The organism is Falsiroseomonas sp. HC035, assembly GCF_050563525.1.
Classification (GTDB): Bacteria; Pseudomonadota; Alphaproteobacteria; order Acetobacterales; family Acetobacteraceae; genus Falsiroseomonas.
Map to the genome: position 1 here is coordinate 53,230 of NZ_JBNXUN010000013.1, position 81,890 is coordinate 135,119.

The 81,890-nt window shown below is 70.1% G+C and carries 80 protein-coding genes, 1 tRNA gene and 3 pseudogenes (1 of these 84 running past the window's edge); 30 read left to right on the forward strand and 54 right to left on the reverse strand.

Features of this window, described 5'->3' with window-relative positions; translation table 11 throughout:
* The 4 genes in view from phnD to phnE (ACLF3G_RS22270) are tightly spaced (at most 12 nt apart) and all read left to right on the forward strand, a layout consistent with a single transcriptional unit that may run on beyond the window.
* On the forward strand, nt 1–807 hold the 3' portion of the coding sequence (phnD, locus tag ACLF3G_RS22255; RefSeq protein WP_430671608.1) for a phosphate/phosphite/phosphonate ABC transporter substrate-binding protein. Its footprint begins 186 nt before the window's first position; the window shows 807 of its 993 coding nt (coding positions 187–993); the start codon falls outside the window, past its left edge; its stop codon occupies nt 805–807.
* A 12-nt stretch (nt 808–819) separates the two neighbouring features.
* Nucleotides 820–1,620 (forward strand): phosphonate ABC transporter ATP-binding protein, encoded by an 801-nt coding sequence (gene phnC / locus ACLF3G_RS22260; RefSeq protein ID WP_430671609.1) that lies wholly within the window; start codon nt 820–822, stop codon nt 1,618–1,620.
* Complete coding sequence (gene phnE, locus ACLF3G_RS22265) at nt 1,617–2,435, forward strand: phosphonate ABC transporter, permease protein PhnE (protein ID WP_430671610.1); 819 nt, start codon at nt 1,617–1,619, stop codon at nt 2,433–2,435. The genes phnC and phnE (ACLF3G_RS22265) overlap by 4 nt, the downstream gene beginning before the upstream one ends.
* On the forward strand, nt 2,436–3,266 hold the full coding sequence (phnE, locus tag ACLF3G_RS22270; protein ID WP_430671611.1) for a phosphonate ABC transporter, permease protein PhnE: 831 nt from the start codon (nt 2,436–2,438) through the stop codon (nt 3,264–3,266).
* On the opposite strand, the gene ACLF3G_RS22275 is transcribed toward phnE (ACLF3G_RS22270), so the two are convergent.
* Genes ACLF3G_RS22275 through secA form a run of 3 tightly spaced genes read right to left on the reverse strand, consistent with a single transcriptional unit; the run spans nt 3,259 to nt 7,936 of the window.
* Nucleotides 3,259–4,326, reverse strand: a complete 1,068-nt coding sequence (locus ACLF3G_RS22275) for a mandelate racemase/muconate lactonizing enzyme family protein (protein ID WP_430671612.1) — start codon at nt 4,324–4,326, stop codon at nt 3,259–3,261. The two genes, phnE (ACLF3G_RS22270) and ACLF3G_RS22275, sit on opposite strands and share 8 nt — an antisense overlap.
* A 40-nt stretch (nt 4,327–4,366) precedes the next feature.
* Complete coding sequence (locus tag ACLF3G_RS22280; RefSeq protein ID WP_430671613.1) at nt 4,367–5,146, reverse strand: tellurite resistance TerB family protein; 780 nt, start codon at nt 5,144–5,146, stop codon at nt 4,367–4,369.
* A gap of 57 nt (nt 5,147–5,203) precedes the next feature.
* Complete coding sequence (gene secA, locus ACLF3G_RS22285) at nt 5,204–7,936, reverse strand: preprotein translocase subunit SecA (protein WP_430671614.1); 2,733 nt, start codon at nt 7,934–7,936, stop codon at nt 5,204–5,206.
* Nucleotides 7,937–8,161: 225 nt separating this feature from the next.
* Here secA and ACLF3G_RS22290 point away from each other — a divergent pair, with 225 nt between their 5' ends.
* From ACLF3G_RS22290 to folE, 5 genes are all read left to right on the forward strand, one after another.
* Entirely contained in the window at nt 8,162–9,055 is an 894-nt protein-coding gene (locus ACLF3G_RS22290) for a peptidylprolyl isomerase (protein WP_430671615.1), read from the forward strand.
* 11 nt (nt 9,056–9,066) lie between these two features.
* The gene (gene argJ / locus ACLF3G_RS22295; RefSeq protein ID WP_430671616.1) at nt 9,067–10,305 is read left to right on the forward strand and encodes a bifunctional glutamate N-acetyltransferase/amino-acid acetyltransferase ArgJ; all 1,239 of its coding nucleotides are present in this window, start codon (nt 9,067–9,069) and stop codon (nt 10,303–10,305) included.
* A gap of 1 nt (nt 10,306) precedes the next feature.
* A complete protein-coding gene (locus tag ACLF3G_RS22300) occupies nt 10,307–11,326 on the forward strand; it encodes a bifunctional GNAT family N-acetyltransferase/(deoxy)nucleoside triphosphate pyrophosphohydrolase (protein WP_430671617.1) in 1,020 nt (339 codons plus the stop codon).
* Between the two features lie 63 nt (nt 11,327–11,389).
* Nucleotides 11,390–12,151, forward strand: a complete 762-nt coding sequence (locus ACLF3G_RS22305) for a competence/damage-inducible protein A (protein WP_430671618.1) — start codon at nt 11,390–11,392, stop codon at nt 12,149–12,151.
* 230 nt (nt 12,152–12,381) lie between these two features.
* Entirely contained in the window at nt 12,382–13,020 is a 639-nt protein-coding gene (folE, locus tag ACLF3G_RS22310; protein WP_430671619.1) for a GTP cyclohydrolase I FolE, read from the forward strand.
* Between the two features lie 9 nt (nt 13,021–13,029).
* Here folE and ACLF3G_RS22315 read toward each other — a convergent pair whose 3' ends face one another.
* The 9 genes from ACLF3G_RS22315 to ACLF3G_RS22355 all read right to left on the reverse strand — a co-directional run bounded on the left by ACLF3G_RS22315 (nt 13,030) and on the right by ACLF3G_RS22355 (nt 20,983).
* Complete coding sequence (locus ACLF3G_RS22315) at nt 13,030–13,416, reverse strand: RidA family protein (RefSeq protein WP_430671620.1); 387 nt, start codon at nt 13,414–13,416, stop codon at nt 13,030–13,032.
* Entirely contained in the window at nt 13,413–14,093 is a 681-nt protein-coding gene (locus ACLF3G_RS22320; protein ID WP_430671621.1) for a hypothetical protein, read from the reverse strand. The genes ACLF3G_RS22315 and ACLF3G_RS22320 overlap by 4 nt, the downstream gene beginning before the upstream one ends.
* Before the next feature lie 87 nt (nt 14,094–14,180).
* Nucleotides 14,181–15,158, reverse strand: coding sequence for an Hsp33 family molecular chaperone HslO (locus tag ACLF3G_RS22325; protein WP_430671622.1), 978 nt, complete (start codon nt 15,156–15,158; stop codon nt 14,181–14,183).
* Nucleotides 15,159–15,294: 136 nt separating this feature from the next.
* Nucleotides 15,295–15,828, reverse strand: a complete 534-nt coding sequence (locus ACLF3G_RS22330) for a DUF3035 domain-containing protein (RefSeq protein WP_430671623.1) — start codon at nt 15,826–15,828, stop codon at nt 15,295–15,297.
* Nucleotides 15,825–16,337: a signal peptidase II gene (lspA, locus tag ACLF3G_RS22335; protein ID WP_430671624.1), complete on the reverse strand. Its 513-nt coding sequence runs from the start codon at nt 16,335–16,337 to the stop codon at nt 15,825–15,827. Before lspA ends, ACLF3G_RS22330 begins: the two co-directional genes overlap by 4 nt.
* 5 nt (nt 16,338–16,342) lie before the next feature.
* Nucleotides 16,343–19,156 (reverse strand): isoleucine--tRNA ligase, encoded by a 2,814-nt coding sequence (gene ileS, locus ACLF3G_RS22340; protein WP_430671625.1) that lies wholly within the window; start codon nt 19,154–19,156, stop codon nt 16,343–16,345.
* Nucleotides 19,157–19,302: 146 nt separating this feature from the next.
* Nucleotides 19,303–19,599, reverse strand: coding sequence for an AzlD family protein (locus ACLF3G_RS22345; protein WP_430671626.1), 297 nt, complete (start codon nt 19,597–19,599; stop codon nt 19,303–19,305).
* An 8-nt stretch (nt 19,600–19,607) separates the two neighbouring features.
* Nucleotides 19,608–20,357 (reverse strand): AzlC family ABC transporter permease, encoded by a 750-nt coding sequence (locus ACLF3G_RS22350; protein WP_430671627.1) that lies wholly within the window; start codon nt 20,355–20,357, stop codon nt 19,608–19,610.
* Complete coding sequence (locus ACLF3G_RS22355) at nt 20,357–20,983, reverse strand: RecX family transcriptional regulator (RefSeq protein ID WP_430671628.1); 627 nt, start codon at nt 20,981–20,983, stop codon at nt 20,357–20,359. The genes ACLF3G_RS22350 and ACLF3G_RS22355 overlap by 1 nt, the downstream gene beginning before the upstream one ends.
* A gap of 170 nt (nt 20,984–21,153) precedes the next feature.
* Here ACLF3G_RS22355 and ACLF3G_RS22360 point away from each other — a divergent pair, with 170 nt between their 5' ends.
* The 9 genes from ACLF3G_RS22360 (at nt 21,154) to ACLF3G_RS22400 (ending at nt 30,116) form a co-directional block, all read left to right on the forward strand.
* Entirely contained in the window at nt 21,154–21,861 is a 708-nt protein-coding gene (locus tag ACLF3G_RS22360) for a PRC-barrel domain-containing protein (protein ID WP_430671629.1), read from the forward strand.
* Between the two features lie 129 nt (nt 21,862–21,990).
* Nucleotides 21,991–22,344 (forward strand): hypothetical protein, encoded by a 354-nt coding sequence (locus ACLF3G_RS22365; protein ID WP_430671630.1) that lies wholly within the window; start codon nt 21,991–21,993, stop codon nt 22,342–22,344.
* 166 nt (nt 22,345–22,510) lie between these two features.
* Entirely contained in the window at nt 22,511–23,713 is a 1,203-nt protein-coding gene (locus ACLF3G_RS22370; protein ID WP_430671631.1) for an aspartate aminotransferase family protein, read from the forward strand.
* Nucleotides 23,710–24,663: an ornithine carbamoyltransferase gene (gene argF / locus ACLF3G_RS22375; protein ID WP_430671632.1), complete on the forward strand. Its 954-nt coding sequence runs from the start codon at nt 23,710–23,712 to the stop codon at nt 24,661–24,663. The genes ACLF3G_RS22370 and argF overlap by 4 nt, the downstream gene beginning before the upstream one ends.
* Nucleotides 24,664–24,691: 28 nt before the next feature.
* The gene (locus tag ACLF3G_RS22380; RefSeq protein WP_430671633.1) at nt 24,692–25,306 is read left to right on the forward strand and encodes a hypothetical protein; all 615 of its coding nucleotides are present in this window, start codon (nt 24,692–24,694) and stop codon (nt 25,304–25,306) included.
* 3 nt (nt 25,307–25,309) lie between these two features.
* Complete coding sequence (locus ACLF3G_RS22385; protein ID WP_430671634.1) at nt 25,310–25,591, forward strand: hypothetical protein; 282 nt, start codon at nt 25,310–25,312, stop codon at nt 25,589–25,591.
* Nucleotides 25,592–25,695: 104 nt separating this feature from the next.
* On the forward strand, nt 25,696–27,378 hold the full coding sequence (locus ACLF3G_RS22390; protein WP_430671635.1) for a methyl-accepting chemotaxis protein: 1,683 nt from the start codon (nt 25,696–25,698) through the stop codon (nt 27,376–27,378).
* Between the two features lie 72 nt (nt 27,379–27,450).
* Nucleotides 27,451–28,863 (forward strand): M16 family metallopeptidase, encoded by a 1,413-nt coding sequence (locus tag ACLF3G_RS22395; protein ID WP_430671636.1) that lies wholly within the window; start codon nt 27,451–27,453, stop codon nt 28,861–28,863.
* On the forward strand, nt 28,860–30,116 hold the full coding sequence (locus ACLF3G_RS22400; RefSeq protein ID WP_430671637.1) for a M16 family metallopeptidase: 1,257 nt from the start codon (nt 28,860–28,862) through the stop codon (nt 30,114–30,116). The genes ACLF3G_RS22395 and ACLF3G_RS22400 overlap by 4 nt, the downstream gene beginning before the upstream one ends.
* Before the next feature lie 19 nt (nt 30,117–30,135).
* On the opposite strand, the gene ACLF3G_RS22405 is transcribed toward ACLF3G_RS22400, so the two are convergent.
* Nucleotides 30,136–31,254 (reverse strand): sensor histidine kinase, encoded by a 1,119-nt coding sequence (locus ACLF3G_RS22405; protein ID WP_430671638.1) that lies wholly within the window; start codon nt 31,252–31,254, stop codon nt 30,136–30,138.
* Nucleotides 31,255–31,337: 83 nt separating this feature from the next.
* Entirely contained in the window at nt 31,338–33,878 is a 2,541-nt protein-coding gene (locus ACLF3G_RS22410; RefSeq protein WP_430671639.1) for a DNA translocase FtsK, read from the reverse strand.
* A gap of 136 nt (nt 33,879–34,014) precedes the next feature.
* Between ACLF3G_RS22410 and ACLF3G_RS22415 the strand changes: the two genes are divergently transcribed.
* The gene (locus ACLF3G_RS22415; RefSeq protein WP_430671640.1) at nt 34,015–34,794 is read left to right on the forward strand and encodes an SDR family NAD(P)-dependent oxidoreductase; all 780 of its coding nucleotides are present in this window, start codon (nt 34,015–34,017) and stop codon (nt 34,792–34,794) included.
* Here ACLF3G_RS22415 and arfB read toward each other — a convergent pair.
* From arfB to ACLF3G_RS22430, 3 genes are all read right to left on the reverse strand, one after another.
* Nucleotides 34,791–35,216 (reverse strand): alternative ribosome rescue aminoacyl-tRNA hydrolase ArfB, encoded by a 426-nt coding sequence (arfB, locus tag ACLF3G_RS22420; protein ID WP_430671641.1) that lies wholly within the window; start codon nt 35,214–35,216, stop codon nt 34,791–34,793. The two genes, ACLF3G_RS22415 and arfB, sit on opposite strands and share 4 nt — an antisense overlap.
* A gap of 78 nt (nt 35,217–35,294) precedes the next feature.
* Entirely contained in the window at nt 35,295–36,623 is a 1,329-nt protein-coding gene (locus ACLF3G_RS22425; RefSeq protein ID WP_430671642.1) for an ammonium transporter, read from the reverse strand.
* 43 nt (nt 36,624–36,666) lie between these two features.
* Complete coding sequence (locus ACLF3G_RS22430) at nt 36,667–37,005, reverse strand: P-II family nitrogen regulator (protein ID WP_430671643.1); 339 nt, start codon at nt 37,003–37,005, stop codon at nt 36,667–36,669.
* Nucleotides 37,006–37,201: 196 nt separating this feature from the next.
* Here ACLF3G_RS22430 and ACLF3G_RS22435 point away from each other — a divergent pair, with 196 nt between their 5' ends.
* Nucleotides 37,202–38,467, forward strand: coding sequence for a UbiH/UbiF/VisC/COQ6 family ubiquinone biosynthesis hydroxylase (locus ACLF3G_RS22435; RefSeq protein ID WP_430671644.1), 1,266 nt, complete (start codon nt 37,202–37,204; stop codon nt 38,465–38,467).
* A gap of 9 nt (nt 38,468–38,476) precedes the next feature.
* Nucleotides 38,477–38,854: a hypothetical protein gene (locus ACLF3G_RS22440; RefSeq protein ID WP_430671645.1), complete on the forward strand. Its 378-nt coding sequence runs from the start codon at nt 38,477–38,479 to the stop codon at nt 38,852–38,854.
* 4 nt (nt 38,855–38,858) lie between these two features.
* On the opposite strand, the gene ACLF3G_RS22445 is transcribed toward ACLF3G_RS22440, so the two are convergent.
* The 8 genes from ACLF3G_RS22445 to metZ all read right to left on the reverse strand — a co-directional run bounded on the left by ACLF3G_RS22445 (nt 38,859) and on the right by metZ (nt 44,214).
* Complete coding sequence (locus ACLF3G_RS22445; RefSeq protein WP_430671646.1) at nt 38,859–39,221, reverse strand: gamma-butyrobetaine hydroxylase-like domain-containing protein; 363 nt, start codon at nt 39,219–39,221, stop codon at nt 38,859–38,861.
* A 32-nt stretch (nt 39,222–39,253) separates the two neighbouring features.
* Complete coding sequence (locus ACLF3G_RS22450) at nt 39,254–39,463, reverse strand: Trm112 family protein (protein ID WP_430671647.1); 210 nt, start codon at nt 39,461–39,463, stop codon at nt 39,254–39,256.
* A 30-nt stretch (nt 39,464–39,493) separates the two neighbouring features.
* A complete protein-coding gene (locus tag ACLF3G_RS22455) occupies nt 39,494–40,150 on the reverse strand; it encodes an LON peptidase substrate-binding domain-containing protein (protein ID WP_430671648.1) in 657 nt (218 codons plus the stop codon).
* An 84-nt stretch (nt 40,151–40,234) separates the two neighbouring features.
* Nucleotides 40,235–41,191, reverse strand: a complete 957-nt coding sequence (locus ACLF3G_RS22460; RefSeq protein WP_430671649.1) for a tetratricopeptide repeat protein — start codon at nt 41,189–41,191, stop codon at nt 40,235–40,237.
* 70 nt (nt 41,192–41,261) lie between these two features.
* The gene (locus ACLF3G_RS22465; RefSeq protein WP_430671650.1) at nt 41,262–41,768 is read right to left on the reverse strand and encodes a prolyl-tRNA synthetase associated domain-containing protein; all 507 of its coding nucleotides are present in this window, start codon (nt 41,766–41,768) and stop codon (nt 41,262–41,264) included.
* 4 nt (nt 41,769–41,772) lie between these two features.
* Nucleotides 41,773–42,180 carry a Co2+/Mg2+ efflux protein ApaG gene (apaG, locus tag ACLF3G_RS22470; RefSeq protein WP_430671651.1) on the reverse strand — a complete coding sequence of 136 codons (408 nt, stop codon included), beginning with the start codon at nt 42,178–42,180 and terminating at the stop codon, nt 41,773–41,775.
* Nucleotides 42,181–42,235: 55 nt separating this feature from the next.
* On the reverse strand, nt 42,236–42,844 hold the full coding sequence (locus tag ACLF3G_RS22475) for a LysE family translocator (protein ID WP_430671652.1): 609 nt from the start codon (nt 42,842–42,844) through the stop codon (nt 42,236–42,238).
* 5 nt (nt 42,845–42,849) lie between these two features.
* Nucleotides 42,850–44,214, reverse strand: a complete 1,365-nt coding sequence (gene metZ, locus ACLF3G_RS22480; RefSeq protein ID WP_430671653.1) for an O-succinylhomoserine sulfhydrylase — start codon at nt 44,212–44,214, stop codon at nt 42,850–42,852.
* A 302-nt stretch (nt 44,215–44,516) separates the two neighbouring features.
* Here metZ and ACLF3G_RS22485 point away from each other — a divergent pair.
* Together ACLF3G_RS22485 and ACLF3G_RS22490 are read left to right on the forward strand one after the other, a co-directional pair.
* Nucleotides 44,517–44,591, forward strand: a tRNA-Gly gene (locus tag ACLF3G_RS22485).
* A 215-nt stretch (nt 44,592–44,806) separates the two neighbouring features.
* Entirely contained in the window at nt 44,807–45,106 is a 300-nt protein-coding gene (locus ACLF3G_RS22490; RefSeq protein ID WP_430671654.1) for a hypothetical protein, read from the forward strand.
* A gap of 142 nt (nt 45,107–45,248) precedes the next feature.
* Here ACLF3G_RS22490 and ACLF3G_RS22495 read toward each other — a convergent pair whose 3' ends face one another.
* The 4 genes from ACLF3G_RS22495 to ACLF3G_RS22510 all read right to left on the reverse strand — a co-directional run bounded on the left by ACLF3G_RS22495 (nt 45,249) and on the right by ACLF3G_RS22510 (nt 49,894).
* Nucleotides 45,249–45,836, reverse strand: a complete 588-nt coding sequence (locus tag ACLF3G_RS22495; RefSeq protein WP_430671655.1) for a hypothetical protein — start codon at nt 45,834–45,836, stop codon at nt 45,249–45,251.
* Nucleotides 45,837–46,366: 530 nt separating this feature from the next.
* Nucleotides 46,367–47,830, reverse strand: a complete 1,464-nt coding sequence (locus ACLF3G_RS22500) for a hypothetical protein (protein ID WP_430671656.1) — start codon at nt 47,828–47,830, stop codon at nt 46,367–46,369.
* Nucleotides 47,831–48,488: 658 nt separating this feature from the next.
* The gene (locus tag ACLF3G_RS22505) at nt 48,489–49,241 is read right to left on the reverse strand and encodes a DUF2182 domain-containing protein (RefSeq protein WP_430671657.1); all 753 of its coding nucleotides are present in this window, start codon (nt 49,239–49,241) and stop codon (nt 48,489–48,491) included.
* Nucleotides 49,242–49,252: 11 nt separating this feature from the next.
* The gene (locus tag ACLF3G_RS22510; protein WP_430671658.1) at nt 49,253–49,894 is read right to left on the reverse strand and encodes a DUF1326 domain-containing protein; all 642 of its coding nucleotides are present in this window, start codon (nt 49,892–49,894) and stop codon (nt 49,253–49,255) included.
* A 237-nt stretch (nt 49,895–50,131) separates the two neighbouring features.
* Between ACLF3G_RS22510 and ACLF3G_RS22515 the strand changes: the two are divergent.
* Nucleotides 50,132–50,461, forward strand: a pseudogene (locus ACLF3G_RS22515) (transposase); the annotation flags it as partial.
* Between the two features lie 60 nt (nt 50,462–50,521).
* On the opposite strand, the gene ACLF3G_RS22520 reads toward ACLF3G_RS22515, so the two are convergent.
* The 4 genes from ACLF3G_RS22520 to fahA are packed head-to-tail and all read right to left on the reverse strand — an operon-like array spanning nt 50,522 to nt 54,736.
* Nucleotides 50,522–51,673: a glycosyltransferase family 4 protein gene (locus ACLF3G_RS22520; RefSeq protein WP_430671659.1), complete on the reverse strand. Its 1,152-nt coding sequence runs from the start codon at nt 51,671–51,673 to the stop codon at nt 50,522–50,524.
* Nucleotides 51,674–51,677: 4 nt separating this feature from the next.
* Entirely contained in the window at nt 51,678–52,625 is a 948-nt protein-coding gene (locus ACLF3G_RS22525) for a tripartite tricarboxylate transporter substrate binding protein (RefSeq protein WP_430671660.1), read from the reverse strand.
* A 5-nt stretch (nt 52,626–52,630) separates the two neighbouring features.
* On the reverse strand, nt 52,631–53,419 hold the full coding sequence (locus ACLF3G_RS22530; RefSeq protein ID WP_430671661.1) for a cyclase family protein: 789 nt from the start codon (nt 53,417–53,419) through the stop codon (nt 52,631–52,633).
* A gap of 30 nt (nt 53,420–53,449) precedes the next feature.
* Nucleotides 53,450–54,736 (reverse strand): fumarylacetoacetase, encoded by a 1,287-nt coding sequence (fahA, locus tag ACLF3G_RS22535; RefSeq protein WP_430671662.1) that lies wholly within the window; start codon nt 54,734–54,736, stop codon nt 53,450–53,452.
* An 83-nt stretch (nt 54,737–54,819) separates the two neighbouring features.
* Here fahA and ACLF3G_RS22540 point away from each other — a divergent pair, with 83 nt between their 5' ends.
* Nucleotides 54,820–55,476 (forward strand): GntR family transcriptional regulator, encoded by a 657-nt coding sequence (locus tag ACLF3G_RS22540; RefSeq protein ID WP_430671663.1) that lies wholly within the window; start codon nt 54,820–54,822, stop codon nt 55,474–55,476.
* A gap of 13 nt (nt 55,477–55,489) precedes the next feature.
* Here the strand turns inward: ACLF3G_RS22540 and ACLF3G_RS22545 are convergent, their stop codons facing one another.
* The 4 genes from ACLF3G_RS22545 to ACLF3G_RS22560 form a co-directional block, all read right to left on the reverse strand.
* Nucleotides 55,490–56,317, reverse strand: a complete 828-nt coding sequence (locus ACLF3G_RS22545) for a carbohydrate ABC transporter permease (RefSeq protein ID WP_430671664.1) — start codon at nt 56,315–56,317, stop codon at nt 55,490–55,492.
* Nucleotides 56,314–57,213 carry a carbohydrate ABC transporter permease gene (locus tag ACLF3G_RS22550; protein WP_430671665.1) on the reverse strand — a complete coding sequence of 300 codons (900 nt, stop codon included), beginning with the start codon at nt 57,211–57,213 and terminating at the stop codon, nt 56,314–56,316. The genes ACLF3G_RS22545 and ACLF3G_RS22550 overlap by 4 nt, the downstream gene beginning before the upstream one ends.
* A complete protein-coding gene (locus ACLF3G_RS22555) occupies nt 57,210–58,466 on the reverse strand; it encodes an ABC transporter substrate-binding protein (protein WP_430671666.1) in 1,257 nt (418 codons plus the stop codon). Before ACLF3G_RS22555 ends, ACLF3G_RS22550 begins: the two co-directional genes overlap by 4 nt.
* Nucleotides 58,467–58,569: 103 nt before the next feature.
* Nucleotides 58,570–60,132 carry a sulfatase-like hydrolase/transferase gene (locus ACLF3G_RS22560; RefSeq protein WP_430671667.1) on the reverse strand — a complete coding sequence of 521 codons (1,563 nt, stop codon included), beginning with the start codon at nt 60,130–60,132 and terminating at the stop codon, nt 58,570–58,572.
* Between the two features lie 65 nt (nt 60,133–60,197).
* Between ACLF3G_RS22560 and ACLF3G_RS22565 the strand changes: the two are divergent.
* Nucleotides 60,198–61,157 (forward strand): annotated as a pseudogene (locus ACLF3G_RS22565) (Bug family tripartite tricarboxylate transporter substrate binding protein).
* Nucleotides 61,158–61,161: 4 nt separating this feature from the next.
* Here the strand turns inward: ACLF3G_RS22565 and ACLF3G_RS22570 are convergent.
* From ACLF3G_RS22570 to ACLF3G_RS22580, 3 genes are read right to left on the reverse strand one after another with little or no spacing between them, the layout of a single operon-like run.
* On the reverse strand, nt 61,162–62,310 hold the full coding sequence (locus ACLF3G_RS22570; RefSeq protein WP_430671668.1) for a hypothetical protein: 1,149 nt from the start codon (nt 62,308–62,310) through the stop codon (nt 61,162–61,164).
* Nucleotides 62,307–63,176: a phosphatase PAP2 family protein gene (locus tag ACLF3G_RS22575; RefSeq protein WP_430671669.1), complete on the reverse strand. Its 870-nt coding sequence runs from the start codon at nt 63,174–63,176 to the stop codon at nt 62,307–62,309. Before ACLF3G_RS22575 ends, ACLF3G_RS22570 begins: the two co-directional genes overlap by 4 nt.
* Nucleotides 63,177–63,225: 49 nt before the next feature.
* Entirely contained in the window at nt 63,226–64,761 is a 1,536-nt protein-coding gene (locus tag ACLF3G_RS22580) for a winged helix-turn-helix domain-containing protein (RefSeq protein ID WP_430671670.1), read from the reverse strand.
* Between the two features lie 254 nt (nt 64,762–65,015).
* Between ACLF3G_RS22580 and ACLF3G_RS22585 the strand changes: the two genes are divergently transcribed.
* Genes ACLF3G_RS22585 through ACLF3G_RS22595 form a run of 3 tightly spaced genes read left to right on the forward strand, consistent with a single transcriptional unit; the run spans nt 65,016 to nt 67,239 of the window.
* The gene (locus ACLF3G_RS22585; protein WP_430671671.1) at nt 65,016–65,753 is read left to right on the forward strand and encodes a hypothetical protein; all 738 of its coding nucleotides are present in this window, start codon (nt 65,016–65,018) and stop codon (nt 65,751–65,753) included.
* Nucleotides 65,750–66,001 (forward strand): hypothetical protein, encoded by a 252-nt coding sequence (locus tag ACLF3G_RS22590; protein ID WP_430671672.1) that lies wholly within the window; start codon nt 65,750–65,752, stop codon nt 65,999–66,001. Before ACLF3G_RS22585 ends, ACLF3G_RS22590 begins: the two co-directional genes overlap by 4 nt.
* Nucleotides 65,998–67,239 (forward strand): MFS transporter, encoded by a 1,242-nt coding sequence (locus ACLF3G_RS22595; RefSeq protein ID WP_430671673.1) that lies wholly within the window; start codon nt 65,998–66,000, stop codon nt 67,237–67,239. The genes ACLF3G_RS22590 and ACLF3G_RS22595 overlap by 4 nt, the downstream gene beginning before the upstream one ends.
* Here the strand turns inward: ACLF3G_RS22595 and ACLF3G_RS22600 are convergent.
* Both ACLF3G_RS22600 and ACLF3G_RS22605 read right to left on the reverse strand, forming a co-directional pair.
* Nucleotides 67,224–68,342, reverse strand: coding sequence for a branched-chain amino acid ABC transporter substrate-binding protein (locus tag ACLF3G_RS22600; protein WP_430671674.1), 1,119 nt, complete (start codon nt 68,340–68,342; stop codon nt 67,224–67,226). The two genes, ACLF3G_RS22595 and ACLF3G_RS22600, sit on opposite strands and share 16 nt — an antisense overlap.
* Before the next feature lie 80 nt (nt 68,343–68,422).
* Nucleotides 68,423–68,725: a 4a-hydroxytetrahydrobiopterin dehydratase gene (locus ACLF3G_RS22605; RefSeq protein WP_430671675.1), complete on the reverse strand. Its 303-nt coding sequence runs from the start codon at nt 68,723–68,725 to the stop codon at nt 68,423–68,425.
* Between the two features lie 80 nt (nt 68,726–68,805).
* Here ACLF3G_RS22605 and ACLF3G_RS22610 point away from each other — a divergent pair, with 80 nt between their 5' ends.
* On the forward strand, nt 68,806–69,201 hold the full coding sequence (locus tag ACLF3G_RS22610) for a metallopeptidase family protein (RefSeq protein ID WP_430671676.1): 396 nt from the start codon (nt 68,806–68,808) through the stop codon (nt 69,199–69,201).
* A 55-nt stretch (nt 69,202–69,256) separates the two neighbouring features.
* Here the strand turns inward: ACLF3G_RS22610 and ACLF3G_RS22615 are convergent, their stop codons facing one another.
* The 12 genes and pseudogenes from ACLF3G_RS22615 to ACLF3G_RS22670 all read right to left on the reverse strand — a co-directional run.
* Entirely contained in the window at nt 69,257–70,342 is a 1,086-nt protein-coding gene (locus tag ACLF3G_RS22615) for a branched-chain amino acid aminotransferase (RefSeq protein ID WP_430671677.1), read from the reverse strand.
* Nucleotides 70,343–70,499: 157 nt separating this feature from the next.
* Complete coding sequence (locus tag ACLF3G_RS22620; RefSeq protein WP_430671678.1) at nt 70,500–72,083, reverse strand: ABC transporter substrate-binding protein; 1,584 nt, start codon at nt 72,081–72,083, stop codon at nt 70,500–70,502.
* Nucleotides 72,084–72,193: 110 nt separating this feature from the next.
* On the reverse strand, nt 72,194–72,712 hold the full coding sequence (locus ACLF3G_RS22625) for a F0F1 ATP synthase subunit B (RefSeq protein WP_430671679.1): 519 nt from the start codon (nt 72,710–72,712) through the stop codon (nt 72,194–72,196).
* 10 nt (nt 72,713–72,722) lie between these two features.
* The gene (locus ACLF3G_RS22630) at nt 72,723–73,223 is read right to left on the reverse strand and encodes a F0F1 ATP synthase subunit B' (RefSeq protein WP_430671680.1); all 501 of its coding nucleotides are present in this window, start codon (nt 73,221–73,223) and stop codon (nt 72,723–72,725) included.
* 93 nt (nt 73,224–73,316) lie between these two features.
* Nucleotides 73,317–73,553 carry an ATP synthase subunit C family protein gene (locus tag ACLF3G_RS22635; RefSeq protein WP_430671681.1) on the reverse strand — a complete coding sequence of 79 codons (237 nt, stop codon included), beginning with the start codon at nt 73,551–73,553 and terminating at the stop codon, nt 73,317–73,319.
* Nucleotides 73,554–73,601: 48 nt separating this feature from the next.
* Nucleotides 73,602–74,357, reverse strand: a complete 756-nt coding sequence (locus tag ACLF3G_RS22640) for a F0F1 ATP synthase subunit A (RefSeq protein ID WP_430671682.1) — start codon at nt 74,355–74,357, stop codon at nt 73,602–73,604.
* Between the two features lie 44 nt (nt 74,358–74,401).
* Nucleotides 74,402–74,695, reverse strand: a complete 294-nt coding sequence (locus ACLF3G_RS22645; RefSeq protein WP_430671683.1) for an AtpZ/AtpI family protein — start codon at nt 74,693–74,695, stop codon at nt 74,402–74,404.
* Nucleotides 74,696–74,834: 139 nt separating this feature from the next.
* Nucleotides 74,835–76,730 (reverse strand): ABC transporter ATP-binding protein, encoded by a 1,896-nt coding sequence (locus tag ACLF3G_RS22650; protein WP_430671684.1) that lies wholly within the window; start codon nt 76,728–76,730, stop codon nt 74,835–74,837.
* A gap of 50 nt (nt 76,731–76,780) precedes the next feature.
* The gene (locus ACLF3G_RS22655; RefSeq protein ID WP_430671685.1) at nt 76,781–77,755 is read right to left on the reverse strand and encodes a Bug family tripartite tricarboxylate transporter substrate binding protein; all 975 of its coding nucleotides are present in this window, start codon (nt 77,753–77,755) and stop codon (nt 76,781–76,783) included.
* A gap of 97 nt (nt 77,756–77,852) precedes the next feature.
* Nucleotides 77,853–80,288, reverse strand: coding sequence for a putative bifunctional diguanylate cyclase/phosphodiesterase (locus ACLF3G_RS22660; protein ID WP_430671686.1), 2,436 nt, complete (start codon nt 80,286–80,288; stop codon nt 77,853–77,855).
* 6 nt (nt 80,289–80,294) lie between these two features.
* Entirely contained in the window at nt 80,295–80,783 is a 489-nt protein-coding gene (locus ACLF3G_RS22665) for a molybdopterin-dependent oxidoreductase (protein ID WP_430671687.1), read from the reverse strand.
* Nucleotides 80,784–80,862: 79 nt separating this feature from the next.
* A pseudogene (locus tag ACLF3G_RS22670) lies at nt 80,863–81,890 on the reverse strand (chromosome segregation protein SMC); the annotation flags it as partial.

Below are 81,890 nucleotides of genomic sequence, written 5' to 3' on the forward strand. Positions count from 1 at the left end.
GCGACGCTCATCTTTGCCTACACCCCGGTCGAGGATCCGGCCGTGTACCGCCAGGTCTGGCAGCCCTTCATGGACCACCTGGCGCGGGAGACCGGCAAGCGCGTGCAGTTCTTCGCCGTGCAGTCCAACGCCGCACAGATCGAGGCGATGCGCGCCGGCCGCCTGCACATCGCCGGCTTCAACACCGGCTCCAACCCGCTCGCCGTGAACTGCGCCGGCTTCGTGCCCTTCGCGATGATGGCCAGCAACAACGGCGCCTTCGGCTACGAGATGGAGATCATCGTCCCCGCATCCTCGACCGCGCAGCGGATCGAGGATCTGCGCGGCCGCACCATCGCCTTCACCGCGGAAACCTCGAACTCCGGTTTCAAGGCGCCCTCCGCCCTGCTGGCCAGCCAGTTCAACATGCGCGCTGGGCGCGACTTCACCGCGGCCTTCTCGGGCCGGCATGACAACTCCATCCTCGGCGTCGCCAACCGGGATTACGACGCGGCGGCCATCGCCAATTCAGTGCTGACCCGCATGGTGGCGCGCAACGTCGTGCGCCCGGACCAGATCCGCAACATCTATCGCAGCCAGTCCTTTCCGACGACCGGCTATGGCCACGCCCACAACCTGAACCCGGCGCTGGCCGAGAAAATCCGCGGCGCCTTCTTCAACTTCGACTGGACCGGCACGGCATTGCAGGCGGAATTCGCGAAGAGCGAGCCGCCGGCCGAGAAGTTCATCCCGATCACCTACCAGGAACACTGGAACGTGGTCCGGCAGATCGATAGCGCGATGGACGTCTCCTACGCCTGCCGCTGAGGATACCTGCCGGTGCTTTTGACTCTTGAGAAGCTGACCAAGCGCTACGCGACCGGCGACCTGGCACTTGACCACGTCGATCTCCAGGTTCCGGCCGGGCAGGTGATGGCGCTTATCGGTCCCTCGGGCGCCGGTAAATCCACGCTGATCCGCTGCGTCAACCGGCTGGTCGAGCCGACCAGTGGGACGGTGCAACTGGACGGGGTGAACCTCACCAGCCTAGGCTCCGGCGCGCTGCGCCGGGCACGGCGGCGGATGGGGATGATCTTCCAGGAATACGCGCTGGTCGAACGCCTGACCGTGATGGAAAATGTCCTGTCCGGTCGGCTCGGCTATGTCGGCTTCTGGTCGTCCTGGTTCCGCCGCTTTCCCCGCAAGGATCTCGAGGAAGCCTTCCGGCTGCTGGATCGCGTCGGCCTCGCCCACATGGCGGACAAGCGCGCCGATGCGCTGTCCGGCGGCCAGCGCCAGCGCGTCGGCATCGTGCGCGCGCTGATGCAGGACCCGAAACTGCTGCTGGTGGATGAGCCCACCGCCAGCCTCGATCCGAAGACCAGCCGCCAGATCATGCGGCTGATCGTGGAACTCTGTGCCGAACGCGGGCTGGCCGCCATCATCAACATCCACGACGTGGCGCTGGCCCAGCAATTCGCCCGCCGCATCGTCGGCCTCCGCGCCGGCCGCATCGTCTTCGACGGCCCGGCGGAGGAGCTGGGCACCGATGCGCTGACCGCGATCTATGGCGAGGAGGATTGGTCGCAGACCATCCGGAAAGCCGAGGAGGAGGACGAGGCGGCCGAGGCGGTGGCATGAGCGCCACGACATTCGATCCCGCCGCCGCCGCGCGCGCCTGGCGGCCGCCACCGCTGATCGCGACACCCTGGTTGCGCTACGCCGTCTATCTCGGCGCGCTGGCCTACGCGCTGCTGGCCTTCACCACCATCGAGGTGAACTGGACCCGCGCGGCCGAAGGGGTGGAACGCGCCGGGCGCTTCCTCAGCGGCTTCTTCCCGCCCGATTTCGTCTCGAAGCGGGAGGACATCCTGATCGGGCTGGGAGAAAGCCTGACCATGACGGTGGTCTCCACCGCCGTCGGCATCATCCTGTCGATCCCCGTGGCGCTCGGCGCCTCCCGCAACCTGGCGCCGCTGCCGATCTACCTGTTCTGCCGCGGCATCATCGCCATCAGCCGCACCTTCCAGGAAATCATCATCGCCATCGTCTTCGTCGCCATGGTGGGCTTCGGCCCGCTGGCCGGCACGCTGACGCTGGCCTTCGCCACGATCGGCTTCATGGCGAAGCTGATCGCTGAGGACATCGAGGATATCCAGGCCTCCCAGGCCGAGGCGGTGCGCGCCACCGGCGCCTCCTGGTTCCAGTTGCTGGCCTGGGGTGTGCTGCCGCAGGTGCGGCCACGACTGATCGGGCTTTCGGCCTACCGGCTCGACATCAACTTCCGCGAAAGCGCGGTGCTCGGGCTGGTCGGTGCCGGTGGCATCGGGGACACGCTGAACACCAGCTTCGACCGCTACGAATTCGACACCGCGGCGGCGATCCTCATCATCATCATCCTTATCGTTCTGGCCTGCGAATACAGCAGCGGCTACATCCGTCGGAAGGTCCAGTAGATGGCCGTCACCACGGGTGTCGCCCAGGATGGAAAGTCCGTGCCGGTGTGGCGCCGTCGCACGCCACGCGCGGACCTGCTGGTCTGGGCCGGCTGGTTCGGCGCCGTGGCGCTGACCCTGCTGTGCTTCGAGTTCATCTCGGACCGCACCATCTGGCCCTTCGTGTGGGACGCGCCGGCGCAGGGCGCCGACCTGATCGGCCGCATGTTCCCGCCGCGCTGGTCCTATGCCAGCCAGCTCTGGAAGCCGCTGCTCGACACCATCAACATGGCGACCATCGGCACGGCGCTGGCGATCGTCATCGGTGTGCCGCTGGCTTTCCTCGCCGCGCACAACACCACGCCGAGCCGGCTGTTCGTCCGCCCCGCCGTGCTGTTCATCATCGTCGCCAGCCGGTCCATCAACTCGCTGATCTGGGCGCTGATCCTGGTGATCATCCTGGGCCCCGGAATGCTGGCGGGCATCCTGTCCATCGCGCTGCGCTCGGTCGGCTTCATCGCCAAGCTGCTGTACGAGGCGATCGAGGAGATCGACCCGACGCAGGTGGAGGCCGTGACCGCCACCGGCGCCTCCCGCCCGCAGGTGCTCGGCTGGGCGATCGTGCCGCAGGTGATGCCGGCCTTCGCGGGTATCAGCGTGTTCCGCTGGGACATCAACATCCGTGAGGCGACGGTGCTCGGCCTGGTCGGCGCGGGCGGCATCGGCATGCAGATGCAGGCCAGCATCAACGTGCTGGCCTGGCCGCAGGTGACGGTGATCTTCGTGCTGATCCTCGGCACGGTGCTGGTCAGCGAATGGCTGTCCGCGCGCGTGCGCCACGCCGTCATATGAGGGGGTCGAGACCCAGGCCCGGCGCCCGCGGCACCTCCGCGAAGCCATCGCGCACCACCAGGCCGTTGGGCGGCGTGTCGAGGTCGGCGAAGTAGATCTCGAGCGGTGCCTCGGCCTCCGCGGCCGCCAGCCAATGCAGGCTGGCGAGCAGGCCGGGTCCGAAATAGGGGCAGTGCGGCACCACCGCGACGCCCGCCTGCCGCGCCAGCCGCGCCACTTCCAGCAGGCCGGAGAGGCCGCCATGCTTGGTGACGCTGGGCTGCGCCACATCCACGGCCCCGGCCGCGAACAGCCGGACGAAATCCACAGGGCCACCAAGGTTCTCCCCCGCCGAGATCGGGCAGCCCGCAGCGGCGCGGACCCGCGCCAAGGCCGCAAAATCCTCCGGCGGCCAGGTCGGCTCCTCGACCCAGGCGATGTTCAGGTCGCGGACCGCGTGGCAGAAATCCAGGGCCGAGGCCGCATCGGCGAAGGCGCAGTTGATGTCGAGCATCAACGGCACTTCAGCCGGCGCCGCCTCCCGCGCCGCCTGGATGCAATCCAGATCGACCTCATGCAGCTTGATCCGGCGGTAGCCGCGGCGCACCGCCTCCGCCACGTTGCGCGCCACATCGTCCGGCTGGCCGTAGCGAAGTAGGCTGGCATAGGCCGGCACCCGCTCCCGCCCGGTGCCACCGAGCAGCGCATGCAGCGGCTTTCCCGCCGCCTTGGCACGGATGTCCCACAGCGCGATGTCGATGGCGGAGATGGCGAAGCTGGCCGGCCCGTTGCGGCCGAAATTGTGGAAGCGTCGTGCCAGCATGGTGCCAATGCCGGCGATGTCACGCGCATCCTGGCCGATGCAGGCAGGGCCGATGAGCCGGTCGACCACGTCCCGCGTCGTCGCCGCCAGGGAGAAGCCGAAGCCCTCCCCCCACCCGTGCAGGCCGCTCTCGACCTCGATGCGAACCAGCAGCGTGTCGATGCGGCTCAGCCGCAGATTGCCGCCCATGGCGCCGGGCTTGGCGCCAAAGGTGAAGGCACTGCCATGCAGCACGGTGTCGACGCGCGTGATCCTCATGCCGCGGAGGATGCCAGCGCTGCGCGCCCGGCAGAAGCCTTCAGGCGGCCGGACTCGCCGCCGCCTCGATCTGCCGGTCGAGATGCGCCACCAGCGCCGGCGGCAGCTTCAGCCGGTGCGCCAGAGCCTCCAGGTAGGCACGCTCGGCAGGATGATCCGGGTCCACCGCCAGGCGCGAGACCAGGTAGAGCTCGGAGGCCTGCTCCGGCGTCCGCGCCGCCGCCGCCACTTCGCTGACCCCGATCGGTGCGTCCAGCGCGTCGAAGACGAAGGCCTTGGCCTCCGGGTCCAGCCCGGCCTTGTCCACCTGCTCGAAGATGCGGGCGCGCTCGGTCGCATCGATGTGGCCATCGGCGCGGGCGGCGCCGATCATGGCGCGGATCAGCGCCAGTTCGAAAGCCTCCCCGCCCGCCGCCGGCGTGGCGCCCGGCAGGAAGCGTTCATCGACGCTGGCGGCATCCTGCAGGCTGGCTGGGGGTGCCGTGGTGGGTGCCTGTCCGGCCTGGTAGTTCTGCCAGGCCCGATGCGCCAGCGCGCCGAGCACCGCAGCGCCGCCATGGCTCAGCAGCCCGCCGCCGCGCTTCTTGCCGCCGAGGAACATCCCGAGCAGCCCGCCCGCCGCCGCGCCACCGGCGAAGCCGCCCATGTTCCCAAGCCCACGACCACCGCCGCCCTGCAGGGCCTGCCGCGCCATGTCCGCCAGGCCACCGCCCTGCGGCAGGCCGCCGACGGATGGCATGCGCCCCGGCTGGGCTTGGCCGGAGCCGGTGCCCGCATTCGGGCCGAGAAAGCGGTCGAGAAGAGATTTCGCGTCGATCATGCCGGGCATGTTGCGATGCCAGCGCCGCCGCGCAAGCGCGGCGGTTTCAACTCATGGTCAGCCCTTGCCGTGGCAGTGCTTGTACTTCTTGCCGGACCCGCAGGGGCACGGCGCGTTGCGTGGCGTGGCGGCCCAGGTCGCCGGGTCGTCCGGGTCCACGGACTGCGCCACCATCGGGCTGCGCGCCGCCTGGGTGGCCGCACCATAGGCCGGCGGCGGCCCGGCATCGGCGTATTCCAGGTCCCCGCCGCGCGGGTCGGGGTGGCGCATGTCGGTGACGCGGATCGGCTCCGGCTCCGGCGGCGGAGCGTCCGGCCGGATATCGATGCGCATCAGCACGCTGGTGGTGCGTTCCCGCAGATCCTCCAGCATGGCGTTGAACAGGTTGAAGGCCTCGGATTTGTACTCGTTCAGCGGGTCCCGCTGGCCGTAGGCGCGCAGGCCGATGCCTTGGCGCAGATGGTCCAGCGCCAGCAGGTGTTCCTTCCACACCGCGTCGAAAATCTGCAGCAGCAGGGACTTCTCGACCATGCGCATCAGGTCGGTACCAACATTGGCGACGCGCGCGGCGTAGCTTTCATCGGCCGCCTTGATCAGGCGCTCCCGCACCTGAGTCTCGTCGATGCCCTCCTCGCGCGCCCAATCCGCCACCGGCAGGTCCAGGCCGAGGATGTTGAACACCTTCTCCTGAAGGCCCGCCGTGTCCCACTGCTCGGGGTAGGCGTTCTCCGGGATCGCGGTGTCGACCAGCTTGCCGATCGTCTCCCGCCGCATCTCGGCCACCGTCTCCGCCACGTCCGGCGCCACCATGAAGGCCCGCCGCTGGGCGTAGACCTCCTTGCGCTGGTTGTTCATGACGTCGTCGTATTTCAGCAGGTTCTTCCGAGTGTCGAAGTTGCGGGCCTCGACCTTCTTCTGTGCCTTCTCCAGCGCCTTGTTGATCCACGGGTGAACAATGGCTTCACCCTCCTTCAGGCCGAGCTTCTGCAGCATCCCGCCCATGCGCTCGCTGCCGAAGATGCGCATCAGGTCGTCTTCGAGCGACAGGAAGAAGCGGCTGGCGCCCGGGTCGCCCTGGCGGCCGGACCGGCCACGAAGCTGGTTGTCGATACGCCGGCTTTCGTGGCGTTCCGTGCCGATCACCAGCAGCCCTCCGGCGGCCTTCACCGCCGGGCGGATCGCCTCGATCTCCGCCTTGTGGCGGGCCAGGGCGGCGTCGTATTCCGGGCTGTCCGCGTTGCCGATCTCGGCGCGGGCCAGCATGTCCGCATTGCCGCCGAGCTGGATGTCCGTGCCGCGGCCGGCCATGTTGGTCGCGATAGTGACGGAGCCCGGCCGGCCAGCCTGCGCCACGATGCCCGCTTCCTGTTCGTGGTAGCGGGCGTTCAGCACCTGATGCGGCACGCCCTTCTGCTTCAGCAGTTCCGAGATCAGCTCCGACTTCTCGATGCTGGTGGTGCCGACCAGGATCGGCTGCCCGCGGTCGCGCGCCTCGGCGATCAGCACCGCCACCGCCTCGTATTTCTCGCGGGCCGACTTGTAGACCTCGTCATCCGAGTCCTTGCGCGCCACCGGCACGTTGGTCGGAATTTCCACCACTTCCAGCTTGTAGATTTCGGCGAATTCATCCGCCTCGGTGGAGGCCGTGCCGGTCATGCCGGACAGCTTCGGATACAGCCGGAAGTAGTTCTGGAAGGTGATGGAGGCGAGCGTCTGGTTTTCCGGCTGGACGGTGACGCCTTCCTTGGCCTCCAGCGCCTGGTGCAGGCCATCCGAATACCGGCGGCCTTCCATCATGCGTCCGGTGAACTCGTCGATGATGACGACCTTGTCCTGCCGGACGATGTAGTCGACGTCCTTGGTGAACAGCACATGCGCGCGCAGCGACTGGTTGGCGTGGTGCACCAGGGTGACATTGGCGCTGTCGTACAGCGCGCCTTCCGTCAGCAGCCCGGCTTCGGTCAGCGCCACTTCCAGCGCCTCCGTACCCGCCTCGATCATGTGGACGGTCTTGAATTTCTCGTCCTTCTCGAACAGCGATGTGTCCTTGACGAGTTCGACCATCACCGCGTTGACCCGCTGGTACAGGTCGCTGCTGTCGTCGGACGGGCCGCTGATGATCAGCGGCGTGCGCGCCTCATCCACCAGGATGCTGTCGACCTCGTCGACGATGGCATAAGCGAAGTCGCGCTGGACCATCTCGTCCAGCCGGTACTTCATGTTGTCGCGCAGGTAGTCGAAGCCGAACTCGTTGTTGGTGCCGTAGGTGACATCGGCGGCATAGGCCTCCCGCCGCTGCTCATCGGTCAGGCCGTGCACGATCACGCCGACCGTCAGGCCGAGGAACTTGTAGATCCGGCCCATCCATTCCGCGTCGCGGCTGGCCAGGTAGTCGTTCACCGTCACCACGTGGACGCCCTTGGCGGGCAGCGCGTTCAGGTACACCGGCAGCGTCGCGACCAGGGTCTTACCCTCGCCGGTCTTCATCTCGGCGATGCGGCCATCATGCAGCACCATGCCGCCGATCATCTGCACGTCGAAGTGCCGCATGCCGAGCACGCGCTTCGCGGCCTCCCGCACCGTGGCGAACGCCTCCGGCAGCAAATCATCCAGGGTCTTCCCGGCGGCAAGCTGGGCGCGGAATTCGGCGGTCTTGCCGCGCAGGGCGTCGTCCGACAGCGCGGCGAAGGCCGGCTCCAGCGCGTTGATCGCGGGCACGCGGGCCTGGAAGCGCTTCAGCGCCCGATCGTTGGATGTGCCGATGAAGGCGCGGACAAGGCGTTGAAACATCTTTGAAAGTCGTCTCCGACCCGCATGTTCGACCAGCGGCATCGCGCCCGGGGACGAGGGCGCAAGGCCCAATTGGGGCTGCGGCGCAAGGTGGCAGAGATAGGCGCCCGACCCCGCCGCGTCAACGCAACGGACACCTCCCACCCTGCGGGACCGCAGGATGCGCGCCTTGTGGCAGCCCCCCGCATCGGCCATCTTCCGCGCAACATGCAGAGACCCCATTCCATGCGCCGCCCCGCCCTTCTGCTCGCCTCCTTCCTGCTGCCGGCGCACATCGCGCTCGCCCAGGGACCCGCCCCGGACCCGGTGATTGCCCGCGTCGAGGGCACGGAGATCCGCCTGTCGGAGTTGCAGGCGGAGGCGCAGCGCCTGCCCGATGAACTTCGCGGCATGCCCGCCCCGATGCTGATGCCGCTGCTGCTGGACCAGATGATCACCCAGAAGGCGATCACCGCCGCCGCCCGCGCCCAGAACCTGGCGCAGGACCCGGAAGTGGCCGCCCGCCTGCGCCGCGCCGAGGACGAAACCCTGCAGCAGGCCCTCATCACACGCGCCGTGGCCCCCGCCCTGACCGATGAGGCCCTGCGCGCGCGCTACCAGCGGGAAGTCGCCGGCCGCCCGGCGGAGGAGGAGGTGCGCGCCCGCCATATCCTGGTGCCCACCGAGGCCGAGGCCCGCACCGCGCTGGCCGAGGCGCGCCGCGCCGGCGCCGACTTCGCCGAGGTCGCCCGCCGCCGCTCCACCGGCCCCGGCTCGCGGGAGGGTGGCGACCTCGGTTTCTTCAAGCGCGCCGACATGATCCCGGAATTCGCCGAATCCGCCTTCGCCATGCAGCCGGGCCAGATCTCGGAGAACCCGGTGCGGACCCAGTTCGGCTGGCACGTCATCAAGGTGGAGGAACGCCGCGCCGTGCCGCCGCCGGCCTTCGACGAAGCCCGCGAGAGCCTGCGCCAGCGCGCCTTCGAGGAAGCCGTCACCGCCGAGGTCGACCGTGTCCGCGCCGGCGCCCGGATCGAGCGCTTCGCGATGGATGGCAGCCCGCTGCCCGCCACACCCGCGCCCTCCCTGCTTGATGGCGCCGCCCCGCCGGCCGCCGCCCCCGCACAACCCCGGCGCTGAGGGTCCCGACCATGGCTGGCAAGGATCTTCCGGTGTCGCCGCTCGCCCTGCCGCTGCCGGAGATGCCGCCCATCGCGGGCGTCAGCCTCGGCTCCGGCCGCGCCGAGATCCGCTACAAGGCGCGGGAGGATGTCACCATGATGACCTTCCCTGCCGGCACCACCGTGGCGGGCGTCTTCACCAAGAACAAGTGCCCCGGCGCGCCGGTGGACTGGTGCCGCGCGGCGCTGAAGGGCGGCAAGGCGCGCGCCCTGGTCGTCACCGCTGGCAATTCCAACGTCTTCACCGGCAAGGCGGGCCGCGAGACCTGCGCGCAGACGGCCAAGTCGATGGCGGAGCTGGCAGGCTGCAAGCCCAACGAGGTGTTCCTGGCCTCGACCGGCGTGATCGGCGAGAAGGTGCCGACCGAGAAGCTGGTCGCCGCCCTGCCGCCGCTGTTCGGGGCGCTCGGCACCGATGGCTGGCCCGCCGCGGCGCGGGCCATCATGACGACTGACACCTTCCCCAAGGGCGCCACACGCACGGCGCGGATCGGCGAGGCGACGGTGACGGTCTCCGGCATCGCCAAGGGCAGCGGCATGATCGCCCCCGACATGGCGACCATGCTGTGCTTCCTGGCCACCGACGCGAAGGTGCCGGCCGCGGCTCTGCAGAAGATCCTCGCCAAGGGCTCGGACCGGTCGTTCAACTGCGTCACCGTGGACAGCGATACCTCGACCAGCGACACCGTGCTGCTGTTCGCCACCGGCGCCACCAAGCATCCCCGCGTGCCGGCCGAGGGTGGCCCCCTGCTGAAGGACTTCGCCCGCGCGGTGCATGAGGTGCTGATGGATTTGGCGCTGATGGTCGCCCGTGACGGCGAGGGCGCGCAGAAGCTGATCCGCATCGACGTGACCGGTGCCGTCTCCGCCCGTTCCGCCCACCGCATCGCCATGTCGATCGCCAATTCGCCCCTGGTGAAGACCGCGATCGCCGGGGAGGACGCCAACTGGGGCCGCATCGTTATGGCCGTGGGCAAGGCCGGCGAACCCGCCGACCGCGACCTGCTCTCGGTGGCGATCGGCGGCACCTGGATGGCGCGCGACGGCGGCGTGGTGCCGGGCTACGACGAGACGCCCGTCATCGCCCACATGAAAGGGCGCGAGGTGGCCATCGAGGTGGACCTGGCGCTCGGGCGCGGCAAGGCAACGGCTTGGACCTGCGACCTGACGCATGGCTATATCGATATCAACGGCGCCTACCGGTCCTGAGGTGACGGCTGACCTTCCCGAGGACTTCCAGCCGCTGCGGACGGAGCGCCTGACCCTCCGGCCGCTGCGGCCTGAGGATGCGGCCGACCTGCACCGGCTGGTAAATGACTGGGAAGTGGCCAAGACCCTGGCCCGTGTCCCCTTCCCCTACCCGCGCGCCCTCGCCGATGAATGGATCGCCTCGACCCAGGCGCAGATGCAGGCGCGCATCGCCTGGCACCTGGCCATCACCGGGCTGGAGGCGGCCGGCGAGCCGGGGGAGCGGGAGGTGCTGGTCGGCTGCATCGGCCTGAGCATGCACGCCACGAAGCGGGAGGCCGAGCTCGGCTACTGGATCGGGCGCCGCTTCTGGGGCCACGGGGTCGGGCCGGAAGCCGCGGCACGGCTGGCGAGTTGGGCCCTGGCCAACCTGGAGCTGGACCGGCTGGTGGCCTCCGCCCTGGTCGAGAATGCCCGCAGCCAGGCCCTGCTGCGCCGCATCGGTTTCCGGGAGACCGGCGACGGTGTGCGGGAATTCCTCGCCCGCGGCGGCACCATGCCGGTGAAGCTGTTCGAGTTGACCCGCGATGACCTGCCGCGGACGAGCCCGGTGCTGGCCGACCAGCCGCAAGCGGCGGGCGGGGCGAATATCCTGCTGGTCGCCGCCTGCGCGCTGATCGACCCGGATGGCCGCGTGCTGCTGGCGCGGCGGCCGGAGGGCAAGCCGATGGCGGGCCTATGGGAATTCCCCGGCGGCAAGGTTCAGGCCGGGGAGACGCCCGAAGCCGCGCTGATCCGCGAGTTGAAGGAGGAACTGGCGATCGACGTGGCCGAAAGCTGCCTCGCCCCCTTCGCCTTCGCCAGCCATCCTTTGGGCGAGCGCCACCTGCTGATGCCCTTGTACCTGTGCCGCCGCTGGGAAGGCCGGGTGGCGCCGCTGGAGGGCCAGGCACTGGCCTGGGTGCGGCCCAGCAAGCTGGCCGACTATGCGATGCCGCCCGCCGACAAGCCGCTGGTCGCCCTGCTGCGAGACTTCTTGTAGCCGCCACCGCGATGCTAGCCTGCCATCCTCGACGCGTCGCGATTTCCGCCCGGAGCCTGCCCGATGACCGCCGCCAACCCCACCGCCTGTCTCCTGGTCATCGGCAACGAAGTGCTGTCCGGGCGCACCAGGGACCTCAACATCAACTTCCTGGCGATCCGCCTGGGCGAGATCGGCATTCCGCTGCGCGAGGTCCGCATCATCCCCGACGTGCGGGAGACCATCATCGCCACGCTGAACGAGGTCCGGCCGAAATTCGACCACGTCTTCACCACCGGCGGCATCGGCCCGACGCATGACGACATCACCAGCGAATGCGTCGCCGGCGCCTTCGGCCTGCCCTGGGAGCCGCATCCGGAGGCCTGGGCGCGGCTGGAGCGCCACTACAAGCCCGGCGACTTCAACCCGGCCCGCCAGCGCATGGCGACGATGCCACGCGGCGCGACCCTGATCGAGAACGCCATCTCCATCGCCCCCGGCTTCACGGTGGAGAACGTGCATGTGCTGGCCGGCGTGCCGCGCATCATGCAGGCGATGTTTGAAAGCCTCGCCCCCACCCTCCAGGGTGGCCCACCCATCGCCTCGCGCGCCGTGCACGCCGATGGCGTCATGGAGGGCCGTATCGCGGAGGGGCTGGCGGCGATCCAGGCGCGCTGGCCGGACCTCGACATCGGCAGCTACCCCTACTACCGCATGGGCGGCGGTGGCGTCGCGCTGGTCGCCAAGGGCAGCGATGCGGAGGCAGTTGAAGCCGCGGCGCACGACATCACGGTCCTGCTGCGCGCGCTCGGTAGCCATCCAGTGCAGGGCGAGCCGCCGGTCTGAGCCGCCGGTCTGAGCCGCCGGTCTGAGCCGCCGGTCTGAGCCGCCGGTCTGCGCTATTGGTCTGAACCATTGATGGCATCAACCGCGGCGGCTCACCGATCCGATCTACCGGCGTAAGCACCATTGCGCGATTTTCAGCCGCCCCCATCTGCCGTGTCGAACAAGGCGCGGTGATGCGCGGGGCAGGATTGGCCCCGCGCCGCACCGAGAGGCCGATAGGATCTCGCCCCGTGAACATCCACACCCCCGCCCGCTCCCTTGCCGACCAGCCTGCCACGCCGATCCGCCCGAGCCGGGAGGAGGCGGAGGCCGCCGTCCGCACGCTGCTGATGTGGGCCGGGGACGACCCCACGCGCGAAGGACTGGTGGACACCCCCGCCCGTGTCGCCCGGGCCTATGGCGAGTTCTTCTCGGGCTACGAGACCGATCCGGTGGAACTGCTCGCGCGATCCTTCGAGGAGACGGACGGCTACGACGAGATGGTGGTGCTGCGCGACATCCGCCTGGAAAGCCACTGCGAGCACCACCTGGTACCGATCATCGGCCGCGCGCACATCGCCTACATCCCGAACGGCCGCGTCGTCGGCATCTCCAAACTCGCCCGGGTGCTGGAGACCTACGCCAAGCGACTGCAGATTCAGGAAAAGCTGACGGCGCAGGTGGCCAACACCATCGAGCAGGTGCTGCAGCCCAAGGGCGTCGCCGTGGTGATCGAGGCGCAGCACCAGTGCATGACCACGCGCGGGATCCACAAGCCGGGCGTCTCCATGGTCACCAGCCGCATGCTCGGCGCTTTCCGCGACGATCCCGAGGTGCGGCGTGAATTCCTGACGATGCTCGGCGCGCCGCGGACGAGCGTCGAGGCCTAACCTCCGAGCCTAGCCCACCGCCTCGGCCTCGACCTCGAAGACGAAGCGCGGGTCGGCCAGCCCGGCCACGATCAGCAGGGTGCTGGCCGGGGCCAGGGTGCCGAGGAACTTCTCCCGCTCCATCCGCCAGGGCGTGATCAGGCCGCGATCGGTCAGGAACACGCTCATCTTCACAATGTTCGCCGGACCCATGTCGTGCGCGGCCAGGACCGTGCCGAGGTTGGCCAGCGCCTGGGCGATCTGCGCCTCCCCGCCCGGAACCACCGTGCCGTCCGGCGCCACGCCGATCTGGCCCGAGATGACCAACCGCCGGCTGCCGCCCACGACCAGCGCCGCGTGGGAATAACGTGATCCGGGGGTGTGGACGCCCTCGGGGTTGCTGAAGCTGATGCTCACGTGCCCGCCCCCCCGGTGAACGGCGTTCCGGCCGGCGCACCACCGGACAGCTCCTCGCGCTCGATCGGCACCGGGGCGGGGGCGTTGGGCGTCAGGCCCTCGGCCAGCCAGGCCCGCAGCGTCCGGCGCATCTGGAATTCGAACTCCACGTTCATCGCCTCCATCGCCTGCCGCACCACATCCTCCGCCGCCCGCAGCCGCGTGGCCGGGGTGGCGCCATCGGCGACCGTCTGGCTGCGCTGTGCCTGGGCTTCGACGAAGGCGACGCGCGCCGCATCCGGCCCGGCCAGGATTTCAACCCGGACCGCCAGTTCAACGGTCAGGCGCTCGCCCGGTTCGCCCGAGAACATCCCGCCGCCGGCCAGCCGCTGCCGGACGAAGCGGGCATTGGCGATGACGAAACGGGCGCGGCCCTCCGTGCCGATCGGCACGAGGCGGTGTTCCGCCATCCGGCGTAGTTCCACATCCGGGCGCATCGGCGCCGGTTCCGTCACCTGCACGGCACCGGGCAGCGGGGACGCGATCTCAATGTCGAGCACGTTGAGCCGCAGCGGGGTCAGGTGCCGGTAGCCCTCCACCAGCGGCCGCAGCGGCGGCGGTTCCGGCGCGGAGGCACAGGCGGCAGGCAGCAGCGGCAGGACCAGGGCGGCTTTCAGCAGGTGGCGACGCATCGGCATGGGGCAGGTTCCTCGCGGCCCCACCTCCGGTAATGCAGTGGGGCCGCCGGGTCCAGCCGTAACGTTTGCCTAAGCCGGACCCATTCCCTAGGCGCGACCGGCCTTGCCATCCACCTCGGAGCGTTCGAACCGGAAATCCAGCGCGCAGAACTCGCAGGTCATGGTGATGGCGCCGGATTCGGCCATGTGGTCGAGGTCCTCCGGCCCGAAATTCTCCAGCACCGCCGCCAGCCGTGCGCGGGAACAGCGGCAGCCATAGGACAATGCGCGGGGGCGATCCACCAGCAGGCCCTCGGCATGGAACAGCCGGTGCAGCAGGCGGTCGGCGGTCAGAGTGTCGTCCAGCATCTCGTCGGACTTCAGCGTGCCGACCAGGGCCTGGGCGGTGCGCCAGGCATCGTCCTGGTCCTCCTGGTTCGCCTCCGCCACAACGCCACCTTCCGTCGCCACGCGCTCGATCACCAGGGCGGTGGCGCGCCAGCCGGCCAGGCTGCGGCCGCAGGCCAGGTGGACCTGGCTCTGCAACTGTTCGGAAGTGCGGAAGTAGTTGTCGGTCATCTCGGCCAGGCTCTTGCCCTCGATCGCGACGATGCCCTGGTAGCGCTCCATGTCGTCGCCCTGGTCGCAGGTGAAGGCGAAGTAGCCGGCGCCCAGAAGGTCCGCGGCGGTCGGGTGCGGGTTTTCCGCCAGCAGCGCCTCCAGCCGCGCCGCATCCACCTTGGCGGTGCCACGCAGCGCGCCGGCATCGGTGCAATCGGCCAGCAGAAGGGACACCGGGCCATCGCCCTTGGCCTGCAGGCTGAAGGAGCCCTTGAACTTCAGGGCGGTAGCCAGCGCAGCCGTCAGCGCCAGCGCCTCCCCCATCAGGCGCAGCACGGCGGGGTGCTGAGAATGCCGGCCGAGGATCGCGTCCGCCAATGCGCCGAGGCGCACCAGCCGGCCGCGCACCGGGCGCTGGTCCAGGTGGAAGGGCAGCACGCCGCGCGGCACCACCAGGTCGGGCACGGGCGGGCGGTCATGGTTCAGGAAGGCGGGGGTGGCGGAAGGGGCGGTCGGATCGGTCACGGGCGAAACCACCAACTGGCGCGGGACTTGCGCGAAAACAGGAAGGCCGGCGAGGGCATGGCCCTGCCGGCAGCGGACGCTACGAAGACCTCAGATGGGGGCGGCCGGGCGTCCCGGCCACCTCCCCAGGCGCAGGTCAGAAGATCGAATCGAGCAGGCCACGGCGTGGCGGCTGCGCCACCGGGGTCACGCCATCCGTGCTTTCGCGGCCGAGCGCCGCATTCTCCCGCAGGCGCTGCGCCTCCCGCTGCGCATCCAGCGCCGTGCCGGGCTGCGTCTGGTCGGCACGCCAGAACATCAGGCGGTCCACCACGCTGCGGTCCGGCCGGTCCAGCCGCAGGCTTTCGGCATCGACCTGGCTGCGGATGTTGTCGGGTGCCGCCTGCCCGGCCTGGGCCAACAGCGCGCGTTCCGCGCCGGAGGGTGCGGCGGCGGCCTGGGGCACGGTGCCGAGGATGGCGCTGGCGGGCGGGCGCTGTTCCTGCGGCCGCGGCGCGCCGGGGGTCGGCAGCGGCAGGTCCGTCATGCGCGGCGGCACCGAGAGCGGCGCCCGGGTGGTGACCTGGAATTCATCCGGCGGGTCCCGGGTGAAGCCCAGAGACCGGGCGGTGTCGCCGCCACACCCTGCAAGCAGGGGCAGGCCGAGCAGAACGGTGCGGAAAAGCTTCATGGGACGCTTCCCTTAACGGCCGGCGATGGCCGGAACAAGGCATCGCCGATCAATGCCATCACGCCAAGTACAATTGCCGCATCGGCCGGGTTGAACACGTACCAGTGCCAGCCCCAGGCGTGGGCGTCGAAGAAATCCGCCACGCCGCCGAAGCGGAAGCGGTCTATCACATTGCCCACCGCCCCGCCCACCACGGCGCCAAGTGCCAGGGCGGTGAGGCGGTTCTCGGCGCGGGCCATCCAGCGCAGCAGGAAGCCGGCGATGCCGAGCGCCAGCAGTGCCAGCAGCGCCTGGGACCAGGCCGCGTCGCCGGCGAGCAGGCCGAAGGTCACGCCGCGGTTCCAGACCATGGTGAGGTCGAAGCCGAAGGGCCCCAGTGCCACCAGGGGGATATGCCCGACGCGCGGCAGGTCCAGCACGAACAGCATGTACCACTTCGTCGCCTGGTCGACGGCGAGCACCGCCAGGGCCAGCAGCAGGCCGATCCGCAGCATGCCGTTTTGCAGCATGGGCTTCAGCCGACCACCGCTTCGCAGCGGCGGCAGAGGGTGGGATGGGCGTGCGACTGCCCGACCTCCGGCAGCACGCGCCAGCAGCGGTCGCATTTTTCGCCGGCTGCGACGGTGGGCACGGCTGCGGTCTGCGCGCCCTGCGACACGGTCGCCTGCGACACGATCAGGATTTCCTCCCACTGCGCCGCGGTCAGCACATCGGCCGGATCGCCCTCGCCGAAGGTGAGGTCGACCTGGGCCTGGAGCGACGCGCCGATTGTCCCGGCCCGGCGCAGATCCTCGATGCCGCCCGTCACCGTGCGGCGGAAGGCGCGGATTGTGGTCCACTTCGCCGCCAGCGCCTCGTCTCGCCATTCCACTGGCACCGTGGGCCAGTCGCGCAGGTGGATGCTGTCCGTGTCGTCCGGGAAGCGCGTCAGCCAGCTTTCCTCCGCCGTCGCCACCAGCACCGGCGCCAGCCAGGCGGTCAGGCAGCGGTGCAGCTGGTCGATCACCGTCCGCGCGCTCCGGCGGCGCAGGCTGTCCTTCGCGTCGCAGTACAGGGAATCCTTGCGGACGTCGAAGTAGAAGGCCGAGAGGTCCGTCGCGCAGAAGGCGTGGATGTCCGGGTACACGCCGGTCCAGTCGTGGTCGCGCACCGCCTGGCGCAGCCGCGCATCCAGCTCCGCCAGCCGGTGCAGCACCCAGCGCTCCAGCTCCGGCAGCTCCGCATGCGGCACGATCTCCGCGTTCGTGAAGCCGTCCAGATTGCCGAGCAGCCAGCGCAGCGTGTTGCGGATGCGGCGGTACAGCTCCGACTGCTGCTTGAGGATTTCCTTGCCGATGCGCTGGTCCTCGGTGACGTCGGTGTTCATCACCCAGAGCCGCAGCAGATCGGCGCCATGGTCCTTCACCACATCCTGCGGCGCCACGACGTTGCCGAGCGACTTCGACATCTTCCGGCCCTGCTCATCGAGCACGAAGCCATGCGTCAGGATCGCCTTGAACGGCGCGACGCCGCGCGAGCCCACCGATTCCAGCAGCGAGGAATGGAACCAGCCGCGATGCTGGTCGGAGCCTTCCAGGTACAGGTCGGCGGGGAAGCGCAGGCCGCGCTCCTGCGTCAGGACGAAGGCGTGGGTGGAGCCGGATTCGAACCAGACATCGACGATGTCCATCACCTGCTCATAGGCGGCGGGGTCACGCCCTTCGCCCAGGAAGCGCGCGGCGGCACCGGGCTGGTACCAGGCGTCGGCCCCCTCGGTGCGGAAGGCCTCGGTGATGCGGTCCATCACCGCCGGGTCGCGCAACGGCTCGCCTGTCGCCTTCTCCACGAAGACCGGGATCGGCACGCCCCAGGCGCGCTGCCGGCTGATGCACCAGTCCGGCCGCACGGCGACCATGCCGCCGATGCGGTTGCGGCCGATGTCCGGCACGAAATGCGTGTCGGCAATCGCCTGCATCGACTTGGCGCGGATGGCGTTCGCATCGTCCATGGCGATGAACCACTGCGGCGTGGCGCGGAAGATCACCGGCTTCTTGGAGCGCCAGCTATGCGGGTAGCTGTGGGTCAGCCTGGACTTCGCCACAAGCGTGCCCTGCGCGATGCAGGCGGCGTAGACGGCGTCATGTGCCTTGAAGACATGCTGCCCGGTGAAGCCAGGCGCGTGGAGGGTGAAGGTGCCATCATCGCCCACCGTCTCCGGCACCGGCAGCCCATGTGCGCGGCCGAGGTTGAAGTCGTCCTCGCCATGGCCGGGTGCGATGTGGACGAAGCCGGTACCGGCCTCGGTCGTGACGAAATCGCCCGGCAGCAGTGGCACGCCGAAATCATAGCCACCAGCGGCACCGTCCCATCCGGCCAGCGGATGCGCGGCGATGGCGCCCGCCAATTCCTCGCCCTTCAGCAGCCGCTTCACCGAATGTGCGCCGAGCCCGGCATCCTTTTCGAACTGCGGCAGCAGCGGCAGGGCGACGAGCAGGAATTCGCCGGGCACCAGGGCGCTGCCCTCGGCTACGCCCTCCACATGCACCAGCGCGTAGTCGATCTCCGGGCCGTAGGCGACGGCGCGGTTGCCCGGGATGGTCCAGGGGGTCGTGGTCCAGATCACCACGCTCGCGCCGCGCAGATCCGCCGCGCCCGCCTGGTTCAGCCGGAACCGCGCCCACAGCGTTGGCGAGACGTGGTCGTGGTATTCGATCTCCGCCTCTGCCAGCGCGGTCTTCTCCACCGGGCTCCACATCACCGGGCGCAGGCCGCGATACAGCGACCCGTTCATCAGGAACTTGCCGATCTCGCCGGCGATCACCGCCTCGGAGGGGAAATCCATCGTGGCATAGCGGCCGTCCCAATCGCCCAGCACGCCGAGGCGCTTGAACTCGGTGCGCTGCACGTCCAGCCAATGCGTCGCGTAGGCGCGGCATTCCGCCCGGAAATCCAGGATCGGCACGCTGTCCTTGTCGAGGCCCTTGGAGCGGTACTGTTCCTCGATCTTCCACTCGATCGGCAGGCCATGGCAGTCCCAGCCCGGCACGTAGTCGGCATCATGGCCGGCCATCTGGGCGGCGCGGTTGATGACGTCCTTCAGGATCTTGTTCAGCGCCGTGCCGATATGCAGCGGGCCGTTGGCGTAGGGCGGGCCGTCATGCAGCACGAAGGGCGGGCGCCCCTTGGAAGCGGCACGCAGGCGCTGCCAAAGGCTGGTGTCCTCCCAGCGCTTGAGCCAGGCGGGCTCGCGCTTCGGCAGGTCGCCACGCATCGGGAAGTCGGTCTTCGGCAGGAAGACCGTGCCGCGATAGTCGCGGGCCGGGGCCGTCTCGGGGGGGGCGTCGTTCATGGGTGCGGTCTCATGTGGCCCAAGCAGGCCTGGATCGGGGTGCGGCGCGCGGCGAAGACCCGGCCCCTAAAGGGCCGGGCGGATAATTCGAAGGCCGGAATTCCCGCGGAACATGCCGCTTATATGCGGATGCAGGCCCAGCCCGGTCAAGGACCGCCCCCGACCCCCAACTGCGCAGCCCACACCGCCGCCACGCCCGCCAGGATGGCGTAGGCGATGTTGCGCGTCGCCATCTGCACCGCCACCACCACCGCCGCGCCGATCCAGGCCGGCCAGGACCCCGCCAGCAGCGGCGGCGTCACATAGGCGACGAACAGGCAACCCGGCAGGTGCCGCAGCAGCGCCTGCACGAAGGCCGGCGGTCGCACCACGCGCAGGACCGCATAGCCGCCGGCCCGGCTGGCGTAGGTGACAAGCGCCATCCCGAGGATCGCCAGCAGCACATCCAGCCTTACCTCGATGACACGCCCCTCCCCCGTGTCTCGATCCAGGCGCCGAGGCCGGCGCCGGCGAAGGTGCCCAGCAGCAGCGGCAGCGGCATCGGCAGCGCGGCCCGGTGGGCGGCCAGCGCCACCAACCCGGCCACGATCCAGGGCAGCAGGTCCACCCGCGGCCCGCGCCACAGCGGCACCAGGATGGACAGGAAGGCGGCGATGGCGGCGAAGAACAGCGGATGCCCCGGCGGCACCCGCAGCATCCCGCCGCCCAGATACCCCAGCGCCACCGTCGCCACCCAGGCCAGCCAGATGCCGATGCCGAGCCCCAGCAGGTAGCCGGCATCGCGCCCGCCGGCGCGCTGCTCGGCGATGGCCATGGCGAAGGAATGGTCCACCAGCGTCGCCAGCGTGCCCCACAGCCGCCAGCCGCGCAGCCTATCGAGCCACGGCGCCAGCGCGGCGCCCATCGGCGCCATGCGGATGTTCACCACCAGCGTCGCGATGGTGGCCGCCAGGATCGGCGCCGGGTCGGTCCACAGCTCCAGCGCCACCAGCTGCGCGGATCCCGCGAAGACCAGCATGGTCATCAGCATGGTCTCGAGGAAGGACAGCCCCTTCGCCGCCGACAGCACGCCGATGACGATGCCGAACGGCAGCATCCCGAACCCCAGCGCGATGCTGCGCCGGATGCCCAGCCGTATGCCCACGCGGGTGAAGACGACACGATGAACCCCAGGGGCGGCAGCGCGGACGGGCTCGGCCATCAGCTGCGCCGGAAGGCGAGCAGGCGGGTCTCGGCTTCCTCCGGGTCCATCTCCAGCGCCCGTTCTGCAATGCCACGGCCGAAGCCGGCGCGGGCCAACGCCGCCAGCGCCTTCAGCCGCAACTCGGGCGGCGACTCCCCGGCGGCGAAGGGACCGACGCGGCGGCGGCGGCACAGCGCCAGGGCCGCGTCCAGCTCAGCCTCCTCCCCCTCCGGCAGCGCCGCCGCCGCGACCTCAGCCCCCACGCCCTTCTGTGCCAGGTGGGCCAGCGCCGCACGGCGGGACCGGCCGCCGCGCAGCAGCCGGCGGGCACGGCTTTCGGCGAAGGCCGCGTCATCCACCGTGCCGGCGGCGGCCATGGCGCGGGCGACCTCCGCGGCCGCCTGTTTCGCCGCGGCAACCAGCGGCGCGAGGTCCGTCATCCCAAAGGCCTCCGCCGCGCGCGCCCAGCGATCCACGCGACGCCCCAGCACCCGTCGCAGCCCGGCCTCCGTGGTGGCGTAGCGCGCGAGGTGTGCAACCGCCGCCTCCTGCAGCCGGGCGGCGCTGGGGGGCGGGCCGGGCGGGCGCGGCTCGTCTGCCGACCTGGATGCGGGCCTGGTGCCGGGCCGGGAACGCGGTGTCATTCCGCCCATCCTCGCATGGCGCCCCCACCCTGGCGACCCGCCGCGCACAGCGCCGCGCACCTTGGCGGTTCGGAAACGACCGCGCCTGCGAAACTTTCGGGCGAGGTGGCGCGTTCTCCGACCACTGCCGGAACCGCGCAAGCGACCCCGGACGCAAAAGGAGATACGCCATGCTGAGCAGCAAGACCTTCCTGTCCATGACGACCGCGATCGCCCTGGTCGGCGCGCCGATGGTCGCCTTCGGCCAGACCGCCGCGACCCCGAACGACGCCCGCGGCGGCATGACGGCCCAGGCTCCTGGCACTGCCAACCCGGCGGACGGCACCCCGGGCAACCCGCCCTCCACCGCGACGCAGCGGGCGGTGGACAGCGTGACGGGCAACCGCACCTCCCCGGACGGCACCGGCAACAACCCGCCCGGCACCGCGGCCGGCCGCGCGGTCGACCGCGCCACGGATGGCGCCACGACCCAGGGCCGCACTGGTGCGACCACGGGCACGACCACGGGCACGTCGCCGACCGGAACCGCCACCGGCAGCACGGCCACCGGCGCCACCTCCTCGACCATGTCGGTGGACAGCGCCAGCATCCGTGGCGGCCGCCGTGCGAGCCGGATCATCGGCTCGAACATCTACAACGACGAGAACAACAGCATCGGCGAAGTCGATGACCTGATCTTCCAGTCCTCGGGTGGTCAGATGGTCGCGGTTGTCTCGGTTGGCGGCTTCCTCGGCATCGGCGCCAAGCTGGTGGCGATCCCCTACGACCGCTTGACGCACGATGCCGAGCGCAACCGCTGGATGCTGCCGGGTGCCACCAAGGACAGCCTGCAGAGCCTGCCGGCCTTCGAGTACGACACCGCCAACCGCCGCGGCTGACGTCGAACCCAGACCATGACCGACCCCGCACGTGCACGGTCATGGTCTCCCCACTTTGCCCACCGCGCGACACAAGCGGCCAAGCATTCCAGCCGGCAGCCGTCGCGCACCATCGGAGAACGAGCCGTGATGAAGACGTCCCTTTTCGTGCTGGCAGCCCTGGTGCCGCTGGTGGCCTGTGCCGAGGGCCGGCGGGATGGCGTGGCGGGCAACCCGCCCTCCACCGCCACGCAGCGGGCCTACGACCGGGCCACCGGCAGCCCGCCGACCAGCCCGGACGGCACGGGCAACAACCCGACCGGCACCGCGGCCGAGCGCGCCCTGGACCGAGCGGCCGGCACCAACACTTCCGGTGCCTTCCCGCGCCAGTCGGATGGCACCCGCGCCAATCCGCCCGGCACGGCGGCGGAGCGCGCCTATGACCGCGCGACCGGATCCAACACCTCCGGCGCCTACCCGTCGAACAGCGCCCCTCGGCGCTGAAGCGACACGGGACGCGATGAGGGCCGGCCGGCGCGCAAGCGCCGGCCGGCCTTTTCTTCGTCCAGTCATCTTTGACCGGCGGCAGAAACTCAGGCAATTTCCCCGGCTTCCGTGCCCGCTTCGGCGAAAGGCGCCAGGCCGTGCGGAGCGAAGGAGGATGGATCGCGTGATCCCCGCCCTGATGCCGACCTACAACCGTGCCGACCTCGCTTTCGAGCGGGGCGAAGGCGCTTGGCTGTGGACGACGGATGGGCGACGATTCCTCGATTTCGGCGCCGGCATCGCCACCTCCTCCATCGGCCACGGCCACCCGCATTTGACCAAGGCGATCGCGGAACAGGCGGCGCGCGTCATGCACGTCTCCAACCTGTACCGCGTGCCGCAGGCGGAGGAACTGGCCGCGCGCCATGTCGCCAACAGCTTCGCGGACAGCGTCTTCTTCTGCAATTCTGGCGCCGAGGCGAACGAGGGCATGGTCAAGGCCGTGCGCAAGTATCACGCGGAAAACGGCCATCCGGAACGCTTCCACATGATCTGCTTCGAGGGCGCCTTCCACGGCCGCACCCTCGGCATGCTGTCCGCCACCGGCAACGCGAAATACCTCGCCGGCTTCGGGCCGCCGGTGCAAGGCTTCGACCACGTGCCCTTCGGAAACATGAACGCGGTCCGCGACGCCATCGGCCCGCAGACCGCCGGCATCATGATCGAGCCGGTGCAGGGCGAGGGCGGCGTGCGTCCGGCGGACCTCCGCTTCCTGCGCGAACTCCGCGCCGTCTGCGACGAATACGGCCTGCTGCTGGCGCTCGATGAGGTGCAGACCGGCATGGGGCGCTCCGGCAAGCTCTGGGCGCATCAATGGGCGGGGATCGAGCCGGATGTGATGTCCGCCGCCAAGGGCATCGGTGGCGGCTTCCCGCTCGGCGCCGTGCTGGCGAAGGAGAAGGTGGCGAAGCACCTGAAGCCGGGCACGCATGGCACGACGTATGGCGGCGGCCCGCTGGCCTGCGCCGCCGGCAACGCCGTGCTGGACGTGATCCTCGCGCCGGGCTTCCTGGACCAGGTGGACCAGGTGGCGCGGCTTCTGTGGCATGGCCTGCTGGATTTGGCCGCGAAGCACCCGCAGGTTGTCGAGGGCGTGCAGGGCGCCGGGCTGCTGCTCGGAATCAAGCTGCGGCCGGAGGTCAACAACGGCGAGATGCAGGCCGCCGCCGTGGCGGAAGGCCTGCTGACCGTCGCTGCCGGCATGAACGTGCTGCGCCTGGCGCCGCCGCTCATCATTGGAGAGGCCGAGGTGGCGGAAGCGCTGCGCCTGCTCGATCGCACCTGCCTGCGCATGACCCCAAGCAAGGCGCAGGCTGCCGCGAAATGAGTGCGGCACTGAAGACGGTGGCGGGAGGGGGCACCCCCTCCCCGCGGCACTTCCTCGAACTCATGGACCTCGATGCGACCGTGCTGCGGCGCATGCTGGACCTCGGCGTCGCCGCCAAGCGCGGGCAGGTCACGGACAAGCCGCTGGCCGGCAAATCCGTGGCGCTGATCTTCGAGAAGCCCTCCACCCGCACCCGCGTCAGCTTCGAGGTGGGCATCCGTCAGCTCGGCGGCGATGCCATCGTGCTGTCCTCCAAGGACATGCAGCTCGGGCGCGGCGAATCGGCGGCGGATACGGCGCGGGTGCTGTCCCGCTATGTCGACGCCATCATGATGCGCACCGACAATGTGCGGAAGATCCGCGAACTGGCGCAGCACGCCACGGTTCCGGTGATCAACGGGCTGACGGACGTCTCGCATCCCTGCCAGTTGATGGCCGACATCATGACCTTCGAGGAACATCGCGGCCCTATCGCCGGCCAGGTGGTGGCCTGGACCGGCGACGGCAACAATGTGGCGCAGAGCTTCATCCAGGCCGCCGCCCGCTTCGGCTTCACGCTGCGCCTGGCGACACCGCCCGAACTCGCGCCCTCGGCCGAGTTGATTGCCTGGGCGCGGGCGGAAGGTGCGCAAATCGAACTCACCAATGACCCTCAGGCGGCGGTGGCCGGCGCGCGCTGCGTGGTGACCGACACCTGGGTGTCCATGTCGGACGAGACCGACCAGCAGAAGGTCAACCGCCACAACCTGCTGGCGCCCTACCAGGTGAACGAGGCGCTGCTGAAGGGCGCTGCCGCCGACGCCATCGTCATGCACTGCCTGCCGGCGCATCGCGGAGAGGAGATCACCGACGCGGTGATGGACGGCCCGCAGAGCGTGGTCTTCGATGAGGCCGAAAACCGGCTGCACGCGCAGAAGGGCGTGCTGCTGTGGGCACTCGGCGCCGGGTGATCCGCGGCGGCGTGATGGCATCCACCGGATGAAGCTGGACTACCTGACGGTCGGCTACTGGGGTGACGTCAGGCTGCTGCATCTGCAGGCGCGGTCGATGGCGAAGTATCTGGATCCGGATTCGGTCCGGAGCTTGGTCGTCGTGAACAACGACCCGATGCCAGAGCGCTTCGCGACGTATTTCCGATCGGACATCCTGCCGGAATACCGACACCTCGCCGGGCGGGTCAGGCTCGTGCCGGGCGAGGACCTGCTGCCGGCGACGCCGGACACCAAGGGCTACTGGCGGCAGCAGGCCCTGAAGCTGCTTGGCTACAAGATCACGGAGGGTGAGTTCTTCATCACCCTCGACGCCAAGAACATTCTGATCCGACGCATCGACTGGACCTACTTCTTCGACGAGACCGGGCGCAACATCGGCCGCCACCGGCCGCTGAGGGATCACCTCCAGGGTCCGCTGCGCTTTTTCGGGGTGGCCGTCGCGGACATGCCCGAGGCCGTGCTCGACATCTACACGCCCTTTGGCCTCCGACGGTCAGTCTGCCGCGGCCTTGACGAACATCTTGTCAGGTCAGCGGGGATGGATGTCGGCCAACTCCTCTGCAGCCGCCAGACCCTCGATGACCGGCCGCTGTACGAGTAACTGATGTATTCGGCCTACCTGCACGCGCATGGCGGCGGGATCGAGCGCTTCCACCAGCTCAGCCGCACGTCACTTTCGCTCACCTACCTGTGCAACGATCCCAAGGTGGGTCCGGAGGCAATGCTGGGCGGCATCAAAGCCGAGAGGTTCCGCATGGTCGGCGTGCACAGGCGCGTAGGCAAGGCAGATGCCGGGACGAAGGCGCAGATCGCCGATATGTTCGTGACCTTCGGGCTCGTCGCCGGCCAGGAGGAAGGCCTGTCCTTCCTGGAACCAACGGTCTGAGGCAGCGCGGCTGGATCGGGCGCCCCTCAAGCCGCGCTTTACCCGGTCTTAAGCCTGCGGGCTCATGCTCCTTCCGGGCCACGGGCGGGCAGACAGTGAAGCGCATGACAAGGCGGCTCAGCCGCATCGGCCTCCGAACTCGCATCGTCGGGCTGGCCATGATGACCCTGGTGTTCAGCCTGCTGGCACTGGGCGGCTGGAACCTGGTCCTGCTGCAGGACCGCGAACGCGACGTCGCCGCGCAGCAGCTGGACCGCAACCTGGTGCTGCTGCGCACATTTGTCGGCGACCTGGGCCAGGGCTGGCGGCTGGAGGGAGCGGACCGTCTGTTCATCGGCGCCACGCCGCTGTCCGGCCGCAACGAGGTGACGGACCGCGTCAAGGATATCGGCGGCGGCGTCGCGACCATTTTCGCGCAGGAAACCCGCATCGCCACCAGCGTCGCCCGCGCCGACGGCACGCGCGCCACCGGCACCATCCTCGGCCCCGGCGCGGCGCGGGAGGCGGTGCGGCGGGGCGAGACCTTCCGGGGCGAGGCCATCATCCTGGGCCTGCCCTACCTCACGGTCTATGAGCCGGTGCGTGACGCGGCCGGGCGCCAGGTCGGCATCCTGTTCGTCGGCGTCGACCTCGTCACCGCCCAGGCCCAGACCCGGGCCGCGACGCGACAGGCGGTGATGATCGGACTGGGCCTGCTGATTGCGGGGGCGTTGATCCTGGCCCTGCTGCTGCGGCCCATGCTGCGACCGCTGACGGGACTTGCCGCCGCCTTGCGGGCGATGGGCCAGGGCCGGCTGGACACCACCGTGCCCGGCACCGGCCGTGGCGATGAGCTGGGCGAGATCGCTCGCGCGGTCGCGGCCCTGCGGGATGCGACCCAGGCCGCCGGCACGCGGCAGGCGGCGGCTGAGGCGGCGCAGGCCGAGGCCCACGCCGGCCGCGTCGCCGGCCGGCGCGCCACCGCGGACCAGCTGGAATCCGCGATCGGCGGCATCGCCGCGACGCTGGGCGGCGCGGCGGAAGACCTCGTCCGCCATGCCGATGCGGTGGGCGCGGCCGGGCAGCGCAGCAGCCAGCGGGCCGAACAGGGTGCGGCGCGGCTCGGCGAGGCGACCGGCAACGTCCAGGCCGTCGCCGCCGCGGCCGAGCAACTGGCCGCCTCCGTGTCCGAGATCACCCGCCAGGTCGAGGAAAGCGCCCGCCGCGCCCGGGAGGCCGCCGGCGCCGCCCGCGCCTCGGACGCCACGGTGGCGGGCCTGGCGGAGGCGGCATCGCGCATCGGCGACGTGGTGAAGCTGATCGCCGACATCGCGGCGCAGACCAACCTGTTGGCGCTGAACGCGACGATCGAGGCGGCGCGGGCCGGGGATGCGGGCAAGGGATTTGCCGTGGTGGCCAGCGAGGTGAAGACCCTGGCGGCGCAGACCGCCAAGGCGACGGAGGAAATCTCGGCCCAGATCGGGGCCATGCGCGGCGCCACGGACCGGGCGGTGGACAGCGTGCGCGGCATCGCCGCCGCGGTGGCGCGGATGGAGGAGGTCAGCGGCGCCATCGCCTCCGCCGTGGAACAGCAGGGCGAGGCGACGCGGGACATCGCCCGCAACGCGCTGGAAGCCGCCGCGGGCACCGACGCCGCGACCGGCGAGATCCATGGCCTGGCCGAGGAGGTCGCCGCCGCCGCCTCCGGCATCGGGACATTGCGCGGAACCGGAGCGGAGGTCGGCCGCAAGGCCGCGGCGCTGCGCCAGGACGTGGCGCGTTTCGCCGCGACCATGCGGGGCGCCTGAGCCGGCACGGTTTCTTGAAAGCCCACGGCCGGTGCCTTTGCCATCCGGCCCCGCGGGCCCATGTTGGCCGGCATGACAGCCCTGACCCGACGCGCCGCCCTCCAGGCGGCAGCAGCCGCCGCCGCCCTTGCCCAGGCAAATGCCGCCAGCGCCACCACCGCGCCGAGTGCTGCGGCACTGGCCGAACGGCCGCTGTTCGGCGCCTCGCTCCGCACCCTGCCGAACGGCCTGCGCGTGGCGCATGTGGAACAGCGCCGGGCCCCGGTGGTCGCGCATTACGCCTATGTCTCGGCGGGCGGCGGGGAGGATCCGCCGGGGCTGTCCGGCATCGCCCACTACCTGGAGCACATGCTGTTCAAGGGCAGCCCGCGCGTCGCCTCCGGCGAATTCTCCCGCCGCGTGGCGCGGGAAGGCGGCAACGACAACGCCTATACCTCCCGCGACGTCACCGCCTATTTCCAGCATGTGGAGGCGAGCCGCCTCGACCTGGTGGCGATGATGGAGGCCGACCGCTTCGCCGCCGCCCTGATCCCGGCCTCGGAGATGGAATCGGAGCGCCAGGTGATCCTGGAGGAACGCGCCCAGCGCACCGGCTCCTCCCCCCGCGCGCTGTTCTTCGAGCAGTTCCAGGCCGGCATGTGGGGCCGCCAGCACTGGCACGGCCGCCCGATCATCGGCTGGGAGGAGGAGATCCGCGCGATCTCCCACGATGACCTGCTGGCCTTTTTCCGCGCCCGCTATGCCCCCGGCAACGCCGTGCTGGTGGTGGCCGGTGCCGTTGGCGGTGAGGATTTCTGGCGCATCATCGAGGATGACTGGAGCGCCCTGCCCGCCGGCCCCGCCGTCCCCCGCGACCGCGCCCCGCCGCCCGCCACGCCGCCCGAGACCCGCATCATCCGCAACGACCCGCGGCTGCGCGGCGAGGCGACCTACATCCGCGCCTGGCAGGCCCCGACGCTGACCGCCGGCGCGACGCAGCATGCCGATCCGCTGGAGGTGCTGCGCCACCTGCTCGGCGGCGGCCAGGGATCGCGCCTGCACCGGGCGCTGGTGGAAGGCGGCCTCGCGCTGGGTGTGGGGGCTGGCTACGACGGCGACAGCGCCGGCCATGGCGATTTCGACATCTCCGCGACGCCGCGGCGGGAGGTGGCGCCGGAGCGTGTGGAACAGGCGATGATGGCCGAGGTGAAGCGACTGCTGGACGAGGGCGGGCCAACCGAGGCCGAGGTCGCCCGCAGCATCCGCCAGATGTCCGCCGGCGCGCTGCTGGCGCTGGACGGGCTCGGCGCGGCACCGCGCATGATCGGCAATACGCTGGCCATCGGCCTGCCGATCGAGAGCGTGGAATACTGGCCGCGCCGGCTGCGCGCGGTGACACGGGACCAGGTGGCGGCGGCGGCGGTGGCGGTGCTCGGACAGGCACCGTCGACCAGCGGGTGGCTGCTGCCCGAAGGCGTCGCGGCCCCGGCGGAGGTGCGGCTGTGAGCGGCACCTTCAGCCTGGACATCCAGCAAGTCTCGGCACCCGGCGGCTTCACCGCCTGGCTGATCGAGGATCATTCGGTGCCGGTCGTCTCCGTCGCCTGGGGCTGGGGCGGCGGCGCGGCGCTGGATGCGGCGGAGCATGCCGGCGCGCTGGCCATGGGCGCGGCGCTGCTGACCGAAGGCGCCGGCGACCTCGGCATGACGGAATTCGCCGACGCGCTGCGCGACGAAGCCATCGGCCTGTCCTTCGGTGCGCAGCGGGACGGCTTCGAGGGCTCCTTCCGCGCCCTGCTGCCGGCACTGCCGGAAGCGGTGCGGCTGGCCAACCTGGCGATGCGCGCGCCGCGGCTGGAGGAACAATCCCTGGTCCGCGTGCGTGGCCGTGCCGTGGCCGGCGCCCGGGCGGCGCTGGAGACGCCACGTGGCCAGGTCGGCCGCGCCTTCTGGGCCGCAGCCTTCCCCGACCATCCCGCCGGCCGCCCGACCTCCGGCACCGTGGAGACGCTGTCCGCCCTGCCGGAGCAGGCGATCCGGGATGCGCTGGCACGCCAGCTTCGTACCGGCGGCGTGCAGGTGGCCGCCAGCGGGGCCATCACCGCGGCGCAGCTTGCCCAGCTTCTGCCCACCCTGTTCGCCGGGTTGCCGGACGGCCCGCCGCCCTCCGCCCCGCCACTGCCCGCCTTCCGCCAGTTCGCGCCGCTGGTGGTGCCGGTGGAAGCTCCGCAATCGGCCATCCAGTTCGGCCAGCCGGGGCTGCCGATCGACGACCCGGAATGGGAATCCTTCCAGGTCGTGCTCCGCATCCTGGCCGGCGGCGGCTTCTCCTCCCGCCTCATGGAGGCGGTGCGGGTGCAGCGCGGGCTGACCTACGGCATCGGCGGCGGGATCGACACGCTGTTCGGCCAGGGCATCGTCGTCGGCTCCTCCGCCACCGACAACGCCAAGGTCGCGGAAGCGCTGGAGGTGACGCGGGCGGAATGGGCGCGCATGGCCGCGGAAGGTCCGACCCAGGCGGAACTGGACGATGCAGTGGCCTTCCTGACCGGCAACCTGCCGCTGCAATTCACCGACAGCCGCCGCATCGCCGGCACGCTGCTGGCGCTGCAACGCAACAACCGCCCGGTGGAATGGCTGGCCGGACGCAACGAGCGGCTGCGCGGGCTGACGTTGGGCCGGGTGCGCCAGGTAGCGGCGAGGCTGCTGCGGCCGGAAGCGCTTTCGGTTGCCATTGCGGGCAAGCCGGTCGGGATCTGAACCCGGCTGCCGCCCCACCTCAGGGGCGGCGCGGCACGGAGCGATCCGCCGGCATCGGCAACCGGACGATGAAGCGGGTGTTCGGCCGGTCCGGGTCGAGGCTGAGCGTCCCGTGCCGGCCTCGCAACAGGCTGGTGATGACCCGCATGCCAAGGCCCTGGCTGCGAGACGGGTCGAATTCCCTGGGAAGGGCGCGCCCTTCATCGTCGACCGACAGCACCACCTCCTCGCCCTGCCGGCGCAGCGTGACGGTGATGCGGCCGGCGCCGTATTTCAGGGCGTTGGTGACCAGTTCGAACACGATGACGCCGAGCGACGGCGCGTCCGAGGACGGCCAGGTGATCCGGTCCGCCACCAGGACAATGTCCCGCCCCTGGAAAGTGGATGCCAGCGCCTCGTCCTGGCCATCGACCAGTCCGCCCAGGTAGTCCGCCAGGTCGATGCGGGCCGCCGCGCCGAAGCGGTACAGATGCTCATGCAGCGCGCCGAAGGTGTTGATGCGACCGGCGCTCTCGCGAAGCTGCTGCGCGGCCTCCGGGTCTGCCGCCGAGCGGGCCTGCATGGTGAGCAGCGACTGCACCATCTGCAGGCTGTTCTTCACCCTGTGGTGCGCCTCCTGGATCATCAGCGCCTTCTCCGCCACGGCGCGGCGCAACTCCAGCTGGGTCATCACCTGGCGGGCCAGCGCCCGCAGCGTGAAGGCCTGGCGCTCCGTCAGCCCCTGCGGACGCGCCTGATAGTCCAGCACGCACATGGTGCCGAGCGGCAGCCCCTGCGGCGTTTCGAGCAAGGCGCCGCCGTAGAAGCGGAGGCGCGGGTCGCCGATGACCAGCGGGTTGCAGTTGAATCGCGCATCCTGCGTCAGGTCCGGCACGACGAAGACGCCCGGCTGCAGGATCGCATGGGCGCAGATCGAGACGTCGAGCGGCGTCTCCCGTACCCCCAGACCGCGTTCGGCGGCAAACCACTGCCGTCCCTGGTCGATCAGGTTCACCACGGCGATCGGCGCCTCGCAGACCTGCGCCGCGATCTGCACGAAATCGTCGAACTCGGCGTCGGTCGGCTGGTCCAGGATGTCGTAGCCGTGCAGCGCGGCCAGACGTTCCGCTTCGGACCAGGGCCTTAATCCGCCAGACACATCGCGCCTCCTGCGCGGCGATGAGCCGGCAGTCCGCAGGTTAGGGCGGCGGCGGTGGACCCGCAATCAGCGCCGTGGCGGGATCAGTCCCGTCCTCCCGGGGCCAGGACCTCGCGCTTGCCAACATGGTTCGCGGCGCCAACCACACCGTTCTTTTCCATCTGCTCGATCAGTTTGGCGGCGCGGTTATAGCCGATATTCAGGTGGCGTTGGACAAAGCTGGTGGAGGCCTTGCGCTCCCGCGTCACCAGATCCACCGCCTGGTCGTACAGCGAGGCCTCGCCATCCGTGTTGCCGCCGAGCATCCCGAGTGCGCCGCCCTCCTCGCCCTCCTCGTCGACCTCGGTGACCTCCTCGACATAGGCGGGCTCGCCCTGTTCGCGCAGGAAGGCGACGATCTCCTCGACCTCCTGGTCGCTCACGAACGGCCCGTGCACGCGGCTGATGCGGCCGCCGCCGGCCATGTGCAGCATGTCGCCCTGGCCCAGCAACTGCTCCGCGCCCATCTCGCCGAGGATGGTGCGGCTGTCGATCTTGGAGGTGACCTGGAAGCTGATGCGGGTCGGGAAGTTCGCCTTGATGGTGCCGGTGATGACATCCACCGAAGGCCGCTGCGTCGCCATGATCACATGGATGCCGGCGGCGCGCGCCATCTGCGCCAGGCGCTGCACCGCGGCCTCGATCTCCTTGCCGGCGACGATCATCAGGTCGGCCATCTCGTCGATGACCACGACGATCATCGGCAGCGGCTCCAGCGCCAGGGGCTGGTCCTCGAACAGCGGCTTGTTGGTCTCCGGGTCGAAGCCGACCTGGACGCGGCGGGTCATCACCTCGCCACGGTCACGCGCGGCGACCGCCTTCTCGTTGTAGCCGGCGATGTTGCGGACGCCGAGCTGGGACATGGCGCGGTAGCGCTTCTCCATCTCCCGCACGGTCCATTTGAGCGCGCCGATCGCCTTCGCGGGCTCCGTCACCACCGGGGCCAGCAGATGCGGTATGCGGTCGTAGACCGACAGCTCCAGCATCTTCGGATCGATCATGATGAAGCGGCACTCATCCGGCGACAGCCGGTAGAGCAGGCTCAGGATCATGGTGTTGATGGCGACCGACTTGCCCGAGCCGGTGGTGCCGGCGATCAGCAGATGCGGCATGCGGGCGAGGTCGGCGATCACCGGCGTGCCGCCGATATCCTTTCCCAATGCCAGGTTCAGGCGGCCGGGGTGCTTGTGCCAATCCTCCCCGACGAGGAGTTCGGACAGCAGCACCGTCTCCCGCCGTGCATTCGGCATCTCGATGCCGATGACGTTGCGGCCGGGCACGGTCGCGATGCGCACGGCGGTGACGGACATGCTGCGCGCGATATCGTCGGCGAGGCCGATGACGCGGGCGGATTTGGTGCCGGGGGCAGGTTCCAGCTCGTACAGCGTCACCACCGGGCCGGGGCGGATCTCGGCGATGCGGCCGCGCACGCCGTAATCCTCCAGCACCGTCTCCAGCATCCGCGCATTGCCCTGCAACGCCTCCTCGGACGGGCCGGTGGCGCGGCGCACGGGGGGCGCGGTCAGCAAGGACAGCGGCGGAAAGCGCCAAGTGCCGTCGGGCAGCGGCAGGCTGCCCTGGCGAGCATTGGCAACGGGCTTCGGCGCCGCGGCCCGGTCCGCCACGCGGGGCGCGGCGGGCTTCGGGCGGGCGGCAGGCGCGGCCGGTTCCGCAGGCATTTCCCGCGCCACGGCGTCCCCGAGCGAGGGCTCGCGCCGGCGGGGGGCGTTCGGCGGTGGCGCTTCCTCGGCCAGGGCATCGGCATTGCGCAGCAACTCGGACAGCGGCGTCTCGCGCTCCCGCCGCCGCCTTACCGCGCCACCCACCGCGCGGCCGAGCGCCGCAAAGGGCCAGGTGACGGCGCGGGCGATGACACCGGGCGGCACGCGTTCGCCCACCTGCCGGGCGCCGGCCGCGGTGACACGCGCGGCGCCGGTGGCGGCGGTGCCCGCGACGGACCCCGCCGCGGCGCCGGCGCGCCGCCACTCCCCGAGGCTCAGGCCGAGGGCCACGAAGCCGCACAGCACGGTCAGCGCCGCGATCGCCAGGTGGCCGATGCCGCCGCCGACCGGCCCCAGCAGGTCCCGCAGCAGGCCCAGCGCGGCCTCCGCCACCACCGGCCCGGCCGCGCCACCCGGCCCGGCGGCGGCCGGCGCATCGGCCGGCAGCGGCAGCAGGATCATGGTGGCGGCGAGCAGCGGCAGCGTCGCCAGCAGGCAGGCCAGCCGCAGTACGAAGGGCGCCAGGCCCTTGTGGGAGGCCAGCCGCCAGGCCCAGGTCATCAGGCAGGCCACCGGCAGGAAGGCGGCGTAGCCGAAGCCCTGCAGCAGCACGTCCGCCGCATGCGCGCCCATCGGCCCCGCCAGGTTGCGGGTCAGCTGGGAGGTGGCGGTGGAGAAGGAGGGGTCGCTCGGGTCGTAGCTGGCCAGGGCCAGACCCAGGACCAGCGCGAACAGCACCATGACCAGGCCCAGAAGCTCCGCCAACCGGCGCCGCATGGTGGCGCGGACGGCGGGCGAGGCGAAGCGGCGGCTGGCGGCGGCAAGCCGGCCGCCTGTGGCCGGAGGGCTAGCAGTTCGGGCCATGGAAGGTCGGGTCCTGAAGCGTGCCGGGAACTCTACACCGGAAGCCTCTCGAATTGAACGGTCTTATCCGATGCGTGGCGGAACGAACGCCGAGGCTGTGCGGCGGTTATTGTGGCAGCATCGGAGCAGACCCCTCATGGCCAACCGCCCCCTCGCCCTCGTCACCGGCGCCTCCACCGGCATCGGCCTGGAACTGGCAAAGCTGTGCGCCCAGCACGGCCACGACCTGCTGCTGGCCGCCGACACGCCGCTGGAGGACGCCGCCATCGCCTGCCGTGCGCTGGGTGCGGAGGTCGAGACCGTCCAGGCCGACCTCGCGACGCGGGAGGGCGTGGCAAAGCTGGTGCAGGCGACGCGCGGCCGCCCTGTGCAGGCGCTGCTGGCCAATGCCGGGCATGGGCTTGGCCAGGCCTTCCTGGACCAGGACTTCGCCGACATCCGCCACGTCGTCGACACCAACGTGACCGGCACGCTGGACCTGCTGCACCAGGTCGGCCGCGGCATGCGGGACCGGCGGGAGGGGCGCATCCTCATCACCGGCTCCATCGCCGGCTTCCTGCCGGGCGCCTACCAGGCGGTCTACAACGGCTCCAAGGCCTTCATCGACAACTTCGCCTGGGCGTTGCGGACGGAGCTGGAGGAAACCGGCGTGACCGTCACCTGCCTGATGCCGGGCCCGACCGACACGGAATTCTTCGAGCGTGCCGGCAACGACAACACCAAGGTCGGTGCCGGCAGCAAGGACGACCCGGCCTTCGTCGCGAAGGTGGGGTTCGAGGCGATGCTGCGTGGCGACGGCGATGTGGTGGCGGGCTGGAAGAACCGCATGCAGGCGGCGGTGGCGCAGGTGACCCCGGCTTCCGTGCTGGCGCACCAGCATGCGAAGATGGCGGCGCCAGGCACCGCCAAATCCTAGTCGGCGACGGGCTTCCCGCCACGCAGCTTCTTCACGTCGCCGCGTCGGGACTTGCCCTCCAGCCGCCGCAGCTGCGCGCCGTAACTGGGCTTGGTGGCGCGGCGGGTCGGCGGCGGCGGCTCATGCGCCTTGGCCAGCAAGTCCTCCAGCCGCTCCCGCGCATCGGCGCGGTTGCGGTCCTGGGTGCGGAAGCGCTGCGCCTGGATCACCAGCACGCCCTCCTGCGTGATCCGCCGCCCGGCCAGCGTCGCCAGCCGGCGTGCGGCGTATTCCCCAAGGTCGAGCCGCCGCAGGTCGAGCCGCAGCTCCACCGCCGTCTCCACCTTGTTGACGTTCTGGCCGCCGGGGCCGGACGAGCGCACGAAGCGTTCCTCCAGCGCGTCTTCGGGAATTCTGGGCGGATGGGCCATGCGCGCGCTCATGCCCCTTCGGGCAGCATCGTGCAAACGAAAAGGGCGCCGGGGTTGCGCCCGACGCCCTGTCCCGTCCGTTCGGCCGGATCAGCCGAGGCGTTCGCCGTGCAGCGTCACGTCGAGGCCCTCGCGCTCCTCCTCCTCGGTCACCCGCAGGCCGACGATGGCATCGACCACCTTCAGCAGGATGAAGGTCGCCACCGCCGTGAAGATGAACACCGCGGCCACCGCATAGAACTGGATCATGAACTGCGCCATGGAGCCGCTGATGCCCTCCGGCGCCGCCGCCGTGCCGGACAACGGCCCGTAGGCGAAGATGCCGACCAGCAGCGCGCCGGCGATGCCGCAGACGCCGTGCACGCCGAAGGCATCCAGGCTGTCATCGTAGCCGCACCAATGCTTCAGCGCCGTGGCGCCCCAGAAGCCCGCGAGGCCCGCCACCACGCCGATAACCAGCGCGGAGCCGGGCAGCACGAAGCCCGCCGCCGGAGTGATGGCGACCAGCCCGGCAATCGCGCCGGAGATCGCGCCGAGCACCGAGGGCTTGCCCTTGATCGCCCATTCCGCCACCAGCCATGCCATCACCGCGCCCGCCGCGGCCACCTGCGTCACCAGCATCGCCATGCCCGCGCGCGCATTGGCGCCGACGGCCGAGCCGGCGTTGAAGCCGAACCAGCCCACCCACAGCATGCTGGCGCCGATGACGGCGAAGGCCAGGTTGTAGGGGGACATGTTGTCGTTGCCGTACCCGACCCGCTTGCCCAGCACCACCGCGCCCACCAGGCCAGCGACGCCGGCATTGATGTGCACCACCGTGCCGCCGGCGAAATCCAGCGCGCCGAGCGCGAAGATCCAGCCATTCGGGTGCCACACCCAATGCGCGACGGGCGAGTAGACCAGCAGGGTCCACAGCGCGACGAAGACCATCAGGGCGGAGAATTTCATGCGGTCCGCCACCGCGCCGGTGATCAGCGCCGCGGTGATGATGGCGAACGTCATCTGGAAGGTGATGAAGACGCTTTCCGGAATCGTCGTCGCCACCGCCGCATCGCCGGAGCCCAGCACGAAGGGCTTGTCCCAGGTCTCGCCCATACCGGACAGCAGCACGCGGGACAGGTCGCCGATGTAGGCGTTGCCCTCGCCGAAGGCCAGGCTGTAGCCCGCCACCATCCACAGCACGCCGACCAGGCCGGCGACCGCGAAGGACTGCATCATGGTGGCCAGCACGTTCTTCTTGCGGACCATGCCCGCATAGAACAACGCCAGGCCCGGCACGGTCATCAGCAGCACGATGGCCGTGCTGGTCAGCATCCAGGCGGTATCGCCGGTGTCGATGGTCGCATCCTGCGCGAATGCCGCGCCTGATACGACCAGCGCCGGCAGCGCCATGGCAGCGGCGCGCGCAATCCTCGTCATTCCCCCGATCCCCGTCCTCAAGATATGGTTGTCCTGCATGGCCCTACAGCGCCTGGTCATCGGTCTCGCCGGTGCGGATCCGCAGGGCGCGTTCCACATCCATGACGAAGATCTTGCCATCGCCGATCTTCCCGGTGCGCGCCGCGCCGGCGATCGCCTCTACCACCGCGTCCACCATCCCGGCGGCGACGGCGACTTCGATCTTGAGCTTCGGCAGGAAGCTCACGTGGTACTCGGCTCCGCGATAGATTTCGGTCTGGCCCTTCTGCCGCCCGAAACCCTTCACCTCGGTAACCGTCAGCCCCTGTACGCCGAGCGGAGTGAGCGCATCGCGCACCTCGTCCAGCTTGAAAGGCTTGATGATGGCCATGACCAGCTTCATCGCGCCGTAGATCCCCTTCCCAACTCGCAGCGCGATGTTCAATCCAAGGAACGTGCCACTCGGGAACAGCCTTGCATTCCCTCACAATCAACCTGCATGCAATCGACCGGCGCTGCTGCACCGCACCATGGCTGCCTGAAAAACAGGCAATTGCCTCGCCCTTGCCGAATCAGGGCGCCAGGGCGACTTTCCCGGCATGAGCCACATCGAAACCACCGCCTGCATCATCGGCGCCGGCCCCGTCGGTGCCACCCTGGCCGCCACGCTGGCCGCCGCCGGTATTCCGACCGTGGCGCTGGATCGCGCGCCGCTGCCGCCGATGGAGCTGCCCGATTTCGATGGCCGCGCCTATGCCATCGCGCTGACCAGCCAGCGCCTGCTGGCGGCCTCCGGCATCTGGGACCGGCTGCCGAGCCAGCCGCAGCCGATCCACCGAATCCGCGTGGCGGATGGCCGGCCCGGCCACGACCCCTCCGCGCTCAAGCTGGATTTCGACAGCGCGGAGGTCGGCCCGGACCCCTTCGGCTGGATGGTGGAGGCCCGCGCGCTGCGCGTGGCGCTCAACGCCCGCCTGCCGCACCTGCCCAACCTGCGCGTCTTCGCCCCCGCGGAGGCCAGCGTCAGCCGCACGCCGGAGGGCGCCACCATTCGCCTCACGGACGGCACCACCATCGCCGCCCGGCTGGTGGTCGCCGCCGAGGGCCGCGACAGCGCGCTGCGCCGCCAGGCCGGCATCGCCGTGACGAAGCACGACTACGGCCAGACCGGCATGGTCGGCGCCTTCGCGCATGAGCGGCCGCACAACGGCACGGCGCTGGAGATGTTCCTGCCCAATGGCCCCTTCGCGCAGTTGCCGCTGGCCGGCACGCCGGAGCACCCGCATGCCAGCGCCTTCGTCTGGTCCGACCGCCGCGACCTGGCCGCACGTTTCCTGGCGATGGACGAGGCCGGCTTCGCGCGGGAATTGACGCGCCGCATGGGCGACCATCTCGGCCGCATCACGCCGATCGGGCGGCGCTGGTCCTACCCGCTGTCGGCGCTGTGGGCGCAGCGGCAGACGGATACGCGGCTGGCGATCATCGGCGACGCCGCACACGGCATCCACCCCATCGCCGGCCAGGGCCTGAACCTCGGTTTTCGGGACGTCGCCGCGCTGGCGGAGGCAGTGATCGAAGCCGTGGCGGCCAGCGAAGATCCGGGCGGCATGGCGACCCTGCGACGCTACGAACGCCGGGCGCGGCCGGATGCCGCCATCATGCTCGGCGCGACGCATGTGCTGGAGAAGCTGTTCGGCAATGATTTCGGCCCAGTGCGGCTGGCACGGCGGCTCGGCATCGCCACGGTGGACCGGATGCCGCGGCTGAAGCGCGCCTTCGCGGAGCGCGCGATGGGGATGGGCTCAGGCGTGTCCGGCCTGCTCGGCGGGCAGGCGCTGATGGACCTGTCGGCGCCGCGGGGCTGAGGCGGCCACATGGGCTTCGCGCTGGCCCTCCTGGTGATCTCGATCGGCGCCGCCGCCGCCATCCAGGCGGCGAGCGACCCGCGCATCACCCGCGCCTTCGCCGGCGGCACGCTGCGCGCCATCGGGCTGTACCTGGCCTTCCTGGCGGTGCCGCTGCTGTTCCTGCTGTTCGCCGGCGCGCTGCTGCCGCCGGTGCCGCGGGAGGCGGCGGCGGCGGGTACCGTGATGGCGGTGCTCGGCTGGTTCGGGCTGGCGCTGCTGCTGCTGATCCGCACCGCGCCCCGCCTGCGGCGCGTGCCGGACTTCTGGCTGCGCTTCGGCGTGGTGGATGCGGCGCTGCTGGCGCTGGTCGGCGCGGGGGTGGCGCGCATCGCGGGGCTTTGGTGAGGCGCTATCGCCGCGGCGGGTCGCGGCTCAGACCCTTCGCGGCCAGCGCGGCCTCATAGGCGGCCCAGCGCTGCGCGTGTTCCTCGCCGAGTTGGCGCAGGAAATCCCAGCCATAGATGCCGGTGTCGTGCAGGTCGTCGAACACCAGGCGCACGCCGTAATGCCCCACCGGCTCGATCCGCATGATGCCGACGTGGCGGCGGCCCGGCACCGTCACGCGCTGGCCCGGGCCGTGGCCCTGCACCTCGGCGGAGGGGCTTTCGACGCGCAGGTATTCCGCGGGCAGGGCGAAGCGCACGCCATCATCCCAGGCCAGGTGCAGGGTCTGGTCGGCGCGGGTCAGGCGGATTTCCGTAAGCTTGGGCATGGTTGGCGCGTGGCCCCCTCACCCGGACCTCGTCAGGCGGGCAGCTTGCGGGCTTCGTCGGGCAGCATGATGGGGATGCCGTCGCGGACGGGATAGGCGAGGCCGGCCTTCTCGCTGACCAGCTCGCCCGCCTCGCGGTCGTAGCGCAGCGGGCCCTTCGTCACCGGGCACACCAGGATTTCCAGCAGGCGCGGGTCGACCGCCCCCGCCAATGTTTCGCCGGCCTTATCCGTCGCCGTCATGATTGCAGTCCCCGCAGGTCGGCGAAAATACTAGCTCGGCCGGCCTTCATGCGCCATGCCATGGCTGCCCATCTGCATCAGCGCGACCAGCATGGCCGCCCGATCCTCCTGCGTCGGCGCCTCCAGCAGCGCCTGCTTCTCGCGCACCTCGAATGGGCACAGCATGCATAGCGTGGTGACCAGCATGGCGTCGCCGGTGCCCTGCACCGCCTCCCAGTTCGCCTCGATGCCGTGCGCCTTGAAGTAGGGCCGCAGCGCGTCGAGCAGGGCGGCGCGGTCGATCTCCGGCTCGGGTGCCTCCATCAGGTCCGGGCCGAAATCGCCGTATTCCACCAGCGCCCGCCGGTAGCCGCGCCGCATCGGCGCTTCCGCCGTGATGCGATAGCGGATCACGCCGGTGAGCGTGATGAGGAAGCGGCCATCCTCGGTCTCGGCGAAGGAGGTCAGGCGGCCGAGGCAGCCGACCTTGTAGACCTGGCTGCCAACCTCGGTCCGCGGCAGGGCGGGGTCCGGCTGTACCATGCCGAGCAGCCGGCCGGCCGCCAGGCTGTCCTCCGTCATCGCCAGATAACGTGGTTCGAAGATGTTCAGCGGCAGGCGGCCGCCGGGCAGCAGCAGCGCGCCCGACAGCGGGAAGATCGGAATCTCCGACGGCAGCGCGTCGAAGGCAGTGTGGAAGGCGGGCATGGGCTCCGTTTCAGCCACCGGGCCGCGGATGTCGCGAAGGTGGCTTCTGTCTCCCGCGCGGCTCGCGCCTCCGGCCGGGTTCAATTACCTGAACAGAAGGGTGGATAGCTTCCGGCGTCCCGCAAGGGTGGCGGGGTCGTCGAATCCCCAGGCCTCGAAGAACTTGAGCAATTGCTTGCGCGCAGCTTCCTCGTTCCAGGCGCGATCGCGCTTGATGGCGACCATCAGCGCATCGACGGCACCGGTACGATCGTCCATTGCATTCCGGGCGATGGCGAGGTCGATGCGCGCCGCGTGGTCGTCCGGGTCGGCCTCCAGCCGGCGCTCGAACTCGCCCAGCTTCTCCCGCGCCGCGCGGCCCTCGATCGCGAGCTGGAGCTGCGCGCGGACGGAGGCGATTTCGGCGTGGTCGCGGATCTTGGCGGGCACCTGCTCCAGCGCCTCCAGCGCCTGGTCCTCCTCACCGAGTGCGACCAGGCAGCGGATCAGGCCAGCCATCGCCTCTGGGTTCTCGGGCTCGGCCTGCACCAGGCCGGCGAACAGCTCGATCGCGCCGGCGTGGTCACCGGCCTCCACCGCGGCCTTGGCTTCGGCGAGAAGGTCGGCGGTGGGCAACTGTCCGCCGGCGGCCTTGAGCAAGGTCTCGATGAACTTCTTCACCTCCCCTTCCGGCAACGCGCCCTGGAACAGATCGGCGATCTGGCCCTGCACGAAGCCGACAACGGTCGGCACGGATTGCAGCGGCAGGCCCATCTGCGACAGCTGCTGGACCAGCTGGCGGTTCTTGTCGATGTCGATCTTCACCAGCTTCACGCGGCCCCCGGCGGCGCGCACCACCTTCTCCAGCGTCGGGGTCAGCGTCTTGCAGGGGCCGCACCAGGTGGCCCAGAAATCGACCAGCACGGGCGTTTCGCGGCTGGCCTCCACCACATCGGCCATGAAGGTGCGCTGGTCGCCGTCCTTCACCGGGTCGGGGGTCCCGGCGGGCATCGCGGCGCCGCCGGGGGCGGCTTGGCGCGTCGGGTCGAAGATCAGGTCCATGGCAGGCATTCCTCTCGCTTGCGCGCATAGATGCGCGACCCGCAGCCTGAAGCAAGCGGTGGCGGCTTAATCACACAGGTTTGGACAGGTCGACCAGTTCCGGCACATGGCCGAGGTCGCGCAGCAGCCGCAGCAGGTCGGCCGGGCGGATGGCGGTGGTCATGGTATTGGTCAGCGGGTGGACGTTGATCCACTCGAACCCTTCCATGAGGTGACGGTCGAACACCGCGCGCACCGCGCCCGGCGCCGCATTGACCATTCCGAAGGGGGTGACGGAACCGGGCTCCACGCCGAGTTGCGTGCGCAGCGAATCCGCATCGGCGAAGACGCTGCGCGGCGCGCCCAGGCTGCGGACCAGCGCGTTGACCTTCACGGCGCGATCCTCCTCGATCACCGCGAGCAGGAAGGGGCCCGGCGCCCGTTCGGGCCTCAGGAACAGGTTCTTCACATGGCCACCCGGCAAATCTGGCCGCAGCGCCTGGCTTTCCGCCACGGTGAAGACCGGGGGGTGCTTCACCGTGCGCTGCTCGATGCCCAGCGCGGCGAGGCGCGCCAGCAGACCTTCCGGCGTCTCCACGCGGCTAGTTCAGCCGGGTCGCGGGCTGGTGCGGGCTGTCCAGGCTGAAGGCGGGTACCGCGACGTCGAAGGCTTCCCCGGTGCCGGGAACCACCATGTGGTAGGTGCCTTCCATGAAGCCGGAGGGTGTCGGCAGCGGGGTGCCCGATGTGTATTCGAACTGCTGGCCCGGCCCGAGCACCGGCTGTTCGCCTACCACGCCTTCTCCGTGCACGCGCTGGCTGCGGCCGCGCGCATCGGTGATGCACCAGGACCGCTTGAGAAGCTGCACTGTCTCCGTTCCCTCGTTGCGGATGGCGATGCGGTAGGCCCAGACGAAGCGGCCCTGCTCGGGCTCCGACTGGTCGTCCAGGTAGAAGCTGCGCACCGTCACGCGGATGCCGCGGGTGGTCTCGGAGTAGTCATCGGCCATGGCGGGATGTCCTCATCGCCAGAGTCTTGAAGCGGCGCCCCGGCGGTGTCCAGCCTCAGCCACGCCGCAACGCGACGGCGAGGCCGGCCCCCATCAGCACCGCGCCGCCGGTGCGGTTCAGCGCGCGGCGCAGGGAAGGCCGCCGCACCGCGCCGGACAGGCGGGAGGCCAGCGCGGCATACAGCGCCGCATTGGCCGCGCCGAGCGTCACGAAGGTCGCCACCAGCACCAGCGCCTGCACCAGGAAGGGGCGCGCCGGGTCGATGAACTGCGGCACGAAGGCCACGAAGAACACGATGCCCTTTGGGTTCAGCGCGGTGACCAGCCAGGCCTGCCGCAGCGCCCGCCCGGCGGCCAGCGGCGGCATGGCGCCGGCCTCGACCGGTGCGCGCCACATCTTCACGCCGAGCCAGACAAGATAGGCCGCGCCCACCCATTTCAGCGCGGTGAACAGCGTGGCGGAGGTGGCGAGGATCGCGCCCAGCCCGGCCAGCGACAGCGTCATCGCCGTCAGGTCGCCCAGCGCCACGCCGGCGACCAGCGGCAGCGCGTTGCGCGCGCCGCCGCCGAGGCTCTGGCCGATCACCAGCAGGATGGTCGGCCCCGGGATCAGCAGCATGACGGCGGCGGCGGCGCAGAAGGCCAGCCACACAGTGAGATCCATCCGGATCAGCCCTTGCGGCGCGGTGCTTCGGGCAGGTCGCCCGCCAGCTCGAACAGCGTCGCATCGGGCGCCGCAGCAGGCTTTGCCCTCGCCTTGCGGGCCGGAGGCGGCGCCTCGGCGGCGGGCGCCGGGTCCTCGATCACCACCTTGGCGCGCTTCGTCGGCGCCGGCGCCGGGGCGATGGCATCCAGCGCTTCCGACAGGTCGGCGATGAGGTCCGCGATGTCCTCCAGCCCCACGGACAGGCGAATGGTGCCATCGGTGATGCCGAGCTTCGCGCGTTCCTCCGCGCCCACGCGCATGTGGGTGGTGGTGGCGGGGTGGGTCACCAGCGACTTCGAATCGCCCAGGTTGTTGGAGACATCGATCAGCTTCAGCGCATCGAGGAAGCGGAACGCCGCCTCCTTGCCGCCCTTCACGTCGAAGGTCACCAGGCTGCCTCCGGCCGCCATCTGCGCCTTGGCCAGCGCCTGCTGCGGATGGTCGGCGCGGAACGGGTACAGCACGCGCGCCACCTCCACGCGCTCGGCCAGGAAATCGGCAATGGCGGCGGCGCCGTGGCACATGGCGGGCAGGCGCAGGTGCAGGGTCTCGAGACCCTTCAGGATGACCCAGGCGTTGAACGGGCTGATCGAGGGGCCGGTGTTGCGGATGAAGGGCTGCAGCACCTCGTCCACCCACTTCTTGCGGCCGAGCACGGCGCCGCCGAGCACCCGCCCCTGCCCGTCCATGTGCTTGGTCAGCGAATACACGACGACGTCGGCGCCGAATTCGAGCGGTTTCTGCAGCAGCGGCGTGGCGAAGACATTGTCCACCACCACCAGCGCACCGGCTTCATGCGCCAGGTCGCAGACCGCGGCCATGTCGACCAGGTCCAGCATGGGATTGGACGGCGTTTCCAGCAGCACCAGCGCGGTGGGCTCCGACAGCGCCGTCTTCCATTGCGCCAGGTCGCCGCCATCGACGAAGACGGAGGTGATGCCGTAGCGCGGCAGCAGGGTCGAGACGATCCAGTGGCAGGACCCGAACAGGGCGCGGGAGGCGACGACGCGGTCCCCGGCCTTCAGATGCGAAAGCATGGCGGCATGCACCGCGGCCATCCCCGTGGCGGTCAGGCGACAGGCCTCCGCCCCTTCCAGCGCGCGCAGGCGGTCCTCCAGCGCCGTCATGGTCGGGTTGCCGAAGCGCGAATACTGGTAGTGCTGCGTTGTGCCGAGGAAGGTGTCCTCCGCCTGGCCGGCGCTGTCGTAGACGAAGCCGGAGGTGAGGTAGAGCGCCTCCGACGTCTCGTCGTGGTTGGAGCGCATCTGCCCGCCGCGGACCAGCAGCGTGGCGGGGCGAAGCGGGCGGTCGGGCAGGGTCTTGGCCATCGGGACACCTCATGTTGCAGTGGGCTGCAACGAACAGGACGTCCGGCCCCCCGAGGGGGATACGGGCACGCATGGCGCACGCCGCGACCCTTTAGCGCGTTTGTTTTCAGCGGGCTTCCGCACCCACCACCCGGCACACCGGGACCTCGCCGCAATCAGGCCGGACAAATCGCGAGGGGCGCGGCTGCGCCTGGGCCAAGGCTTACGGGCGGGGCGGGCGCCGGTCAAGGATTGCATCGAGGATCGCGTGCATGCGGGCTCCCTTGCAGGGGTGGGGTGGGGGCGGATATAGAGACAGCCGCGCGGGCGTAGTTCAGAGGTAGAACGTCAGCTTCCCAAGCTGAATGTCGGGGGTTCGATTCCCCCCGCCCGCTCCATCATCTCAACGAGTTACGGCCCGCCAATCCATTCCTGACGGTCCATGGCGCCGTGATGGTCCACCGAGGGTCAAACAGCACGGTCCCGGACAGTTGGCGCGCACGCCCCTGAACCAGCACCGATCTCGGCCGAAGTGTCCCCGGACGGACCTCCACGCTCTTCGACCGTTCCGTGTGAATGGCGCGCGAACCATCCACGATCATCTGTGACCTTAATGTTGAACGGTGATGAGCGGTGCTGGTCGGATGATCGGTTTTGGACCGAGGCCCTCGATGGCTACTTGGCCGCCCGCGATGCGGGGATCGTCCTTGATCTTGGCCGGATCAAGGAAAGCATCTTCAACAGTGATGACCTTCTCCCCTGCCTGGGATCCATCGCTGATGAGGGACTTGGCCTTCCTGGAAGGGGCGGGTCAGCCCTGACCTTGGCGCACCAATTGTCGCACCGTCCACGCCTTACCGGTGGCGAGATCGAGGGCTTTCTCGCCGGGCCGCACGTCGAGGCGGTTCAGTAGGTGCTGGATGCTGTCGGCGATGGCCTCGCTGATGCGATCGTAGTCTGACCCGCCTGAACCCTAAACGGCGGCGGACTTCTGGTTGTGTGGTTGGATTTCCATCTCAAGCTTCCGTCCTGTCGGCGCGGCGTGCGTTAGCCTCCTACGGCATGGCGAGCATGACCGTCTCGCCGGACGCTATGAGCCGCGTCGTCACACCCGGACTGTGCTCCTTCATGTAGCGTACCGTGCTTTCATGCACGGCCATGGCGTGCTCTCGGCTGTCGCAGAACCAGATCGAGGCCGCCTTTGTGGGATCATCGATGGATCGTGCGATGTAGGCCCCTGCGAGCCCCGGCATGCCCCTGGCCGAGTTCAGCATGTTCTCCCCAAGGGGTTGCGAACTCGACGACGGGGCGTTGTCCGCCTTCCTGACCACGCAGTAGAGGTTCTGCGTCGCACCATCCAAGGCCATGTGCGCCCCCACGGTGCCAGTGAAGACCTCCGGGGCAGGCAACTTGCTCATGTTCTCCTTCACCCAGGCGACGGCCCGCTCCGCTAACTCCTGAGCAGACGCGAGATCTCGGTACATCGTGCAGGTGAGGATGTCCCCCTGTTCAGTGGGAAAGGCCACATAGCCTCGCCAACCCTTGTGCGACTGCAACATGGGGAGGAGCGTCGCCTTAACTTTTTCTATTCCCTCATCAGCCAGAGGGGCTGCCCCAGGAAAGCGACGCAAGATGATATGCATTGCTTGATCCTCCTGACCCGACTTGGCTGGGAAGATGCTGCTCCTGCTGTGAGTACATGGTCAATGCCAATATTCACGATGGCAGTAAAGGCGTCCTCGCGTATTCAAGGTTCAGCTTCCGTTATTCCACATAGCGCTGCGTCAACAGAAGATGAACGGGCGTGAGGTCCGACACCAATTTGTATCGCTGGGGTGGGCGACGCCAGAATCGTCGAAACTGGGTCGTGGCGCGTTGCGGATCCCATCGTCACCTGGGGCTCACTGTCGTGCCGCTGGTTGGGTATCTGGATCGGCAGAAACCTGATCCTCGTGCCAGCCACGCTACGGAGGCCCCGCCATCCTTGGTCCGCATTGCCCGCAATCGGCGGGTAGGCCGAGCACCAGGATCACGAGCGTCGGTAGACAAGCCTGTGCCGGTCTACCGCCTGCTCATGCTTCGCTGTCCAGTCCAACCTTCTGCTTCTCCGGGTCACCCGCAGGACCAGCGATCCGCTCGATCTGCCCGGCCACCCTCACTTGAGATTGAGCTTTTAAAGAAACCAGTCGTCGCTGGTCGAGGTCGCGATCGCGGTGTCGGTCTCCGACGTACGGATGAAGTTGTGGGGCCGCCCGTTGCCCATCCCGTTCCACCAACCACCGTGGTTGCCGCTGCTGTGGCTCTGCACCCACTCCCAATGGCTGCTGTTCGGTACGATCGGCTGGGGCTCGGCTATTGGTCCAGCCTCCTCAACCTCATTGGGAACGGGCACCGCAATCACCTCGTCAGGCCGCTCGACCGCAGTCCCGTCCTCAATGTCCACAACCTCAGGGATGGGATCGGCACTGACTCCATCGGTGTTCCTGACCGGTGTCTCGTCCGTAGTGTCAACCACGACAGGAACGGGCTCGGCGGTCACCTCATCAGAGTCCCTGACAGGCGCCTCATCCACGATGTCAACCACGACAGGGACGGGCTCGGCGGTCACTTCGCCAGGGTCCTCGACCGCAGTCTCGTCCTCGATGTCCACCACCTCGGGCGCGGGTTCGGCAATCACCTCATTAGGCTCTTCGCGCGGCGCGGGAGGCGTGACGGATTCGACGATCCACTGCCACGGGCTGCTGCCGTCCACGGTCGGGCGCGCGGTCAGGAAGTCGGTAGCGCTGGCCTGTGCCAGCCCATTGACCAACTGATCTTCGGTCATCCCCCAGACGGACGTGTCGCTGATGTCAGCCGCGATGCCGGTGGTGTTCCACAGCATGGCGCCCCACCGCACGTCGTTGACCACGGTGTTGTCCTGCATGGTGAGACTGGAAACCGCATGCAGGTTGCCCTCCACACCGAAGGAGACCATCGCGAAATTGTCGGAGTTAGGCCCGTTCTGGATAAAGTTGCCATTGATCGTGGCCTTGCCGCCATTTGGCAGATCAATGCTGTAGCTGGAACTGCTGTCATAGTCGGCAATCACCGAGTTGGTGACGATGGTCTCGGCGGCACGGCTCTTGATGTGATGGCCGATGGCGAGGTCGTGGAAGTAGCTGTTATCGATCTCAAGCCGCCCAATGCGGTTGGCGTAGAGGCTGTGCGTCTGGCCATTGCCAATGCCGTTGTTAGCGAACTCGCTGTTGCGGATCGTCACCGTCAAGTCGGCGCCGTTGTTGGTCAAGATCCCCATCTGATTGTCGTGGAAGTAGCTGTTGAGGACAGTCAGGTCGCCGCCCTGGTGGCGAATACCCGCGCCGTTCCGGTCCGGGACCGCCGCGCCCGAAAACTCGAAGTTCTCGATCGTCACATTGTCATTGACGGTGAAGATGGCTTTGCCATCGGACGGCGAAACCTCCGCCTTCATGTGCACCATCCCGCCAACACCCTTGAGGGTGATGGCGGTATTGATGGTTGCGAAATCGTTCAGGTAAGTCCCTGGCTGAACGAGGAGCACATCACCGTCGGTCGAAGCGGCAATAGCGGCTTTCAGTGTCGAGAACTGCTGTCCCGCACCAACTGTTAGATTTGTCATGCGCGTCACTTATCCAGTGGTTGGGGACGCGCGCAAGCCTCATAGTCACGATTTCGTTGATAGGGAGGTTCTTTTACTTCCTCACAGCATGATCATCATGATGTCAGCGCATACATGGCTGGGTTCTGGGCGCCCTATACTTCGGAGCTTGTACTCGGAGACCGCCGCCTTGGAGGCACGCCGGCTGGCTCAGGCTGTCCCGGCCGCCGCCCGCACCAGCATGGGGTTTCAGTTCCAGTCGCTTCCGTCGGTGGCTCCGCCCCTCATCGCTGACCAATGTCGGCCCGAAGCTCCCAGCCCCAGGCCGAACCAGCACATCCACCGCCCGCAGCGGAAGACAGGCCTCTACGCCGCGCTTACGTTGCGTCCGGTACCGGAGCCACACTGCTTTGCCAGTCCGATGAGGGGTCCACATAAGGTGTCGCTGCCTGTGGCCGCGCTTCATCAACTTTGGGAGGGAGACGGCGACAGGCTGGTAGACTGATTTGTCAGGGCCAGGGCCGGTTGCTTGCCCAATCGAGTGGACGCGGCACTTGGAGATTGTTTTGCGGCACTGCGATGGAGCAGCGCCGGTGGTCGCGGCGTTCGCCTTCAGTCCTTGGTAGCGCGGTACCGGCGGCAGTAGCTGCGCAGGCTTAGGTCAAGTTTGCTGCACCTTCTAAATTCCGTCCATCAGCATCCAGATACCGCCGATGGTGAGTCCGGCGCCGAGGGATTTGGCGATCCATCTGCCCTTCGGCATGAGCTTTTCTACCAGGACGACAAGCGACAGGCCGAAAACCCAAAGCAGGTTCATCACGCCGCCGACGAACAGCAGCGCCATCAGCGCCCAGCAGCATCCGACGCAGAAGGCCCCATGTTCCACCCCCATCCGGAAGGCGCCGACAGACCCGGCTCGCCAACGCTTCAGGACGAACTCGGCGGGGGATCGACAAACGCCCAGGCAGGCATCCTTCAGCGGCGTCCATTGGTACAACCCGGCAGTGATGAGGATCATGCCGCCGAGGATGGGGCTGGTGGTTGCCGTGTCTGGGCTGAGGAGCGCCGCTCGGTCCAGCGCCCACTGCAAGGTCGTGGCCACCAGGGCGAAGCCGGACCAGACTACGATGTAGCCGAGCAGGAAGGCGCTCACCGGCGCGACATTGTGCCCCTGCTCCCGGCTCCTCCGGGCGAACATGGCAAAGAACAGGATCATGGGCGCAGCGGCAGGCAGCATCATGCCGACCATCATCACCGCCCACATGCCGAGCATCATGACGAAGTGCATGGGGGTCCATGGTGAGGACTCCATGCCTGCCATAACGCCGTGCTGGCTGCCCGCCATCAGGACAAGATAGGTCCAGGCCAGGGCCGTCACGCCCGCGACCGCAGCGAGAACCAGGATCCGCTCGCGGGTGAGGACGAACTCCAACGCCCGCGCCATCACGGGTGCCGGGGAATGCCGCTCTGCGTCAGATGGATGTAGGCGAACTGGCCGTAGCTGTCCGTGAAGTCGAGCTTCACATCGCCGGTGGCCTTGGTCGAGCCACTGCCGTACTCGGCCTCCGTGTATTCGAAGCCACTGCGAAGCGACACGCGGACCCGGTGATCCTGTCCGCTGAACGGGCTCTTGATTGGGGTGCCGGTCGAATCGATCACGCCCGGTACGATGATGCGGCCCCGGCACTCATTCGGCTCCACCTCAACCTTCACCCGCGTGAACACCGGGTCGAGCACCTTGCTCATCGTGGTCGAGAACACCTGGAAGACGGTGGCGCCCGGTTCGGTCTCACGGCCATGCAGTATCTCGACCAGGGCCTTGCGCTGGTCGGCGTCCGCGCGCTCATCGATGAAGAACTGCTGCGTGCCGTCGCCGAGGTGGATCGGGCCGGGCCAGCTATAGGTGCCAACCCAACAAAGCCCGTCGAGGCGCGTGCTGCCGAAGTGCCCTCTGTCGATGCGCATCCCCGCGACGGCGCGGCAGGTGCCGTCGGTGGGCAGAGCGTTGAACTGGCAAGGGCAGCCCCATGCGCAGTTGCAATTGGCATATTCGGGACCTTGGATGCTCCAATCGGTGTATGCCATGGCGGCTGTCTCCCGATGATGGCCGAAGCTCGGGCTCCGACTATTCTTGCTCCCTCTGTAACAGTAGGACCTCACGCCTGCCTGAAGCACGCGGGAACATTGGCAGGAAGTACTCCCGCACTCGTTGAGAGAGGCTAGCGCTCCGACCAGCGAACTGTGCGCAGGCTGATCTCTAGAGATGAGTGCCCGTTTGGGAATGGCTTGTCCCGACGCGGGTGGGGGTGATCCAAGCTCGGGATATGGACCCGATACACCCGAGGCCGGATGGCCGAACTTGGCCGTAAGACGAAGCGCTACCCCTCCGACCTGACCGACGAGGAATGGGCGCGGACCGAGCCGCTGCTACCGAAACGCTCGCGGCGGGGGCGCGAACCCTCGGTCGATCTGTGCGAGGTGCGGAACGCGATCCGCTACATGGCGCGCAGCGCGGGAGGCTGGCGGATGCTGCCGGTGCACTTCGGTCCTTGGCAGACGGTCCACCGGTGGCTCCGGCGCTTCGTCCGGCGCCTGCTGTTCCGCACTATCCACGACGTGGCGCTGATGCTGGACCGCGAGGCGGCGGGCCGGGATCGCATGCGGGGCCTCCTCATGCTGGCGCCCAACACCGCCCTGCGGCGGCGGGTCCCCTCAGGGGCCGGCCCCGGCGTCCCGCAGTAGTTGGTCCACGCGGTCCGCCGCCGCCGCCCAACTGCCATGGCGCAGCACCTGCGCGCGTGCCGCGAGGCCCAGGCCACGGCGCATCGGTGCGTCCCGGAACAGGCCGATGACGGCGTCCGCCAGCGCGGCCGGGGCACTGGCGACCAGCGTCTGGTGGCCTGCCGGCAGGACCAGCCCATTCGTGGCCAGCGGCGTCATCACAACCGGCCGCGCGCAGGCCCAGGATTCCAGCACCTTGTTCTTGATCCCGGCCCCGCTGCGCATCGGCGCGAGCGTCACCCAGCACCGTCCCAGCACCGGCACCATCTCCGCCACATCCGCCGCCACCTCGATCCCGTCCCGGCCGTGCAGCGCCGCCACCTCGGCCACCGGGTTGCGGCCGGCGACGACGAAGCGGGCGTCCGGAATTGCACGTCGGATGCGCGGCCAGATCGCCCTCGCGGCATGCAGCACCGCGTCGATGTTCGGCGCGAAATCCAGCGAGCCGATGAAGCCGAGCGTCGGCTGCACGGCCTCCGCCGGTACCAGCGCCGCGTCCGGCACCTCCACCCCGTTCGGCACGACATGCACGCGACCGCGCCCGCCGATGCGCGACAGCCAGGCGGCATCGCGTTCGCCGACGCAGGTGGTGGCGGCGAAGCAGCGAACGGCGCGGCGGGCGGACAGGGTGGCGACCGGAAGCTGGCTCAGGTTGCGCCAGCGCTCCCGCGGGCCGCCGGCCAGTGCGCCATGCCAGAACTCCAGCGGGTTGCAGTCGATCATGTCCAGCACGGCGGGCGGCAGGCCGCGCCAGGCTTCCTCCGCCCCCGGCCAGGCCAGCGCGCGGACCGGCCGGCGGTCCTGCACGAGGCGCTCCACCGAGGCGCGCAGCACGCCCGGGTCGAAGCGCCAGGGGTAGGTCACGCCGGGTCCCTGCAAGGCCAGCGGCACGTGCTCCACGATTCCGGGCGGCGCTGCCGCCGTGCCGGTTGGCGCCAGCAGCAGGATCGACCAGCGCGTCGCCAGGTGCCGAAGCAGCCCATCCACGCGCAGCGCATAGCCGTTGCGCACCGGCCAGGGCGGCAGGGTGCAGACGGCCAGCAGCACCGGGCGGGGCGGCAGGCCGTCCGGCGCCGTGTTCATGCCGCTACTGCGGCTGCACCCCGAGTTCGCGCAGGATGCGGCCGTAATTTGCGTATTCCGCGTGAATCATCTGCGTCAACTCGGCCCGGGGCACAAAGCTCACCGGGCTGCGGCTGGTCGCCAGCACGCGGCGCACCGTCGGGTCCTCCAGGCCGGTACGGCAGGCTTCTTCCAGCCGGTCGAGGATCGCGGCGGGCGTGCCGCGCGGGGCATAGATGCCGACCTGGGAGAATTGCTGTGCGTCGATGCCCTGTTCGCGCGCCGTCGGCACCTCCGGAAAATCCGGATGGCGGTTGGCGGAGAAGACGGCGAGCATGCGCATCCGCCCCGCCTGCACCAGTTCAGCCACGGAGCTGACGATGGCGGCGGAGAAGTCCAGGCGCCCGGCCAGCGTATCGTTCACATGCGGCGCCTCGCCCCGGTAGGGAATGTGGTTCATGTCCACGCCGGTGGCACGCTGCACGCGCCAGACCGCGAGCTGCGGCAGGGAATTGGGTCCCGGGCTGCCGAAGCTCAGCGGCCGCCGGCGGGCCTCCTCGACCAGGCCGGTCAGGTCCTGGATCGGGCTTTCGGCGCGCACGGCGACGGTGATGACGTTCTCGTTCGTGCCGCACACGCCTTCGAAATTCTCCGGCCCGATGCCGGGGTTCCGCAGCAGATGCGGCTGCACCACGATGGCCGTCATCGGCGTGTGGCCCAGCGTGTAGCCATCCGCCGCCGCCGCGGCGACGACCCGCATGCCGACGACGCCGGAGGCACCGTCGCGCGTGGTCAGCACCAGCGGCTGGCGCAGCGTGCGCTGGAGATGCTCGCTCATCGCGCGCATCAGCACATCCGCGGCGCCGGGCGAGTAGGGCATGATCATGGTGATCGGACGCTCGGGAAAGCTTTGCGCCGCCGCCGGAGCAAGGGGAGTCAGCGCCAGCAGCGCCGCCAGGACAACACGCCGCATCTCGCTCACTCCTCGATGATGGCCACGGCACGCGTCCAGCCGGCGGAGGCGCGCTCGATCTTGATGGGGAAGCAGATCACGCTGAAGCCGTGCGGCGGCAGCGCATCCAGGTTGCCGAGCTTTTCCATGTGGCAGTAGCCGATCTCGCGGCCGGCACGATGGCCTTCCCAGATCAGCGAGGCGTCGCCGGTTTCCCGCACGCGACGTGCCGTGTGGCTGAAGGGCGCGTCCCAGGACCAGGCATCCGTGCCCACCACGCGCACGCCTTGTTCCAGCATCCACAGCGTCGCCGCCTTGCCGATGCCGCAGCCGGTGTCGATGAAATCCGCCTCGCCGTAGCGCGCCCCGGCGGCGGTGTTCACGACGACGATCTCGAGCGGCTTCAGCACGTGGCCGATGCGGTCCAGCTCCCGCCGAATGTCGTCCGGCGTCGCGACGTAGCCATCCTCGAAATGCCGGAAATCCAGCTTCACGCCGGGCTGGAAGCACCAGTCCAGCGGCACCTCGTCGATCCGCATGGAGGGCCTTCCGCCAGGCACCAGCGCCTCGTCCATGCGGGAGAAGTAGTGGTAGGGCGCGTCGAGATGCGTGCCGTTGTGGGTGGAGATCGCCACCTGTTCCACCGCCGCGTACTCGCCCTCCGGCAGCGCCTCGACAGGGACGCCCATCAGCGCGGCCATCGATGGCGCGGTCGCGTGGTGATCGCGGTAGTCGATCTTCGGCAGCATGTGCGGCGGGTCGGACGCGATGCCGGCCTTCAGCGTGGAGGAGATGTCGATGATGCGTCTAGGCATTGTCCTGCCGTTTCCCCGGTTGTCGTTGTTTCAGTCGGGCCAGGCCGGTGCCGGCAGGACCGCGGCGCGGCACTCGCCGAAGCCGATCGGCACGGCGCCCGGCGCATGCGCCCGCGCGCGGAAGATCACCTCGTCGCCATCCTCCAGGAAACGTCGCTCTTCCCCGTTCGGCAGCGTGATGGGGCCGGTCAGCGCGATCTCGGCGAGGCAGGCGCGGGCGCCGTCCTCGGGGCCGGAACAGGTGCCGCTGCCGAACAGGTCGCCGGGCAGCAGGCTGCACCCGTTCGAGGCGTGATGGGCGACGAGCTGCGCCGGCGTCCAGTACATCGCGGCGAAATCCGTGGCGGTGATGCGCGCCGGGGCCACGCCCGCCCCGCGCATCGCGGGCGTCAGCAGCAGCACCTGCATGGCGACGGACAACTGCCCGCCGGTGGCATGAAGATGCGCGGGCACCGGCAGGTCGCCCGTGGGCCGTCGCGCGGCCCCGGTGGCGAAGGGGATCATCGCCTCCGCCGTCACCACCCAGGGGGAGACGGTGGTGCCCAGGCTCTTGCCCAGGAAGGGGCCGAGCGGCGGCATTTCCAGCATCTGGATCTCCCGCGCCGACCAGTCGTTCAACAGGCCGTAGCCGAACAGCCGCGACGGCGCCTGGCGCATCGGCACCGGTGTGCCCAGCGCGTTCTCCCCGGCGATCCAGATCGCCAGTTCCAGCTCGAAGTCCAGCCGCCGTTCCGGGCCGAAGGTCACGCTGCCATCGGCTTCCCGCCGCTGCCCGTGCGGCCGCACCACCGGCGTGCCGCTGACGCGGAGCGAGGAGGCGCGGGAATGGTAGGCGATCGGCAGATGCTCGAAGGCCGGCGGCAGCGGCGCCTGCGGGTTCTTCAGCGCGCCCAGCCGGGCGGAATGGTCGCGGGAGACCATGAAGTCCGTGAAGTTGGCGACCACGGCCGGCAGGTGCATCGCAACCTCCGCCATCGGCACCAGGATCTCCCCGGCCCGCGCCTGGCCCGCGCCGCCTTGCCGCAGGAGCCGGGAGGCGCCCGCGCGCAGCCGGGCCGAGGTCTCGCGGCCGCGGGCCATCAGCGGGTTCAGCGTCGGCGCCGACAGGACCTCCGCATCCTCGAGCAGCCCGGCCTCGCCGGCGGCACGCAGGTCCAGCACCTGGTCGCCGATCGCCATGCCGATGCGCGGCGCGCCGCCGGAGCGGGAGAACACGCCGAGCGGCAGGTTCTGGATCGGGAAGTCGGTGTCCGGCGCATGGGCCGATCCCACCCAGGACCGCAGGGCGGCATCATGCGTTTCGTTGGGCGTTTCCATGCGCGCATGATGTCGCGCTGGACAGCGCTTGCCTAGAGGAAATATAAATTCCGCCAATGATCGAACAAACCCCTGATTCGACGTTGGCTGAATCTGCGGCCCGGCGGCTGCGGCACGACATCGTCGCCGGTAGCCTGGCGCCGAAGGCACGGCTGCGGTTGCGCGACCTGACGGCCAAGTACGGCCTTGGCGCCACCCCGCTGCGGGAGGCGCTGGCCCGGCTGGCGGCGGAGGGGCTGGTGGTGCTGGAGGGGCAGAAGGGCTTCTCCGTGCCACCCGTCACCCGCGCCCACCTGGACGACATCACCCGGTCCCGCCAGATCGTGGAGCCGGAGGCGCTGCGCCTGGCGATGCAGTCCGGCGATGCGGAATGGGAGGATGGGATCGTCACGGCGCTGTCGCTGCTGCGGCACGAGATTGGCCGCCGCGACCCGGGAAGCGAGGACTGGCTGGACCGCTACGAGGCGCGGCACCATCGCTTCCACGCCGCGCTGATCGCCGGCTGCCCCCTGCCCTCGCTCAAGCGGTTCTGCGAGGAGCTGTATGTGCAGAAGACCCGCTACCGCCGCGTCATGAAGATCGCCTTCCAAGATTGGGACCACATGCTGGGCGTTCATGTCCGCCTGGCGGACCTGGCGCTGGCGCGGGATGCGGAGGCGGCCGGGCAGCTGGCCGCGCATATCGGCAAGACGGCCGAGCATGTGCTCGCGCTGCTGGACGGCCAGGCGCGCACCGGCTGAGCCGGCACCGAGCTCAGCCCTTCACCGCCCCCGCCGTCAGGCCGGAGACGATGCGGCGCTGGAACACCAGCACCAGCAGGATCAGAGGCACGGTGACGATGACGCTGGCGGCCATGATGCGGCCCCAGGGCAGCTCGAACGAACTGGCCCCGCTGATCAACGCGATCGCGACGGGCACGGTGCGCATCTCATCCGTCAGGGTGAAGGTCAGCGCGAACAGGAACTCGTTCCAGGCGGCAATGAAGGCGAGCAGGCCGGTGGTTGCCATCGCAGGTCCCAGCAGCGGCAGGAAGATGCGGGTCAGCACCACCCAGGGCGAGGCACCGTCCATCATCGCGGCTTCCTCCAGTTCCACCGGCATCTCCCGCATGAAGGTGGTCAGCACCCAGACGGTGAAGGGCAGCGTGAAGATCAGGTAGCTCAGCACCAGCCCGGCCAGATTGTTGTATAGGCCGAGCGCGCGGATCAGCTCGAACAGCCCCGACAGCACCGCGACCTGCGGGAACATCGACACGCCGAGGATCACCAGCAGCAGCATCGTCCGACCACGGAACTGCACGCGCCCCAGGGCATAGGAGGCGGTGACGCCGAGGAACAGCGACAGCGCGACGACGGACCCCGCGACGATGACGGAATTCAGGATGTTGCGGCCGAAGGGCTGGCCCTGGAACACCGCGGCGTAGTTCGACCATTGCGGTGAGGACGGCCAGAACTCCGCCTCGAACAGCGCGCTGCCCGACTTCAGCGACGACACGATGGCCCAGTAGAACGGGAACACCGTGTAGGCGACGATCACCAGCACCAGCAGGAAGAAGGCGGCGCGGCCAAGGACCTTCTTCATCGACCGGGCTCCGCGCCGAGCCTTACGCGTCCGAAGGTGATGAACAGCGCCGTTACCACCGCGATCACCAGGAACAGCCCGGTGGCGGCGGCGGACCCGTAGCCGACATCCTGGAAATCCACCAATTGCTGCCGCGCATAGACGGACATGGAGGCGGTGGCGCGGCTGTTGCCGGTCAGGACATACATCAGGTCGAACACCCGTAGCGCGTCCAGCGTGCGGAAGATGACGGCGACCATCAGCGCCGGCCAGATCAGCGGCAGCGTGATGCGGAAGAAGCGGCCGACTGGGCCGAGGCCGTCGATCTCCGCCGCCTCGTACAGCTCATCCGGCAGCAGTTGCAGCGCCGCCAGCACCAGCAGCGCCATGAAGGGCGTCGTCTTCCAGACATCGACGGCGATGACGGAGGCCATGGCGGTCGCGGGGTTCGCGGTCCAGGCGCGCGGCTCCGCGATCAGGCCCAAATTCAGAAGGATCTCGTTGAGCACGCCGTACTGGTCATGCAGCATCCAGCCCCACATCTGCGCGGAGACCACGGTCGGGATCGCCCATGGGATGAGCATGGCGGCGCGCATAAGCCCGCGCCCGCGCATCCGCGTGTTCAGCACCAGCGCGATGATGATGCCGAGCAGCGTCTCCAGCGTCACGGACGCGCCGGCGAAGACCAGCGTGTTGCGCACCGCGATCCACCAGTCGGGATCAGTGAACAGGAAGCCGTAATTCTCCAGCCCAACGAAGGCGAAGTCATCCAGCGTGTCGAGCCGTGCATCGGTCAGCGAGAACCAGATGGTGCGTGCCAATGGCCAGCCGGCCACCGCGGTGATGGTGACCAGGACCGGCAGCAGGAACAGCCAGGCGGCGCGGGTTCTCTGCCGTGCGAGCGTCGATCCGCTCACCACCGCCCGTTACGCCCGACGCGACGCAGGTTGCGCTCCAGCCGCGCCAGCGCCGGCGCGGCCTCCGCCTGCTCCGAGAGCACGTTGTGCACGGCGTTCCAGAATTCCGCCGAGACCTGATTGTAGCGCCCGCCGGTGACGCCGGAGGGACGGGCCACGGCGTTGACGAAGCTGTCGTACAGGTCGGCGAAGAAGGGATTCGCCGTGATGATCTCCTGGTCCCGGTACAGCGGCTCCAGCGTCGGGTTGAAGCTGCCGGCGATGGCGCGGCGCTTCTGTTCCGCCTGGCTGGTCAGGTAGCGCACCAGCTCCACAGCCGCATCCGGATGACGCGAATAGCGCGAGACGGCGAGCTGTTCGCCGCCCAGCGTCGCGCTGTGCCGGCCCTGCGCGCCGCCTTTCGGCAGCAGTGCGACGCCGACCTTGCCACGCACCGCGCTGTCCTCCGCATTCAGCAGCGGCCAGGCATAGGGCCAGTTGCGCATGAACACCGCGTTGCCCGACTGGAATACGCCGCGCGCTTCCTCCTCGGCGTAGTTCAGCACGCCGCGCGGGGTGATATGGCCGACCCAGCCGGCGGCCTGTTCAATGGCGCGGATGGCGTTCGGGTTGTTGATGGTAACGGTGCCGTCGTCTGACACGATGGTGCCGCCGCCATGGCTCGCCACCCATTCCAGCGCATTTACCGTCAGCCCCTCATAGGCGCGGCCCTGGAAGACGTAGCCCCAGATACGATCATTCCCGGCGGCACGTTCGGCCTGCATGATGTGGCGCGCCGTCTCGGCCATGTCCTGCCAGGTCTCGGGAACAGCCCGGCCGTGCTGGTCCAGCAGGTCGCGCCGAAAGTACAGGACGCCGGCATTCGTGAACCACGGCATCGCCACCAGCCGTCCGTCCACCGTGTTGTTGCGGACGAGCGCGGGGAAAACGCCCTCCGTCTCCACCCGGCCCTTCAGGTCCAGCAGATGCCCCGCCAGCGTGCCGGGCCAGACCACGTCCACCTGCAGCACGTCGATATCGGCCGATCCGGCTGACAGAAGCTGCTGGTACAGGGCCAGACGTTCCGTGCTGCCGCTCGGCGTCGAGACCAGCTGCACGCGGTTGCCGGTCTCTCGCGCCCAGGCTTCAGCCCCCTCGCGGCAGAGCTGAAATTCGACACCGACGGCGCCGCAGGAAATCGCCAGCGTCACCTGCGCCTGCGCGGGTGCCCAGGCGACCAGCATGGCCAGCGTTGCGCCGAGGAGTTTCCTCATCCGTCTTCCTCCCGTTGCGTGCGCGGTCCTTGCGGAGCCGGGTCACACAACGCGAAGCCCTGCCCTGGCGCAACCGCCGGTCGCAGGGTCGTGAACAGCCGCCCTACCATTCCCCCAGGAAGACGCCGGCCGCCTTGTGCCGGTCCGTGCGCAGTTCGGCCTCCGCCCAGGTCAGCGTGGTGCGGCGCTTCAGGCCGGTGAACCAGGCCAGCAGCCGTTCGCGCATCGCCGCCCGCACGCCCTCCAGCGCCGGGTCGGCACCAAGGTCGAAGAACTCCTCCGGGTCGGCGTGCAGGTCGAACAGTTGTGGGCGATAGCCGCTGGTCCAGTGCACGTATTTCCAGCGCGCGTCGCGCAGCATCCAGGCGTGGTGGTGCCCGGTCGGCAGGCCAAGCCGCCGCCGCGCGCCGCGAAAGGTCCAGTCCAGCTCGGACACCACCGCATCGCGCCAGCCGGTCGCGGTGCCGCGCGTCAACGGCAGCAGCGAGCGTCCCTCCAGCAGGTGCGGCGCCGGGTCGAGGCCGAGCGCGTCCAGGAAGGTCGGCACCAGGTCGATCGATTCGACGAAGCGCTGCTCCACCGTCCCGCGCGTGGCGTTCGCTTCGGGCGAGGGATCATAGACCAGGAAGGGCACGCGCTGGATGCAGTCGTGGAACAGCTCCTTCTCGCCCAGCCAATGATCCCCGAGGTAGTCGCCGTGGTCGGAGCAGAACACCACCAGCGTGTCGTCCCAGCGGCCAAGCCGCGTCAGCGCCTCCCACACCCGGCCGAGATGGTCGTCGAGCTGGGTGATCAGGCCCTGGTAGGCCGGGCGGACCGTGGCGATGCAGTCGTCCGACTGGAAGTTTTCCGAAACTTCCTCCTTCTGCCATTCGCGCATCAGGGGATGGATATCAGCACCGCGTTCGGCGGCGTGGCGGGACACCGGCAGGCACTGGTTCGGCGAATACATCGCGTGGTAGGGCGCGGGCGCGATGTAGGGCCAGTGCGGCTTGACGTAGGACAGGTGCAGCACCCAGGGCTTGTCCCCCTGCGCCTCCATGAACCGGATCGCCTGGTCGGTGGTGTAGGCGGTCTCGCTGTGTTCCTCGGCCACCCGCGCCGGCAGCCGCGCGTTGCGCATCTTCCAGCCATTGTGGATGCCGCCCTGTTCGTCCTGCACGGCGATCACGTAGTCGGTCCAGGGGTCGGCGCTGTCGTAGCCCTTGCTGCGCAGCCACTCGGCGTAGGCACTGTCGGGCTCGGCGTGGTGGCCGTCATGGCGGTCCACCAGGGTGAACCAGCCTTCCTCCAGCAGCGCGGCGATATCGCTCTGACCGTCGAGCTCAAGCCGCTTCATGCCGTGCGCGTCGGGCAGCACATGCGTCTTGCCGGCCAGCGCCAGGGTGCGCCCAGCCTCCCGCAGGTGCCAGCCCAGCGTCACCTCCCCCACCGAGAGCGGCACGCGGTTGTGGGTCGCGCCATGGGTCGAGACATAGCGCCCAGTGTACGTCGACATGCGGGATGGGCCGCAGATGCCCGACTGCACATAGGCCTGGGCGAAGCGCACGCCGCGGGCGGCCAGGGCATCCAGGTTCGGCGTCTTCAGGAACGGGTGGCCGGCGCAACCCATGTGGTCCCAGCGCAGCTGGTCGCACATGATGAACAGCACGTTGCGCACGGCCATCGGCCTTGTCCCTCCCCGGTCAGGCGTCCAGCATAGGCCGCAAGAAATCATCATGGGAGGTCTGGATGCCGCTGTCCCGACGCCTGGCGCTCGGCCTCGCCGGAAGCCTGGCCGCACGGCCCGCTTTCGCGCAGGGCGACACGCTACGCATCATCGCCGCCTTCCCGCCCGGCGCGGCGCTGGACGGCATCGCCCGGCTGCTGGCGGAAGCCGCGCCGCGGCACGGCCTGGGCAATGCCATCGTGGACAACCGTCCGGGTGCCAACGGCAACATCGCCGCCGGCCTCGCCGCCCGCGCCGCGCCGGATGGCCGCACGCTGCTGCTGGCGATCGACAGCACCTTCACGGTGAACCCCTTCATCTACGGCAGCATGGGCTTCGAGGCTTCGGCGCTGCAGCCGGTGGCGGTCGCCGGCACCTATCCGGTGGTTCTGCTGGTGCACCCGACCAGCGGCATTTCCACCCTTGCGGAATTCCTGGCGACGGCGCGGCGGCAACCGCTGCTGTACGCATCGGCCGGCTATGGCTCGCCGGGGCATCTGGCGATGGCCAATCTCGGCCACACGCTGGGCCTGCCGCGTGGCGCGCTGGAACACGTGCCGTTCCGCGGCAACGCCTAGGCGGTGACGGAACTGCTCGCCGGGCGCGTCCAGGCCGGCTTCATCGCGATCTCGGGCGGCGCCGAATTCGTCAAGGACGGAAGGCTGCGGGCGCTGGCGATCTCCGGGCCGGAGCGCCTGGCATTGCTGCCGGATGTCGCGACGGTGGCCGAACAGGGCCACCCCGGCTTCGACATCCGCTTCGCCTACCTGCTGATGGCGCCCGCCGGCGTGCCGGAGGCGCAGCGCCATGCGATCGGACGCTGGGTCGCCGCCGTCTTCGCCGATCCGGCGGCGCAGGCCCGATTGGCAAACTGGGCGGTGACGCCGGAGGCCGGGGATGGCGCCGCCGCCGAGGCCTGGGTCGCCCGCGCCTCCGCGCAGTGGCGGCAGGTGGTGCAGGCGACCGGGATGCGGGTGGAGTAGCGGCTCAGCCCGGCGGCCTGGGCGGCGCCCAGATCTCCCAGCAGAAGCCCTCGACATGGCTGGCGGAGATCGCGCCCCAGCCGCGCGCCGGCACCTGCGGCAGGTCGAGGCTCAACCGGTTCGGCGCGCCGCTCGCCCAATCGGCGCCGACGCTGTTGCGGAAGATGAACCAGCCGCCCCGCGCCTCCGCCGCATCCGGCTGGAAGCCGAGCACGCAGACGGCGTGTCCGGCCACCTTCTGCCACGGCGGCAGGAGCGGGTCGGGCACGATGCCGTGGCGGCGCGCCCGCGGCGACGACCAGTTCGTCAGGCCCTCCGGCGCATCGGGGTCCTTGAAGACCGGCAGCGCGATGACGACGACGCCGCGATCCACCAGCAGGTCCAGCACCACCCGCGCCACGTTGGGCGGGCGTGGCGTGCCGAAGGGGATGTCCCAGTGGAAGCTGCGCGGGACGCGGTTCGGCGCGGCGGCGGCGAGGATCGGCGGCGGCGGCTCCGCCTCCAGCGGCACGTCATCCTCCCACAGCGCCTCGCCGCAGATGCCCTCCTGCGCCAGCACCTCCGCCGCGTCGCCCAGCCTCGTGCCACCGGCCTCGGCCGCGAAGGCCTCCGGTGCCAGGGTCTCGCGCCGGCGGGCCAGGGCGCGCTGGTAGACGAACATGGCGGAGAGCTTTTCCGCCGCCGGTGCCCCGCGCCCGCGTTCCAGCGCCGAGGCCACGGCGAAGCCGACGCAGGTTGGGCGAAGCTGCTGGTTGCGCACCGGCCAGTCGAGAAGGCTCTCCGGCAGCGGAACCTCGGCGTCATCCGCCAAGCCGGGCACCAGGCCGATGCCGGGCCAGCGCGGCGGCTGCAGGATGGGCGCGCCGGGACGCGGCGGGCTTGGCGCGGGTTCAGCGGCGCCCGGCACCTGGGGTGGCGGCACGAAGGGCGCGTCGCGGGCCTCGCGGTAGGCCGGCGAAACCAGGCCTTCCAGCCGCCGCAGCAGCGCTTCGCGCCGGATGCCATGGCGCGCCAGTTCACGTGACAACGAGGGACTCAGCGCCAGCAGGTCCGCCAGCGCGTCGAAGTTGCGGATCGCGGCCCGGGCGAACAGGCGCATCTCGGATTCGTTGAGCTGAAGCTCTGCGCTGGCCCTGCGCAGGAATTCGCTCACGGGCTGGGTCCGCCACCATTCGGCACTGGACGCAGGGCCGGCGGGTTCACCGGGCCGGCCGTGGCGACCACGCCGGGATACTCGGCCTGCACCTGCCCGAGAAGGTCCTGCACCCCTGGCAGGCCCAGCAGGCGCGGCAGCATCGCCGCGGCCAGCGCCTCGCCGGCCCGGGTGTCGCTGGGGAAATGCACCCCGGCCACCTCCCGGTTCTGCGCGATGCGGTCGGCCAGCGCATCGAAGGGGCCGGCGACGCCGGGCCGCAGTCCCGGCGCCATGGCCGCATGCAGCAGGCCGGCGATCAGATGCGAGTGGAAGCTGTGGTTGCTGGGGTAGGAGGCGTGCGGCGGCGCGGGGATCATCGGCATCAGCGCCGGATAGACCTGCACCGGGCGGGGGCGGAGGAAGTGCCACTTCCAGTGCAGGCCCACCATGTGCCCGGCGGCCAGCGCCAGCGAGACCAGCGTGACGGCCGCCGGCCGCCCCCCGGCATCCGCCATCAGCAGCCGCAGCCAGGCCCCGGCCAGATTGTCCGACTGCGCGCGGATCTCGGTGGCACGTCCGGCACGCAGGGGTATCTTGCCCAGCAGCAGCTTGATCTCGTCCTTCAGCGCGTCCTCGGCATTGTTCGGCGCCTTCGGCGCCGCGGCGCGCCAATCCGTGCCGGCGAACTCCGCGAGCAGCACCTGGGCGCGGAAGCGCGGCGCGAAGGCGGCTTTCGGAAAGCCGGCTCCGGACAGCAGCGGGAACTCGCCCGGCTCGGCATCGAGGCCCGCGAGCAGGTTGAGGCTGGACAGGCCGAGGCCGCCCAAATGGCCACCGTCGTGACCTCCATCATGGCCACCATCCGTCGAAACACCTCCCGACATCGTCTCCGCTCCTTCCACGCAGGCAGGCCAAATGGGAAAAACGCGCGGTTCAGGCCGGCAGCCCGGCCGCCGCCACGCGCCTCCGGTACAGCTCCCGCGTCGCGGGGTCGCGGTAGGGCGTGCGGGCGGCGACGAGGGAGGCGCGGGAGTCCGGCTCCAGCGCCATCACCTGGTCGACCAGCGGCCGCGCCTCCGCGAGCCGGCCGAGCGCGGCCAGCGATGCCGCGGTCAGGCGCAGGTTGGAGGTGTAGTGCGGGTTGGCCCGCTGCGAGCGCAGCCCCCATTCCGCCGCCGCCTCCAGCTCATCCGCCGCGTAATGCGCGATCGCCTTGTAGTGCTGGTAGCGGAAGATCAGCGGGTCCTCCGGCGACAGGGCCAGCGCCTGGTCCGCGCGCCGCAGCGCTTCCCGCCCCTCGCCCATGAAGGCATAGGTCGGGCTGCTGCGGAGCCAGACCTCGGCATCGTTCGGCGCCGCCTCCAAGGCGCGGTCGAAATGCGTCACCGCATCGTCGTAGCGGCGGCGCAGCACGGTGTGGCTGTGGCCGAGCAGCGCGAGCGCACGTGCGTTGCCGGGGTCGAGGTCCAGCGCCGTGCGCACCGCGGCCTCCAGCGCCTCGGTCTCCGCCGCCGCATCGGGCGACCAGCCCTGGCCGATGCGCAGCGAATGCCAATCGCCCAGCGCCGCGTAGCCGGGGGCGAAGCTGGGATCGAGCGCGATCGCCTGCCGCAGCATCTCGCCCGCCGTCTCGAAGGCCTGCGGCTCCAGCCGGAACACCATCTGCCGGGCCTGCAGCAGCAGGTGGTAGGCGCCGAGCACGCGGGGCGGCGCCTGCCGGGCGACGCGCAGCTCGGCCTCCTGGACGCGCGGTGCCAGGGTGTGGGCGATGATGGCGGCGATGCGGTCCTGCGTCTCGAACAGCGCGGCGTCCACCAGGTCGAAGGATCGCTGCCACAGCACCCGGCCGGTCTGCGCCTCCGCCAGCTCCATGCCCAGGCGCAGCCGGTCCCCGGCGCGGCGCAGCGTGCCGGCGGTGACGTACTGCGCGCCGAGGCGCTGTCCGACCGAGGGCAGGTCAGCCTCGGCCGCCAGGTGCCGCGTCGAGTTGGCGGAGATCACCACCGGCTCGCGCAGCCCTGCCAGCGCACCGACGATGCCATCCAGGATACCCTCCGCCACCAGGGCCAGGTCCGGGGCATCCGGCAGCAGCCGGAACGGCAGCAGCGCCACCACCGGCACGCTGCGCGCCGCCGCGGGGACCGCCTGTGGCGTGGTGGCGGCCGCTTCGGCTTCCAGCAGGTAGCCCCGCTTCGCCACGGTCCGCAGCAGCGCGGCATCCGGGCCGAGGGCGCGGCGCAGCTCGACCACGCATTGCGTGATGCTGTCGTCGGTGACGTGCAGGTCGGGCCACAGCGCGTCCAGGATCTCGCTGCGCGGCACCACCCTGCCGCCATGCCGGTGCAGCAGCAGCAGCAACTCCAGCGTCTTCGGCCGCAGCGACACGCCGGCGCCGTCGGCGCAGCGCAGCACGCCCCGATCCGGGTCGAGCGACCGGCTTCCGATGCGCAGCTGCGGCGCGGCGGTCATGGCGGCAACGGCCTCCCGACGGGACGGGCAGGATAGCGCGTCATCTCGGCTGCCCTCGGTTCCGGTGTTGGGCTGGCGCGAAGCCTGCCCGGGCAAGGTTTCGCGAAGATTTCGTGCGGACTTCGGGACCGAAGGCGCCGCCCGCTGCTCCGCTTCGCCAGCCCGGACCATGCCGGGTCCGCTGGACAGGAGCCACGCAGATGAACGGAGTAATCCCTTTGGGCAGCAGGCTGGCGCACCATGCAGCCGCCCTGATGCTGACCCTGGCGGCCGCGCCTGCCGCCCTCGTGCTCGCCGCGCCCGCCACGGCCGGCCCGCCGACCCACCACGAGCTGCCCGCCCCGGTCGGTACGGCGCAGTTGCAGCGGCCGGAGAGAGCCCATGCGGTGCCGCTGGTGGTGCTGCTGCCCGATGCGCTTGGCGACGAGGGCCGCGCCGCACCCTATGTCGCGGCGCTGGAGCGCAACGGCATCGCCAGCCTGGTGCTCGGCCTCGGCATCGCCTCGGAGCGGGGCGGACCGGGCACCGACCCGGCCTCCTCGACCATGGCGGCCGGGGTGGCGTTGACCTGGGCGGCGGCGCAACCCGGCGTCGCGGCGGGACAGCTTGGCCTGATCGGGCTGGGCGCCGGAGGCCGGGCGGCGCTGGCGGCGGCGGAGGCGGGTGGGCCGGTCGTCGCGGTCGATCCGGGCTGCACCGGGCTGGCGCTGCCGGACTGGATGCCGTCCCTGCTGGTGTTCGGCCGCGCCGCGCCGGATGCGGACGACTGCATCGCGCTGGAGGAACCGCCGGCGGGCGTGATCCGCGGCGTGCCCGGCCTCAGCCATGGCTGGGACGTGCGGCCGGAGCTGGCGCCGGGCAGCGCCTTGATGCCCGACCCGCTCGGTGGCCGGCGGCGCGTCAGCCCCAACCCGGCGGCGGCCCAGGCCGTGGCGGACCAGGTGGCTGCCTGGCTGGCGCACCAGTTCGCCGCGCGGGGTGAACGCCAATGACCGCGCAGCAGCAGGCCACCCGCCTTCCGCCGCCCGAGGCCTGGGAAGTGCCACTGCCGCCGCGGCCCGATATCGCGGCGCCGCCCGCACAGGACGCTGCCATGACCCCCGAGCGCCACGCCGCGATCCTGCACTCGGCCGCCCGCACCGGGTCCTGGGAGGCGGCCGAGATCGCCACGCGCACCATGGCGGCGCAGGCGATGCGGACCGCAATGGGGCGCCTGCTGCGCCGGCTGTGGCGGCGATGAGCCGGCGGGCGCTCGCCCAGCCGGCGGTCCATTCGGTGGTGCAGCCGGCGGTGCCGGCTCCGGTCCAGCCGGACCTGGCGCGCTGGCGCGTGGTGGCGGGCGCCTTCCTGGTGCTGCTGGCGGGCTACGGCGCGATCTATTCCTACGCCGCCTTCGCCGAGCCGATCGCCGACGAGTTCGGCACCGGCCGCGCCAATCTGACCCTGGTCTTCGCCATCAGTGGCGCCTCCTGCTTCTTCGTCTCGCCGCTGTCCGGGCCGCTGGCGGACCGGATTGGCGCACGGGTGCCGGCACTGGCGGGCATGCTGCTGGTGGGCCTTGGCCTGCTGGTCGCGGCCAGCGCCCGCAGTCTGCTCGAGGTGCATGCCGGCTACGGCCTGCTGATCGGCCTCGGCACCGGCTTTGCCTATGTGCCGGCGATGGCCGGCGTCCAGGCCCGCTTCCGGCGGCACCGCGGGCTCGCCTCCGGCATCGCGGTCAGCGGCATCGGCGTCGGCACTGCCCTGGTTCCGCCGGCGGCAGAGGCCCTGCTGGCGCCCGGCGACTGGCGGCTGGCCTTCGTGGTGCTGGCGATCGTGCTGTCCGGCATCGGGTTGGTGGGCGCGGCCCTGCTGGATGGGGCGCCACTGCAAGCCCTCGCGGTGCACCTTCGTCCGGCCGAGGCAGCGCCCGCCAACGGCTACAGCTTCGTGCCCATCTGGTGCGGCCTGGTGCTGGTCTCCCTGCCCAGCACCCTGCCGCATGCGCTGCTGGTGGCGACGGCGCGCGACCTGGGCCTGCCGCGCGATGCGGCGCTGGGGCTGCTGGGGCTGCTCGGCCTCGGCACCATCGCCGGGCGGTTCCTGCTGGCGGCGCTGGCCGATGCCCTGGGGCGGGCGCGCGTCTTCCTGGCATGCAGCGCCGCGATGGCGGCAAGCCTCGGCCTGTGGGCGCTGGCGCCGGGGCTGCCGGGCTTGCAGGCCTTCGCGCTGCTGTTCGGGGCGTTGCAGGGCGGCTTCGTGGCGCTGCTGCCGGCCTTCGCGGCGGATGGCTTCGGAGGTCGGGATCTCGGCGGCCTGCTCGGGCGGCTGTATACCGCGCGGGGCGTGGCGCTGCTGCTGGCGCCGCCGGCCCTGGCGCTCGCCATGGACGCGGCAGGCCAGAGAGCCGCGCCGCTGCTGGCGGCGGCGCTGGTGGGGCTGGTCGGGACCGCGCTGCTGGCTGCGGCGCGGCCCCGCCCGCCTCACATCTCGGCGTAGCTGCCGTTGCGCCAGACGTAGAAGACGTAGTCCGGCACGGTGACGTCGCCCTTCTGGTCGAAGTTGATGTCGCCGAGCACGCTGGCCCAGGGGCCACCCGACTTCAGCAGCGCCGCGATCCGCCGCGGATCCGTCCCGCCGGCCCGCGTCGCCGCCGCCGCCCAGATCTGCATGGCGGCGTAGGTGTACAGGACGTAGCCCTCGGGATCGACGTTGCGGGCGCGGAAGCGCTGCACCACCTGCGCCGCCGTCGGGCGCTTGCGGGGGTCGCTGCTGAAGGTCATCAGCGTGCCCTCCCCCGCCGCGCCGGTGATCTGCCAGAACTCGTTGGTCACCAGCGCATCGCCACCGATGAGCGTCAGGTTCAGCCCGACCTCCTTCGCCTGGCGCAGGATCAGTCCGGATTCGGTGTGGTAGCCGCCGACATACAGCACGCCGATCTGCGCCTGCTGCAGGCGGGAGACGATGGCGGAATAGTCGCGCTCGCCCGGCGTATAGGCGGAGAACAGCGTCTCCTGCACCCCGGCCGCATTCAGCGACTTCTTGGTCTCCTCCGCCAGGCCGCGGCCATAGGCGGTGTTGTCGTGCAGGATGGCGATACGGCGGTCGCGCATGTTCTGCGCGATGTAGCGACCGGCGACGAGCCCCTGCTGGTCGTCGCGCCCGCAGACGCGAAACGTGTTCCAGCCGCCGGCGTCGGTATAGGCCGGGTTGGTCGAGGCCGGGCTGATCTGCAGCACGCCCTCGTCACCATAAACCTTGCTGGCCGGGATCGAGCTACCGGAGCAGAAATGGCCGGCGACCAGCGCCACCTGGCGGGAGGCGAGCTGGTTGGCGACGGAAACCGCCTGGCGCGGATCGCAGGCATCGTCGCCGATCTCGAGCGCCAACTGCCGGCCGAGCACGCCGCCGGCGGCGTTGAGGTCGGTGACCGCCTGCTGCGCACCTTCCCGCATCTGGCCGCCGAAGGCCGCGTATTGCCCCGTCATCGGCCCGGCGGTCGCGATGCGGATCGGGCCGGAGCCCTGTGCCAAAGCCCCACGGCCGGCCAGCAGCACCGGTGCGGCCAGCGCGCCTCCCAGAATTGTCCTGCGTTGCATCATCCCATCCACTCCCTGGCTGCGGCGCCGCTTGGCGCTTGTGAATCGAAAGGTAGGCGAGAGAATGGGCGGCTGACCAGCATCTACATCAAGCGGGCCGGCTCGATCTGGTCGATGGCCTGCGCCATGGCGACGTCGCGCTCGGACAGCCCGCCGGCGTCGTGCGTGGTCAGCAGGATCTCCACCCGGTTCCAGACATTCGACCACTCCGGATGATGGTCCATCCGCTCCGCCACCAGGGCGACGCGCGACATGAACCCCCAGGCAGCCGAGAAATCGGCGAAACGGAACCGCCGGCGGATGGCATCCCTTCCCTCCACCAGCGACCAGTGCGGCAGATTTCGGGAAAGTTCGGCGCGGGCGGCGGAATCGAGGGGGCGGATCATGGCGGGCTCCGGTGGGGGTTGCCGGTGGGGGTTGCCGGTGGGGGTTGACGAGACGTGCCGCGGCGGGAAGGAAGCAGCGGATGACCCGCTTCAACCATCCCCCCACGCTCGAGGACATCGTGGAGATGGCCGAACAGGCCTTCTCCGCCATCCCCAAGGAGCTGCGCGACCTGGTGCGCGGCGCCGCCATCGTGGTGGAGGAGGTGGCGGATGACGAGACCGCCGCCGAACTCGGCTTCGAAAGCCCCTGGGCGCTGACCGGTCTGTATCGCGGCACGCCGATGACGCAGAAATCCGTCTTCGACGCGCCGGGGGAGCCCGACAGCATCACGCTGTACCGCGAGCCAATCCTTCTGGAATGGGTCGAGACCGGGGAGGACCTGTTCCGGCTGGTGCGCAACGTGCTGATCCACGAGATCGCGCACCATTTCGGCTTTTCCGACGATGACATCGACCGGCTGGAGGGCGACGGGTAGGGCGGGCGGCCCCCTCACCCCAACCCTCTCCCCCAAGGGGGAGAGGGCTTTTCAGCTACGCCTCGACCGGCACCTGCACCGTGCTGGTCCAGCCATGCGGGTCCGGCGCGGTGCCGTACTGGATGCCGACGATGGCGTCGTACAGCTTGCGGGTCAGCGCGCCCGTGTTGCCGTCGCCGATCCGCATCCGCTCCCCCTTGTAGCCCAGCTCCCCGATCGGGGAGACCACGGCGGCGGTGCCGGTGCCCCACATCTCGGTCAGGGTGCCGTCGCGGCCGGCCTGCATGACCTCCTCGATGCTGATCCGGCGCTCGGAGACGGTCAGGCCCCAGTCGCGCAGCAGCGTCAGGATCGAATTGCGCGTCACGCCGTCCAGGATGGTGCCGGCCAGCGGCGGGGTCACCACTTCGTCGCCGATGCGCATCATGATGTTCATGGTGCCGACTTCGTCGATCCAGCGCCGCTCCACGCCATCCAGCCAGAGCACCTGGGTGTAGCCCTGGCGCTCCGCGTCCTGCTGCGCGGCGAGCGAGGCGGCGTAGTTGGCGGCGGCCTTGAGTTCGCCCAGGCCGCCCTGCACCGCGCGCACATGGGTATCCGTCGCCAGGATGCGCACCGGCTTCACGCCTTCCTTGTAGTAGGCGCCGACCGGGGAGCAGATGACGAAATAGGTGTAGCGGTGCGAGGGATGCACGCCGAGCATCACGTCCGTGGCGATCACGGTCGGGCGGATGTACAGCGCCGTGCCCTGGGTGCGCGGAACCCATTCATGGTCCACCGCCACCAGCGCCTCGAAGGATTGCCGCACCAGTTCGGCATCGGGGGCCGGGATGCACAGGCCGGCGCAGGACTTGCCGAGGCGTTCGGCGTGGCGCTGCGCGCGGAACAGGCGGATCGCGCCGTCCGGCCCGCGGAACGCCTTCAGCCCGTCGAACACCGCCTGGGCGTAGTGCAACACCGTTGTGGCGGGGTCGAGCACCAGCGGCGCGTAGGGGACGATGCGCGGGTCATGCCAGCCCTTTCCGTCCTCATAGTCCATCAGGAACATGTGGTCCGTGAAGGATTTGCCGAAGACCAGTGCGGCATCGGCCGGCCGGGGCTTCGGCGTGCGCGTGCGGGTGGTGGGGAAGGAAGCGGTCATGGCGCTTGGCCTTTGTTGCGTGCGGCTGGATGCTATCGCAATAGCCGGTCGCGGCGGAGCCACCAAGAGGAACAATGCACCCATGCGCCAGGGGCATGATAAGTCAGCCTAGCTGACGTAGATGGGAAGGGCGCGAACGCCCTCCCCGGCGCGTAAATCAGTTGCCGACGCGGACGAAGCGCAACGGGAACCAGTTGTCGGCGAGCTGCTGCAACTGGATGTTGTTGCGCGCGGCCCAGATCACCGTCTGCTGGTGCAGCGGCGCGTGGCCGGCCTGTTCGGTATGGATGCGCATGGCTTCCTCGATCATGCCCGCGCGCTTGGCGACATCGGTCTCCACCGCCATCAGGTTCACCAGTTCGTCGAAGCGGGCGTTGTTGAAGCCACCGACGTTGAACAGGCCGCGGTTGCCCTCCCGCGACGCCATCAGGTTGAAGAAGGCGTTGTGGGCGTCGTAGGTGTTGGGCGTCCAGCCGAGCATGTAGAAGCTGGTATTGTAGCGCGGGCCCAGGATCTCGGCGAAGTAGCGCGCGCGGGTCTGCGCATTCAGTGTCACACGGATGCCGATCCGGGCCAGCATGGCGACGGCTGCGGTGCAGATCGCCTCATCGTTCACGTAGCGATCGTTCGGGCAGTCCAGCGTCACGCCGAAGCCGTTGGGATAACCGGCTTCCGTCAGCAGGCGACGGGCCATGTCAGGGTTGTATTCCGGGATCTGGTCCCGCGCGTCGGTGTGGCCGTTGACGCCCGGGCCGATCATCAGGCCGGTGGCGCGCGCCTGGCCGCGCATGACGGTGCGGACGATGCCGGCACGGTCGATGGCGTGGTTGACGGCGCGGCGCACCCGCACGTCCTGGAACGGGTTGCGGCCACGCACGTCGGACTTCAGCAGCTCCGCGCGCTGCTGGTCGAAGCCGAAGTAGATGGTGCGCAGTTCCGCCTGCTGGTGGATGGTGATGTTGGCGGTGCGCGACAGGCGCTGCGTGTCCTGCGGCGGCACGGTGTAGACCATGTCCACCTCGCCGCTCAGCAGCGCCGCGACGCGGGTCGCATCGTTCGAGATGACGTTGAACTCGACCCGCGTCAGGTTGTGCTCCGGCTTGTCCCACCAGCCGGGGTTCGGCGCCAGGACGGTGCGGCGATCCGGCTCGCGCGAGACCAGCCGGAAGGGACCGGTGCCCATCGCGTTGCGCGTCGCGAAATTCTCGGCACCTGTGGTCAGGTCGGCGCTGCGCGTGGCATTGTTCGCCTCGGCCCATTGGCGCGACATGATGCCGATGCCGGTGATCTCCTCGAGGAAGATCGGGTTCGGCGCGGTGGTCTCGACCTCCAGCGTATGGGCATCGATCGCGCGGGCTTCCTTCACGGAGGCCAGGCTGCCGCCGACGTTGGAGCCGGGGCCCTTGGCGCGCTCGTAGGAGAAGACGACGTCGTCGGCGGTGAAGGGCGTGCCGTCCTGGAACGTCACGCCGCGGCGCAGGTGGAAGCGCCACACGGTCGGGCTCGGCTGTTCCCAGCGCTCCGCGAGGGAGGCCTCGACCTGCAACTGGCGGTTCCGGCGGACCAGCGGCTCGTAGATGTTGCCGTTGAACATCAGCAGGAAGGTTTCCTGCCGGGCGTAGGGATCCATGGAATTGACGTCGCCGTCATTGGCCCAGCGGAACAGGTTGGCCTGGACGGCGGATGGGGTGGCGAGGGCGGTGCCCGCGACCAGCGCGGCGGCAATAAGACTACGGCGCACGAAGTTCTCCCGAACGATAGACGCCCCGAGCCTACCCCCGTCGGCAACAAAATAAAACGGGGGCCTCCCTGCGGAGACCCCCTCGGGCAGGCCCGGCGATATGTACGGCTTCAGGCGGCGCGCAGGGCCCGCGGCAGGTCGGCGACCGCGCTGTCGATCAGCGCGGCGTCCTTCTTGGCGTCCATGGTCTCCGTCAGCAACTCCCGCGTCGCCGCGACGGCGATCTCGGCGGCGGCGTTGCGGACTTCGGCGATGGCACCGGCCTCCGCGGCGGCGATACGGTCGAGCGCCATACGCTCCCGCCGCTTGGCCGACTGCTCGGCCTCCAGCGCCGCGGCCTCGGCGACGCGGCCAGCCTCGACGCGGGCGCGGGCGATCATGTCCTCGGCCTCCGCGAGGGCGGCGGCGCGGTCGGCTTCCGCCTGCTGGCGCAGCGCCTCGGCCTCGGCCCGGAGGCGGGAGGCATCGGCGAGATCCGCCTGGATGCGGGCGCCGCGGGCGTCGAGCATCGAGGTGATGCGCGCCCAGGCCGTGCGGCCGACGAGCAGCACGAACAGGATGAAGGAGATCGCGACCCAGAAGGTCGGGTTCAGCCAGAAATGCTCGTAGCCGTGATAGGTCGTGTCCATGGCGTGCTCCTCAGCCCTGGCCGCGGGCGGCGAGGGCACGATCCACGGCGGCGCCAACGGCGGCCGGCTCCGATTGCCCGGTCAGGCGCTGCATCAGCGCCTCCGCAGTCTCGGTCGAGACCTGGCGCAGCGCGCCCATGGCCGAATCCCGTGCCGCGGCGATGCGCGACTCGGCGGCGTTGATCTGTTCGGCCAGCCTTGCGGCCAGCGCCTCAGACCGTGCCGAGGCCTCGGCCTGTGCGGACTGCATGGCGGCGGCGATGGCCGCCTGTGCTTCCGCACGAGCCTTGTTCGTCGCCTCGCGATGCGCGGCGATGGCCGCATCGGCTTCCGCCTTGGCCCCCTGCGCGGCTTCGAGGTCGCCCTCGATCCGGCGCCGGCGATCCTCCAGCACCGCCTCCACGCGCGGCAGCGCGTAGGTGGACAGCACGTAGTAGAGGACCCCGAAGATGATGAACAACCAGACGATCTGGGCGATCATCAACGGGTTGCCGAAATCGAGCTGCGGCATGGTGTCCCTCGTCAGCGTCCCAACCGCGCGCCACCCATCGGCGGCGCGCCCCGAACCCCTGCACTGGCCGGCCCCGTGGGACCGGCCGGCGGATCAGGTGAACAGGATGAGGAAGGCGATCAGCAGTGCGAACAGCGCGACGGCTTCCGTGAGCGCGAAGCCCAGAATGCCGATCGGGAACACCGCGTCGCGGGCCGCCGGGTTGCGCGCCACGCTGGTGATCAGCGCGGAGAAGATGTTGCCGATGCCGAGGCCGACGCCGAACAGCGCGATAACGGCAATGCCGGCCCCGAGGGCCTTGTAGGCGGCGACGTAGGCTGCGGGATCCATCAGGTTGCCCTTTGCTGATTCAAGTTGTCAGGAAATCTGTCCGAGCGATCAGTGCAGGTGCACCGCGTCGTGCAGGTAGATGCTGGTCAGGATGGCGAACACATAGGCCTGGAGGAACGCCACCAGGACCTCGAACCCGACCAGGGCGACGTTGACCGTCAGCGGCAGGACCGCCACCAGCGGGCCCACGGCGCCAAGCCCACCGAGCAGCACGACGAAGGTGGCGAACACCTTCAGCATGACGTGGCCGGCGACCATGTTCGCGAAAAGCCGGATCGAAAGGCTGACCGGCCGCGAGAGGTAGGACACGATCTCGACCGGAATGATGATCGGCGCCAGCCAGATCGGCGCGCCTTCCGGGAAAAAGTATCCGAAGAACTTCGTGCCGTGCAGCGCCAGCGCCACCACCGTGATCAGCACGAACACCAGGGCCGCCAGCGCGAAGGTCACCGCGATGTGGCTGGTGAAGGTGAAGGCGTAGGGCAGCAGGCCCAGCAGGTTGCCGAACAGCACGAACATGAACAGCGTGAAGACGAAGGGGAAGAAGCGCTTCCCCTCATGCCCGACCTGGCCGACGACCAGGCCCTGGACGAATTCGTAGGAGGCTTCCGCCAGCGACTGCAGCCGCCCCGGCACCACCGCACGCTTCGACATGCCGAACATGATCAGCGCCGTGATCAGCCCCGCCGCCAGCAGCATATGCGCATTGGACTGCGAGAAGCCCACCGCGGAGCCGACCGGGCCCAGCATGGGGATCAGCTGGAACTGGCTCAGCGCGTCGATCGTCTGTCCTTCGGCGGCCACGCGATATCTCCCGACGCCGCCACCGCGGCAGCCTCAATCAGTGCCTACTTCTTCGCAGCGTTGCGCGGGTTGAACAGCCGAAACACGTTCATGACCCCGGCGACGCTGCCGAACACGAAGAACAGCAGGAACAGCCACGGCCAGGTGCCCAGCCAGCGGTCCAGGAACCAGCCGATGGCCACACCCACGATCAGCGCCGAGACGACCTCGACACCCGCGCGGAAACCGACACCCCAATTGCTCGATGGCAGGGGACCGTTGAGGCCCGGCTTGGGATCCATCCCCTGCCGCGCCCGGGCCTGCCGGAGCCTTTTCTCGAAGCCGTCGTCTTCCGCCATCCGTTGCTTTCCCCTGCGGTCGCCCCGCCCGGAAGGCGGCCCGCTCCTACGGCGTAGGGGCAGGAGTGTCAAGGTGATGAACGCGGTGCAACATGGTTCGACGAAGGCCCTCCCCCCACTTTCCATGGAGGAGAAGGCGTCATGCCCCAATGAATCCGCCGGACTGCATCTGCCACAGCTTCGCATAGACCCCGCCACGGGCCAGTAGTTCGGCGTGGCTGCCCTGTTCCGCGACGGCGCCTTCGGACAGAACCACCAGCCGGTCCATGCGCGCCAGCGTGGACAGGCGGTGCGCCACCGCGATCACCGTCTTGCCTGCCATCAGCCGCTCCAGACTGGCCTGGATCGCCGCCTCCACCTCCGAGTCGAGGGCGCTGGTCGCCTCGTCCAGCAGCAGGATGGGGGCGTCCTTCAGCAGCACGCGGGCGATCGCCACCCGCTGTCGCTGGCCACCCGAGAGCTTCACGCCACGCTCCCCCACATGGGCATCGTAGCCGGTGCGGCCGCGCCAGTCGGACAGGGCCACGATGAACTCATGCGCCTCCGCCCGCTTGGCCGCCTCCACCACCTCCGCCGGGCTGGCATCCGGCCGGCCGTAGCGGATGTTCTCCAGGATGGAGCGATGCAGCAGCGCGGTGTCCTGCGTCACCACCCCGATCGAGGTCCGCAGGCTTTCCTGGGTCACCCCTGAGATGTCCTGGCCATCGACCAGAATGCGCCCGCCCTCCGGCGTGAAGAAGCGCAGCAGCAGGTTGATGGCGGTGGTCTTGCCGGCGCCGGAATGGCCGACCAGGCCGACCCGCTCGCCCGCCGCAATCTCCAGGTCGAAGTCGTGCAGGACTGCCCCCCGCACGGGCGCGTCCGGGCCATCCGGCACCCGGCCATAGCCGAAGCGCACATCCTCGAACCGGATGGCACCGCGCGGCACGGCCAGCACCTTCGCATCCGGTGGGTCCGGGGCGGTACGGGGCACGGCGATGCTGCCCATGGCTTCCTGCACCACGCCGATATTCTCGAAGATGCCGGCCACATTGAAGGCGACCCAGCCGGAAATGTTGGCAATCTGCCAGGCCATCGGCAGCGCCGCCGCCACGGTCGCCAGCGGTACCTCCCCCCGCGACCACAGCCAGATCGCGAGCGCCGCGGTGCTGGTCAGCATCAGGGCGTTCAGGGTGGACAGCAGGAAGCCGTTCAGCGTCACCAGCCGGGTCTGGTGGGCGAAGTCCCGGTTCAACTGCTGCAGGGACTCCCGCACCCAGGCATCTTCCTGCTCGGCGCGGGCGAACAGCTTCACCGTGACGATGTTGGTGTAGCTGTCCACCACCCGCCCGGTCAGCAGGCTACGCGACTCGGAGGCCTTGCGGGACCGGTCGCGCATCCGCGGCACGATCAGCCGCAGCAGCGTGGCGTAAAGCGTGAACCAGACCAGGATCGGAAGCGCCAGCCGCCAGTCGGTGGCTGACAGCACCAGCACCGCCCCGGTGCCGTACACCAGGATGTACCAGACGGCGTTCACCGACTGTACCACGCTTTCCCGCAGCGCCGGGCCGGCCTGCATGACCCGGTTGGCGATGCGGCCTGCGAAGTCCTCCTGGAAGAAGGCCCAACCCTGGCGCACCACCTGCCAGTGGCTCTGCCAGCGGATCATCGCCGTGACGGCGGGGATGATGGCCTGCTGGGTCACCAGGTTCTGGCACAGGATGGCGCTGGGCCGGGCGAACAGCAGCACCGCCGCCATGCCCATCAGCGTGCCGCCGGCGGCGTCCCAGATGCGCTCCGGCCCATGCGCCTCCAGCAGCCCGACGACGCGGCCGATGAAGATCGGGATCAGCAGGTCGAGCAGCGCGACGGTCAGCCCGGTGGCGAACAGCAGGCCGAACAGCGCCCGCGCCTGGCGCGCGAAGTGCCAGTAGAAGCCGACCAGCCGGCGCGGCGGCGGCGCCTCGGGCACCGGGACGCCGGCCCAGCGTGAGGCACGGGCGCCGGGCGGCGCCACCGGATCGACGGCGCCTTCGAACAGACGGAACAGGAACATCCGGCTAGAAGCGCCGCCCAGGCCTCGGCGTCAACAGCCGGCCCGGCGCCTCAGGTGTCGAGCCGCACATTCGCCGCCCGCGCCACCTCGCGCCACTTGGCGATCTCTGCGGCGATGAAGCGACCATACTCCTCCGGCGTCCCCGGGTCGGGGAAGCCGCCAAGCTGCATCATGCGGGCGGAGACGCCGGGATCGCGCAGGATCGCCACCGCATCGGTGTTGATCCGCCGGATGATCGCGGCCGGCGTGCCTGCCGGTGCCACGATGCCGGACCAGCCCAGCGCCTCGAACCCCGGCGAGACGGTCTCCGCCACGGTCGGCACGTCCGGCAGTTGCGGCGTGCGCGCCCGCCCGGTGACGGCCAGCGCCCGGATGCGGCCGCCCTGGATGTTCGGCAGGGCGGAGGCGAGGCTGTCCACCATCACCTTCACGTTGCCGGCGATCAGGTCCGCCATGGCGGGGCCGCTGCCGCGATAGGGCACGTGCTGCATCTGCAGGCCCAGCCGGTGCGCCAGCATCTCGGCCGTCATGTGCTGCGCGGTGCCCGGCCCGGCGGAGGCATATTGCACCCGCCCCGGCTGCGCCTTCGCCAGCGCCACGAAGCCGGCGATGTCCGCCGCCTCGAAGGACGGGTGCGCGACGAAGACCAGCGGCAGCGTGAAGATGTTGGTGATGGCGGCGAAGTCCTTCTCCGCGTCGTAGGGCAGCCGCGCCATGACGGAGGGGTTCACGCCCAGGGTGCCGGAGGTGCCGATGCCCAGCGTGTAGCCATCCGGCGTGGCACGGGCCACCGCATCCATGCCGATGGCGCCCGCGCCACCCGCCCGGTTTTCCACGACGACGCGCTGCGGCCAGCGCTTGGAAAGCTCGTCCGCCATGACACGGGCGAAGATGTCCGCGGCCTGTCCGGGCGGGAATGGCACGATCATCCGCACCGGGCGGTCCGGCCAGGCCTCCTGCGCCTGGGCGGCGCGCAGGGCGGGTAGCGCCAGGGCGGCGCCGAGCAGGCAGCGACGTGTGGTCATCGGCCGGTCTTCCCCATGCAGCGGCGGTTGTCCCGCCTTGTCGGATGCAGCCGCCTTGCGGCTGGCCGCGGCATGGTTGGCGCGGCGCGGAGCAGGGTCAAGCCGCGCTGCGACTGCCTTCCGCCACCGACTGCGCCCGCGCCAGCTCCGCCAGGCTGTGCGGCGCCATCGGCCGGCCGAGCAGGAAACCCTGCACCACGTCGCAGCCCAGTTGCCGCAGTGCCAGCAACTGTTCCTGCGTCTCCACCCCTTCCGCCACCACTTCCGCGCCCAGCCCATGCGCCAGCCTCACGATGGCATCCAGGATGCGCCGGCCCGGGCCCGCCTCGGCCCGCGCCCCATCCCGGCCCACCGGCTCCAGCCCCGTCGGCTCCAAGCCCGCAGGCTCCAGACCGGCGACGAAGGCGCGGTCGACCTTGATCACGTCGAATTGCAGGTGCTGGAGGTATCCGAGCGAGGAGTAGCCGGTGCCGAAATCGTCCAGCGCGACCCGTACGCCCATCGCCCGCAGCGCCTGGAAGCTGCGCGCCGCCGCCTCCGCGCTGCGCAGGAACACGCCCTCCGTCACCTCGACCTCGAGCAGCGCCGGGTCGCAGCCGGTCGCGGCCAGCGCCTCCTCCACCAGCCGCACGCCCTGTTCGGCACTGAAATGCCCGGCCGAGAGGTTGACCGCGACCGGCATCTCCAGCCCCTGCGCCCGCCAGGCCACCGCCTGCCGGCAGGCCAGGTCGAGGACCAGCTGAGTGATCGGGTGGATCAGCCCGGTTTCCTCCGCCACCGGGATAAAGTCGGTGGGCGAGATCAGGCCGCGCTCGGGGTGCTGCCAGCGCAGCAGCGCCTCGCAGCCCTTGATGCGGCCGGTGGTGCAGGCGAATTTCGGCTGGTAGGCGAGCGACAACTCGCCTTCGACCAGCGCCCGGCGCAGATCCTCCTCGATCCGCCGCCGCTCCCGCAGCCCGGCTTCCTGGTCCAGGCTGAACAGCACGGCGCGGCCACGGCCGGCGGCCTTGGCACGGTACAGCGCGATGTCGGCGCGGCTCAGCATCGCCTCCACCGTGGTGCCGTGCTGCGGCGCCATGGCGGTGCCGATGCTGGCTCCGGCGCGCAGCGTGTAGCCCTGCAGCCGGTAGGGCCGGCCGAGCACCTCCGTCAGCCGGGTGGCCAGCTTCGTCGCCTCCGCCGCCTCGCCCAGGCCCGGCTGGATCACGGCGAATTCGTCGCCGCCGAGCCGGGCCAGCATGTCGCCTTCCCGCATCGCCGCCCGCATGCGCGCGGCGGCGGCTAGCAGTAGCTGGTCGCCAACCGGGTGGCCCAGGCTGTCATTGACTTCCTTGAAGTGGTCGAGATCGATGCAGTGCACCGCGACCATCCGCGTCGGCGAGGCACGGCCGAGTTGCAGCTTCAGCTGGCTGCCGAACAGCAGCCGGTTCGGCAATTCGGTCAGCGTGTCGTGTTCCGCCAGATGCCGGATGCGGCGGTCCGCCGCGCGCTGTGCCGTGACATCCAGCAGCACGCGCACCACACAGGTCAGCGCGCCGCCGCGGCCGAACACCGGCGCGGTCGAGATCAGCATGACCCGCTCCTGCCCCGCCTCGCCCGGCAGCAGGCATTCATGTGGCGGCACCGGGCGTTCCGTCGCCACAACCTCCGCGATGTCGCGCTCGGCATCGGCGACGCCGCCGAATTCACTGGGGCGCCGGCCCAGCACCTCGGCCTCCCGCCTCAGGCCGAACAGGCGCAGTGCCACCTTGTTCATGCTGACGGCCCGGCCGCTGGAATCATAGGCGGCGATGCCGACCGGCAGCGCATCCATCAGCACCCGCAGCGTGTGCTCCGCCTCCGAGGCGCGCCGCGCACCACGGATGATCAGCACCAGCAGCAGCACCACGCTGAGCAGCAAACCACCGAGGCTCGCCAGGTAGAACATGGTCAGGGTGCGAGAGCTGGCACGCGCCGCGCGGATCGCCGTCTGGCGCTCGATGTGCAGCGCCAGGTTGAGCTGGGTCAGCAGCCGGTCGGCTTCCTCGATCACCGCGACGATGCGGGCCTGGGCCGCGGGCTCCACCAGGGTCCGGGTTCCGGGATGAGCCTCAAGCTCGGACCAGGCGGTGCCCAGCAGATCGATGTCCGGCTCGATCTGCACCAGCGCCTCCTGCAGGCCGATGACGATATCCGCGTGGTCCAGGATGCTGCGTGTCGTCGATTCCTCGGCACCGGTCAGCAGCGGCAGCCGGCTCAGCAGGATCTCGTAGCGCTGCTCCAGGTCGGCGGTGCTGGTGCCGCGGCCCAGCCGCAGCAGCGCCGACTCGAAGCGGTGCAGTTCGACCAGCGCCTGGGTGCTGAACCAGACCGAGACCCGTTGGCTGCTGGCCTCCAGCCGCGACTGCTCCCGCGCCCGTTGCAGCGCGAGCCCCACCGAGAGCACGAACAGCACCCCGGCCGCCAGCAGCAGGACGGCGGTGATTCGAGGCGATGGCCCGAGCAGCGCGGCCCGGGCAGGTCGTGCCTGCGCCTTGCGGTTCAAACGCGACATGCCGGCTCAGCCGACGTGGATCTGGGCAAGCTGCCAGATGGCGCGTTCGCGAAATACCGGCGTGTCCAGTTCCGGACGCTCGGTCCATGGGTACAGCAGCCAGATCGGACCACGGTCGCGGACCCGCATCGGCACGCCGTCATGCCGTGTCGCCAGGACAGCGCCGTGCCGCGTCGCGTCCTCGATCGGCAGGGTTACGGCATAGTCGTTCAGCGCAACGGCGCGCAGGCTTTCGCCTTCCGCCCCCACCGCCTCAAGCACCCGAGCCAGCGGTACGCCCGAGAAAAGCTGCGGCGTCGATCCGGTCCAGGCGGTGCGCGTCACCAGGCGGACGGTGCCGAGGCCCTCCAGCCGCGCCAGGTCGAAGACGGCCTCGCGTCCCGGGACGCCGGCGAAGGTTCCGGTGACCCGCAGGACGGGCCGGCCCTGGGCCGCCGCATTGCGGGGCGGCCAGGCAGCAAGCGTAAGCAGGGCGGCGAGGACGCGGCGGTGCATGCGAGATCTCCGGAAGCAGGAGCCGCGCGCAGTTTTTTCGCCGGAGCCGTCAGTATGGGCCGCAAGGATGACCGAAGCGTTAAGGCGCCTCGACCATCTCGACCGCGCGCTGGAGATCCACGCTGAGCAGGCGGCTGACGCCGCGTTCCTGCATGGTCACGCCGTACAGGCGATGCATCCGCGCCATGGTCAGCGGATGGTGCGTCACGATCAGGAAGCGCGTGCCGCCGCGCCCACTTGCATCAGGGGCCGCCATCACCTCCAGCAGGTCGCACAGCCGCTCCACATTGGCGTCGTCCAGCGGCGCATCCACCTCGTCCAGCACGCAGACAGGGGCGGGGTTGCAGCGGAACACGGCGAAGACCAGGGACAGCGCCGTCAGCGCCTGTTCGCCACCCGACAGCAGGGCGAGCGAGGACAGCTTCTTGCCGGGTGGCTCGGCATAGATCTCGAGACCCGCCTCCAGCGGATCGTCCGAGCCGACGAGGGCTAGATGCGCGCGGCCGCCGCCGAACAGGCGGGTGAACAGGGCGCGGAACTCGGCATCGACCTTGTCGAAGACCACGCGCAGGCGTTCCCGCCCCTCCCGGTTCAGGTGACCGATGGAACCGCGCAGCTTGGCGATGGCTGTGGCGACTTCCTGGCGTTCCGATTCGATGCGGGCGCGCGTCGCGTCCAGGTCGTTCAACTCGGTCTCTGCGCGCAGGTTTACAGGGCCCATCTCCTCCCGCTCGCGGGTCAGGCGGTCCAGTTTTCGCCGCGCCTTCTCCTCGGCCGGGTCGGTCAGGTCGGCGACCTCCTCCGGCAGCGGCGGATGCGCCTCCCCGAGCCGTTCGATGATGCGTTCCTCCACCGCCAGCGCGGCGGCCTCCGCCTGGCCGGCGGTGCCCTCCGCGCGAAGCTGGGATTCGCGGGCGGCGGCGAAGGCGGCATCGGCGCTGCGGCGGGCCAGGGCCGATTCGCGGTCCTCGGCCTCCGCGGCGGCAAGCGTCTTGGCGGCGGCGGCATGGGCGGCCTCGGCCTCGGCCAGGGCGCGGCCGGCGCTGGCGCGCTGCGCGGCGGCGACCTCGGGCGCCTCGGCCAGCGCGTCGCGCTCGGCGGCGGCCT

What these genes read in the sequence shown, in the direction of transcription:
- ACLF3G_RS22545 (WP_430671664.1), bottom strand. Translation starts at nt 56,317, where the DNA reads ATGAAGAAGGTCCTTGGCCGCGCCGCCTTCTTCCTGCTGGTGCTGGTG.
- ACLF3G_RS22495 (WP_430671655.1), bottom strand. Translation starts at nt 45,836, where the DNA reads ATGCATATCATCTTGCGTCGCTTTCCTGGGGCAGCCCCTCTGGCTGAT.
- ACLF3G_RS22415 (WP_430671640.1), top strand. Translation starts at nt 34,015, where the DNA reads ATGGCCAACCGCCCCCTCGCCCTCGTCACCGGCGCCTCCACCGGCATC.
- ACLF3G_RS22385 (WP_430671634.1), top strand. Translation starts at nt 25,310, where the DNA reads ATGTATTCGGCCTACCTGCACGCGCATGGCGGCGGGATCGAGCGCTTC.
- ACLF3G_RS22555 (WP_430671666.1), bottom strand. Translation starts at nt 58,466, where the DNA reads ATGAGGAAACTCCTCGGCGCAACGCTGGCCATGCTGGTCGCCTGGGCA.
- ACLF3G_RS22330 (WP_430671623.1), bottom strand. Translation starts at nt 15,828, where the DNA reads ATGAAGCTTTTCCGCACCGTTCTGCTCGGCCTGCCCCTGCTTGCAGGG.
- phnE (WP_430671610.1), top strand. Translation starts at nt 1,617, where the DNA reads ATGAGCGCCACGACATTCGATCCCGCCGCCGCCGCGCGCGCCTGGCGG.
- ACLF3G_RS22590 (WP_430671672.1), top strand. Translation starts at nt 65,750, where the DNA reads ATGACCGCGCAGCAGCAGGCCACCCGCCTTCCGCCGCCCGAGGCCTGG.
- ACLF3G_RS22530 (WP_430671661.1), bottom strand. Translation starts at nt 53,419, where the DNA reads ATGCCTAGACGCATCATCGACATCTCCTCCACGCTGAAGGCCGGCATC.
- ileS (WP_430671625.1), bottom strand. Translation starts at nt 19,156, where the DNA reads ATGAACGACGCCCCCCCCGAGACGGCCCCGGCCCGCGACTATCGCGGC.
- ACLF3G_RS22645 (WP_430671683.1), bottom strand. Translation starts at nt 74,695, where the DNA reads ATGGCGGAAGACGACGGCTTCGAGAAAAGGCTCCGGCAGGCCCGGGCG.
- ACLF3G_RS22595 (WP_430671673.1), top strand. Translation starts at nt 65,998, where the DNA reads ATGAGCCGGCGGGCGCTCGCCCAGCCGGCGGTCCATTCGGTGGTGCAG.
- fahA (WP_430671662.1), bottom strand. Translation starts at nt 54,736, where the DNA reads ATGGAAACGCCCAACGAAACGCATGATGCCGCCCTGCGGTCCTGGGTG.
- ACLF3G_RS22525 (WP_430671660.1), bottom strand. Translation starts at nt 52,625, where the DNA reads ATGCGGCGTGTTGTCCTGGCGGCGCTGCTGGCGCTGACTCCCCTTGCT.
- ACLF3G_RS22280 (WP_430671613.1), bottom strand. Translation starts at nt 5,146, where the DNA reads ATGATCGACGCGAAATCTCTTCTCGACCGCTTTCTCGGCCCGAATGCG.
- ACLF3G_RS22665 (WP_430671687.1), bottom strand. Translation starts at nt 80,783, where the DNA reads ATGCACCGCCGCGTCCTCGCCGCCCTGCTTACGCTTGCTGCCTGGCCG.
- ACLF3G_RS22660 (WP_430671686.1), bottom strand. Translation starts at nt 80,288, where the DNA reads ATGTCGCGTTTGAACCGCAAGGCGCAGGCACGACCTGCCCGGGCCGCG.
- ACLF3G_RS22605 (WP_430671675.1), bottom strand. Translation starts at nt 68,725, where the DNA reads ATGATCCGCCCCCTCGATTCCGCCGCCCGCGCCGAACTTTCCCGAAAT.
- ACLF3G_RS22475 (WP_430671652.1), bottom strand. Translation starts at nt 42,844, where the DNA reads ATGGATCTCACTGTGTGGCTGGCCTTCTGCGCCGCCGCCGCCGTCATG.
- ACLF3G_RS22355 (WP_430671628.1), bottom strand. Translation starts at nt 20,983, where the DNA reads ATGACACCGCGTTCCCGGCCCGGCACCAGGCCCGCATCCAGGTCGGCA.
- ACLF3G_RS22510 (WP_430671658.1), bottom strand. Translation starts at nt 49,894, where the DNA reads ATGGCATACACCGATTGGAGCATCCAAGGTCCCGAATATGCCAATTGC.
- ACLF3G_RS22615 (WP_430671677.1), bottom strand. Translation starts at nt 70,342, where the DNA reads ATGACCGCTTCCTTCCCCACCACCCGCACGCGCACGCCGAAGCCCCGG.
- argJ (WP_430671616.1), top strand. Translation starts at nt 9,067, where the DNA reads ATGGCTGGCAAGGATCTTCCGGTGTCGCCGCTCGCCCTGCCGCTGCCG.
- metZ (WP_430671653.1), bottom strand. Translation starts at nt 44,214, where the DNA reads ATGGCCAAGACCCTGCCCGACCGCCCGCTTCGCCCCGCCACGCTGCTG.
- arfB (WP_430671641.1), bottom strand. Translation starts at nt 35,216, where the DNA reads ATGAGCGCGCGCATGGCCCATCCGCCCAGAATTCCCGAAGACGCGCTG.
- argF (WP_430671632.1), top strand. Translation starts at nt 23,710, where the DNA reads ATGAGTGCGGCACTGAAGACGGTGGCGGGAGGGGGCACCCCCTCCCCG.
- ACLF3G_RS22440 (WP_430671645.1), top strand. Translation starts at nt 38,477, where the DNA reads ATGGGCTTCGCGCTGGCCCTCCTGGTGATCTCGATCGGCGCCGCCGCC.
- ACLF3G_RS22380 (WP_430671633.1), top strand. Translation starts at nt 24,692, where the DNA reads ATGAAGCTGGACTACCTGACGGTCGGCTACTGGGGTGACGTCAGGCTG.
- ACLF3G_RS22625 (WP_430671679.1), bottom strand. Translation starts at nt 72,712, where the DNA reads ATGGACACGACCTATCACGGCTACGAGCATTTCTGGCTGAACCCGACC.
- ACLF3G_RS22350 (WP_430671627.1), bottom strand. Translation starts at nt 20,357, where the DNA reads ATGGCCGAGCCCGTCCGCGCTGCCGCCCCTGGGGTTCATCGTGTCGTC.
- ACLF3G_RS22630 (WP_430671680.1), bottom strand. Translation starts at nt 73,223, where the DNA reads ATGCCGCAGCTCGATTTCGGCAACCCGTTGATGATCGCCCAGATCGTC.
- ACLF3G_RS22610 (WP_430671676.1), top strand. Translation starts at nt 68,806, where the DNA reads ATGACCCGCTTCAACCATCCCCCCACGCTCGAGGACATCGTGGAGATG.
- ACLF3G_RS22365 (WP_430671630.1), top strand. Translation starts at nt 21,991, where the DNA reads ATGAAGACGTCCCTTTTCGTGCTGGCAGCCCTGGTGCCGCTGGTGGCC.
- phnE (WP_430671611.1), top strand. Translation starts at nt 2,436, where the DNA reads ATGGCCGTCACCACGGGTGTCGCCCAGGATGGAAAGTCCGTGCCGGTG.
- ACLF3G_RS22580 (WP_430671670.1), bottom strand. Translation starts at nt 64,761, where the DNA reads ATGACCGCCGCGCCGCAGCTGCGCATCGGAAGCCGGTCGCTCGACCCG.
- ACLF3G_RS22450 (WP_430671647.1), bottom strand. Translation starts at nt 39,463, where the DNA reads ATGACGGCGACGGATAAGGCCGGCGAAACATTGGCGGGGGCGGTCGAC.
- ACLF3G_RS22395 (WP_430671636.1), top strand. Translation starts at nt 27,451, where the DNA reads ATGACAGCCCTGACCCGACGCGCCGCCCTCCAGGCGGCAGCAGCCGCC.
- secA (WP_430671614.1), bottom strand. Translation starts at nt 7,936, where the DNA reads ATGTTTCAACGCCTTGTCCGCGCCTTCATCGGCACATCCAACGATCGG.
- ACLF3G_RS22650 (WP_430671684.1), bottom strand. Translation starts at nt 76,730, where the DNA reads ATGTTCCTGTTCCGTCTGTTCGAAGGCGCCGTCGATCCGGTGGCGCCG.
- ACLF3G_RS22490 (WP_430671654.1), top strand. Translation starts at nt 44,807, where the DNA reads ATGTTGAACGGTGATGAGCGGTGCTGGTCGGATGATCGGTTTTGGACC.
- ACLF3G_RS22320 (WP_430671621.1), bottom strand. Translation starts at nt 14,093, where the DNA reads ATGCCGATGCGTCGCCACCTGCTGAAAGCCGCCCTGGTCCTGCCGCTG.
- ACLF3G_RS22635 (WP_430671681.1), bottom strand. Translation starts at nt 73,553, where the DNA reads ATGGATCCCGCAGCCTACGTCGCCGCCTACAAGGCCCTCGGGGCCGGC.
- ACLF3G_RS22435 (WP_430671644.1), top strand. Translation starts at nt 37,202, where the DNA reads ATGAGCCACATCGAAACCACCGCCTGCATCATCGGCGCCGGCCCCGTC.
- ACLF3G_RS22575 (WP_430671669.1), bottom strand. Translation starts at nt 63,176, where the DNA reads ATGTCGGGAGGTGTTTCGACGGATGGTGGCCATGATGGAGGTCACGAC.
- ACLF3G_RS22275 (WP_430671612.1), bottom strand. Translation starts at nt 4,326, where the DNA reads ATGAGGATCACGCGCGTCGACACCGTGCTGCATGGCAGTGCCTTCACC.
- ACLF3G_RS22500 (WP_430671656.1), bottom strand. Translation starts at nt 47,830, where the DNA reads ATGACAAATCTAACAGTTGGTGCGGGACAGCAGTTCTCGACACTGAAA.
- ACLF3G_RS22430 (WP_430671643.1), bottom strand. Translation starts at nt 37,005, where the DNA reads ATGAAGCTGGTCATGGCCATCATCAAGCCTTTCAAGCTGGACGAGGTG.
- lspA (WP_430671624.1), bottom strand. Translation starts at nt 16,337, where the DNA reads ATGCTGCAAAACGGCATGCTGCGGATCGGCCTGCTGCTGGCCCTGGCG.
- ACLF3G_RS22600 (WP_430671674.1), bottom strand. Translation starts at nt 68,342, where the DNA reads ATGATGCAACGCAGGACAATTCTGGGAGGCGCGCTGGCCGCACCGGTG.
- ACLF3G_RS22425 (WP_430671642.1), bottom strand. Translation starts at nt 36,623, where the DNA reads ATGACGAGGATTGCGCGCGCCGCTGCCATGGCGCTGCCGGCGCTGGTC.
- ACLF3G_RS22455 (WP_430671648.1), bottom strand. Translation starts at nt 40,150, where the DNA reads ATGCCCGCCTTCCACACTGCCTTCGACGCGCTGCCGTCGGAGATTCCG.
- ACLF3G_RS22410 (WP_430671639.1), bottom strand. Translation starts at nt 33,878, where the DNA reads ATGGCCCGAACTGCTAGCCCTCCGGCCACAGGCGGCCGGCTTGCCGCC.
- ACLF3G_RS22290 (WP_430671615.1), top strand. Translation starts at nt 8,162, where the DNA reads ATGCGCCGCCCCGCCCTTCTGCTCGCCTCCTTCCTGCTGCCGGCGCAC.
- ACLF3G_RS22585 (WP_430671671.1), top strand. Translation starts at nt 65,016, where the DNA reads ATGCTGACCCTGGCGGCCGCGCCTGCCGCCCTCGTGCTCGCCGCGCCC.
- ACLF3G_RS22360 (WP_430671629.1), top strand. Translation starts at nt 21,154, where the DNA reads ATGCTGAGCAGCAAGACCTTCCTGTCCATGACGACCGCGATCGCCCTG.
- ACLF3G_RS22560 (WP_430671667.1), bottom strand. Translation starts at nt 60,132, where the DNA reads ATGGCCGTGCGCAACGTGCTGTTCATCATGTGCGACCAGCTGCGCTGG.
- ACLF3G_RS22520 (WP_430671659.1), bottom strand. Translation starts at nt 51,673, where the DNA reads ATGAACACGGCGCCGGACGGCCTGCCGCCCCGCCCGGTGCTGCTGGCC.
- ACLF3G_RS22390 (WP_430671635.1), top strand. Translation starts at nt 25,696, where the DNA reads ATGACAAGGCGGCTCAGCCGCATCGGCCTCCGAACTCGCATCGTCGGG.
- ACLF3G_RS22460 (WP_430671649.1), bottom strand. Translation starts at nt 41,191, where the DNA reads ATGGACCTGATCTTCGACCCGACGCGCCAAGCCGCCCCCGGCGGCGCC.
- ACLF3G_RS22305 (WP_430671618.1), top strand. Translation starts at nt 11,390, where the DNA reads ATGACCGCCGCCAACCCCACCGCCTGTCTCCTGGTCATCGGCAACGAA.
- ACLF3G_RS22655 (WP_430671685.1), bottom strand. Translation starts at nt 77,755, where the DNA reads ATGACCACACGTCGCTGCCTGCTCGGCGCCGCCCTGGCGCTACCCGCC.
- ACLF3G_RS22445 (WP_430671646.1), bottom strand. Translation starts at nt 39,221, where the DNA reads ATGCCCAAGCTTACGGAAATCCGCCTGACCCGCGCCGACCAGACCCTG.
- apaG (WP_430671651.1), bottom strand. Translation starts at nt 42,180, where the DNA reads ATGGCCGATGACTACTCCGAGACCACCCGCGGCATCCGCGTGACGGTG.